Origin of the sequence: Rhodococcus ruber (genome assembly GCF_016804345.1) — a bacterium.
Taxonomy (GTDB): Bacteria; Actinomycetota; Actinomycetes; order Mycobacteriales; family Mycobacteriaceae; genus Rhodococcus; species Rhodococcus ruber.
This window is the reverse complement of the sequence record NZ_CP044211.1, coordinates 3,899,676-4,012,307: the sequence shown is the minus strand read 5'-3', so window position 1 is coordinate 4,012,307 and position 112,632 is coordinate 3,899,676. Positions and strand designations below refer to the sequence as shown.

Here is a 112,632-nt window from a genome sequence, read left to right as displayed (position 1 = left end):
CGCTTCCCTGGGGGGAGTTCGCGAAGCGGGTGTCGAGTTCGCCCTCGGTCCGGTAGGTCAGGTGCGCGATCCGCCGTGCGATGCCCAGCCCGGTCCGCGGCACACGTCCGGTTCCGTAGTAGTCCCCGCCCTGCCAGTCCGGGTCGGCGGTGATGGCGGCGATCTGCGTGGTCTGGGTGCCGATCTGGTCGGCGGTGGCGCGGGCCCCGACGGCAAGGACGAGGGCCGCCTGCACCCGTTCCGGATACCCGATGATCCATTCGAGCGTCCGCATGCCGCCCATCGACCCGCCGGTCACGGCCGCCAACCTGTCGATGCCGAGCGCATCGGCGAGCGCGACCTCGGCGGCGACCTGGTCGCGCACCGTGATGCCGGGGAACCGGGAGCCCCACGCCTTGCCGTCCGGGGCGGGCGAACCCGGTCCGGTGGTGCCGCGGCAGCCGCCCAGCACGTTCGTCGCCACGACGCACCACGTGTCGGTGTCGATCGGCGCGCCCGGACCGACCATCCCGGTCCACCAGCCGGGCGACGGATGTTCGGCTCCGGCCGGCCCGGTCACGTGCGAGTCCCCGGTGAGGGCGTGTTCGACGAGGACGACGTTGTCGCGTGACGGCGACAGCCGGCCCCAACGCTGCACCGCCACCGTCACGTCGGGCAGGGTGGCGCCGGACTCGAGCGTCAGCGGCCCGATGTCGACGGTCCCGAGACGGCCGTCCTCCGGCGGCAGTTCCACGTGGCGCCGGTCGACGCGCGCCGTCAAGACGCGACCGCCTCGAGGCCGGTGGTGAGGTCGGCGAGGATGTCGTCGATGTGTTCGATGCCGACGGCGAGGCGGACCTGGCCGGGGGTGACGCCGGCGGCGAGTTGTTCGGCGGCGGTGAGCTGGGAGTGGGTGGTCGAGGCGGGGTGGATGACCAGCGAGCGCACGTCGCCGATGTTGGCGACGTGGCTGTGCAGGGTCAGCGCGTTCACGAACTTCTTGCCGGCGTCGACGCCGCCGGCGAGTTCGAAGGTGACGATCGCGCCGGTCCCGCGCGGGGCCAGGGCCCGGCCGCGCTGGTGCCAGGGGGAGGAGTCGAGGCCGGCGTAGGCGACGGCGGTGACCTCGGGGCGGCGGGCGAGGAAGTCGGCGACCCTGCCGGCGTTGGCGACGTGGCGTTCCATGCGCAGGCTCAGGGTCTCGAGGCCCTGGGCGATGAGGAAGGCGTTGAACGGGGAGACCGCGGCGCCGAGGTCGCGCAGCAGTTGCACGCGGGCCTTGAGGGCGTAGGCGGGGGCGCCGAGGTCGGCGTAGACCACGCCGTGGTAGCTGGGGTCGGGGGTGGTGAACTGGGGGTGGCGGGCGGTGCCGTCGGGTCCGGGGGCGGTCCAGTCGAAGGTGCCGCCGTCGACGATGACCCCGGCGATGGCGGTGCCGTGGCCGCCGAGGTATTTGGTGGCCGAGTGCACGACGATGTCGGCGCCGTGCTCGAGGGGGCGGATCAGGTAGGGGGTGGCGACGGTGTTGTCGACGATCAGCGGCAGGGCGTGCTCGTGGGCGACGGCGGCGACGCCGGGGATGTCGAGGAGGTGGTTTTTGGGGTTGGCGATGGTTTCGCCGTAGAAGGCGCGGGTGGTGGGGCGGACGGCGGCGCGCCACTGGTCGAGGTCGTCGGGGTCGTCGACGAAGGTGACCTCGATGCCGAGGCGGGGCAGGGTGTAGTGCAGCAGGTTGTAGGTGCCGCCGTAGAGGTAGGGGCTGGCGACGAGGTGGTCGCCGGCGGCGGCGAGGTTGAGGAGGGCGTAGGTCTCGGCGGCCTGGCCGGAGGCGAGGAGCAGGGCGGCGACGCCGCCCTCGAGGGCGGCGATGCGTTGTTCGACCGCGTCCTGGGTGGGGTTCATGATGCGGGTGTAGATGTTGCCGGGTTCGGTGAGGCCGAACAGGGCGGCGGCGTGGTCGGTGTTGTCGAAGGTGTAGCTGGTGGTCTGGTAGATCGGCAGGGCGCGGGCGCGGGTGTCGCCGCCGGCGGGCTGTCCTGCGTGGATCTGCTTGGTCTCGAAGCTCCAGCCGTCTTCGCGCCGGGTGTTCTCGCTGTCGGTCATGATGTCCTTACTGGCCGTGGTCGGGAGGTCGGGGCGGCTAGTGACGACAGCTCATGATCACAACCCTCATGACGAATACCTCCATCGGACCGGCTTGTCGTGCGGCGTGTCGCCGGACGACCGGGTCATCACCCGGAGCACCCCACCCTGGCCGGAGGGTTGCCGACCAGCAAGCCGGGGCTTCACGCTGGTACTCATGACCTGGCGCGAGTCTAGCGGCTCGGACGGACGCTTCGGTAGGCGACCCGTGCCTGCCGGGAGAGGGCGCCTGAGCAGGTGAAAGTTACCCGCGGGTAGCCGGGGGTGCGCTTGGCGGACCGGGGCGATAGCAGTACGCTCGTCTTGTTTGGACCGTGTTCCGCACGTGTGAGCACGCCATAAATGGTTCATTGAGCCGACCACGATCGCACCCACAAAGTGGGATCGACTTGGGACCAGGGACACTTCCTAGGAGGACGCGAAGCGCACATGTCCAAGATCAAGGTTGAAGGAACGGTCGTCGAACTCGACGGCGACGAGATGACCCGCATCATCTGGCAGTTCATCAAAGACAAGCTGATCCATCCCTACCTGGATGTGAATCTCGAGTACTACGACCTCGGCATCGAGCACCGCGATGCGACCGACGACCAGGTCACCGTCGATGCGGCCAACGCCATCAAGAAGCACGGCGTCGGCGTCAAGTGCGCGACCATCACTCCCGACGAGGCCCGGGTCGAGGAGTTCGGCCTGAAGAAGATGTGGCGCTCGCCCAACGGCACGATCCGTAACATCCTGGGCGGCACCATCTTCCGTGCCCCGATCATCATCTCGAACGTGCCGCGCCTGGTGCCGGGCTGGACCAAGCCGGTCATCGTCGGCCGTCACGCCTTCGGCGACCAGTACCGCGCCACCGACTTCAAGGTCGACCGCCCGGGCACCGTCACCATCACCTTCACGCCGGAGGACGGCTCCGAGCCGATCCAGCACGAGGTGTGCCGGATTCCCGAGGACGGCGGCGTCGTCATGGGGATGTACAACTACAAGAAGTCCATCCAGGACTTTGCGCGGGCCTCGCTGTCCTACGGCCTGCAGCAGAACTACCCGGTCTACCTCTCGACCAAGAACACGATCCTCAAGGCCTACGACGGCATGTTCAAGGACGAGTTCCAGCGGATCTACGAGGAGGAGTTCAAGGCGGAGTTCGACGCCGCCGGACTCACCTACGAGCACCGTCTCATCGACGACATGGTCGCTTCCTCGCTCAAGTGGGAGGGCGGCTACGTCTGGGCCTGCAAGAACTACGACGGCGACGTCCAGTCGGACACCGTCGCGCAGGGCTACGGTTCGCTGGGCCTGATGACCTCCGTGCTCATGACCCCGGACGGCAGGACCGTCGAGGCCGAGGCCGCGCACGGAACCGTCACCCGGCACTTCCGGCAGCACCAGGCCGGCAAGCCGACGTCGACGAACCCGATCGCGTCGATCTTCGCCTGGACCCGTGGTCTCGAGCACCGCGGCAAGCTCGACAACACCCCCGAGGTGATCGAGTTCGCCCAGCAGCTCGAGGACGTCGTCATCAAGACCGTCGAGGCCGGCCAGATGACCAAGGACCTCGCCCTGCTCATCGGGCCCGAGCAGGCTTGGCTGACCACCGAGGAGTTCCTCGCCGCGCTCGACGAGAACCTCCAGAAGGCCCGCGCCTGACGCACGGACCGCACACGACGGGACGCCCCTGCCGGGGGCGTCCCGTCGTCGTTCCGGGTCGGGACCGTCCGCTACGGTGACCGGCGTGCCTCATGTCGTCTCCACCGTCAACGTCAACGGTGTCCGTGCCGCCGCCGGCAAGGGCCTGCTCGCCTGGCTGGCCACCGAGCCCGCCGACATCGTGTGCCTGCAGGAGGTGCGCGCCACCGAGCAGCAGTTCCACGCGGCGATCGCGCCGGCCCTCGATGCCGGGTGGTACGTCGTGTCGGCCGAATCGGAGGCCAAGGGCCGTGCCGGGGTGGCGATCCTGTCCCGGCGCCCCGCCGACTCCTCGCGCGTCGGGTTCGACGAGGACGAGTTCGCCGCCTCCGGACGGTACGTCGAGGCGGACTTCGGCGATCTGACCGTCGGCAGTCTGTACCTGCCCACCGGGGAGGCCGGCACCCCGAAGCAGGAGGAGAAGGAGCGGTTCATGGCGTCGTTCGCGGCGCACCTGAACCACCGCGCCGCCGAGGTCGAGGCCGCGGCCCGGCACATGGTGGTGTGCGGGGACTGGAACATCGCCCACACCGAGCGTGACATCAAGAACTGGAAGGGCAACGTGAAGAAGTCCGGGTTCCTGCCCGGCGAGCGCGCCTGGCTCGATGCCCTCCTCGCCGACGGCCGCTGGGTCGACGTGGTGCGCGCCCTGCACCCGGACGTCGACGGCCCGTATTCGTGGTGGTCCTACCGCGGCAAGGCGTTCGACACCGACGCCGGCTGGCGGATCGACTACCACCTCGCAACGGCCGGGCTGGCCGCCCGGGCGAAGGAGGCCCGCGTCGAGCGGGCCGCCACCTATGCCGAGCGCTGGTCGGACCACGCCCCGGTCACCGTGCAGTTCCGCTGACCCGGGCGGACCCCGCGATCGGAGCCGACCTCCCGGGAGCGGCTCTCCACGCACGTGAAAGTATCGACAACCATGGCGAGCACTGCAGAACAGAACACCACCACGCCGACCGCCCGGCCGCGGGTGCTGTCGGGTATCCAGCCGACCTCCGATTCGTTCCATCTCGGGAACTTCCTCGGCGCGCTGCAGCAGTGGGTTCCGTTGCAGGACGAATTCGACGCCTACTACTTCATCCCCGATCTGCACGCGATCACCGTGCCGCAGGATCCGAAGGGGCTGCGACGGCGCACTCTGCGCGCGGCCGCTCAGCTGCTCGCCGTCGGCATCGATCCGGACCGGTCGGTGCTGTTCGTCCAGAGCCAGGTACCCGAGCACGCCGAGCTGGCGTGGGTGCTGAGCTGCATCACCGGCTTCGGTGAGGCGAGCCGGATGACGCAGTTCAAGGACAAGTCCGCCAAGGAGGGCACCGAGCACGCCAGCGTCGGTCTGTTCACCTACCCCGTGCTGATGGCGTCCGACATCCTGCTGTACCGGCCGCAGCGCGTGCCGGTGGGGGAGGATCAGCGTCAGCACCTCGAGCTGACCCGTGACCTCGCGCAGCGGTTCAACACCCGGTTCGGCAAGACGTTCGTCGTTCCCGAGCCGCAGATCATCAAGGGCACCGCCAAGATCTACGACCTGCAGAACCCCACGGCGAAGATGAGCAAGTCCGCGGCCACCCCGGCCGGCCTGATCAACCTGCTCGACGATCCGAAGGTGTCGGCCAAGAAGATCAAGTCGGCGGTGACGGACAACGAGCGCGAGATCCGCTTCGACCCCGAGAACAAGCCCGGCGTGAGCAACCTGCTCACCATCCAGGCCGCGCTGTCCGGCCGGCCGGTCGACGAACTCGTCGCCGGCTACGCGGGCAGGGGGTACGGCGATCTCAAGGCCGACACCGCGGAGGTGCTCACCGAGTTCGTCGTGCCGCTGCAGGCGAAGGTCGACGAGTACCTCGCCGACGAGGCGGAGCTGCTGCGCATCCTGTCGACCGGTGCCGATCAGGCCCGCGAGGTGGCTTCCCGGACACTCGGGCAGGTCTATGACAGGGTGGGATTCCTGCCCCGCAAGTAGCCGGGGCGTGCCCCGCACACAGCCCGGGGCGGCGGAACGCGGAAGGAGCTGCCCACCGATGGCCGACGATTCCACCGAACCGTCGAAACCGGGGTTTCTCGAGCGGCAACGAGCGGCGCATCCGTCGCTCGACCACCTGGTACGGGCCGGCCTGCGGTACCAGGAGCAGAAGGGCGACTACTACGCCGCGGGAATCACGTACTTCAGTGTGCTGTCCCTGATTCCCATCCTGATGCTGTCGTTCTCGGTGGCCGGTTTCGTGCTCGCGGGCCGGCCCGAGACCCTCGAGCAGCTGCAGACCGCGATCGCCCAGAACATCCCCGGCGAGCTCGGCGCGACGGTGCAGGGCCTGGTGGACTCCGCGATCGCGTCCCGCAGCGCGGTGGGAACCGTGGGCTTGCTCACCGCCGCGTACGCGGGGATCGGCTGGATCACCAACCTGCGGGACGCGCTCACGGCGATGTGGGACCATCCGCATGTCAAGGACGGGTTCGTGCGCACCAAGGTCAACGACGCACTGACCCTCCTCGGCCTGGGACTCGCCATCGTGGCGTCGCTGGCCCTGTCGGCCGCGAGCCGCGGACCCGTCATGGACCTCTTCGTCGGGGTGCTGCGGCTCGAGAACGTGCCCGGCATCGGGGTGGCGCTGACGGTGACGACGATCGCCCTCGCCGTGTGCGCGACGTGGTTGCTGTTCACCTGGGTGATCGCCCGGCTGCCCCGGGAGCCCGTCACCTTCCGCAGCGCGATGCGGGCCGGCCTGCTCGCCGCCGTGGCGTTCGAGGTGTTCAAGCAGGTCGGCTCGATCTACCTCTCCCGGGTCACCAGCGGTCCCGCCGGGGTGGCGTTCGGCCCGATCCTCGGCGTGCTGGTGTTCGCGAACCTGACCGCCCGGATGCTGCTGTTCGCCACGGCGTGGGCGGCGTCGTCCAAGGAGAATCTGGTCCTGGCCCACGTGCCGCCCCCGGAGCTGGCTCGGATCACGCCGCGGGTGGAGGTGCACGAGGGTCCCGGCCTGCGCGGCGGTCTGGCGCTCGTCGGTGCCGGTGCGGTCGGCGGGGTCCTGCTCAGCGAGCGCTCGCGCGCCATTCGTCGAGCTGTGCGAGCGCGGTTTCGGCGGTAGCGACCGCCTCGTCGCGGTCGATGCGGGCGAGCAGCAGCGTGCTCAGCGACAGCGACGCCAGCACCCGTACCCGGTGGGCCAGCGTCTCGTCGTCGGCGGCGGGATCGAGGGCGCGCAGCGCGTGCCCGAACGCGGTCGCCAGCTCGGTGCGGTAGGCGGCGACGACCGCACGTTGCGCCTCGTCGTGCGCGGCGAGGCCCGCGGCGCTGTTGAGCAGCAGGCAGCCGCGGCGCGGCGAGTCGTCCGGCAGGGCCGCGACGGTGCGGGCCAGCGCCCGGAAGTAGCGTGCCGCCGCATCGGCGGCGACGGGTTCGTCGGTGAGGACGCGCAGCCGGGGACGCACGACGCGGTCGAGGTAGTCCCGCACGGCGGCGTCGAACAACCCGCGCTTGCTGCTGAAGGCGTTGTAGAGACTCGACCTGTTCAGGCCGGTCGCCCGCTCGAGCTCGGGGACGGACGTGGCTTCGAAACCCTTGTCCCAGAACAAATCCCGCGCTCTTTCCACGACATCGGTGGCGTCGAACCCCGGTGGCCGTCCCATGCGTCCTTCCGATCCCCGTTGTGCAATGACCGGTCCAGTATATATTGGAAAGGTCAGTTCAATACTCCGGAGTCGCCGGGACTGTCCCGGCGGCTCGATACGTGAGGAAGGTTCACACCCGGTGACCTCTAGCACCCAGATCCAGCTGGTCCGGCGCCCCGTCGGCTGGCCGTCGCACGACGACTTCCGCACCGTGACGGTCGACCTGCCCGACCTCGGCCCGAACCAGGTCCGCGTCGTCAACGAGTTCGTCTCGGTGGACCCCTACATGCGGGGACGGATGAACGACGTGAAGTCCTACATCCCGCCGTTCGCCCTGGGGGAGACCATGACCGGCGGCGCCGTCGGCCGCGTCGTGGAGTCGACGTCGCCGGCCCACCCCGTCGACTCGGTCGTACTGCACGATCTGGGCTGGCGCGACGTCGCGCAGGGCGACGCCGCCGCCTTCCGCGTGGTCGACGAGCTGCCGGGGGTCCCGAACTCCGCCTACCTCGGCATCCTCGGGCTGACGGGACTGACCGCCTACGTCGGTCTGATGCACATCGCCCGCATGCAGCCGGGGGACACCGTCTTCGTCTCCGGGGCCGCCGGAGCGGTGGGCACCGCCGCCGGACAGATCGCCCGGCTCGAGGGAGCGAGCCGGGTGCTCGGCTCCGCCGGCTCCGAGAGCAAGGTCGCGATGCTCACCGAGCGCTACGGCTACGACGACGCGTTCGACTACAAGTCGGCGCCCGTGCGGCGTCAGCTGCGCCGGGCCGCGCCCGACGGGATCGACGTGTACTTCGACAATGTCGGGGGCGACCATCTCGAGGCGGCCCTCGACGTCCTGCGCGACGGCGGCCGGGCCGCCCTGTGCGGCGCGATCGCCTTGTACAACAACACCGAACGCACGGCGGGCCCGGACAACATGGCCAACATCATCACCCGCGGCCTGACCCTGCAGGGCTTCACCCTCGGCCACTACACCCACGTCTTCCCCGAGTTCGCGGCGAAGATGGGGCCGTGGCTCGCGGCCGGCGACGTGGTGTTCGACGAGACGATCGTCGACGGCATCGGCAACTCGGTCGATGCCTTCCTCGACCTCATGCGCGGGCGCAACGTCGGCAAGATGCTCGTCCGAACCGCCTGACGTCCGGAGCCGGAACGGCCGGCGTCGTGCAGCGGAAGATTCGCTCCAGTGCCGGGCGGGCGCACCTTCCCGGCCGTAGAGTCGGGCGCATGAAAGCCCTCCAGTACACCGAGATCGGCTCCGAGCCGGTCGTCGTCGACGTCCCCACCCCGGCGCCCGGGCCGGGTGAGATCCTGCTGAAGGTCACCGCGGCCGGCTTGTGCCACTCGGACATCTTCGTGATGGACATGCCGGCAGAGCAGTACATCTACGGTCTTCCCCTCACCCTCGGCCACGAGGGCGTCGGCACCGTCGCCGAACTCGGCGCCGGCGTCACCGGATTCGAGACGGGGGACGCCGTCGCCGTGTACGGACCGTGGGGGTGCGGTGCGTGCCACGCGTGCGCGCGCGGCCGGGAGAACTACTGCACCCGCGCCGCCGAGCTGGGCATCACCCCGCCCGGTCTCGGCTCGCCCGGGTCGATGGCCGAGTACATGATCGTCGACTCGGCGCGCCACCTCGTCCCGATCGGGGACCTCGACCCCGTCGCGGCGGTTCCGCTCACCGACGCGGGCCTGACGCCGTACCACGCGATCTCGCGGGTCCTGCCCCTGCTGGGACCCGGCTCGACCGCGGTCGTCATCGGGGTCGGCGGACTCGGGCACGTCGGCATCCAGATCCTGCGCGCCGTCAGCGCGGCCCGCGTGATCGCCGTCGATCTCGACGACGACCGACTCGCGCTCGCCCGCGAGGTCGGCGCCGACGCAGCGGTGAAGTCGGGCGCCGGGGCGGCGGACGCGATCCGGGAGCTGACCGGCGGTGAGGGCGCGACGGCGGTGTTCGACTTCGTCGGCGCCCAGTCGACGATCGACACGGCGCAGCAGGTGGTCGCGATCGACGGGCACATCTCGGTGGTCGGCATCCATGCCGGCGCCCACGCCAAGGTCGGCTTCTTCATGATCCCGTTCGGCGCGTCCGTCGTGACGCCGTACTGGGGCACGCGGTCCGAGCTGATGGACGTCGTGGACCTGGCCCGTGCCGGCCGGCTCGACATCCACACCGAGACGTTCACCCTCGACGAGGGACCCACGGCCTACCGGCGGCTACGCGAGGGCAGCATCCGCGGCCGCGGGGTGGTCGTCCCGGGCTGACACGACGACGAAGGCTCCGCACTCGGATCGAGTGCGGAGCCTTCGTCGGGTACGGGGATCAGCGAGCGAACAGCAGCGCGCGCTTGACCTCCTGGATCGCCTTCGTCACCTGGATGCCGCGCGGGCACGCGTCGGTGCAGTTGAAGGTGGTGCGGCAGCGCCACACGCCCTCGACGTCGTTGAGGATGTCGAGACGCTCGGCGGCGCCCTCGTCACGGCTGTCGAAGATGAACCGGTGCGCGTTGACGATGGCGGCGGGACCGAAGTAGCTGCCGTCGTTCCAGTACACCGGGCACGAGGTGGTGCAGCACGCGCACAGGATGCACTTGGTGGTGTCGTCGAACCGGGCACGGTCGGCCTGCGACTGGATCCGCTCGCGGGTGGGCTCGTTGCCCGTGGCGATGAGGAACGGCTTCACGGCGCGGAACGCGTCGAAGAAGGGCTCCATGTCGACGACGAGGTCCTTCTCGACCGGCAGGCCGCGGATCGGCTCGACGGTGATGGTCACCGGCTTGCCGTCCTTGGGCAGCATGTCCTTCATCAGGATCTTGCAGGCCAGGCGGTTGACGCCGTTGATCCGCATGGCGTCCGAGCCGCACACCCCGTGCGCGCAGCTGCGGCGGAACGTGAGGGTGCCGTCGAGGTAGCCCTTCACGTAGAGCAGCAGGTTGAGCATGCGGTCCGACGGCAGCGCCGGAACCTGGAAGCTGTCCCAGTGCTGACCCTTGCCGTCCTCGGGGTTGAACCGCGCGATCTTGAGGGTGACCATCGTGGCGCCCTCGGGCACGGGTGGCAGGTTCGAGACGTCGGCTTCGTTCTTCTCGAGGGTTGTCATCAGTACTTCCGCTCCATCGGCTCGTAGCGGGTCTGCACCACCGGCTTGTAGTCCAGGCGGATGGGGGAGATCAGCTCCGTCCCCTCCTTGTAGGCCATGGTGTGCTTGAGGAACTTCTCGTCGTCGCGCTTCGGGAAGTCCTCGCGGGCGTGACCGCCGCGCGATTCCTTCCGGTTGAGCGCACCGGCGACGGTGACCTCGGCCATCTCGAGCAGGAAGCCCAGCTCGACGGCCTCGAGCAGGTCGCTGTTGTAGCGCTTGCCCTTGTCCTGGACGGTGATGTTCTTGTACCGCTCCTTCAGCGCGTGGATGTCCTCGAGCGCCTTGGTGAGCGTCTCCTCGGTGCGGAACACCGAGGCGTTGTTGTCCATGGACTGCTGCAGCTCGCTGCGGATGTCCGCCACGCGCTCCTTGCCGCCCGCGCCCAGGATCCGCTCGAGCCACTCCACGACGTTGCGGGCCGGGTCCTCCGGCAGGTCCACGTGGTCGTGGGTGTTGGCGTACTCGGCCGCGGCGATGCCGGCGCGACGGCCGAACACGTTGATGTCGAGCAGCGAGTTGGTGCCGAGACGGTTGGCGCCGTGGACGGAGACGCAGGCGCACTCGCCCGCGGCGTACAGGCCCGGGACCTCGTCCTCGTTGTTGCGCAGCACCTCACCGTTGATCTTGGTGGGGATGCCGCCCATCACGTAGTGGCAGGTCGGGTACACCGGCACGAGCTCGGTGACGGGGTCGACGCCGAGGTAGGTGCGGGCGAACTCGGTGATGTCCGGGAGCTTCTCCTCGAGGACGTCCTCACCGAGGTGCGTCACGTCGATGTAGACGTAGTCCTTGTTCGGGCCGGCGCCGCGGCCCTCGAGCACCTCGAGCACCATCGAGCGGGCGACGATGTCGCGGGGCGCGAGGTCCTTGATGGTGGGGGCGTAGCGCTCCATGAAGCGCTCGCCGTCGGCGTTGCGGAGGATGCCGCCCTCGCCGCGCACGGCCTCGGAGATCAGGATGCCCAGGCCCGCGAGTCCCGTCGGGTGGAACTGGTGGAACTCCATGTCCTCGAGCGGCAGGCCCTTGCGGAAGATGATGCCCATGCCGTCACCGGTGAGGGTGTGCGCGTTGGACGTCGTCTTGTACATCCGGCCCGAGCCGCCGGTGGCGAACACGATCGACTTCGCGTGGAAGATGTGGATCTCGCCGGTGGCGAGCTCGTAGGCGATGACGCCGGTGGCGACGGGACCCTCGGGGGTCTGCGTCAGCGAGATGTCGAGGGCGTAGAACTCGTTGAAGAACTCCACGTCGTGCTTGACGCAGTTCTGGTAGAGCGTCTGCAGGATCATGTGACCGGTGCGGTCGGCCGCGTAGCAGGCGCGCCGTACCGGGGCCTTGCCGTGGTCACGGGTGTGGCCACCGAACCGGCGCTGGTCGATCTTGCCCTCGGGGGTGCGGTTGAACGGCAGACCCATCTTCTCGAGGTCGAGCACCGCGTCGATGGCCTCCTTGGCCATGATCTCCGCAGCGTCCTGGTCGACGAGGTAGTCGCCACCCTTGACGGTGTCGAAGGTGTGCCACTCCCAGTTGTCCTCCTCGACGTTCGCGAGGGCGGCGCACATGCCGCCCTGCGCGGCGCCGGTGTGGCTGCGGGTCGGGTAGAGCTTGGTCAGAACTGCGGTGCGGGCGCGGGGACCGGCCTCGATGGCCGCACGCATGCCGGCGCCGCCGGCACCGACGATGACCACGTCATAACGATGTTCCTGCATGAAGTCGTAGCTCCCCTAGCTCGCAACGATGTTGGGGTCGAAGGTGAAGATCACATAGGTGCCCAGGCCCATGATCAGGATCATCGACACGACCAGGATCGTGTTGAGCCAGAATCGGGTCGAGTCCTTGCGGGAGTAGTCCGCGATGACGGTGCGCAGGCCGTTGCCGCCGTGGAGCTGCGCGAGCCAGAGCATCGACAGGTCCCAGAACTGCCAGAACGGGCTGGACCAGCGTCCGGCGACGAATGCGAAGTTGATGCGGTGCACGCCCTCGTCCAGCATCAGCATGATGAACAGGTGGCCGAGCACCAGGATGATCAGGGCGAGACCGGACAGGCGCATGAACAACCAGGCGTAGAGCTCGAAGTTGTTCTTCGCGGCGCGGCGCGGGGAGCGCGGATTGTCGAGGCTGGCCGGGCGGTCGTACGCCGTGCCGAGAGTCTTGGCTTCAGTCATCTCAGTGCCCCGCAAACATGTTGTAGAAGATGCGACCGGCGGCCGGGATCATCACCACGAACCAGATCGCCAGGACCGTCCAGAGCATCACCCGCTGGTACTGCGGGCCCTTGGACCAGAAGTCCACGAGCATCACGCGCAGGCCGTTGAGGGCGTGGTAGAGCACCATCGCCACCAACCCGAGCTCCATGAGACCGACGACGGGATTCTTGTAGGTCTCGATGACACTGTCGTAGGTCTCGGGATTCACCCGGACGAGTGCCGTGTCCAGGACGTGGACGAAAAGGAAGAAGAATGTCGCCACGCCTGTGATCCGGTGCAGAACCCAGGACCACATGCCCGGGTCTCCCCGGTAAAGCGACCGTGTGCGCCCCGGTGCGGGAGCGGCTTCAGTCGTGCTGCTCATCGAGTGCTGTGCCTCCAACGTCAATGGTGGACGCGTCGAGCCTCTCCAGCCTCTGGGGGATTCCGCAGCACGGGCTCGACGTGAACCTGAACCGACTTCGACCGACTTTAGTCCTATCCGAAAGTCGGGAACTAATTCGCGTGGCGGTTCGTACGGCCGCCAAATAACAAGTTAGGTATGCCTTTCCAACTGTGATCTGGCCCGGGCGGGGCGGTGGACCGTGGAATCGGCCACCGTGACAGGATGGGCAACCATGCCGGACGTAGACTGGAAAACCTTGCGCGCCAAAGCACATGAGGTGATGGGCCGCGCGTACGCACCCTACTCCCGTTTCCCGGTGGGGGCTGCGGCGCTCGTGGACGACGGACGGATCGTCGTCGGATGCAATGTGGAAAATGTCTCACACGGAGTGGGCCTGTGTGCCGAATGTGTACTGGTCGGTAACTTGATCTCCGGTGGTGGCGGGCGGTTGCGCGCCGTCGCCGTCTGCGACGCGCGTGGGGCCGTCCTGAGCCCGTGCGGGCGCTGCCGGCAGATCCTCGCCGAACACGGCGGTCCCGAACTCGAGGTCGACACGCGTCGCGGTCCGCGGCCCCTCTCCGAACTGCTGCCGGACGCGTTCGGGCCCGGTGACCTGGACGCGGTGCGCGAGGCGGGAGGGACCGATCGTGCCTGACGCCCTGTCGATCATCACCCGCAAACGGGACGGCAAGGAACTCGGCGGCGCCGAGATCGACTGGATCATCGAGGCGTTCACCCGTGGTGTCGTCGCCGACGAGCAGATGGCGGCCCTCGCGATGGCGGTCTACTTCCGGGGCATGACGCGCGCCGAGACCGCCCGCTGGACCACCGCCATGATCGACTCGGGCCGGCGTCTCGACTTCACCGGACTGGGCCTGCCCACCGTCGACAAGCACTCCACCGGCGGCGTAGGCGACAAGATCACCCTTCCGCTGGCTCCGCTCGTCGCTGCCTGCGGCGTCGCAGTACCCCAGCTCTCCGGCCGCGGACTCGGCCACACCGGCGGCACCCTCGACAAGCTCGAGGCGATTCCCGGCTGGCGGGCGGAACTGAGCACCGCCGAGATCGCCGAGATCCTCGCTGACCCGGCGGTGGGTGCAGTCGTCTGCGCGGCCGGCGCCGATCTCGCCCCGGCCGACCGCCGCCTCTACGCCCTGCGCGACGTCACAGGCACGGTCGAGTCCATCCCCCTGATCGCCAGCTCGATCATGAGCAAGAAGATCGCCGAAGGCACCGGCGCCCTCGTCCTCGACGTCAAGGTCGGCTCCGGGGCGTTCATGAAGAACCTGGGCGACGCCCGCGAGCTCGCCCGCACCATGGTCGAGCTGGGCGAGGACGAGGGGCTGCACACCACCGCGCTCCTCACCCGGATGGACGTCCCGCTCGGGCGCACCGCCGGCAATGCCCTCGAGGTGCGCGAGGCCGTCGAGGTGCTCGCCGGCGGCGGCCCGTCGGACGTGGTCGAGCTGACCCTCGCCCTCGCCCGCGAGATGCTCGCCGCCGTCGGTCGCGACGACGTCGACCCCGCAGACCGGCTGCGCGACGGCACCGCCATGGACCGGTGGCGCGCGATGATCGCCGCGCAGGGCGGTGACCCCGACGCGCCGCTGCCCGCGGCCCGGTACACCGAGGAACTGCGCGCACCCGGCGACGGCGTGCTGGCCGAACTCGACGCGATGGCGGTGGGCGTGGCCGCATGGCGACTCGGCGCCGGCCGGGAACGGCAGGGCGAACCCGTGCAGGCTGCGGCGGGGATCGAGCTGCACGCGAAGCCGGGGGACCGGGTCCGCGCCGGGGACACGATCGCCACCCTGCACACCGACACCCCGGTGAAGTTCCCCGCCGCGATGGCGACCCTCGGCGAGGGCGTGCACATCGCCGATTCCGCGCCGGCGACACGACCGCTCGTCGTCGAGCGGATCACCGCCTAGCCGACTACCGTCGGGGCATGACGGAGCCGGCGACGACACTGACCGAAGCCGCGCTGCGGACCGCGCCGAAAGTACTTCTGCACGACCACCTGGACGGCGGTCTGCGGCCGGGAACCGTGCTCGAACTGGCCGAGGCCTGCGGCTACCGGCTGCCGGCCGGCACGGAACCCGAACTGGCGCGCTGGTTCCGGGACTCGGCCGACAGCGGCTCGCTCGAGCGTTACCTCGAAACGTTCGCGCACACGGTGGCCGTCATGCAGACCCCGGACGGCCTCGAGCGGGTCGCCCGCGAATGCGTGCTCGACCTCGCCGCCGACGGCGTCGTCTACGCCGAGGTCCGCTTCGCCCCCGAACAGCATCTCGAGCGGGGACTCGACCTGGACTCCGTGGTCGAGCACGTGCTCGAGGGCTTCCGATCGGGGGAGTCCGCGGTGGAGGCCTCCGGTGCCCAGCCCATCCGGGTGCGGCTGCTGCTCACCGCGATGCGGCACGCCGCCCGGTCCCGTGAGATCGCCGAACTCGCGGTGCGGTTCCGCGACCGCGGCGTCGTCGGGTTCGACATCGCCGGTGCCGAGGCCGGCTACCCACCGAGCCGGCATCTCGATGCCTTCGAGTACATGCGCGCCGCCAGCGCGCACTTCACGATCCACGCGGGGGAAGCATTCGGACTGCCGTCCATCCACGAGGCCATCGCGTTCTGCGGCACCGACCGCCTCGGTCACGGTGTGCGCATCGTCGACGACATCACCGTCGCCGAGGACGGCACCGCCACTCTCGGTCTGCTGGCGAACTACGTGCGCGACAAGCGGATTCCGCTCGAACTGTGCCCGAGTTCGAACGTGCAGACCGGCGCCGTCGACACCCTGGAACAGCATCCGTTCGACCTGCTGGCACGCCTGCGGTTCCGCGTCACCGTCAACACCGACAACCGGCTGATGAGCGACACGACGATGAGCAAGGAGATGATGCGGCTGGTCGAGACGTTCGGGTACGGCTGGTCCGACCTCGAGCGGTTCACGATCAACGCGATGAAGTCCGCGTTCCTGTCGTTCGATCAGCGGCTCGAGATCATCGACGACGTGATCAAGCCCGGCTACGCCGTCCTGATCGGCTGACAGTACCCGCGGCGGACAGTACCGTCGGCGGACCTCACCTCGTAGGGTCGAGGTATGAGGGACCGCGTCCCGCCCTCGGCAACTCTCGGCGACGTGCTCGCCGCGCGCCGACGCCGCCGGTTCGTCGGGCGTGCGGCCGAACTCGAGCTGGTACGTGCCGCCCTCGACGCACCCCGGTCCCCGTTCTCGGTGCTGTACCTGTACGGACCCGGAGGGATCGGCAAGACCAGCCTGCTCGACGAGGTCGCCGATCTCGCCGCGGGGGCCGGGTCGGCTCTCGTGCGTCTCGACGGGCGGGACCTCGTCCCCCATCCGGCCGCCGTCCTCGCCGCGTTGGAGAAGCACCTCGACGTGGGCGCGGACCGAATCGCCACCGCGTCCGGGCAACGCCTCGTGACGGTGATCGACACGTACGAGGCACTCGCACCGATCGACGGCTGGATCCGCCGGAATCTGCTGCCGCGGTTCCCGGACGACGCGGTGACCGTGATCGCGGGGCGGGATCCACCGTCGCCGCAGTGGCGCTCGGATCTCGCCTGGGGCGAGCTGCTGCGGGTGGTGTCGCTGCGCAACCTCGCTCCCCGGGAGAGCGTCGAATACCTGCGCGCCGCCGGGGTCCGGGACGACCTGCACGAGCGTCTCTGCCGCGTGACCCACGGCCACCCCCTGGCGCTGTCGCTGCTCGCCGACGCGGTGCTCCGCGGCGGCAGCGCCGACGCCGATCCGCTGACCCCCGACCTGGTGGGAACTCTGCTGCGCCGGTTCGTCGACGAGGAACCCGGCACGGTCCACCGGCGGGCACTGGAGGTGTGCGCACTCGCCCGCGTGACCACGGAATCGCTCCTGCGGGACGCGCTCGGCGCGGACGACGACTGTGCGCACGACGCGTTCCGGTGGCTTCGGAGCCTGTCCTTCGTCGAGACCGGCGCCGACGGGCTCCATCCTCACGACCTGGCCCGCGACGTCATCGACGCCGACCTGTGGTGGCGGGACGCCGACAGCTATGCCGACGTCTTCCGCCTCGTGTGGCGGCACATCCATCGGGCGCTCGACTCGACGACCGGCCGGCGGCAACAGCAGGCGATCTTCGATCTCAAGTTCGTGTTCCGCAACCTCGCCGGCGTGCTGTCGCCCGTGCAGTGGGAGAGCTGGGGCCGGCACTATCCCGAGCCCGCCACCGCTGCCGACCGCGCGGCGGTCGTCGAGCTGATCGGGACCGCGGAGGGAGAGGAGTCGGCCCGGCACGCACAGTGGTGGCTCGCACGGCAACCCGACGGCTTCTTCGTGCTCCGGTACCTGGACGGGACCGTCCGCGGCGTGATCGGGCTGCTGGATCTCACCCGTGCCGCCGAGGCGGATCGGGTCCGCGACCCGGGTGCCGCGGCGGGATGGCGGGCCGCACAGCGATGTACGCCGGTGCGCGAGGGCGAGGTCGTCACCCAGACCCGGTTCGTCGTGGACCGGGAGGAGCACCAGGACCCCTCGCCGACGCTCAACGCAGTCCCGATTCTCACGATCCAGCGATGCCTCACCACCCGGGGCCTTGCCTACGACGTGCTCGCCCTGGCCGAGCCGGACCGGTGGGACGACTACTTCGCCGTGGCCGATCTGCCGCGCGTCGCCGGCGGCGATTTCGTCGTCGGTGGCCGCCGGTTCGGTCTGTTCGCCCACGATTTCCGGCGCGTCCCGGTCGACGCCTGGCTCGAGCGGGTGACGGACCGGGCGCTGGCCCGCGGTCCGTCCCCGTCCGCGCCCGGCGCACCCGTGCTGCTCGTCCTCTCCCAACCCGAGTTCGCGCAGTCGGTCAAGCAGGGCCTGCACGACCTGCGGCGGCACGATCTCCTCGCCCGCAATCCGCTGCTGCGAACTCGAGTGCTCCACGACCGGACCGGCTCCGGGGAACCCGACGTCGCGCTGCTCGAGGAGGTGCTCCGCGACGCGGTCGCCACCCTGGCCGACCACCCCCGCGACGACAAACTGCTGCGGGCCGTGGATCGGACGTACCTGCGACCGGCCGCAACCCAGGAATCGGCCGCAGCGGCGCTCGGACTGCCGTTCAGCACCTATCGCAGGCATCTGACCGCAGGTGTGGAGCGGATCGTGTCGTGGCTGTGGGACCAGGAGGTGTACGGCCGCCGGCAGTGAGCACGACCGAGCACCGAACGGACTGGTGACCGAGCACAATCCGGCCGCATGCTTCTCGCACTCGAACGAGGAGGTGCCGGAAATGGTGACACGAATCGGTGATCGTGCCGTGGTGCTCGGAGCGGGAACGGCCGGTTTGCTTGCCGCACGGGTGTTGTCGGATGCGTACTCGGATGTGGTGGTGATCGATCACGACCGGCTGCCGGACGGTGCCGCGGCGCGGCGCTGTGTACCGCAGGGACGGCACATCCATGTGCTGGTGGCCGGCGGGATGCGCGCCATCGAGAATCTGCTGCCCGGCCTCACCGCGGAGCTCGTCGCAGACGGGGCGCCGCTGGTGGACCAGTGCGGCGACGTGCGCTGGTATCTCGGCGGCCACCGCCTCCGGCAGACGGAGAGCGGCCTGACGGCGGTGAGCGCGAGCCGGCCGAATCTCGAACATCGGATCCGGTCCCGCGTCGCCGCACTGCCCGGAGTGCGGATCGTCGACCGGTGCGACGCGCTGGGGGCGATGGTGAGCGGTGACGGTCGACGGGTCACCGGCGTGCGCGTGCTCCGCCGGGCGGACGGCAGCGTCGAGGAAGTGCTCGACGCCGATCTCGTCGTCGACGCCACCGGGCGTGGTTCGCGAACCCCGGCGTGGCTCGAGCAGCTCGGATACCCCCCACCCGAGCGGGAGGAGGTCCGCGTCGATCTCACGTACGTCACCCGTACCTACCCTGCCGATCCGGCACGCATGGGCGGCGACCTGGGTATTCTGCTCGCGCCGTCCCCGCCGGACCCGCGCGGCGCCGCCCTCCAGACGATCGAGAACGGTCGCTGTCTCGTGACGGCGGTCGGCATGCTCGGTCACCGGCCCCCGGCCTCACCGGAGGGCTGGGTGGACTTCGTGCGGTCCTTGCCGTGGCCGGACGTGTACGACGCGATCCGGGACGCCGAGCCGCTCGACGCACCCCGGTCGTACCACTTTCCGGCGAGCCGGCGCTTGCGATACGAACGGTGCCGGCGGCTGCCGCAGGGGCTGCTGGTGATCGGCGACGCGGTGTGCAGCTTCGACCCGATCTACGCGCAGGGCATGAGCGTCGCGGCGTTCGAAGCCGTGCTCCTCGCCGAACACCTTGCCCGCGGCCGGGAACCGGACCCGCACCGGTGGTTCCGGGACGTGGCGAAGGTCGTCGCCGTGCCCTGGGACATGGCGACCGGCGGTGACCTAGCCTGGCCGGAGGTCCAGGGCCGGCGCGGCGCGAAAGTGCGCGTGGCCAACCGCTATCTGCCGCTCGTCCACGCCGCTGCCGTGCAGGATGCCGAGGTGGTCCGCGCATTCTTCCGGGTCGCGGCGATGGTGGACCCGCCGGGGAGGCTGGTCGCCCCGCCGATACTGCGCCGGGTGCTCCGGCGATCGATCAGTGCTTGTGCAGCCGGGCCTCGAACTCCCGCTCGAGAGCCCGCCACGCCTCTGCCTCCGCGGTGAACGGCGCGCTGGGCGCGAGCCGTGTCGGATCCGGTTCGAGCACGTAGTTGACGAACCAGCCCAGCTCGGTGGAGCCGGCCAGCGTGGCGTCGGTGCTGTCGTCCTCGGCGTAGTTCGCGGCGTCGGTGAACAGCTCGACCGCCAGATCCAGCTGATCGGCGTCCACCGCCTCGGTGCCGTGCTCGATGTCGTCCGCGATCCCGGGCAGCACGTACACGTTCTCGTCCGTCACGTCGATCTCGAGGGAACCGTCCGTCGCCGCGTGCCGGATGTCGTCGTAGGTGCTCAGCGCCGCCAGGTCGTGGTCGTGGTGGTCGGCGAGATAGCGCGCCAGCGCCCGCTCGGTGGGGAACACCAGGATCGTCCCGTCCCGGCCGAGGAACAACGCATCGTCGTCGACGTAGCAGCGCAGGGTGAACCACGTGCCGTCGGAGGCGATGATCTTGACCGGGTCGATCCCGACCGCGGTCCAGAAGCTCGTCTCCTCGTCCTCGTCCTCGTCCCCGTCGACGAACTCGTACTCCTCGTCCTCCGCCTCCTCGGCCGCGTCCTCGGCCTCGACGACGTTCTCCTCGGCCGCGACGAGTTCCGCCTCGGCTTCGGCGACGAGTTCGGGGTCCACCTCGGGCGACTTCACGACGCCGTCGATCGCGTCGAGCACCGCGTCCCAGTCCTCGGCGACGGCCGCGCCGACCCGATTCCACAGTTCCACGCCCTCGCGGCCCTCGAACGCCGCGACTCCGTGGCTCAGCAGCGCCTCGATCTCGGCGCGCTCGAAGAACTTCGTCACCGGCTCGAGTTCGCACACGTCGCCGAGGACGGACGCGATGTCGAACGTGTTCTGCAGTTCGGCGACGGACTCCGGATCCGCGTCGTCCGCCACGAGTTCCGGCACGCCGATCAGGTCGTACGAATGGCTCTCGTCCGGCTCGAACTCCTCCGCCGCGAGTTTCGACACGACCGGCCAGGCCGGATGCTCGACGAGGTCGTTGTCGGCGCCGGAGCGGACGAACGCAACGAGCTCGGCCACCGCGCCGAACGCATACAGATCGTCACCGTGGCCCAGGAACGCCTCCCATTCGTCGTCGCCCTCGCGCCACCGCGGCGCCCAGAGGGTCGCGACGTCGCCGTCGGTGAGACCGAGCTCGATCGGGACGATGTCTCCAGCCATGGTCGCCAAGCCTAGCCACCTCCGGGCCGAAGACATAGCGGAGCGGCGGTGAGACAGCCGTCACCCGAGCGCGCCACGGAGATCCCCGAGCAGACGGGCCCGTTCGGCGGCGGCGACCCGTGCGGCCTCGTGCGCCGTGGCCAGGATCGATGCCGCCACGTCCCGGGTGCGGTGCCCGCGCAACGTCTCGGCGAGCCACAGTCCGGTCAGGGCGCCGTTGCCGTCCACCTCGGCCCGCACGAGACCGTCCGGACTCGTCGCAGTGCCCGAGACCACGCCGAGCGCGGCCACGCAGTCCTGCAGGGCCCCGAGCCTCGTGCGCACACTCTCCACGATCTCCGTCACGCGCTGGTCGCTCGCCGACATCGCGCTCACCACCGGAGCGCCGCACGAGTTCCGGCCGCGTGCCCGTCGTCGCGGCGCGCCCGCTGCACGGCATCGTGGGTGGTCAGGCCCAGCCGGTTCAGCAGTCCTTCCGGCATGCCTCCGTCCGCCAGTTCCTCTCGGTGCCGCGCGGCGGCCTCGAGTGTCGTGAGTCGGCACAGCGACACGATCTGCTCGGCCAGTTGTGCTGTGCCGTAGCGTAGTTCGCTCTGATCGATGTGAAGGTCGACGGGCAGGCCCTGTTCGGTGGTGCGCACCGAGATGGTGCCGGCCCGGTTCCGGGCGGTCGCCGTCGTGATGGTCGTCTCCGGGGTGTCCATACCGGACTTGGACGCGCACCCGCACCGATCGGTTCCCGTGTCACCCGGTGGGCCGGAAGAATCCCTGGAATCCCATCCCGCTGTTCGTGGTCCGGATCGGCGACACTTGCACCGGGTCACCCGCCTCGACCATGAGGCCGTTTCCGACGATCATCGCGACGTGCCCGTCCCACACCGCGAGATCGCCGGGTTGCACCGCGCTCGCATCGACTGCGGTTCCCACGTCCTGATCCTGGGCCAGGCGCGGAATCTGTACTCCGGCCTGTCCGTACGCCCACTGGGTCAGTCCGCTGCAGTCGAGGCCCTGCCCCGGCACGGTCCCACCCCACACGTAGGGCGTGCCCTGCTGGGAGAGCGCGTGACGCACCGCATCGGCCGCCGCCCGATTCGGTGCGACGGCCACGCTGCCGTCCGGTAGCCGCACCTCGGTTCCGGGGCCGCCGAAGGCCCGCGGCTCGCCGGACTGCGACGCGGCCGGACCCTGGCCCGGCGACACGGCCGGATCCTGGCCCGGCGACACGGCCGGATCCTGGCCCGGCGGTGCGGCCGAGGCAGGATCCGACGGCATCAGCTCTGCCATCCGTGCCGTGTGCTCCGCCAGCGCCGAGGTGACCCGGGCCAGGACGTCGAGTCCCGCTGCGATGTGCTCGACGGCCGCCACCAGCAGCATCATCTGTGCCTGCGGGAGGGCGGCAAGGGGAGCGGAGCGCTCGGCCAGCGTCGTGAACGAGTCGATCAGCCGGGCGATCTCGGCGGCGCCGGTCACGACGGTCGTCGTCGCGTCCACCGCGACGTCGGCGATGGCCGTCCCGCGGTCGGCGGCGGCGACGAGGTCGGCCAGGGCCCGTTCGCCGCTGCGGACGGCGGTCTCGGCGGCAGCGCCCGCCCAGTCCCACGCGAGCTCGCCCAGCGCGGCCCGGCCCACCGTGTGTACGCCCTCGACCAGTTCCGTGCAGGAGCGCAGTGCCGCGGCCGGATCGGTGGCGACGGCGCCGGTGCCGAACGCCGACAGCAGCTCGGCCAGGGGAGCGGTGAGCAGATCCACCTCCGGCATGCCGGTCACCGCGGCGCTCCGGCGGCCTTCAGCAGTGCCGACTGGGCGGTGACGGCGTGCTCGTAGGCGGCCGCGGTGGCACCGGCGACCGCACCCATTGCCGCGAAGGTGCCGCCGAGCCGGGTCAGTTCCGTCTCGTGGGCGCGGTGGGTGGCCGCGAACGCGGCGAGGAACGCGGCGCCGACCGGACCGAATGCCGTCGTGAGTGGCGCCGGATCCACCGCGTGTGCCTCGCCGGCGGCTTCGTGGAGCCGCTCGGCCATGGCCGTAGCGGTGCGTCCGAACGCCGCGATCGTCTCGGGTCGGGCACGTACCACGTCGTGGTTGCCGGTGCCTGCGTCCATTCGGGCTGCTCCCCCTCGGTGAAACGGATCGTCCTTCGACCGGTTGGACGCAGCGGGTGGTGCCCCGGTTCCGCGTCGACGAGCCGGATTTGTTCCCCGCCACGGGTTGTGGGACCTTGGAAGCGAGCCCGGAACCCGGGTTCCCGGACGAGGGGCGCCGTACCCGGTGTGCGACAAGACGGCCCGAGGGAGCCTGTGATGTCGTGGTTGGTGCTGGTGGTGTCCGGGGTGCTGGAAGCGGTGTGGGCCACGGCATTGGACAGATCCCGAGGCTTCACCCGTCTGGTTCCGACGGTCGTGTTCGTCACGGCGCTGACCGCGAGCATGGCGGGACTGGCCTATGCGATGCGTCGATTGCCGGTGGGAACGTCCTACGCCGTGTGGGTGGGGATCGGCGGGGTGCTCACCGTGGTCTACGCGATGGCGACCGGGAACGAATCGGTCTCGGCATGGAAGATCCTGTTCCTGACCATGATCGTCGGCGGCGTGGTGGGACTGAAGTTCGTCCACTGACACGGTCGTGGGGGCCGCCGCTGTCCTACTCGACGAAGCCTTCCTGCACGAGCCAGTCGTAGGCGACCTCGGCCGGCTCCTGGCCGTCGACGTCGATCCGTCCGTTCAGTTCGATGAGAGTCTCGTCGGTCAGCTTCCGGGAGACGGGGGCGAACAGCTCCGCGATCTGCGGGTTCTCGGTGAGGGTCTCCTCGCGGACGACGACCGCCACGTTGTAGATGGGGAAGAACTTCCGGTCGTCCTCGAGCACGGTCAGATCGAGGGCCTCGATCCGGCCGTCCGTGGTGAACACCTCGCCGAAGTTGCAGTCGCCGCGTGCCGTCGCCTCGTAGATGGCGCCGGTGTCGAGCGTCCTGATGTTCTCGCGTGGGACACCGGATCCGAGCGGAATGCCGTAGGTGTCGAGCATCGGCTGCAGGCCGTCGTTGCGGTTGGCGAACTCGGATTCGACGCAGAAGGTGCGTTCGGCGACCGGGATGTTCGCGATGTCGGAGAGCGACGCCACGCCGAGGCGCTGGGCGTCGGCGCTGGTGGCCGCGAAACCGTAGGTGTTGTTCATGGGGGCGGGCGGCAGCCACACCAGACCGTTCTCGCGCAGGTCCTCGTCGCGCACGGCCTCGTACTGCTCGCGCTCGTCGGGAATCGCTTCCTCGTGTCCGAGGTAGGCGATCCAGGCCGTGCCGGTGTACTCCCACTGCAGATCGACCTGTCCCTCGAGCTGTGCCTGGCGGGAACTGGCACTGCCGGGGATGTTGGTCAGATCCGTGACGTCCGCGCCCGCCGAGCGCAGGAGGATCACCGCCATCTTCCCCAGGAGGATGCCCTCGGAGAAGTTCTTCGATCCCACCGAGATGCTCGCACCGTCGAGCGGCTCGACGGACTGCAGCGGGCCCGCGAGTTCGCCGGTGGGGACGAACCCGCCGGCGGTTCCCAACCCGCACGCGGCCAGCGTCGACGCCGCGAGGAGCGCTCCGGCGAGCCGGGACAGCAGGCGCGCGGTCACGCGCGGAGCCCCTTCGGCCGGACCGTGAACTCGAGCATGCGCCCCGCCCAGTCGACCAGAAGAGCGAGCAGCGCCACCAGCAGCGCACCGCTGACGAGGACGGGATAGCGGAAGAGGGTGATGCCGGTGACGATGAGGGACCCGAGGCCGCCGGCGTTGATGAAGGTGGCGAGGGTGGCGGTGCCGACCAGCAGAACGAGCGCGGTGCGGACGCCGGTCATGATCACCGGCAGGGCGAGGGGCAGCTCGACCCGGAGCAACACGCCGAGCCCGGACATGCCGAGGCCGCGCCCGGCCTCGACGAGGGTCGGATCGACGCCTTCGATGCCGGTGATCGTGTTCCGCAGGACGGGCAGCACGGCATACAGGGTCAGGGCGACGACGGCGGTGCCGAATCCGAATCCCAGCCAGATGGCCAGCAGCACGAGCAGTCCGATGGCCGGTGCCGCCTGCCCGGCGTTGGCGACACCCACCGCGACGGGCGCGAGGGCGCGCGACGCGGGCCGGGTGAGGACGATCCCGAGCGGGACGGCGATCACCACGACGAGGATCGCCGAGACCACCGTGAGTTCGACGTGTTCGCGGAGGAGGGTCGAGATGGTGGCCCATTCGAGCTGGCGGGCCTCGATCGAGTCGAGGTCCGCGTTCGCGCGCCACAGCGCCCAGGCGGCGAACACCACGGCGACGACGAGTGGCAGGACGAACAGCATCGCGATACCGCCGCGCCGGCGCGGGGGAGGACCTGGACGGGTTCCGGCCCGGGAGGACGCCGGTTCGGTGTCGATGCTCATGTGTGCTGTCCCGTCTCACCGGGGCCTGCGGCCGCGGACTGCGACTCACCGCCGCGGATCCGTCCGGTCACCGATTCGAAGTTGATCAATCCCTGGAATTCGCCGTGCCGTCCCGTCACGATCGCGGCCCCGTGAGCGGAGGCGAGCATCGTGTCCAGTGCGTCGTTGAGGGTGGCGTGCCGGTCGAGGGTGACCAGGTCGTCGGGGTCGCCGTCCGGGACGGTGCCCGAACCCTGCAGTTCGCGCACCCACAGCCAGGCCACGGGACGACGGCGCCGGTCGAGGACGACGACGGTGTCGTCCCCGCGTGCCCTGGCGCGTGCGACGGCCTCCTCGGCGGAGCTGCCGACTTCCGCGGTGGTGGGTTCGGCCAGTTCGACCTCCGCGACGCGGCTGAGCGAGAGCTGTTTGAGTGTGGAACCGGCACCGACGAATTTCTCCACGAACGGGCTCGCGGGTGCCGACAGTATCGTCTCGGGGGTGTCGTACTGTGCGACGTGCCCGCCCTCCTGCATGATCAGGATCCGGCTGCCCAGTTTGACGGCCTCGTCGATGTCGTGGGTGACGCACACGATCGTCTTCCGCAGATCGTCGTGGATGCGCAGCAGCTCGTCCTGCAACCGGAGCCGGGTGATCGGGTCCACCGCGCCGAACGGCTCGTCCATCAGCACGACGGGCGGGTCGGCGGCGAGGCCCCGGGCGACGCCGACCCGCTGCTGCTGCCCGCCGGACAGTTCCCGCGGGTAGCGGTCCCGGTACCGGTCCGGGTCGAGGTTGACCAGTTCGAGCAGTTCGGTGACGCGGTCCGCGGTTCGCCGCCGGTCCCAGCCCAGCAACCGGGGCACGATCGAAATGTTCTGCGCGACCGTCATGTGCGGAAAGAGGCTGCCGCCCTGGATCACGTACCCGATCCGCCGCCGCAGGTCGTCGACGTCCGCGGACCGGATGTCGTCGCCGCCGATCCGGATGGTTCCGGACGTGGGTTCGACGAGACGGTTGATCATCTTCAGCGACGTGGTCTTGCCGCAGCCCGACGGGCCCACGAACATCACGATCTCGCCCGCGGGGATGTGCAGGCTCAGACCGTCGACTGCCGGGCGCGCCTGCCCGGGGAACGTCTTGACCACGTCGATCAGGTCGATGTCGGTGCCGCTGATCTGCGCTGCGGACGGCGGCGGCGTGTTCATGTCAGGCACGGATTCCCTTCGAGACGGTGACCTTGCCGAGCGCGAGGAGCAGCGCGTCGAGCGCCAGCGCGAGGACGACCACTCCGATCGTGCCGACCAGGGCCGAGTTCAGTGCGTTCGCGCCGCCGATCTGCGACAGGCCCGTGAAGATGAACGAGCCGAGACCGGGGCCGAGCACGTAGGCGGCGATCGCGGCGATGCCCATGGACATCTGCGTCGAGACCCGCACCCCGGCGAGGATGACGGGCCAGGCCAGCGGGAGCCGGACGCGGGTGAGCGTGCCGATCTCGCCCATGCCGATTCCGCGTGCGGATTCGACGAGGGTGCCGTCGACGCCACGCAACCCGACCACCGCGTTGCGCAGCACCGGCAGGGTCGCGTAGAAGGCGACCGCGAGGAATGCCGGTGCCACCCCGATCCCGACGAGCGGGACGAGGATGCCGAGCAGCGCGAAGGACGGGACGGTCAGGCCGACGGCACTGAGGGTGTTGGCCACCGGTTCGAGCCGGGGGATCCGGGTGACGACCACCGCGAGCACGACGGCGACGACGGTGGCGAGAAGCACGGCCTGCACGACGAGGCTCACATGCTGGTACGCGCTGAAGGCGATCTGCGCCTTGCGCTCGTCGATGTAGTCCCACATGCCCACCCGTCCCGTCCGTCCGCAGGCCCGACTGTCACGATGGCACACGTGCCCCGCGGTCGGGGCGAGTCCGGAAAACGGGACTGCGGCGGACCGTGCGGGCGGGCTGCGCCGGTGGGCTGTGCCGGGAAGCAGTCGGCGACGGCGGGCGAGCGACGGCGTTCTATCCTTCCGGCATGGATTCGCTCGTCGTCGACCACCCGCTCGCCGCTGCCCTCCTGACCACGCTGCGCGACGAGCGCAGCGACAACGCAGCCTTCCGCTACGCGCTGCGCCGGCTGACCCAGATGCTGGTGTACGAGGCGATCCGGGACGCCCCGGTCGAGCAGTTCGAGGTGCGCACGCCGGTGGCGACGACGGTCGGTGTGCGCCTTCGGCAGCCACCGCTGCTGGTGCCGGTGCTGCGTGCGGGCCTCGGGATGGTGGAGCAGGCCCATGCGCTCATCCCGCAGGCGCGGGTGGGCTTCGTCGGACTGGCCCGCGACGAGAAGACGTTCGAGCCCGTGCCGTACCTCGAGTCGCTTCCCGACGACCTGTCCGGGCTGCCGGTGTACGTGCTCGATCCGATGCTCGCCACGGGAGGTTCGATGGTGCACACGATCGACCTGCTCGTCGCGCGCGGCGCGACCGATGTCACGGCGGTGTGCGTGGTCGCGGCTCCGGAGGGGGTGGCAGCCCTGTCCGAGTCCGGTCACCCGGTCCGGCTCGTGACCGCGTCGATCGACGACGGTCTCAACGAGAACAAGTACATCGTTCCGGGTCTCGGGGATGCCGGCGATCGGCAGTTCGGCCCACGCTGACCCCCTACGCGGACCCGCTCGGGCGGTATCGGCGATCCGCCCGAACGTCCGTATCGCGCATTTTATCCGAATGGTCTGTTTTGTTGCAGGATAACAATAGAGTTTCGGATGAGGTTGGACGGTGGTGCCCGGCCGCGCGGGCGACGGGCGGTGCATGGACATCGAAATGCCAGCCCGGAAGAGGTTTTCGGTGCAGAGCGTGGGGCGCCGAGGATCCCGATCCGAGCGGCAGCGACCGGGCGGGCACCGTCTCGATTCGGGGAAGTTGATCAACTCTCCTTTTCTCCGGGCCCGCTCTGGTTACGCTCCCCGTGATCGGTTGGAACGTCCACTGTCCTCGACCGCCCACGAAAATGAGGTCCGCTCGATGATCAACACCTTCTCCGGCAGCAGATTTCGACAGTGCGCCCGGGCCACCGCACTCGGTGCGGCCGCCGTGCTGGGCATGGTGGTGGGGTCCGGTAGTGCCGGAGCCGCTGTCGACAACGCCCGGACGCTGCCCCTCGGCAACAACAACGCCATCGAAGTCCTTCAGGCCGACACGTCGATCCAGTCCTATCCGCCGCTCGACAGCTCGCCCGTCAGTTTCGAGTTCTTCCACGACGAGGTGGTGTCGGTCAACTTCACCGGGCCCGATGCCGACTCGTTCCAGGACACCAAGCTGACCATCGGATACCAGATCGGCTACCCGGTCGCGCTCAACGGGGCCGTCGTGCACATCAACACCCCCAGTCTCGACTGGGAGGTCGGCAACGAATTCGGTATCGGCGTCGAGCTCGCCCCCGAGTTCGGCCTCGGGCTCGACGCGAGCACCGGCGCGACGATCGGCGGGTCGATCATCCCGTCGCAGGAGATCGAGGTCGATCTCTCGCCGGGCGGCATCACCGACGTGGCGTTCGTCGAGGACATGGAGTTCGACGGCCGGTCGGCGACCGTCCGGCTGGCCGGAGTCCACGGCTCGGTCTCGGGGGCACTCGGCCCGGTCACGATCCGGCCGTACGCCCGGGCTGTCACCTCGAACAACGACACCGTCATCACCTACGGTGTGCCACACCGTCTCTGAGGGTGGCCGTTCCTCCGCCGGGCCGGTGGCGACCGCGAGAAGCGGCCGTCACCGGCCCGGTGTCGCGCGTCAGCGCTCACCGAGGCCGGTCGCCCACGCGCGCAACGCCTTCAGCCGCGCGGTCGCGCCGTCGCGGTCACCGTCCGCGGCGACGGACTCGAGGTAGCACTTGAGCTTCGGCTCGGTGCCCGACGGCCGGACCACGACCCGCACCGACGCGCCCTCGAGTACCACGGCGTCCGTGCGCAGCGGGCCGCTCGCCGCCGCGAGGTCGGTGGCCGTGACCGGCTCTCCGGCGAGTTCGGCCGGCAGCGCGGACCGCAACCGGCTCATGATCGCCCCGATCCGGGCGAGATCGGCCACCCGGATCGAGACCTGATCGCCGAGGTGCAGCCCGAACTCTCGGTGGAGGGCGTCGAGCGCGTCGACGAGAGTGCTTCGGCGAGCCTTCAATTCGGCGGCATAGTCCGCGACGACGACCGCCGTCGCGATGCCGTCCTTGTCGCGCACCGCATCCGGGTCGACGCAGTGACCGAGGGCCTCCTCGTACGCGTACACGAGTCCGTCGCCCGCGCGAGCGAGCCACTTGAAGCCCGTGAGGGTCTGCGCGTAGCGGGCGCCCCGTGCGGCGGCGAGTCTGCCGAGCAGGGCCGAGGAGACGATCGTCGTCGCCACCAGCGCGCCGCGCGGGGCACCCGCGAGAATCCGGTCCCCGAGCAGCACCCCGGTCTCGTCGCCGCGCAGCATCCGCCAGCCCTCGGGCGTGGGGACGCCCACGGCGCATCGGTCCGCATCGGGATCGAGGGCGAGCGCGATGTCCGCGCCCACGTCGGCGGCGAGTGCGAGCACGGCATCGGCGGCCCCCGGTTCCTCCGGATTGGGGAACTCGACGGTGGGGAAGCGGGGATCGGGGGCGAACTGGGCGTCCACCACGTGCACGTCGTCGAAGCCCGCGGCGTGCAGCGCCGCGACGGCGGTCTCGCCGCCGACGCCGTGCAGCGGTGTGAGCGCGATGCGCAGGGTGCGCGCCGTGCCGCGCGGTAGCGAGGCGACGCGCGCCAGATAGCGCGCCACCAGGTCGTCCCCGGTGGGCGCGACGGCGGTGCGCGGCACGGACGTCGCCGCGCCGACGGCGTCGATCGCCCTCTCGATCTCGCGGTCGTCCGGCTCGACCAGTTGTGCACCGCCCCGGGTGTAGACCTTGTAACCGTTGTCCGGGGCCGGGTTGTGGGACGCGGTGATCTGCACGCCCGCGACCGCATCGAGGGCCCGCACGGCGTACGCCGTCACCGGGGTCGGCAGCGGGCGCGGCAGGGCCACGACGTCGAAACCGGCGGCCGCGAGGACCTCGGTGGCGGCGGCGAAGAACTCGGCGGATCCGGTGCGGGCGTCGCGGCCGACGACCACGGTGCCGCCGCCGCACCCGCGCGCGTCGAGCCATCGGGCCAGGCCCGCGGTGGTGCGGACGACCACGTCCTCGTTGATGCAGCCGGGTCCGTCGCCGACGGGACCGCGCAGCCCGGCGGTCCCGAAACGCAGGCTCACAGCCGGCCCGCCAGCTCGCGCAGCAGGTCGCCCATACGGGTCGCGGCGGCCCGTCCCGCCGCGAGGACCTCGTGGTGGTCCAGGTGCTCACCGGTGAGTCCCGCGGCGGCGTTGGTGACCAGGGAGATGCCGAGCACCCGCGCGCCCGCGGCACGCGCGGCGATGGTCTCGTGCACGGTGGACATGCCCACCAGGTCGGCGCCGAGCGTGCGCAGCATGCGGATCTCGGCGGGGGTTTCGTAGTGCGGGCCGGGCAGTCCTGCGTACACGCCCTCGTCGAGGGTGGGGTCGATCTCGCGGGCGAGGGCGCGCAGCTCCGGACAGTAGGCGTCGACGAGGTCGACGAACTGGGCGCCGCGCAGGGGCGAACGGCCGGTGAGGTTGAGGTGGTCCGAGATCAGCACCGGCTGACCGACCGTGTGGTCGGGCCGGATGCCGCCGGCGGCGTTGGTGAGCACGACGGTGTGCGCGCCGGCCGCGACGGCGGTGCGCACCGGGTGCACGACGCGGCTCAGGTCGTGCCCCTCGTAGGCGTGGGTGCGGCCGGCGAGGAGCAGCACCGGGGTCTCGCCGACCCGCACCGAATGCACGGTGCCCGAATGCCCTTCGGCGGTGGGCGGGGCGAACCCGGGAAGTTCGCCCATCGGGACGTCGGCGACCGCCGGGCCGAAGCGCTCCACCGCGGCGCGCCAGCCCGAGCCGAGGACCACCGCGACGGGGTGTTCGGGCACGCCGGTGCGTTCGGCGAGTGCCGCGGCGGCGCGGGCGGCCTCGGCAGGGGGGTCGGCGATGGCGTCGGGTGTTCCCATGTCGGTCGACCCTAGCGCCAAGCCTGTTGTTACTCGTCGGTAGGTTGTGGCGCTATCCTCTCCGCATGCCATACCTCGACCGCGACGGCGACGTCTTCGTCCTCCATCTCGGCGACCGCTCCGGCGGCGACACCGAGAACCGCTTCCATCCCGGCTGGCTCTCCGCCGTCCACGAGCTGCTCGACGAGGTCGTCGCCCACGACGGCCCGGCCGCGCTCGTGACCGCGGCCACCGGGAAGTTCTGGAGCAACGGCCTCGACACCGACTGGATCTTCGGCAACCTCCCCGACCTTCCGGGCTACCTCGATTCCGTGCACGAGTTGTACGTGCGGATCCTGACCTTCCCCGCGGCGACCGTCGCGGCGGTGCAGGGCCACGCGTTCGGTGCCGGTGCGATGCTCGCGCTGACCCACGACTTCCGCGTGATGCGGTCCGATCGCGGCTTCTGGTGCCTGCCCGAGGTGTCCCTGAACATGCCGTTCACCGTGGGCATGTCCGCGCTCCTGCGCGAGCGGCTGCCGATCCAGGCCGCGGTCGAGGCGACCACGACCGGCCGCCGGTTCGGCGGCGCCGACGCCCTCGCGGCGGGCATCGTCGATCGCGCCGTCGACGGTGATGCCGTGCTGGCCGCCGCCGTCGAACGGGCCGCCGCGCTGACGGGCACCCGCGGCGCCAACCTGGCGGGCATCAAGCGTGGTCTGCATGCACCGCTGATCGCGGCACTCGAGACGAAGACGGACGAGTCGAACTTCCGCCTCGGGTGAGGTGCGCGCTTTCCGCCCGTGCCAGACTGAGCGGGTGACGAGCGATGCGGACAGGGCGATCGAGGCTGCGTCGGACGGCCTGATCGCCCTGTCGCATTCGATCCATGCCGAGCCGGAACTGGCCTTCGACGAACACCGCAGCGCCGCGAAGATCGTGGACCTGCTGCGCAGCGGCGGATTCGAGGTCCGCACCGGGATCGCCGATCTGCCCACCGCATTCGACGCCCGGTTCGGCAGCGGAGACCTCGTGGTCGGCCTCTGCGCCGAATACGACGCGCTGCCCGGCATCGGGCACGCGTGCGGGCACAACATCATTGCTGCTGCCGCCGCCGGCGCGGGCCTGGGACTGGCCGCCGTCGCCGACGCGCTCGGCGTCACCGTCCGCGTCATCGGCACACCCGCCGAGGAGACCGGCGGCGGCAAGGTGCTCATGCTCGAACGCGGGGTGTTCGACGACGTCGGCATGGCCCTGATGGTGCACCCGGGTCCGTTCGACATCACCGGGGCGACGTCGCTGGCCCTCGCGGACATCGCGGTCAGCTACACCGGCCGCGAGGCGCACGCCTCCGCGGCTCCCGAGTACGGCCGCAACGCCGCCGATGCGGCGACCGTCGCGCAGGTCGCCGTCGGCCTGCTGCGGCAGCACCTGCTGCCCGGTCAGCAGATCCACGGGATCGTCAGCGACGGCGGCACCGCCCCGAACATCGTGCCCGCGCACACGGAACTGCTGTACTACCTGCGGGCGGCGACCGCGGAGTCCCTCGCCGACCTGTCCGAGCGCGCCGGCAGCTGCTTCGCCGCCGGGGCCCTCGCCGCCGGCTGCACGCACGAGATCCGCACCGTGTCGCCGACCTATACGGAACTGACTCCCGACCCGTGGCTGGTCCGGGCTTATCGTGAGGAGATCATCGGTCTCGGGCGCACGCCGCTGCCCGTCGAGGAGGAAGGATCGCGCCCGCTGGGCAGCACGGACATGGGAAACGTGACGAACGTGGTGCCGGGTATCCACCCGGTGATCGGTCTCGACTCCGGTGGCGCGGTGACTCACCAGGCGGCGTTCGCCGACGCGTGCGTCACCGCCTCGGCGGACCTCGCCGTCCTCGACGGCGCCCGCGCGCTGGCCGCGACGGCGGCCCGGGCGGCGGCCGATCCCACGCAACGTGCGCGGCTGCTCGAGAACGTGGCACGCCGATGAACCCGTACATCGAGAAGTGGCTGGGCGAGCACACCGACGACCTGTCGGGGTGGCGCCGGCACATCCACGCCAATCCCGAACTGGCCCGCCAGGAGTACGCGACCACCGAGTTCGTCGGGAGCACGCTCGCGGCCGCCGGGCTCGAACCGAAGGTGCTGCCGCGCGGCACGGGCCTGATCTGCGATCTCGGTCCCGACGGGCCGCGGATAGCCCTGCGCGCCGACATGGACGCGCTGCCCATGCAGGAGATGACGGGCCTGCCGTTCGCCTCCACCGTGCCGGGTGTGGCGCACGCCTGCGGGCACGACGCCCACACGACCGTGCTCCTCGGCGCGGCGCTGGCGTTGAACTCGGTGCCCGAGCTGCCGGTGGGGGTGCGGCTGATCTTCCAGCCCGCCGAGGAGGTGATGCCCGGCGGCGCGCTCGACGTGGTGGCCGCCGGCGCGCTCGAAGGCGTGGCCCGGATCTTCGCGCTGCACTGCGATCCCAGGCTCGAGGCCGGCAAGGTGGGGGTGCGGGTCGGGGCGATCACCTCGGCCGCCGACACGGTCGAGCTGGTTCTCGACTCGCCGGGAGGGCACACCTCCCGCCCGCACCTGACCGGCGATCTGGTGTACGGACTCGGCACCGTGATCACCGGGCTGCCCGGCATGCTCAGCCGGCGCATCGACCCCCGTACGAGCACGGTGATGGTGTGGGGCGCGGTCGCGGCGGGCAAGGCCGCGAATGCGATTCCCCGCACCGGCATGCTGACCGGCACCGTCCGCACCGGCGACCACGAGACGTGGGAACTGCTCGAACCGATGGTGCGGGAGATCGTGCACGGCCTGCTCGCGCCCACGGGACTGAGCTACGAGCTGGACTACCGGCGCGGGGTGCCGCCCGTCGTCAACGACGAGGTGTCGGCCCGGATGGTCGAGGACGCGGTGCGGGCGATCGACCCGGACGCGCTGGCGGACACCCCGCAGTCCGGCGGCGGGGAGGACTTCTCCTGGTACCTCGAGCAGGTTCCGGGTGCGATGGCCCGGCTGGGTGTGTGGCGGGGGAGCGGGCCGAAGCTCGACATCCACCAGCCCGATTTCGACCTCGACGAGCGCGCCCTGGCGGTCGGCGTACGGGTGATGACGAACCTGGTCCTGGGATCAGGTTAGGCTTGCACAACCTGTACATCGCCTGTGAGCCGTCGCTCACGCCAGGAGGTCCGGAATGCAGTTTCGACGCAGAGCCGTCGCAGTAGTGTCGGCCGGGGTACTCGCCGCCGCGTTGGCCGCGTGCGGCAGCGACTCGGGTGGGTCCGAGGGCGACTCCACCGGCGCGCTCACCCTGTACTCCGGGCGCAGCGAGAACCTGGTCGCCCCGCTGATCGACCAGCTCGAGGGCACGCTCGGCTTCGAGGTCGACGTCGTCTACGGCAGCACCCCGGAGATCACCGGGAAGCTGGTGGAGGAGGGTGACTCCTCGCCCGCCGACGTGGTGTTCACCCAGGACGCGGGTGCCCTCGGCCTGCTCGACCAGGCGGGGCTGCTCGAGACGCTGCCGGCCTCGGTGACCGACCTGGTTCCCGCCGACTACCGCGCTGCCGACGGCACCTGGGTGGCGACCTCCGCACGTGCCCGCGTACTCGTCTACAACGACGAGAAGGTGCAGCCGCAGGACCTGCCCACCGGCATCGACGGTCTGCTGGACCCGAAGTGGAAGGGCCAGATCGGCTTCGCCCCGACCAACGCGTCGTTCCAGGCGTTCGTCACCGGGCTGCGCGTCGCCCGCGGCGAGGACGGCGCCCGCGCCTGGCTCGAGGCCTTCAAGGCCAACGAGCCGGTGGCGTTCGAGGGCAACGGCCCGCTGATGGAGGGGGTCGACGCCGGCCAGGTCACCCTCGGTCTGACCAACCACTACTACTGGTACGGACTCGCGGACGAGCGCGGTGCCGAGAACCTGAACGTGCAGGTGTACTACTTCCAGGCCGGTGATCCGGGCGCACTGGTGAACATCGCCGGGGCGGGCGTCGTGCGGACCACCGACCAGAAGGAACAGGCGGAGCAGTTCGTTGCCGCGCTGCTCTCGCCCGAGGCACAGACCTACTTCGCCGACGAGACGTCCGAGTATCCGGTCGTCGAGGGTGTCGAGACGAAGGATCAGCTGCGTCCGCTGTCCGAGATCGGTAATGCCGACATCGAACTCGCCGAACTCGCCTCGCTCGAGCAGACCCAGGCGTTGCTGCAGGAGTTGGGATTCATCTGATCCAGCTCGCCTCGCTCCGTCCCACCCGGCGCAGCCGGCCCGTTCTCACGCTGGCCGCGCTGGGTGTCTCGGTCTTCGCACTCGCCCCCGTGGCGCACCTGGTCATGCGCGCGTTCGCCGACGGCCCCGACCGGGTGTGGTCGCTGGTGTTCCGGCAGCGCACCCTCGATCTGGTGTGGCGCAGCGGCATTCTCGCGCTCACCGTCACCGTGGCCTGCCTCGTCGTCGGCGTCACCGCCGCATGGCTCACGGCACGCACCGACCTGCCCGGCCGGCGGTGGTTCGCCCTCGCGCTGAGCGTTCCCCTCGCCATCCCGTCGTACGTGTCCGGGTTCGTGTACATCGCCCAGTTCCCCGGACTCGCGGGCTTCGCGGGTGCTGCGCTGGTCCTGACCGCGGCGAGCTTCCCGTACGTGTACCTGCCGGTGTCCGCCGCGCTGGCCTCGGTCGACCCGGGGCTCGAGGAGGTGGCGCGCACCCTCGGCCGGTCCCGGCTGCGCACCACGCTCACCGTCACCCTGCGACAGGTGTGGCCCACCGCGGCGGCCGGCGGCCTGCTGGTGGCGCTGTACACCCTCAGCGACTTCGGTGCCGTCGCGCTGATGCGGTACGAAGCGTTCACCCTCGCCATCTACGGCAGCTACCGGGGGTTGCTCGACCGCACCCCCGCGGCGGTGTTCGGCCTGGTGCTCGTCGTGCTCGCCGTCGCGCTGACCGTCTCCGAACGCCGGGTGCGCCGGGGGGCGACCGCGCGCATCGGCTCCGGCGCCCCACGGCCCGCCGCGCCCGTGCCGCTGGGCCGGCAGCGGTGGACGGCCCTGGCGTTCCTCGCCGTCGTGCTGACGGTCGGCGTCGGCGTGCCGCTCGCCGGACTCGCGCGCTGGCTGTGGTTCTCGCAGCAGGCCGCGATCGACTGGGCGGGGATCTGGACGGCGACGACGTACACCCTGTGGGTGGCGGCCCTCGGTGCGCTGCTGACCACGGCGCTGGCCCTGCCGGTCGGCATCCTGGCGGCGCGTTCGACCTCGCCGGTCTCGCGGTTCACCGAGAGCGCCGCCTACGTCGGATTCGCGCTGCCCGGCATCACCGTGGGCCTGGCCCTGGTCTTCTTCGGGATCCGACTGCTGCCGCAGTGGTACCAGCACACCCCGATGCTCGTGATGGGCTACGCGGTGTTGTTCCTGCCGCTCGCCGTCGGCTCGATCCGCGCGGCGGTCGCCTCGATTCCGCTCGGCCTCGAGGACGCGTCCGCGACCCTCGGCAGCGGACGGATGCGGACCGGCATCCGGGTGATGATCCCGCTGGCCGCGCCCGGAGTCGTCGCGGGGACGGCACTGGCGTTCCTCACCATCGCGAAGGAACTGCCGGCGACGTTGTTGCTCCTGCCGATCGGGGAGGACACCCTGGCGTCACGGATGTGGAAGTACACCGAGACCCTCGAGTACGGGTCGGCGGCCCCGTACGCGGCGATCCTGGTGCTCGTCGCCGCGCTGCCGTCCCTGGTGCTGGGCCGGTTGCTGCGCGGCCGGGTCGATGCGGAAAGTGGCGGTGAGGAATGAGCGGGCTCTGTCTCGAGGGCGTCTGCGCCCGGTACGGGCGGACGGAGGTCGTCAGCGACGTCTCGCTGACGGTGGAACGAGGCGCGCTGCTGGCCGTGCTCGGGCCCTCGGGCGGGGGCAAGACCACCCTGCTGCGGGTGGTCGCGGGTCTGCACCCGGCGAGCGCGGGACGCGTCGTCGCGGACGGGCGCGACCTCACGGCGCTGCCGCCGGAACGCCGGGGGGTGGGACTGGTCCCGCAGGAGGGCGCTCTCTTCCCGCACCTGAGCGTCGCACGCAACGTCGGCTACGGGCTCGTGCAGCCGACGTGGCGGTCGATGGTGCGGCAGCAGGCCGTGCGGCAGCGCCGCGTGGAGGAACTGCTGGAACTGGTCGGCCTGGCCGGCACCGGTCAGCGCAAGCCTTCCCAGCTGTCCGGCGGTCAGCAGCAGCGGATCGCGCTGGCCCGGGCGCTCGCGCCCAATCCGGCCGTCGTCCTGCTCGACGAGCCGTTCAGCGCTCTCGACGCCGGGCTGCGGTCCAGCCTGCGCACCGAGGTCCGCACCCTGCTGCGGGACCAGGAGGTCGCCTCCGTGCTCGTCACCCACGACCAGGCCGAGGCCCTGGCCATCGCGGACACGGTCGCGGTGATGCTCGGCGGGCGTGTCGCCCAGGTGGGCACGCCGGAGGAGGTCTACCGGTGGCCCGCGACGCTCGAGGTGGGCGCCTTCGTCGGGGATTCGGTCGTGCTCGACGCCGATGCGGCCGGCGACCGCGCGCACACGGTGATCGGTGCGGTTCCCCTCGCGACCCCGGCCCACGGCAAGGGCCACGTGCTCGTACGCCCGGAACAGGTGCAGGTCGCCGCGGCCGACGAACCGTCGAAGTTCACCGTGCTCGACGTCGCCTTCGGGGGCGCACTGACGGAGGTGCGGGTGACCGGGGCCGGGCAGACGATCCGGGCGCACCGGGCCGCGTCGCACGACGTGCAGGCCGGGGATCCGGTGACGCTGCGGGTCGGCGTCCCGGTGCCGTTCTACCCGGCTCGGCCGGCCGAGGCCGAGAAGACGGCCTAGAAGCTGTCGGGCCGGCCGGGCCCGACGTTGCGGCTGTTGCGGGTGCGCAGATCCCGCACATAGTCGGCGGGGGCTCCGGCGATCTCGGCGGCGTCGGCCATCACGCCCAGGTAGCGCGCCGACGGCAGGCCGCCCTCGTACGCGTCGAGGACGTACAGCCAGGCGAGCACGGGCCCGTCGTCGGTGTCCACCCGCAACCGGATCTTGCGGTGGATGCCGAGTTCGGAGCCCTCCCAGCGGTCGAGGCTGCGTTCGTCCTCGTCGGGCACGTCGTAGAGCACGACGAACACCTTCGAGTCGGGATCCTCGACGACGGTGGCGAGCGCGCCCTCCCAGCCGATGTCGCCGCCGCTGAAGGTCAGCCGCCAGCCGTGGAGCCAGCCGGTTCCGGCCATCGGCGAATGCGGGCAGCGCTGCAGCATCTGCTCGGGATGCATGTTGGAGCCGTAGGCGGCGTAGATCGGCACGGGGTACAGGCTAATGGCTGACCGTCCGGCGCAGGACACGGGGCGCCGGCCGCTTCGTGGCGGCGTCCGCGTGCGCGGGACGGTGCCCGTGACATAGCGTGTCTGCGGACGTTCGGCAACCCCGGCGCCCGCACACACCGGACCGAGGACCATCTCGGAATCGATACAGAGGAGAACAATGACCCGGATCGTGATCATCGGCGGCGGCCCCGCGGGCTACGAAGCGGCGCTGGTGGCGGCCCAGTACGGCGCGGCCGTGTCACTGATCGATTCGGACGGGATCGGCGGCGCCTGCGTGCTCTTCGACTGCGTACCGTCCAAGACGTTCATCGCGTCCACGGGCATCCGCACCGACATGCGCCGGGCTGCCGACCTCGGCGTGCGGCTCGAGAGCGCCGGGGTGGCGCTGCCCGAGGTCAACACCCGTGTCAAGAGCCTCGCCCGGGCGCAGTCCGCGGACATCCGCACCAAGCTCGAGGCGGCCGGCGTGCAGCTGCTCAGCGGCCGCGGCGAGCTCATCGACACCCAGGTCGGAATGGCGGCGCACCAGGTGCGCGCCGACCTCTTCACGGGCGAGGAGCGGATCCTCGATGCCGACGTCGTGCTCATCGCGACCGGCGCGAGCCCGCGGGTGCTGCCCGGCGCGGAGCCGGACGGTGACCGCATCCTCAACTGGCGTCAGCTCTACGACCTCGACGCGCTGCCCGAACACCTCGTGGTCGTCGGCTCCGGTGTCACCGGCGCCGAGTTCGTCTCCGCCTATACGGAGGTCGGCGTCCAGGTGACGCTCGTCTCGAGCCGCGACCGGGTGCTGCCGCACGAGGACGAGGACGCCGCCCTCGTGCTCGAGGACGCCTTCGCCGAGCGGGGCGTGAACCTGGTCAAGCACGCCCGTGCCGACGCCGTCGAGCGCACCGGGGACGGGATCCGGGTCAAGCTGGCCGACGGCCGCATCGTCGAGGGCAGCCATGCGCTGATGACGGTGGGCTCGGTGCCGAACACCGCCGGCCTCGGCCTGGAGAAGGTCGGCCTGCAACTCGACCGGGGCGGCTACATCCAGGTCGACCGGGTCTCGCGCACGTCCGTCTCGGGGATCTACGCCGCCGGCGACTGCACCGGGCTGCTGCCGCTGGCATCGGTGGCCGCGATGCAGGGCCGCATCGCGATGTACCACGCCCTCGGCGAGGGGGTCAGCCCGATCCGGCTCAAGACCGTCGCCTCCGCGGTGTTCACCCGGCCCGAGATCGCCACGGTCGGCGTGAGCCAGGCCGCGATCGACAAGGGTGAGGTCCCGGCCCGCACCGTGATGTTGCCGCTGCACACCAATCCCCGCGCGAAGATGGCGGGGCTGCGCCGTGGTTTCGTGAAGATCTTCTGCCGTCCCGCCACCGGCGTCGTGATCGGTGGCGTGGTGGTCGCCCCCACCGCCTCGGAGCTGATCCTGCCCATCGCGATCGCGGTGCAGAACAATCTCAGCGTCGACGACCTCGCCCACACCTTCTCGGTCTATCCGTCGCTGACCGGGTCGATCACCGAGGCGGCGCGTCAGCTGATGCGGCACGACGATCATCTGGACTGAGCGGGATGGTCGGCGTCGACGTTCTTGACTCTCTCGCTGGGGGAGGGTCGACGGTGGAGGCATGCGAACGAACAGCATCTTCCCCGTGGTCCCCGCTCACGACGTCGCCCGCAGCCGCGACTTCTATGCCGGGCTGCTCGGTCTGCGTGTGGTTTTCGACAGCGGCTGGTATGTCCAGTTGCAGGCGGCGACCGACGAGACCGTGCAGCTCGGTCTCGTGGCACGCGGCCACGAGACGATTCCCCGAGCCCATCTCTCCGCTCCCGCCGGCGTGCTGATCTCGGTGGAGGTCGACGACGTGGACGCCGTGTATGCGCGCGCCGGCGACCTCGCACTCCCGGTCGCGTCGGACCTGCGCGACGAGGACTTCGGGCAGCGGCACTTCATGACCGTCGATCCCGACGGCCTGCTCGTCGACGTGATCACGGTGATCCCGTACGCGCCGGAGGTTGCCGGAAGCGGGGCGGTGGTGACCGGGTGAGCCCGGCCGACGGCTGGCTGAGCATCGGCGAGTTCGCGCGGATGTCGCGGCTGAGCGTCAGGACGCTGCGCCACTACGACCGCGAACGGCTGCTCGCTCCAGGCCGGGTCGATCCGCGTACCGGATACCGGTACTACTCGCGGGAGCAACTCGCCTCGGCTCTGCGCATCGCGGTGTTGCGCCGAGCCGAGGTGTCCGTCCCCGCGATCCGTCTCCTCCTGCAGGACCCCGGACACACCGAGGCCGTCCTCGCCGCGGAGCGGGAACGGATCGAGCGCGAGGCCGACCGTAAGCGCCGCGCGCTCGCCCTCGTCGCGTCGCTCGCCGAGGCCGAAGCCGGCGGACTCTCCGTGCGCCGGCACCGGGTCGAGGATCGAACGGTCTTGTGGCGCAGTGGGGAATCGACCGCCGAATCTCTCGATTCGGATGTGACGAATCTCGTGACGGCGCTGCTGACCGAGGCGTCGAGCGCCGGGCTGCCCACCGACGCGCCGGTGGTGGGGCAGTACCCGGCCACCCTCGACGGCGTGGTGCAGTTCGGCGTCGGTCTCGAGTTGCGGTCCCCGCCCGGACGTGCGGAAACTGCCACGACGACGCTGCCGGGCGGGGCGTTCGCGGGCGTGGACTTCGTCGGTCCGGTCGCGCTGCTCCCGGTCGCCTACCACGCACTGTTCGGGTGGCTCGACGAGCGCGGTCTCGCGGCCGAGGGGCCGTTCCGGGAGTACTACCTCGCCGACCCGCGCGACGTCGCTCCCGATGCGATGCGTACGCGGGTGCTGCACCCCGTCCCCGGTGACCACGTTCCGGGATGAGGGGTCCCCGAGGCCGGCGCGCCGAGGCTCCCGCGCCGGCCTCGCCCCACCGGATCGACCGACTCAGGCCCAGCCGTAGGTCCGTTCGACCGCCCGGTTCCACTCGGCGTAGAGCCGTTCCCGCTCGGCGGCGTCCATCTTCGGTTCCCAGGTGCGGCCGGCCGCCCAGTTGTGGCGGATGTCGTCCTCACCCTCCCAGAAGCCGACCGCCAGGCCCGCCGCGTACGCCGCGCCGAGCGCGGTGGTCTCGGAGACCACGGGGCGGACCACGGGGGCGCCGAGGATGTCCGACTGGAACTGCATCAGGGTCTCGTTGACGACCATCCCGCCGTCCACCTTCAGCGTGTGCAGTTCGACACCGGAGTCGGCGTGCATCGCCTCGATGACCTCACGGGTCTGGTAGGCGGTCGCCTCGAGTGCGGCCCGCGCCAGGTGCCCCCGGTTGACGAAGCGGGTGAGACCGGCGATCACCCCGCGCGCATCGGGTCGCCATCGCGGTGCGAACAGTCCCGAGAACGCCGGTACGAAGTAGGCACCGCCGTTGTCGGGGACGGTCGCGGCGAGGTCCTCGATCTCCGCGGCCGTGCGGACGAGCCCCAGATTGTCGCGCATCCACTGCACGAGCGAGCCCGTGACGGCGATCGAACCCTCGAGGGCGTACACCGCCGGGGCGTCGCCGACGCGGTAGCAGACGGTGGTCAGCAGCCCGTGCTCGCTGCGCACCGGCGTCGTCCCGGTGTTGAGAAGCAGGAAGTTGCCGGTCCCGTAGGTGTTCTTGGCCTCACCCGGCGACAGGCATGCCTGGCCGAACGTCGCGGCCTGCTGGTCTCCGAGGATGCCGGCCACCGGGACGCCGGCCAGCGGTCCGCGGTCGCGGGCGTATCCGTAGATCTCGGACGAACTCCGGATCTCCGGCAGCATCGACATCGGAATGCCGAAATCCGCACAGATGTCCGGATCCCATTGCAGCGTCTCGAGATTCATGAGCATCGTGCGCGAGGCGTTGGTGACGTCGGTGAGGTGCACCCCCGGCTGCCGGTTGCCCGCGCCGGTGCCGCCGGTGAGATTCCACAGGATCCAGCTGTCCACCGTCCCGAACGCGAGTTCGCCGGCCTCCGCCTGCTCCCGGGCGCCCTCGACGTTGTCGAGGATCCACCGCACCTTCGGGCCCGCGAAGTACGTCGACAGCGGCAGGCCCGTGGCGTCGCGATACCGGTCCACGCCCGCGTCCCCGGCGAGCTGCTCGACGAGGCGATCGGTGCGGGTGTCCTGCCACACGATCGCGTTGTGGACGGGCCGGCCCGTGGAGCGTTCCCACACCACCGTGGTCTCACGCTGGTTGGTGATCCCGATCGCGGCGATGTCGGCGCGCGTGAGATCCGCCTTCGCCAGGGCCAGGGCGGCGACCTCGCGAGTGTTGATCCACAGTGTTTCCGGATCGTGTTCCACCCAGCCGGCGCGGGGAAGGATCTGTTCGTGCTCGGTCTGGGCCCAGGCCACGATGCGACCGTCGTGGTCGAAGATGATGCAGCGACTCGACGTGGTCCCCTGATCGATCGCGGCGATGTATCGGGTCACGGCAACCTCTCCGGGCGTGTGGTTCGGGACGGCAGTCTGCGGACGAACCTACTACCCTGAGTGCGGAAACGTCGGCGACTCACGGGAGCAATGCGGTGACCAACCAACCAGGCGTCCAGGTCCTCGGGCCGCAACAGCGCCGTGACGCATGGCGACGACTCGGCTCGGAGCACTTCGACGTGGTGGTCGTCGGCGGCGGTGTCGTCGGCGCCGGCGCCGCCCTGGACGCCGCCACCCGCGGGCTGCGGGTCGCACTGGTGGAGGCGCGGGACTTCGCCTCGGGCACGTCGAGCCGCTCGTCGAAGATGTTCCACGGCGGGCTGCGCTATCTCGAGCAGCTCGAGTTCGGCCTCGTCCGTGAGGCGCTGCGCGAGCGCGAACTGTCGCTGTCGACGCTGGCCCCGCATCTGGTCAAGCCGCTGAAGTTCCTCTTCCCCCTCACCCACCGCGGGTGGGAGCGCCCGTACGTCGCTGCGGGCATCTTCCTCTACGACCGGATGGGCGGCGCCAAATCCGTGCCCGCGCAGAAGCATCTGACCCGGTCCGGCGCGCTGCGCATGGCACCCGGGCTCAAACGCAACTCGCTCGTGGGCGGGATCCGGTACTACGACACCGTCGTCGACGACGCCCGCCACACCATGACGGTGGCTCGCACCGCCGCCCACTACGGCGCCGTCGTACGCACGTCGACCCAGGTGGTCGGGTTCCTGCGCGAGGCCGACCGGGTCTCCGGTGTACGGGTGCGCGACTCGGAGGACGGCTCGGTCACCGAGGTGAGGGCGCACGTGGTGATCAACGCCACGGGGGTGTGGACCGACGAGATCCAGGCCCTGTCCCGGCAGCGCGGCCGGTTCCGGGTGCGCGCCTCGAAAGGCGTGCACATCGTGGTGCCGCGCGACCGGATCGTCAGCGACTCGGCGATCATCCTGCGCACCGAGAAGTCCGTGCTGTTCGTGATCCCGTGGGGCAGCCACTGGATCATCGGCACCACCGACACCGACTGGAATCTCGACCTCGCCCACCCCGCCGCGACGAAGGCCGACATCGACTACATCCTCGACCACGTGAACCGGGTCCTGGTCGTCCCGCTCACCCACGGCGACATCGACGGCGTGTACGCGGGACTGCGGCCGTTGCTGGCGGGGGAGAGCGACGAGACGTCGAAGCTCTCGCGCGAGCACGCCGTCGCCCGGGTCGCGCCCGGTCTCGTCGCGATCGCCGGCGGCAAGTACACCACCTACCGGGTGATGGCCGAGGATGCCGTCGACCTGGCGGCCGAGGACATCCCCGCCCGCATCGCCCCGTCCATCACCGAACGGGTGCCGCTGGCGGGGGCCGACGGCTACTTCGCGCTCGTGAACCAGACGATGCAGCTCGCCGAGCGGTACGGCCTGCATCCGTACCGGATCAAGCATCTGCTCGACCGGTACGGGTCGCTGATCGACGAGGTGCTCGAGGCGGCGGCCGACCGTCCCGAGTTGCTCGAACCGCTCACCGACGCCCCCCAGTACCTGCAGGTGGAGGTCGTGTACGCGGCGGCCGCGGAGGGCGCGCTGCACCTCGAGGACATCCTCGCGCGCCGCACCCGCATCTCCATCGAGTACCCGCACCGCGGCGTGCACTGCGCCGAGCAGACCGCCCGCCTGGTGGCACCCGTCCTGGGCTGGGACGCCGCGACGGTGGAGCAGGAGATCGCGACCTACCGGGCGAGGGTCGACGCCGAGATCGAATCGCAGAGCCGGCCCGACGACGAGTCCGCCGACGCGCTGCGGGCGGCTGCCCCGGAGGCGCGCGCGGAGATCCTCGAACCGGTGCCCACCGGCGCCTGAGACGCCCTCGGCGCGACGGCGGCCCGGCCGTCGAGGACGCCGACGTCGGTGGGTCGACGTGTCAGTGGGTCAGGACGACCTTGACGAGCACCACGGTCGCGGCCACCGTGGTGAGCGCGACGGCACTGACCAGCGAGGTCCGGCCCGGCCGCTCCCCCTTGAGGCGACCGATGACGAAGACGATCCCCCCGATCCGTGCCAGCACGGCGACCTCGGCGAGCAACTGGGCGGTGCGCGGTTCGAGCCAACCCAGCCAGCCGATTCCCAGGATCACGCACGGCAGCACCGCCGAACTCAGGATCGGCACGGAGTTGCGCAGTTCGGCGAGCTTCTCCGCCCGGGTCAACGGGGTGCCCTGGCGCACGGTGTGCCCGACCGCCTCGGCGAACACGTGGGCGACGAACGTCGACAGTGCCGTGCCGAGCACGATCGCGATGCCGACGTACTTCGGCCCGGTGACGATCGGCACGAGGGCCGCGAGCACCAGCACGTTGCCGTAGATGTAGGCGCTGATGCGACTGGCGGCGTTGCCGCGGTCGAGCGGCATGCGCCGGGAGAACAACGGGCCGTGCAGGAGTGCGTTGGCATCGGAGTCCATGCCGACCAGGGTGACAGACCGGGGAGCGTACCGAGACGGCAACCGCGTGCATCCGTCGCGGCCGGCCCGGCGCGTAGGATCCGACGTCGCAGACGGTCGACGACGGGATCGCGGTGGTGGAGAGGGTGCGACGGCGCTGGGGCGGCACCGACATGGCGGAACGCCGGCGGGCACGCCGCGACGCGCTGCTGTCGGCGGGCATCGATCTGCTCGGCGCGCCCGACGGACCGGCGGTCAACGTACGCGCCGTGTGCCGGGCGGCCGGACTGACCGAACGGTACTTCTACGAGAGCTTCGACGACCGGGACGCGTTCGTGCGCGCCGTGTATGCGGCGGTCGGGGAACACGTGCGCGCAGTGCTGGAGGGCGCGGTCGGCACGGTCCCGCAGCCGCGGGACGTTCCCGGGGCGGCGGTCCGGGCCTTCGTCGAGCTGATCGTGGACCGCCCGGCCGTGGGCCGGGTGCTGCTGCTCGGCCCGCTGCGGGAACCGGCCCTCGGCGGGCAGGGCCTCGATCTCGCTCCCGCATTCGTGACGCTCGTCCGGCAGCAGCTCACCGCGATCGCCGACCGCGACGAGCGGCACCTGGTGGCCGTGGGGTTGGTCGGGGCACTGACGAGCCTGTTCATCGGCTACCTGGACGGCACCGTCACGGTGGCGCCGGAGCGGTTGGTGCGGCACTGTGTGAGCCTGCTGGTCCAGGCCGGAGGTGTACGGCCCCGGCCGGAGGGGTATCCGCACCACGACAGCACGCTCGACGAAAGGAGGGGCATCATGCCCAGGTCGTCGATCAAGGACGAGAAGCTCTATCAGGAACTACGTGACGACGGCGCCTCCAAGGAGAAGGCCGCCCGAATCTCGAACGCGGCCGCGAATCGTGGCCGTTCCTCCGTCGGGCACAAGGGCGGCAAGTCGGGGTCCTACGAGGATTGGACGGTCGACGAGTTGAAGAAGAGGGCGAAGGAACTCGGGATGTCGGGTTACTCGTCCAAGCGCAAGAGCGAGCTCATCGACGCTCTGCGCAACCACTGAGGCGCAACCACTGAGGCGCAACCACTGAGGCGCAACCACTGAGGCGCAACCACTGAGCCGACCGCGCGGTCGCCGCGCCGGCTCGGCCGGCGGAGCGGGGGCGACTCACCCGTCCTCGCTCCGCGGCTGACAGTGCGGGCACCAGTCGATCTTGCGGTCCGGGTCCCCGGCCGACCCCAGCATCCCGGTGCGGATCACCGTGCCGCACCGGCGGCACGGCTTGCCCGCGCGCCCGTACACCCATGTGCCCCGGCCGGGCCGGCGGTCGCCGGTGGTGATCCGGCTGACACGGTCCCGATTGAACATCAGCAGCCGGTGCGCCAGATCGACCCAGGCGGCCGGATCTCCCGCGTCCGCAACCGGAGTCGCCGGGTGTACGCCCCGCAGGAAGCACAGTTCGCACCGGTACACGTTGCCCACCCCGGCCATCACCCGTTGATCGAGCAGCGCCAGACCGACGGGGCGGCCCGGGTCGCGCGCCAGGTTCGCCGCCGCGACGGCCGGGTCCCAGTCCGGCCCGAGCAGATCCGGGCCCAGGTGTCCCACGGCCTCCGCCTCGCGGTCGCGGTCCAGGACCTCGACGGTGCCGAGATCGAAGCCGACGGCCTCGGCGTCCGCGACCGCCAGCACGATCCTCGCGTGGTATCCCTGACGGCGCCAGCGCGTCCCGGGTGGGTGGACGTCCCACACTCCCTCCATCTTCAGGTGGGTGTGGACGGTGTGTGCACCGGCGCGGATCAGCAGGTGCTTGCCGCGCGCGAGCACCTCCTCGACCACGGTGCCGGTGAGGTCGACCGTCGCGTACCGGGGCACGCGGATATCGCAGCGCGTCAACGGCTTTCCCGCCAGTGCGCCGCGCAGGAGAGTGGCCGCCCGGAAGACGGTGTCGCCCTCGGGCATCAGGCCCTCAACCGGAAGCCGCGCGGGGTGGCCGAGAAGCCGGCCTCGGCGAGGAACTCGGCGAACGAGTGGCCGTGGATGGAACTGCCGTCGACCTTCTCGACGACGAGAGTGTCCAGGCCCCCGCCCTTGACCGTCCCGGCCAGCGACGTGCACGCGCCGCGGAGAGTTCCCGGGTCGTCGCTGAACGTCAGCACCGTGCGGCCGCCGCGTTCGACGAACAGTCCCAGTTCGCCGTCGACGAGTACGACGAGTCCGCCGGCCTTGCGGCCGGGACGGTGCCGCGGCGAGTCCTCGGGGGCGGCCGACTTGGGCCACGGCAGGGCCGCACCGTACGGATTCGCCGGGTCGCAGGCGGCCAGGGTCACCGCCGGGGTGTCGGTGTGGCGGCCCTCGAGCGATTCGCCGTAGGACCGCAACCGGTCCACGACCTCCGGCGTCGAGAACTGGGCACCGCCGAGCGTGTCGACGAAGTAGCCGCGCCGGCACCGACCGGTCTCCTCGAACCGGCTCAGCACCTTGTACATCAACGCGAAGCCGCCCGGCACGCCCTCAGCGACGACCGCGCCGCGGGTGACCACGCCGTAGCGCTCGAGCAGCAGGTCCGCGGTGGCGTGGGTGCGCACCGTCGGGTCGGTTTCCCGTTCGGGCAGCAGCGACCACCGGCCGCCGACCGTCGGGGGCCCGCTTCGGCTCGGCAGTGCCGGACGTCCGCGGTACATCCGGGCGCGCGGGGCCCGCCGGGGCGTGCGATGCGCGGGGGTGGCGCGTGAGGTGTCGCCGACGAGGGCGCGCAACGCGGCCGGCGCGTCGCCCGAGACGAGTCCGGCCCACACGAGATCCCAGAGAGCCGAGGAGGTTTCCGCGTCCGTGGTGCCCAGGGCGTCGGTGAGCTGGCGGAAGAAGTACGCCCCGCCGCCCGCGAGCGTGTCCAGGATGCCGTGATGGACGTCGGTCCTGTCGATCTCGGCTGCCGGTGCGAGGGTCAGCGGAGCAGTGTCGGCCAGGTGCAGCGAGACCCAGCCGTCCTTGCCGGAGATCTGCCCCGAGCCGGCCCACACGACTTCGCCCGTCGTGGTGAGTTCGTCGAGCATCGTCGGGGAGTAGTCCCGCACCCGGGGGGCGAGGATCAGCGGCTCGAGTGCGCTCGCCGGCACCGGCACCCCGGCCAGCTGCTCGACGACCGTGGCCACTCCGTCCACTCCGCGCAGGCCGCCGCCCACGTGCTGCCACGCCGGCAGGAACCGGCCGAGGGTGGCGGTCCCGACGGGTTCGACCTCCTGTCGTGCCGCAGCGAGCGACCGTCGGCGCAGCCGCCGCAGTACCTCGGTGTCGCACCACTCCGCGCCCGTCGCGCCGGGGCGGAACTCTCCTGCGCTGACCCGTTTCTCGGCAGCCAGCCGATGCAGCACGTCCTGCACCACCGCGGTGCCGAGTCCGAATCCGGCCGCCGCCTCCGCCGCGGTGAACGGGCCGTGGGTGCGGGCGTACCGGCCGATCAGGTCGCCCAGCGGATCGGGCACCGGCTCGACGAACGCCGTCGGCACGCCGATCGGCAACGGGACCCCGAGGGCGTCCCGGAGACGTGAGGCGTCCTCGATGGCCGACCACCGCTCCCGGCCGGCGAAGGACACCTTCAGCACCCGGCGCTGTGCGTCGAGTTCGTCGAGCCAGGCGGCCGGATCGGCGGTGGTGCGCTCGGCGATTTCGGCGTCGGTGAGGGGGCCGAGCAACCGGAGCAGGTCCGCGACACCCTCGGCGTCGCGGGCTCTGCGGTCGGGGGCGAGGTGCTGCAGCTCGAGCTCGGCCCGGGCGATGACGTCGGCGTCGAGCAACTCGCGCAGCTCCACCCGGCCGAGCAGTTCGGCGAGCAGGGTCGAGTCCAGGGACAGGGCCGCGGCGCGCCGCTCGGCCAGGGGACTGTCGCCTTCGTACATGAACGCGCCGACGTAGTCGAACAGCAGCGAGGTCGCGAACGGCGACGCGGTGGCCGTCTCGACCTCCACGATCCGGACCTGCCGCCGGGCGACACGGCCGAGCAGGTTCCGCAGCGCAGGCAGGTCGTAGACGTCCTGGAGGCATTCCCGCACCGTCTCGAGCAGGATCGGGAAGGTGGGGTAGCGACGCGCCACGTCGAGCAGCTGGGCCGACCGCTGACGCTGCTGCCACAGCGGCGCCCGCTTGCCGGGATTGCGGCGGGGCAGCAGCAATGCGCGCGCCGCGCACTCCCGGAAGCGGGACGCGAACAGTGCCGAGCCGCCGACCTGCTCGGTGACGAGGTCCTCGATCTCGTCGGTGTCGAAGGCGAAGACCTCCGCCCCGGGCGGGGCGTCCTCGGTGTCCGGGAGCCGGACGATGATGCCGTCGTCCGACGCCGTGGGTGCGGCCTCGACGCCGTACCGGTCGAGCAGTCGCGCGCCCACGGCGAGTGCCCACGGTGCATGCACCCGCATCCCGTACGGGGAGTGCAGCACCAGGCGCCAGTCGCCGAGTTCGTCGCGGAATCGCTCGACCACCAGGGTGCGGTCGGTGGGCAGCTGCCCGGTGGCGGTGCGCTGCTCCTCGAGCAGCCGGGTCAGGTTCGCGGTCGCGTTGTCGTCCAGGCCGCCGCGACGGCACCGGGCGGCGGCGTCCTCCGGATCGGCGTGCCCGAGTTCGCGCACGAACGCCCCCAGGGCGGCGCCGAGTTCGGCCGGGCGGCCGACCCCGTCGCCGTGCCAGAACGGCAACCGGCCGGGCTGTCCGTAGGCGGGGGAGACCAGCACCCGGTCGAAGGTGATCTCCTCGATGCGCCAGCTCGTCGCGCCGAGCGCGAACACGTCGCCCACCCGGGACTCGTACACCATCTCCTCGTCGAGTTCCCCGACGCGCGTGGCCTTCTCGCCGACCATGTACACGGTGAACAGGCCGCGGTCGGGGATCGTGCCGCCCGAGGTGACGGCCAGCCGCTGCGCGCCGGGCCGGCCGGTGAGAGTGCCGGCGGTGCGATCCCACACCACCCGGGGCCGCAGCTCGGCGAACTCGTCCGACGGATAGCGCCCGGCCAGCAGGTCCAGCGTCGACTCGTACGCCGAGCGCGGCAGCGTCGCGAAGGACCCGCTGCGCCGAACCGTGTCGAACCACTCGTCCACGTCGACCGGCTCGAGCGCGACCGCGGCGACGGTCTGCTGTGCGAGCACGTCCAACGGGTTGGCCGGGACCTGCAGAGCCTCGATGTGCCCGCCCACCATCCGTTCGACCGTGACCGCGCAGTGCACCAGGTCGGTGCGGTGCTTGGGGAACAGCACCCCGCGGGAGACCTCGCCGACCTGATGGCCCGCCCGTCCGACGCGCTGCAGGCCGCTCGCCACCGACGGGGGCGCCGAGACCTGGATCACCAGGTCGACCGCGCCCATGTCGATGCCGAGTTCGAGGCTCGAGGTCGCGACGACGCAGCGCAGCCGCCCGGATTTGAGGTCGTCCTCGATCAGGGCCCGCTGGTCCTTGCTCACCGAGCCGTGGTGGGCCCGCGCCAGCAGCGGTTGTGCGCCGAACGCGACCTCGGTGGGCGCCCCGAGCTGCGCCGGGGGCCGCGGCCGGTGGTCCACCGCCTCGCCCTCGCGTTCGGCGTGGATCTCGTTGAGCCGGGCCGTCAACCGCTCGGCGAGGCGGCGGGAGTTGGCGAACACGATGGTGGAACGGTGCGCGACGATGAGGTCGACGATCTGCTCCTCGACGTGCGGCCAGATCGACCCGGCCTGCGGGACCGCGGGCATCCCGTCGTCCGACAGTTCCGGCTGTACGCCCAGTTCGGTCATGTCCTCGACGGGCACCCGCACCGTCAGATCCCACGTCTTGGCCGACGGCGGGGCGACGATGCGGATCGGCGCCGCCCCGGCGAGGAACCGGCCCACCTCCTCGTGCGGGCGCACCGTCGCCGAAAGGCCGATCCGCTGCGCGGGCCGCCCGAGCAGCACGTCGAGCCGTTCGAGCGAAAGCGCAAGGTGGGAGCCGCGTTTCGTGCCGGCGACGGCGTGCACCTCGTCGACGATGACGGTCTCCACCCCGGCGAGCGTCTCGCGCGCCGCGGAGGTGAGCATGAGGAACAGGGACTCGGGGGTGGTGATGAGGATGTCCGGCGGGGTGCGGATCAGGGCGCGCCGGTCGGTCGCCGACGTGTCGCCCGAACGCACGCCGACGGTGATCTCCGGCGGCTCGAGGCCGAGCCGGCGCGCGGTCTGGGTGATGCCGACCAGCGGCGAGCGCAGGTTCCGTTCCACGTCCACCGCGAGGGCCTTGAGCGGGGAGACGTAGAGCACCCGCGTGCCGGGGTGCCCGGCCGGGGTGGCCGCGAGGCGGTCGAGCGACCACAGGAACGCCGAGAGCGTCTTGCCCGACCCGGTCGGGGCCACCACCAGGGTGTGCGCGCCGGTCGAGATCGACTCCCAGGCCCCGAGCTGCGCGGCGGTCGGGGCCTCGAACGCGCCCGCGAACCACTGCCGGGTGGGCTCGGAGAATCGGCTCAGGACATCGGTCACCGTTCCATGGTGCACCGCCGGTACGACACCGCGGGCACCTCGCGGGCTCCGGACCCGGGTACCCGGCGTCAGTCGGCCAGCGCGAACCGCGCCAGCTGGGCGCAGTGGTGCGACGCCCAGCGGCACCTGCCGGTACGCATCACGCGGCCGACGAGTGCGGCAGCGGCCGGCTCCCACGGCACCGCGGAGAACTGCGCACGGCTGGCCGGCTCGCCGGACCAGCCGATCGACACGATGGGTCCGTCGAGCCGGAACCGCAGCTCCGAATGCGTTGCCGCGAGCACTTCCACGCTCGTGCCGGCCGTCGCCTCGAGGTCGTCGACGGCGACGCTGACCCGTCCGCCGAGCCGGCGTGCCTGCGCGGCCGGAGCCTCGACGTACAACCCCGCGGCCTCGATCGCGCCGACGTGCACGCTCACGAGCGGTTCGGTGGAGCCGTCGCGCGGCGGCAGGCACACCACCGACCAGTACTCGCGTTCACTCATCCGCGGGTTGGGTATCGCGGCGCGGACGTAGTCGCGCAGCCACGTCGTCGCCGCGGTGAACTCCGGGTACTGCTCGAACGTCCGGTAGCGGGTGTCGCGCAGCGGCAGACCCGCCGGGGACAAGGGCGTACGGGCGTTCACTGGATCTGGTCCTCGTGCACGCCGTCACCGTACTCGATCTTGTTTCAGAGGATGACGCCCGGATTGAGAATCGAGTCCGGGTCGAGTGCCGCCTTGATCCGCCGGGTCAGGTCCATCACGTCGGGACCCACCTGATCCGGCAACCACGCCTTCTTCAGCCGGCCCACCCCGTGCTCGCCGGTGATGGTGCCGCCCAGCGCGATCGCCAGGTCCATGATCTGCCCGAACGCCAGGTGCGCCCGCGCCGTCTGGTCGGCGTCGGTGGGGTCGTACACGATCAGCGGATGGGTGTTGCCGTCCCCGGCGTGCGCGATCACCGCCACCGTCACCGCATTGCGCTCGGCGATCTCGGCGACGCCCGCGACGAGTGCCGGCAGTGCCGGCAGGGGAACGCCGACATCCTCGAGCAGCAGGCTGCCGGTCCGTTCGACCGCCGGGATGGCCATCCGCCGCGCCGCCGCGAACGCCTCGCCCTCCTCGGGGTCGTCGGTCGAGAACACCTCGTCGGCGCCGGCGTCCTCGCACGCCTTCACCATCGTCGCGATCTCCTGCGCCGACGCCGTACCGGGCGCGTCGGACCGGGCGATGAGCATCGCCTCGGTGGTGCGGTCCAGCCCCATGTGCAGCGCGTCCTCGACCGCGTTGATCGAGGCACGGTCCATGAACTCGAGCATCGCCGGGCGCAACGTCGCCGTGACGGCCAGCACCGCGTCGGCCGCGGCCTGGACCGAGCCGAACGTGGCGACCATCGTCGACGCCGGCGGCTGCGGCGGGAGGAGCCGCAGCGTCACCTCGGTGATGACGCCGAGGGTGCCCTCGCTGCCGACGAACAGCTTGGTCAGCGACAGCCCCGCCACGTCCTTGACGCGCGGTCCGCCGAGCCGCACCGCGGTGCCGTCGGCGAGCACCACCTCGAGTCCGAGCACGTAGTCCGTGGTGACGCCGTACTTCACGCAGCACAGCCCACCGGCGTTGGTCGCCGCGTTGCCCCCGATGGTGCACATCTCGAACGACGACGGGTCGGGCGGATACCACAGCCCGTGCTCGGCCGCGGCCCGCTTGACCTCGGCGTTGAGCAGTCCCGGCTGGACGACCGCCGTGCGGGTGACCGGGTCCACGGCGACCGCCCGCATCCGCTCGGTGCTCAGCACGATCCCGCCCGGGACGCCGCCCGCCCCGCCGGACAGGCTGGTGCCCGCGCCACGCGGCACCACCGGCACCCGGTGCGTGCTCGCCCACCTCAGTGTGGCCTGCACGTCCGCCGTGCGGGTGGCCCGCACGACCGCGCGCGGCACCGCCGCGTCCGGGTCGCGGGCCCAGTCCTGCCGGTACCCGGCGAGCAGGTCCGGATCGGTGATCAGCGCGCCGTCCGGGAGCTGGTCGGCGAGTTCGGCGAGATCGGCGGGCACGGTCAGCCTGCCGGGGTGAGGTAGCGGGCACGCAGCTTGTGCTTGACGAGTTTGCCGGTGGGCGTGCGCGGCAGGTCGTCGGAGAAGTCGATGCTGCGCGGCGCCTTGAAGTGGGAGACGCGCTCGCGGACGAAGTCGAGGAGCTCGCGCTCGACCTCGGGCCCGGGCTCGACGCCGTCGGCGAGCTGGACGACGGCCTTGACCTCCTCGCCCATCTCCTCGTTGGGGACCCCGATCACGGCGACGTCGTACACCTTGGGATGCAGGGTGAGCACGTTCTCCGACTCCTGCGGATAGATGTTCACGCCGCCGGAGATGATGGTGAACGCCGCCCTGTCGGTGAGGTACAGGTAGCGCTCCTCGTCGAGGTATCCGATGTCGCCGCTCGTGGTCCACGTCGGATGGTCGGGATGGGTGGCCTGGCGGGTCTTCTCGGGATCGTTGTGGTACCGGAACGGATGCTCGTCCCGTTCCCACCACACGGTGCCGACCGCGCCGGTGGGTAGTTCGCGGCCCTCGTCGTCGCAGATGTGGACGATTCCCATGACCCCGTCGCGCCCGACCGACCCGGGATGCGCGAGCGCCTGCTGCGAGTCGATGAACGTGGCGCCGGCACCCTCGGTGGAGGCGTAGTACTCGTACACGACCGGACCCCACCACTCGATCATCGCGCGCTTGATCTCCGGCGGGCACGGTGCCGCCGCATGGATGGCGACCTTCAGGCTCGACACGTCGTACCTGCCGCGCACCTCCTCGGGAAGCTTGAGCATCCGCACGAACATCGTCGGGACCCACTGGCTGTGCGTGACCCGGTATCGGTCGATCAGGGCGAGTGCCTCCTCGGGCTCGAACCGGTCCATGAGGATCACGGTGCCCCCGACCGACTGGATGGTGCCGCAGAAGCGAAGGGGGGCAGCATGATAGAGGGGAGCGGGGCACAGGTAGACGGTGTCGGCGTCGAATCCGTACATCGGCGCGAACACCGCCGTGTAGGGATCCGGGACGTCCTGCACCTGGCCCTCGGGCAACTTCGGCTCGATGCCCTTGGGCCGTCCGGTCGTTCCGGACGAGTACAGCATGTCCTGGCCACGCGGCTGCGACTCGAGGGGTGAGGTGTCGAACGCCGCGAGTGCCTCGGAGTAGTCGTCGAAGCCGGGCAGCACACCGCCGTACACGAGCCGTCGGTGCACGTTCGGGTAGGCCTCGGTGCCGGTGTCGATCGCGGTGGCCGCACCGGCCGAGGCGACGAGCACCTTCGCACCGCAGTCGTTCACCACGTACGCGGCCTCGGACGGGGTCAGATGCCAGTTCACCACCGTGAGGTACAGGCCGGACCGCAGCGCCGCCCAGTAGACCTCCATGACCCGCAGGTCGTTGTCGGAGATCAGCGCGATGTGATCGCCCGGCTCGAGGCCCGCGGCGCGCAGGTACTTCGCGAGGCGGACGGAGTTCTCGTCGAGCTGCCGGTAGGTGAGCGACTCGCCGGTGGCGGGCCGCACGATAGCGGGCTTGTCGGGCGTCGTGGCGACGAAGTTCCCAGGAAACATGTTCCCTGGTCTACCACAGCTGTGGCCCGGGTCACGTGAGTCGCGCGCCCGCGGTGCCGTCGCTCGACCGGACCGCCCGGCCGGGCGTACCCTCACCCGCACGTGCACGGCACCGCAACACGCGGACGGGAGGACGACGTGGCGCTCGCTCTCGAGAAGGACCGCCTGGTGTTCGAGTTCCCGGAGGTGCATCCCGCCGCCCGCATGGCCGTCTCCTTCCACCGCACCCTGCGGGTGCCGGACGACGGCAACACCTATCCGTTGCCGCCCGGCCTGGGCCGGTTCCCGCTGCGGACCGTCGCCGAACTCGACGAGGCCGCGCTGCCGTCTTCGTGGCGATCCCACGGCGGCCTCGTGATGCCGATGTGGCAGGCGGAGGCGTGCTGGCTCGGGTTCGAGTCCCGGTACCCGTTCCTGGTCAAGGTCGGCGCCGGGGACGTCGACGCGCTCACCGGCGAACCCTGGTCGCCGGAGCCGGACTTCGGACGCGAGGACTATCTCGAGGTGCCGGCGCAACCGTGGCTCGACGGCTACGTCGTGGCGCACGGCCGGGTGCGCCAGTTCGTCGCGATGCCGCTCGGGTCCGGCTACAGCCTCGAGGAGCAACTGCGGTCCGGGCCGGCGCGGGGCGGGATCCGCGTCGCGGCCCGCCCCATGCGGGCGCAGCGATGGGAGGAGCGCGCCGGATTCGACGCCCGGCGCCCGCTGCCCGCCTTCGCGCCGGCCCCGGCGATGGGACTCGGTGCCGGCGGATCCGTCGACCAGGGCGTCGCCACCCCGGTCGAGTCGCACGACGCGTGGGATCTCGACCACCGCTCCGTGGTCGAGGTGCACCTGGTGAACAGCGAGCAGTGGCGCGCGATCACGGACCAGGATCCACCGACCCGGCCCCCGGCCGCGAGCGACTACACGGCGCGCGGCTTCCCGTGGTTCGAACTCTACGACGAGACCGTCGCGCGGCAGGGGGCGGCGCCACTCGCGGACGTCGACACCGTCGCCGACGTCGGGCGCCGGCGGGGAGAGCCGTTGCCCGACAACGAGACCGTCACCGTGCCCGAACCCGTCCGGATCCGGCCGGCCCCGCGCGAGCCTGGCCGTCGCGGATGATCCGACGGTATCGTCTGTCGACATGGGGCGGATCACCCAGCGTGTCGAACCGGAACCGCTTGCCGACTGGCTGATCGGGCACGGTCGCGCGGCGGTCGCCTTCGACGAGGCCGGGTCGGTCACCGCGCTGCCCGCGCGGGTCCGGCGGCGCGACGGCCGGTTGTGGGTCGGTGTGCCGCGGGAATCGGTGCCGCCGTCGGCCGGACTCGATCGGGTCACCGTCCTGCTCGACGACGGCGAATTCTGGTTCGAGCTGCGGGCGGTGAACTGGCGCGGACGCCTGACGCCGGCGGACGCCCCCGACGGTCGGGAGGACCTCGCCTGGTTCGTCTTCACGCCCCGACGCGCCACCGCGTGGGACTACGCGACCCTGCACGAGGAGCGGGACTCGTGAAGACCGACGACGCCGTCGTGCGCGACTTCCTCGACCGCGCCCGCGTCGCGCGCCTGGCGACCCGCTCACCGAAGGGCGCGGCGGCCCTGGCGCCCCTGTGGTTCGTGCAGGTCGACGGCCGGCTGTACTTCGGCACCGGGCGCGACACCGTGGCGGCGCGCAACGCCGCCGCGAATCCCGACGTCGTCGTGCTGCTCGACGACGGCGAGCGCGGACCGGTCCTGCGGTTGCGCGGCCGGGCCACCGTGCGGCCGGGGGCGCCGCCCGCGGCCGTCACGGCCCGTTTCGGGCGGAAGTACTACCTGGGCGGATGGCGCTCGGAGCTGTCGCACGCGCGGAGCTGGTTCCTGCGTACCCGGTACTACGGGCAGAGCGCGCCGGCCACGATCGTCGTCGAACCGGGAGAGGCCGAGCTGCTGCGGCGGCCCTGAGGGGTGTCCCTCACGACGGCGGTCCGGCGTTCACGGCGGCGACGTGCCGCAGCCAGTCGGCCAGCGCCTGGAACCGCTGCCGATCGGGGTGGTGGAACACCACGGTGTCGGGATCCGTCGGCGCCGGCGCACCGTCCCGCCCGCTGCCCGTCACGATCCGGAGCATGCCGTCGGTCTGCGGCAGCGCCGGACGGAACTGCACGTCGCTCACGTCCCGCAACCGGATCCTTCTGGGCGTCAACGGAACCGGTCCCAGAGCTCGTGCCACGGGACCCTCCCGCAGGATCCACAGCCGGTCGCCCTGCACGACGATCTGCCCGCCCCACCCGTGGTACCGGCGCATCGGCAGCACCGGGTCGGGCGGGTCGGCGACCGGTCCGGGCGCCAGCCGTGGCACCGTCACCGGCGGCCCGTCGAGGACGCGCTCGTCGATCTCGTCGGCCGGGGTCACCGACACCGTCACCTCGGCGGCCAGCCGGGATCCGCTCACCGCGGCCCGTGCGGCGGTGCGCAGCCCCCGCCCGGACAGGTGCGTCACGATCGGCAGCAGACGCGCGCTGGACCGCCGGCCGAGATACCCGCACGGTCGATCGTCCACCCGCACCTCCACCAGCGCGCCGTCCGCCTCGTGCAGGGTGACGAGCAGGGCGTACTTGCCGGGCGGGTCGGCGTAGGGGTGCAGCAGGTCGAAGTGCTGTTCCTCCCCGGTGACCTGCAGGGTGCGACCCGAGGGCAGCAGCGTGTAGGGCACGTCCGGCGGATCGTTGCGGGGCACCAGCCTGGCCGGGGCGCCGAGGCTGACCGTGACGCGCGCGATGATGCGCCCGCTGCGGCCGGGGTCGTCGTTGTAGGTGCCCGCGTCCGCGGCCCAGATGCGGCCCGGCACGGTCGGCAGGTACCCGCCGGCGACGACGCGGCGCAGCACCGGCCCGTAGCGCAGCGCGTCGCCGTCGCCGAGGATCCCGACCGTCAGCCCGTCCGCGCGCACGCTCACGCCGTGCGTCTCCGGCAGCAGGGACACGTCCCTGCGGATCTCGGCGCCGGCCGGGTCGAACGCCGCACCGAGGGTCCGCACGATGTGCTCGGTCCAGGCGAACTCGCCCTCGATCTCGGTGTCGAACCGGTCCGGTCGGCACCCCCACAGCCGATACGGAACCAACTTGTCGCTCAACCGAACTCCACGCCCTGCGCCAGGGGGAGATCGCCGGAGAAGTTGACGGTGTTCGTGGCGCGGCGCATGTACGCCTTCCACGAGTCCGAACCCGACTCGCGTCCGCCGCCGGTCTCCTTCTCGCCGCCGAACGCGCCCCCGATCTCGGCGCCGGAGGTGCCGATGTTGACGTTGGCGATGCCGCAGTCCGAGGCGGCGAGGAAACGCTCGGCCTCACGCTGGTCGGTGGTGAAGATCGACGACGACAGCCCTTGGGGCACCCCGTTGTGCAGGGCGATCGCCTCGTCGAAGTCGTCGTAGGTCAGCACGTAGAGGATCGGAGCGAACGTCTCCTCGCGCACCACGTCCGTCTGCGCCGGCATCCGCACGACCGCGGGCCGGACGTACACCCCGTCGCCGGGGACCTCGACCGGATCGCCGCCCGTGACGAGAATGCCGCCGTCGAGCTCGGCGCGCTCGAGCGCCGCCCGCATCGCGGCGTGGGCACGGCCGTCGATCAGCGGGCCCACGAGCACCCCCTCGCCGAACGGATCACCCACCCGCAGTCCCGAATACGCCTTGGCGATCCGCTCGGTCAGTTCGTCGACGACCGAACGATGGGCGATGAGCCGTCGCAGGGTGGTGCAACGCTGACCGGTGGTGCCGGCCGCGGCGAACACCACGGCCCGCACGGCGAGGTCGAGGTCGGCGGAAGGGCCGACGATCGCACCGTTGTTGCCGCCGAGTTCGAGCAGGCAGCGCCCGAACCGCGCCGCCACCCGGGGCGCGACGATGCGGCCCATCCGGATCGAGCCCGTTGCGCTGACCAGCGCGACGCGGGGGTCGTCGACCAGCGCCTCACCGACGGCGGCGTCGCCGACGAGGACGTGGTGCAGGCCGCCGGGGGCGCCCACGTCGCGTGCGGCCCGTTCGAGCAGGGCGTGGCAGGCCGACGCGGTGAGCGGCGTCTTCTCCGACGGCTTCCACACCACCGGATCGCCGCACACCAGCGCGATCGCGGTGTTCCAGGACCACACGGCGACGGGGAAGTTGAACGCCGAGATCACCGCGACCACCCCCAGCGGATGCCACGTTTCCATCAGGCGGTGGCCGGGTCGCTCCGACGGCATGGTGTGGCCGTAGAGTTGGCGCGCGAGGCCCACCGCGAATTCGCAGATGTCGATCATCTCCTGCACCTCGCCGAGCGCCTCGGAAGGGATCTTCCCGGCCTCGAGCGTGACGAGTTCGGCGAGATCGGACTTGTGCTCGCCGAGCAGTTCCCCGAGCCTGCGGACCAGCCGTCCTCGCACCGGCGCAGGAACCTGCCGCCAGCGTTCGAAGGCCGTGCTCGCCGCGGTGACCGCGGCATCGACATCCTCCGCGCGTGCCGGGTGCAGGCGCGCGAGCTCCGAACCGTCGATCGGGCTGGTGACCGGGTGCGGGCCGTCGAGCGCGGGCGCGCCCGCCCCGCAGCGGCGCAGCGCGGCCACGGCGCGATCGTGGAGATTGCCAGTCGGATTCATCGTCGATGTCCTTTCCGGGTCGGTTAGCCTGCGCTGATGGCGGAAAACTCGAAGGAGTCCCTGGACGAGATCGACCGGCTGCTCATGCGCGAACTGGTGGTGGACGGCCGGGCGACGCTGGCCACGCTCGCCGAGAAGGCCGGGTTGTCGATCTCCGCGGTGCAGTCCCGGGTCCGCCGCCTCGAAGCCCGGCACGTGATCCGCGGATACACGGCGAAGGTAGATCCCGAGGCGCTCGGGCTGATGCTGTCGGCGTTCGTCGCGATCACTCCTCTCGACCCGTCCCAGCCGGACGACGCGCCGGCGCGGTTGCGGCACATCGACGCCATCGAATCCTGCCACTCCGTGGCCGGGGACGAGAGCTACATCCTGCTCGTGCGCGTCGCCTCACCGCGGGCACTCGAACAACTCCTCCAGGAGATCCGCGCGACGGCGAATGTAGCCACCCGCAGCACGGTCATCCTCCAAACATTTTACGAACGATAGCGTGGCTGTGGATCGATCTTCCGGCATGTGACCGTCGAGGGGAGAAATTTGACGTACCCTCGTGGCATGAGCACTGCATTCCGACACCCGGACGGTGCCCGCGAGCTGCCCCCGAGCCGGGTACATGCCGTTCTGCGCGAACATCTGCTGGTGGACGGGTTCGATCTCGTCCTCGACCTCGACCGATCACGGGGGGTGCGGCTCGTCGACCAACGGGACGGCACGGCCTACCTCGACATGTTCGGGTTCTTCGCGTCCTCCGCGCTCGGGATGAACCACCCCGACATCGTCGACGACCCGGCGTTCACCACCGAACTCGCCGCGGCCGCCGCGAACAAGCCGAGCAACTCCGACATCTACACCGTGGCGATGGCCCGGTTCGTCGACACCTTCGCCCGGGTGCTCGGCGACCCGGCCCTGCCGCACCTGTTCTTCGTCGACGGTGGCGGACTCGCGGTGGAGAACGCACTCAAGGCGGCCTTCGACTGGAAGAGCCGGCTCAACGAGGCTCGCGGACTCGGCTCCGACCTCGGGGGCAGCGTTCTCCACCTCTCCGAGGCGTTCCACGGCCGCACCGGTTACACGATGTCCCTCACCAACACGGACCCGGTGAAGACGGCCCGGTACCCCAAGTTCCGCTGGCCGCGCATCGACGCGCCCTACCTGGCCGCCGACCGCGACGTCGAGGCCGCCGAGGCGCACGCACTGCAGCAGGCGCACCGGGCGTTCGCCGAGAACCCGCACGACATCGCGTGTTTCATCGCCGAACCCATCCAGGGCGAGGGCGGCGACCACCACTTCCGGCCCGAGTTCTTCCAGGCCATGGCCGAACTGTGCCGCCGGCACGATGCGCTGCTGATCTTCGACGAGGTGCAGACCGGCGTCGGGCTGACCGGAAGCACATGGGCGTACCAGCAGTTCGGCGTCACCCCCGACATCGTCGCCTTCGGGAAGAAGACCCAGGTCTGCGGCATCATGGCCGGCGGCCGGATCGACGAGATCCCCGACAACGTCTTCGCGGTCTCGTCGCGCCTGAACTCCACCTGGGGCGGCAACCTGACCGACATGGTCCGTGCCCGGCGCATTCTCGAGGTGATCGAGCGGGACCGGCTCGTCGACCGAGCGCGGATGACCGGGGCACATCTGCTGTCCGGGCTGAAGCAGCTCGCCGTCCGCCACCGGCTGGTCGGCGAGCCCCGAGGGCGCGGCCTGATGTGTGCGTTCACCCTGCCCACACCGGCGGTGCGCGACGCCGTGCTCACCCACCTGCGGGTCGACGAGCACGTGCTGATGATCGGCACCGGGCAGCGCGGCATCCGGTTCCGGCCGCCGCTGACGGTCACCACCGCCGAACTGGACGAGGCACTCGACGCCCTGGATCGGGTCCTGGGGACGATCGCGCGGACCTGACGGCCCCCTCGGAGTCGCCGCGGGGCGGCGGAGGTGACCCGCGCGGTGTGCGATCGCGAACCGTCCACCGGGTGTTCCGGTCAGGACCCGGCGTCGACGCGGAACGGCAGGGTGACGTCGACGGTCGTGCCGCCGCCCTCGGGGCTGTCGAGGACGAACTCGCCGCCGAGCGCGGCCGTCCGATCGCGCAGCCCGTCGAGCCCCCCGCCGGGCGTCGGCCGCGCGCCACCGCACCCGTTGTCCCCGATCGTCATACGCAGCATGTCGCCCGTCCGGTGCAGGCCGATCCGGACGACGGTGGCCCCGGAGTGCTTACCGGCGTTGGTGACGGCCTCCGCGCCGATGAGGTACGCGGCGAGTTCGACGGGGGCCGAGGGGCGTTCGCCGAGCGCGTCGTCGATGTCCACGGGCACGGGTGCCCGCTCGGCCAGTGAGCGCAGCGCCGCCGCGAGTCCGCGCTCGGTGAGCACCGCCGGATACACGCCTCTGGCGAGCTCTCGCAGTTCCCGCAGCGCGACGTCGAGTTCGGCGGCACCGTCCGCGAGCAGCCGCCGCAGGGTCGGCTCGTCCCCGGCACGCTGTGCACGGCGCAGCAGCAGCGACGCGGCGACGAGACGCTGCTGCGCACCGTCGTGCAGGTCGCGCTCGAGGCGCCGGCGCTGGACGTCACCGGCCGTGACGATCCGTTCGCGGGAGCGCCGCACCTCGTCGAGCCGGAGCTGCAGGTCCGCGTGCAGCCGCTCGTGCTCGAGGGCCAGGCCGGTGGCGCTGCGGACCGCGGCGAGCAGCTCGGGTTGCGTCTCGAGCGACGGGTCGTACACCAGCGCGCCGACCGGTGTGCCGGCGCGCTCGAGGACGGTCGCCGCCCGGGGATCCGAGCGGCGGGGCAGAGCACGCACCGCACCGTCCGGATCGACGTACGCCGCCCGCTCCGGGACGTACGTCCACAGCACCAGGCTCGGGTCGTGCACGGCGCGTCGGAGCGCGTCGACGAACCCGGCACCGAGCGGCGCGGTGCCGATCTCGACCATCGCGTCGCTGACCGCAGCTCGGGCGAGCCGGTACCGGAGTAGGCCGATCGCGACCGCGAGCGGGAACAACGCCGTGGCCGGGTAGCGCAGGTTGAGCACCCAGGTCGGGGGCGACCAGGGCAGGTTCACCGCGCTGGAGAGCACGGCGAGTGTGATCACCGCCGAGAGGCCGTATGCGACCCCGAGCGGTGCGAATCCCGACCGGTACGCGGGCGACCCCGAACGCCAGCGCACGATCACCACCACCACGAGCGTCACCACGATCAGGAACGCGCAGAACCCGACGACGAGCTGCACGGTCCGCGCGAGGGACGGATCATCGCGCAGGAGAAGTAGATTCGTCGATGTCGACGGGGATGCCGCGGGTGCGGTCCGCGGATCGAAGAACAGCCACTCGGCCACGATGCCGACGGTGGCGAGGATCCAGGCGGCTCCGACGAACAGGCGTTGCCACGGTCGTTCCAGCCGACCGGTCGGGAATCCCACGAGGGCCTGGAGCAGGACGGGTAGGTACAGGTTCGTCGCCACCGCGCCGACGGTGAAGGCCACGGGTTCGCCGGAGCGCCGCAGACCGCCGAGGAACCACAGCAGGCCGGCCATGAGGATGAGAGGACCGGTCAGGTCGTGCGGGCGGGTGTTCCATGCGATCGCCCCGGCCACGACGAACGCCACACCGGCGCCGAGGAACAGCCCCAGTTCGGTCGGCCCGAACACCGGGAGGAACGGGCCCTCGGCGGCGGCGAAGGACTCGCGCGGCCCGAGCAGGAGCGTGCGCGCCGGATCCCGCAGTCCCGTCGGCGACCGGTCCACCGTGGCGGCGATCGCCGCGACCAGCACCGCAGTGACCACGACGAGTAGCTGGATCACTCGTTGCCGCACCCCGGCCTCCTCCCGGACCGTCTCAGTCTCCTCCCGCGTCGGCGTGGGCACCACCGTGCTGGCACGGGACGCCTCCGGTGTCACCACGGTGCCGGAATCCGGTGTCACCACGGATCCGCCGACCGTCTCGGCTGCCGGCGCAGCCGGCATGAGTGCGGCTGCCGGCGCAGCCGGTACCCGTGTCGATCGATCGGTCGACGAGGGGGCACACACGGACACCGTCACCGGGCTGCCGGAGTTCCCCGGCCGCGCGACGCCGGTGGCACGGTCACGACAGCGTGAACCCACCCCGTTAGGGTGGGCCCATGTCGGACTCCGCCGCCGGTAGCCCTGCCCGAACGCCGGGGCCCGGGCTCGAACCGAAGTCGATCCCCAACCTGCGCGACCTCGGCGGGTGGACCACCGGGGACGGCGCGTCGGTGCGCTGGGGCGTGGTGTACCGCTCGACCGACCTGAGCCGGGTCACCGACGCGGATGCGCGCGCACTCGAAGGACTGGGGCTGACGACGGTCGTGGATCTGCGAACGGCCGCGGAACGGGAGGCGGCGCCCGACCGGGTGCCGGCCGGCGTCCGGCATGTGCCGCTCGACGTGCTCGCCGATCGTGAGCACGGTTCGATCGCCGCACACATGAAGGAGTTGCTGACCGACGCCGCGTTCGCCCGGGAGGTTCTCGGGGACGGCCGTGGCGCCGAGTACCTGCGGGGCAGCTATCGCGACTTCGTGCTGCTGCCGAGCGCCCGGGCGGCGTACCGGACGCTGCTGCGCTCGCTGCTCGTCGAGGACGGGACCCCGGTTCTCGTGCACTGCACCACCGGCAAGGACCGCACCGGCTGGGCCGCAGCCGTGCTGCTGCTGGCGCTCGGTGTGGATCGCGACTCGGTGTTCGAGGACTACCTGCGGACCAACGAGATGCTGCTGCCGGCGTTCGAACCGATTCTCGCCGCGCTCACCGCGAAGGGAGTCGAGCGTGCGGACCTCGAATCCGTTCTCGGCGTCCGCGCCGAGTACCTCGAGGTGGCGTTCGCGACGGCCGAGGACGAATTCGGGTCGTTCGACCGGTACCTCGACGACGGATTGGGGCTCACGACCGCCGATCGGGACCGACTCGGGCAGGCTCTGCTCGGGTGAGATCCGGACCGACGCTACCGCGCGACCCGGATCATCCGACGCGACCGTCCCACTCGCGCACCAGCCTCGCCGGCGCCGTGACCCGGAACGACATGTCGAGCAACTCGGCGATCTCGTCCCAGTCGACGTCGGCCCGCTCCAGATCGAACCCGATCCACCCCGACGGACCGAGGTACGCCGGGTCGTAGGTGTGGGGCTGCCCGAGCAGGGCCTCGCGCTCGGCGGCGTCCGGTTTGACGATCAGCGATCGCGGGAACTGCACGCCCGTGGCCTTGACGGACCCGCCGTACACGGCGAACGCAGTCCTCGTGTAGAAGAACGGCCTGCCGTGCGAGATCTTCTCGGCGGCACCCGGGAAGGTCAGCGCCAGCCCACGTATCCGTGTCAGCAGCGGATCGGCCTCGTCGAACATGACGGGATGCGGCATACGCGCAGCGTACCGTCCGGCGGCGACACCACGACCGGCGTCCGTTCTCGCTGTTCGCGACGTCCCGGGCGGCGGGGAAGTCGTCCCGGCGGTCGCGGGCGCCTACGTCCGTGCGCGGGAACGACGACGCACCGCGGCGTACAGCGCGATGCCGAGCAGCGCCCCGGCCAGGTCCGCGCACCAGTCCCACACCGACCCCGACCGGCGCACCGCGACGGCGGCCTGGAGGACCTCGGTGAGCGCCGCGTACACGGCGAGCCAGGCGACGGTCGCGGCGGGCGGGATCCGGGCGAAGCGGGAGGCGTACGCGAGCACCGCGAACATCAGCGCGTGCGTGATCTTGTCGGCGTGCGGGAAGCCGGACGGGGTCGTATCGCCCGGCAGCATGAGCAGCACGGTGACGACCACGAGCGTGAGCGTCACCGGCGCGAACCGGGCGGTCATGGACGTTCGGTGACCGTCATGCCCCAGGCGCCCTCGGCGAACCGTCGCACGGCCGCCGAACCCGCGGCCAGGGCGGCGGAGCCGCCGGGTTCGGCGGTGCCGGTCAGCGTCCCGTCGGGACGCAGTTGGACGGTGGCTTCGACGGCGGCGGTCGTCGCCTCCCGGACCGACCAGTGGTAGCCGGTGTCCGCGGCCCACGCCTCGGGGTCCTCGGCGAGCAGATACCAGTTGCCCGCGTTGATCTCGACGGGCTCCACTCAGCAGCCACCCTTCGTGCCCTTGGTCGCGGAGAACAGGATTCCCGCGACCGGGATCAGCAGGAACCACAGCCAGTTGTCGAAGGCGAAGAACAGCACCAGCGCGACGAACGGGACCAGCGCCATGGCGGTGGTGCGCCACTTCTCCCACTGCTCGGCCTTCGCGGTGTCCTGTACCGGCGCAGGCGTGTTCGGGGTCGCGGGGGGCAGGTCGGTGAACAAGGTGTCGAGCTCGGCGCGGGTGGTGGCCGCTGCCGCCTTCGCGCTGCGCTCGTCGAATTCGGCGAGGGTGAGCCGGCCGGCACCGAAGTGCTCACCGAGCAGGTTCAGTGCCTGTTCGCGTTCGACGGTGCCGATACGGACCTCGGGGGAGTCGGCCATGGGTCCACACTAATGTGTCGTCAGCGACCGGTCCCGCCGGTGCCGGTCCGGAATGCTCTGGAGATGATCAGGATCAGCGCGACCGCGGAGATCAGCAGCGCCACCGGATGCCGCAGTACCAGGGCCGGGGCGACGGCGAACATGCTCATCGCCAGCAGCCACACCACGTCGGGAATGTCGCGGGGGGCGGGCGGTTGCGGTTCCCGGGGGGCGGGGGCCGGAGCGACATCGCGCAGGAAGGCCGGCTCGGCCGGACGTGGCCGCCCGCCGCGGGCGCGGACGGCGAGGACGGCGACGGTGGCGGCGGCGCCCGCGCCCGTCATGATCCACACGCCCGGTTCCAGGAGTGCGTGGAGCGCCAACAGTCCGAGCACCACGACCGGGACCAGGAACCACCACCCGCGCCGACGTCCGTCGGTCCGGCCGGTCAGGGGAGGCAGGTCGGTGAACAGGAGTGCGAGGTCGCGGCGGGTGGTGGCGGCGGCGATGCGACCGCTGCGGTCCTCGAATTCGGCGAGGGTGAGCCGGCCGGCACCGAAGTGCTCGCCGAGCAGGACCTGAGCTTGCTCGCGCTCGACCGTGCCGACACGGATTTCCGGTGAATCGGCCATGTCACCACCCTAGACCCGGGACGGCCGACGGCGCGCCCCCGGAATCCGAGGATTCCGGGGGCGCGCCGTCGGACGCGGGACTACTTGAGCTCGGCGAGCACCGTGCCCTGGGTGATGGCGGCGCCCGGCTCGACCGCCAGGCCCGTGACGACACCGGCCTTGTGCGCGTTGACCGGGTTCTCCATCTTCATGGCCTCGAGCACCACGATCAGGTCGCCCTCGGCGACCTCCTGGCCCTCGGAGACCGCGACCTTGACGACGGTGCCCTGCATCGGCGCGGTGACCGCGTCACCGGAGGCCTTACCGCCGTGGGCGCCGCCGCGCTTGCGCGGCTTCGGCTTCTTGCGCAGCGCCCCGCCGGCCGCAGCGCCACCGGCGCCGAGGGTGAACTGACCGGGCAGCGACACCTCGACGCGACGGCCGCCGACCTCGACGACGACGTTCTGCCGCGGCAGGGCCTCGTCCTCGTCCTCGGTCGCGGCCGCACCGCCGGTGTACGGCTCGACGGTGTTCTCCCACTCGGTTTCGATCCACTTGGTGTAGACGTCGAACTTCTCGCCGTCCCCGACGAACGCGGGGTGCTCGACGATGTGCCGGTGGAACGGGATCACGGTGGCCAGGCCGTCGACCTCGAACTCGGCCAGGGCGCGGCGGGCGCGCTCGAGCGCCTGCTGCCGGGTCTCGCCCGTGACGATCAGCTTGGCGAGCATCGAGTCGAACTGCCCGCCGATGACGTCGCCCTGCACCACGCCGGAGTCGACGCGCACACCCGGGCCCGAGGGCTCGCGGTACACGCTGATCGGGCCGGGGGCCGGCAGGAAGCCGCGGCCGGCGTCCTCGCCGTTGATGCGGAACTCGAACGCGTGCCCGCGCGGGGTCGGATCCTCGGTGATCTCGAGCTTCTCGCCGTTGGCGATGCGGAACTGCTGGCGCACCAGGTCGATGCCCGCGGTCTCCTCGGTGACCGGGTGCTCGACCTGCAGGCGGGTGTTGACCTCGAGGAAGGAGACGGTGTCGCCCTGGACCAGGTACTCGACCGTGCCGGCGCCGTAGTAGCCGGCCTCGCGGCAGATGGCCTTGGCGGACTCGTGGATGCGGCGGCGCTGCTCGTCGGTCAGGAACGGCGCGGGGGCCTCCTCGACGAGCTTCTGGAAGCGGCGCTGCAGCGAGCAGTCGCGGGTGCCGGCGACGATGACGTTGCCGTGCTGGTCGGCGATGACCTGCGCCTCGACGTGGCGGGCCTTGTCGAGGTACTGCTCGACGAAGCACTCGCCGCGGCCGAAGGCGGCGACGGCCTCGCGGGTCGCGGACTCGAACAGCTCGGGGATCTCCTCGATGGAGTGCGCGACCTTCATGCCGCGGCCGCCACCGCCGAAGGCCGCCTTGATCGCGACCGGCACGCCGTACTCCTTCGCGAACTCCACGACCTCGTCGGCATTGGCGACGGGGTCCTTGGTGCCCGCGGCCATCGGGGCCTGGGCGCGCTCGGCGATGTGCCGTGCGGTGACCTTGTCGCCGAGGTCGCGGATGGCCTGCGGGGAGGGGCCGATCCAGATCAGGCCGGCGTCGATCACGGCCTGGGCGAAGTCGGCGTTCTCGGACAGGAAGCCGTAGCCGGGGTGGATCGCGTCGGCGCCGGACTTGCGGGCGGCGTCGAGGATCTTGTCGAACACCAGGTAGGACTCGGCGGAGGTCTGGCCACCGAGCGCGAATGCCTCGTCGGCGAGCTTCACGAACTGGGCGTCGGCGTCGGGTTCTGCGTAGACGGCCACGCTCCCGTAACCGGCGTCCTTGGCGGCTCGGATGACCCGCACAGCGATCTCGCCGCGGTTGGCGACGAGCACCTTCGTGATGTGCGCGCTGGCATGACTGGGCACGGAGCCTCCTGTTGATCGATCGTTAGGTTATTGCCGTCTCTGGGAGTGTAGGCGCCAATCCGATAGACGATGTAACCGGATAGCCACTACACCCTACGGGTCGCCCGGAACCCGGCAACGTTACCGGTCGGTAGTCGGATCGCCCCGGTTCGCGGGTTCCGGCGTGTCCCACGCGCGACCCTCGCTCACCTCGTGCATCAATTCCCGGACCCGCTCGACGAACGGCGGCACGTTGGCCGCGGCGGTCGGCGTGTCGGGAAACCGGCCCGCCAGGTTCACGCCCTTCGGGCTGCGGTTGAACCACAGGAACACGTCGTGCGTGTAGCTGCGGCTGCGCAGTGTCCGGGCGTTCCACTGCGGCCACTGCGCGGCCATGGGGACGAAGCGAACGTCCATGTACGACACCAGGAATCGCGGTCGCATGGGTATCCCCAGCAGTTCGCCGACGAGGTCGAACGGGACCCGGGCGCTCGCCCGGGTGCGGCGCAGTTCGGCACCGGCGCGCGCCACGAGCGTCGCGAAGTCCGCGGTCCCGGTCGTGTCGATCTCGACCGGACGCAGCCCCACGAACCAGCCGAGGGCTCCGGCCCACATCGGGCCGCTGCGGGTGTGGGCGGGCGCGATCGTCCGGAACAGTTCGATCCCCGCGAGTTCGACCGCGGCCCGGGCGAGACACGCCAGCGTGCCGGCGAAGAATCCGTGCCCGGCCTCCCGGCAGCGGGCGGCGAACCGGTTGGCCCGTTCGTCGTCGAGCATCCGCACGGACAGCCGACGCTGCGGCGACCCGTCGACGGGCCGGGGGCCGAGGGGCAACGGGAACTCGGGCATGCCGCCGCCGGCGGTCAGGGCGTCTCGCCAGATCCGCACGGCCTCGTGGTCGCCGGCCAGGTCGGCGGCGTCCGCCCGTTCCGCGGCACCGAAGTCGATGTAGCTGCCCACGGGGAACAATCCGGCCGGCCGGCCGGATCGCTCCTGCTCGTACAGGGCGGTGATCTCGTGGGCGACCAGGACGACCGAGTAGGCGTCGGCCACGGCAGGGTCAGCGGCGAAGAACACCGTGAACGACGAGCCGGACGCGTCCGCGTCCTCGGGTTCGAGGGTGGCGAAGACGTACGCCTGCCACGTGTGCGGTTCGGTGCAGTCGGCGAGCAGTTGCTCGAGGTGCTCGCGGATGTCGTCCGGAGCGGAGGGCAGGTGTCGGACGTACCGGACCGACACCGCACCGGCGGGCGCGGTGCGCCGGTGCGCGCCGGCGGCCGCGTCGCCGCCCAGGGCGACGTGGCTGCGCAGCGGTTCGTGGCGGTCGATCCAGCGTTCGAGGGCCCGCCGGAACGGTTCCTGTTCGAGATGCCCGCGGACCTCGAAGGCGGTACCCAGCCACGCATCCGGAACGTCGCCGTATCGGCTGCCCGCGGTGCGGCGCAGATGCGCCTCGTGGACGTACGACACCGGCCGCGGATCGGTCGTCCAGGCATCCTCCGCGGCGCACGGCAGCCATTCGGTCAGCACACCCGCCGGGATCGGGTAGTCCGCCAGCTCGGTGAACTCCATGACATCTCAGGTGCGCAGATGCCGCTTGATGCGCGCCAGCATTGCGCTCATCCCTCGCAGGCGCAGCGGGCTGACAGCTTCGGCCAGGCCGAGGGCCGAGTAGAAGTCGTCGGGGACCTCGAGGATCTGTTCGGCACTGAGGCCGTCGAGCCCCTGATGCAGGATGGACGCGAAGCCGCGGGTGGTCGGGGCCTCGGGGGGCGCGCTGAAGTGCAGCCGCACATGCTCACGGTCGGCCGTGTCGACCGACAGGAACAGCGGTGACTGGCACTCGGGCACCGGCTCCATCGCCGCCTCCTCGAGTTCGGCGGGAATCGGCGGAAGTTCCCGGCTGAACTCGAGCAGCAGCTGCAGCTTGTCCTGGCCGTCGACCGCGGCGAAGTCGTCGACGATCTCGGCGAGAGGTGCGGGCAGGGTCACCGGGCCGGCACCTCCCCGGGCTCCTCGCCCTTGACGATCGGCACCCGTACCGCATTGCCCCACTCGGTCCACGACCCGTCGTAGTTGCGGACGTGCTCGTAGCCGAGGAGATGGGTCAGCACGAACCACGTGTGGCTCGACCGTTCGCCGATGCGGCAGTACGCGACGACGTCGGCGTCCCGCGGGATGTCGGCGTAGATCTCCTCGAGCTCGGTGCGCGACCGGAACCGGCTGTCCGGTGCCGCTGCCCGCGCCCACGGAATGGACACCGCGGTGGGGATGTGCCCGCCGCGCAGCGCACCTTCCTCGGGGTAGTCCGGCATGTGGGTGCGCTCGCCCGTGTACTCCTGCGGGGAGCGCACGTCCACGAGCGGTCCCTTGCCGAGGTGGTCAAGGACGTCGTCCTTGAACGCCCGGATCGCGGCGTCGTTCCGCTCGACCACCGGGTAGCCGCTGGTGGTGCTCACCGGGATGTCGAGGGTGGTGTCGCGGTTCTCGGCGATCCAGGCGTCGCGGCCGCCGTCGAGCAGGCGCACGTCCTCGTGACCGAACAGCGTGAACACCCACAGCGCGTAGGCGGCCCACCAGTTCGACTTGTCGCCGTAGATGACGACCGTGTCGGTGCGGCGGATGCCCTTGCGGTCCATCAGGGCGGCGAACTGGGCGCCGTCGATGTAGTCGCGGGTGACCGGGTCGTTGAGGTCGAGATGCCAGTCGATCTTCACGGCGCCGGGGATGTGGCCGACGTCGTACAGCAGCACATCCTCATCCGATTCGACGACCTTCACCTCGGGTGCGCCCAGGTGGGCGGACAGCCACTCCGTCGACACTAGGCGGGTCGGATCGGCGTAGGCGGCGAAGGACGGGTTGGCGTCGGGCGCGACGGGCACAGGTGGCTCCTGAGGCAGTGGTGACAGTTCGGTGATCGACAATCCGGTGACGACGTGCGCCGTCGATTCTAGGCGGTACCGTCGGGCAACGTGCTGTGCTCCCCGTCCGCCCCGACGGACCTCGCGACCCGCGCCGACATCGATCGGCTGCTGCGCCGGTTCTACGAGCGCGCGCTGGTCGATCCCGTGCTCGAGGCGCCGTTCTCGACCCTCGCCGTGATCGGCCTCGACGACCATCTCCCGACGATCGGGGACTTCTGGGAGCAGGTGCTGCTGCGCACCGGCCGCTACCGCGGCGCCCTGGTGCCGGTGCATGCCGCGCTGCACCGCCAGTACGGGCTCGACGCGGCCCGATTCGACCGCTGGGTGCGGCTGTGGAACGAGGCCGTCGACGAGTTGTTCGCCGGGACGAACGCCGACCGCGCCAAGGCGAAGGCGGCGTCGATCGCGGCGGCGCTCAGCGCGCGGCTGGATCGAGCATCGTCAGCATGAGCCGCGACGGCTCGACTGCTCGTACCGCGTGCGGCAGGCGGGTGGTCATGTGCACCACCCCGCCCGGCTCGAGGTCGACGGTGCGCCCGTCGGCGGTCACCTGCAGGTGGCCGGTGAGGGCCTGCAGCAGGACCGGAAACGCGGCCGTGTGCTCGCGCAGTTCCTGCCCGGCGTCGAAGGCGAAGACCACGACGCGGGCACCCTCGGCGACGAGGACGCGCTGCGGGCGCGGTCGGTCCGGGTAGGGCTCGACGGCGTCGCGGACGTCGGCGAGGTGCGACAGGGCGGGGGCGGCGGGTTCGGGCTGCGGCGCGGCGGGGCTCACGACCGCAGGCTACCGCGGCTTCGTCGCGACGATCGCCCTACCGCGGCTTCGTCGCGACGATCGCCCTACCGCGGCTTCGCCGCGACGATCGCCACGGCCGCGATCGACTTGCGGTACGTCGTGAACGTCGCGCGCATGCCCAGCACCCGCTTGCGGGCGTCGCCGTCGCGCAGCACGTTGCGTACGAAGCGCAGGGTGCCGAGGACGCCCTCGTCGGCGACGAACCGCGCGGGCCGCAGCAACGCCATCGGGGCGAGCCGCACGACGTCGACGCGCAGGCCGGCGTCGGTGAGCAGGGACCGCCACTCGGCGACGGTGAGCGGACGGGCGTTGACCTTGATGGAGCGGGCCAGGCCCTGCCGGATCTCGGTCTTCACCGCGTCGTCGAGCTCGTCGGGCACGAGGGCGAGCTCGTGGATCGCGTACCGGCCACCGGGGCGCAGCGTGCGCACGGCCTCGGCGACGATGCGGGCCTTGGCGGCGTCGGTCTGCATGGTGAGCATCGCTTCGCCGACGACGACGTCGGCGTCCGCATCGGGAAGGCCGGTGGCCGCGGCGTCCGCGACGACGCAGCGACCGCGGTCGCCGATCGCGTCGCGGGTCAGCGCCGCGGCGGTCTCGTCGTGCTCGACGCCGGTGTACGAGAGCGGCGCCGAAGCCAGGATCTCCCGCGCGGTCCGACCGAGGCCGGGGGCGAGTTCGACGACGTCGCTGCCCTCGATGCCCGCGTCGGCGAGCAGGCGCGTGGTCATCCCCGCGCCGCCGGGACGCAGCACGCGCTTGCCGAGGCGAGCGAGCAGCCAGTGGCCGGGCAGGTGGGCGGAGTCGCGCTCGGACATGGGCAGGGCATGGGGATCGCTCATGCCTCGATGTTAAGGGAAGGCAATCCTAAATAGAAGGGGCCTCGGCGGTGTTCGACGCCCAGAGCCGCGCCACCGACACGCCCACCTCGGCGAGCAGTCGTCGCACCAGCGGCAGGCCGATCCCGATCACCGAGGACGGGTCGCCCTCGACGCGCTCGACGAACCACCCGCCGAGGCTGTCGAGCGTGAACGCCCCCGCCACCTGCAGCGGCTCGCCGCTGGCCAGGTAGGCCTCGAGGTCGGCGTCGGTGGGGCGGCCGAAGTGGACGGTGGTGCTGCTGTGGCCGGCGGCGCGGGCGACGACCTCGCCGCCGCCCAGGCGCAGGACGCTGTGGCCGGTGAGCAGGTCGGCGCTGCGGCCCGCCATCGCCCGCCAGCGCTCGCGGGCGACCTCCACCGTGCCCGGCTTGCCCTGGAGCTGCCCGTCGACCAGCAGCATCGAGTCGCAGCCCACGACGAGGGTGTCGTCACCGAGACCGTCGCGCACGAGGGCCGGCACGACGTCCGCCGCCTTCGCCCTCGCGAGCTCGGTGACCACCAGTTCGGGTGCCGCGCCGGGACCGAGCTCGGCGATCAGTGCATCCTCGTCCACCGCCGAGACCCGCACGATCGGGTCGACCCCGGCCGCGCGCAGCACGGACAGCCGGGCCGGGGACGCCGACGCGAGCACCAGCCTGGCCACGATCAGCCCAGGTTCGGGTACGAGTACGGCGAGAACGGCGCCGTCCGGCGGTGCATCCGCGTGGGGTCGCCCCACGTCTCGCGCGGGCGGTCGTCCTCTGCCGGGGCGGCGGATCCGGAGGCCGCGGCGAGCACCGCGACCAGCGCGGCGATCTCGACATCCGAGGGGTTGCCCTTGACGATCCGGATCGCCGCGGACGTCTCGGGGCCGGCGGTCTCGGCCGCCGGCGCCGTCGACTCGGCCGACTCTGCCGACTCGGCCGCTGCGACCTCGGTCACCTCGGTGTCGATGATGGTCTTCTCCTCAGCTACCGCAGTCACAACACACCTCCCGGGAGGTTACCGGAGGCGGCGGGCAGGGCGCGGGAGCGGGCGCGCTGCGCGTTCGAAGTCATGTCGTCCCTCTCGTGGGTCGGGGCCCGGCCGGCTCGGCGGAACCGAACCGGCCGGGATGGTCTCGGCCGAGTGGCCGTCAGAGGGGGATGTTCCCGTGCTTCTTCGGCGGCAGCGTGACCATCTTGCGCTCGAGCAGCCGCAGGGCCGCCACGATCTGCCCGCGCGTGTGCGACGGCGGGATGACCGCGTCGACGTAGCCGCGCTCGGCGGCGACGTACGGATTCACCAGGGTGTCCTCGTACTCGTTCTGCAGCTCGAGGCGCAGCGCGTCGACGTCCTCGCCGTTCTTGGCCGCTTCGAGCAGGCGCTTGCGGTAGACGAAGCCGACGGCACCGGAGGCGCCCATCACGGCGATCTGCGCGGTCGGCCACGCCAGGTTGACGTCCGCACCCATGTGCTTCGAGCCCATCACGTCGTACGCGCCGCCGTAGGCCTTGCGCGTGATGACGGTGATCTTGCCGACGGTGGCCTCGCCGTACGCGTACAGCAGCTTCGCGCCGCGGCGGATGATGCCGTTGTACTCCTGCTCGGTGCCCGGCAGGAAGCCCGGCACGTCGACGAGGGTGACGATCGGGACGTTGAACGCGTCGCAGGTGCGCACGAAGCGCGCGGCCTTCTCCGAAGCGTCGATGTCCAGGCAGCCCGCGAACTGGGTGGGCTGGTTGGCGACGATGCCGACGCTGCGGCCGTCGACGCGGCCGAAGCCGACGATGATGTTCTGGGCGCGCTCGGCCTGCACCTCGAGGAACTCGTCGTCGTCGAGCAGGCGACGGATCACCTCGTGCATGTCGTAGGGCTGGTTCGCCGAATCCGGGATCAGGGTGTCGAGCTCGAGATCCTCCTCGGTGAGCGAGTCCTCGATCGAGCCGACGATCGGGTCGGTCGGCGCCGTGCGGGGCGCGGCGGCCTGATTGTTGCTCGGCAGGTACGACAGCAGGTCCTTGACGTAGTCCAGGGCGTCCTGCTCGCCGTCGGCGACGTAGTGCGCGACCCCGGACTTGACCATGTGCGTGTGGGCGCCGCCGAGATCCTCCATGGTGACGTCCTCGCCGGTGACGGTCTTGATGACGTCGGGTCCGGTGACGAACATCTGGCTGGTCTGGTCGACCATCACCACGAAGTCGGTCAGGGCGGGGGAGTAGACGTGTCCGCCGGCGGCCGGGCCCATGATCAGCGAGATCTGCGGGATCACGCCGGAGGCCTGCACGTTGCGGTGGAAGATCTCGCCGTAGAGGCCGAGGGAGACGACGCCTTCCTGGATGCGCGCGCCGGCGCCCTCGTTGATGCCGATCAGAGGACGGCCGGTCCGCAGCGCGAGGTCCATGACCTTGACGATCTTCTCGCCGTAGACCTCGCCGAGACTGCCGCCGAACACGGTCGCGTCCTGCGAGAACACGCACACGTCGCGGCCGTCGACGGTGCCGTAGCCGGTGACGACGCCGTCGCCGACCGGCCGGTTCTCGGCCAGGCCGAAGTTGGTGCTGCGGTGGCGGGCGAGCTGGTCGAGCTCGACGAACGAGTCTTCGTCGAGCAGCGCTTCGATGCGCTCACGGGCCGTGAGCTTGCCCTTCGCGTGCACCTTCTCGACGGCGGCCGCACCGCTCGGGGCCTGCGCCTGAGCCTGGCGATTGCGCAGGTCCGCCAGCTTGCCGGCGGTCGTGTGGATATCGGGCGTGCTCGCCGCCTCGGGCGCGGACGGCTCCTGGACAGTGGTCATGGGCCATGAGCTTAGCGAGCGTCAGTCAGCGAGCGCGCACCGAGCCCCCGCTTGTGTTGAATCATTGAACTGAAGCTACCGGCGAGTACGGTTCGCCGCCCATCCTAGGCTGTGCGGATGCCCACCGAACCCGAACCGCAGCGTCCGCCCGTCGACCCCGCGCCCGCGCGAGGCGAACTCGACGTCGAGCGGTTGCGCGCCGCCCTCGTGCGCGGCGCCGATCCCGACGCGTTCTACCGGCGCCTCGACGTGGTCACCGAGACCGCCTCCACCAACGCCGACCTGCTCGCTGTCGCCCGCGACCCCGGCACCGACCGCCGCGTGCTGCTCGCCGAGTTCCAGCACGGCGGCCGGGGGCGGCACTCGCGGGGATGGGCCGGCGTTCCCCGCGCTCAGGTGATCGTCTCGGTGCTGCTGCGCATGCCCGGCATCGACCTCGCCGACCTGGGCTGGCTGCCGCTGCTGGCCGGCACCGCGACCGTCGACGCGATCCGGTCGGTGACCGGGGTCGATGCCGAGCTGAAATGGCCCAACGACGTCCTCGTCGAGGGCCGGAAGGTAGCCGGAATTCTCGCCGAGGTCGCCGGAACCCATCCCGAGCCCGCCGTGGTGGTCGGGATCGGACTCAACGTCTCGCTCACCGAGGACGAGTTGCCGGTACCCACCGCGACGTCGCTCGCGCTCGCCGGGGCGACCGATCTCGATCGCACCGCACTCGCCGAGGGGCTGCTGCGCGAACTCGGCCGCCGCTGGCAGCAGTGGTACGTCGCGGGCTGGGACGTCACCGGACCGGCCGCGGCGTACCGCGAACGGTGCGGCACGCTCGGGCGCCGGGTGCGAGCGGTGCTGCCCGGCGACACAGAACTGCACGGCGTCGCGGTCGACGTCGACGAGCAGGGCCGCATCGTCATCACCCCGGACGACGGCGGCGAGCCGATCGCGGTGTCGGCCGGGGACATCACCCACCTGCGCCCGGTGCCCTGACCCGCCCTCGAGCACCCCGCATCGCGGCTGTGTCATCGTGTCCGGCATGGGATACCCGGAGGACGCCCTCGCCGCCGAGGAACGGCTGCTGCTGCACCGGCACCCGCACTGGAAGATGCTCATCGTCCCGGCGGCGATCTTCCTCCTCGCCACCGCGCTCGCCGGATTTCTGCTCGGCCTGAGCCAGGCCCGGCTCGACGGCTCCACCGCGAGCACCCTGACGATCGTGCTCGCGGTGGCGTGGGCGGCGATCGTCGCCTGGCAGTGTCTGGCGCCGCTCGTCGGCTGGCTGTCGACCCACTTCATCGTCACCGATCGGCGGGTCCTCGTCCGGCAGGGCGTTCTCACCCACTCCGGCATCGACATCCCGATGGGACGCATCAGCAACGTGCAGTTCCGGCACGGCCTGCTGGACCGGATCCTGCGCACCGGCACCCTCGTCATCGTCTCCGCGGCCGACGACCCGCTCGAATTCGACGACATCCCCGACGTGCAGCGCGTGCATGCCCTGCTGTATCAGCAGGCCTTCCACGCCGACCCGGTGCGGGGCGGGGAACCGCGGACCGACGGGCCGAGCCGCAAAGCCTGGTAACGCGCCGTGCGCCCGGTGCCGATCCGTACGCTGGATCCGTGACCGCAGTCCTGCTCGCCGAAGACGACGAAGCCATCGCCGCGCCCCTGTCCCGCGCGCTGGGCCGGGAGGGGTACGACGTCACCGTCGAACAGACCGGTCCCGACGCGCTCGAACGGGCGCTGTCCGGTGAGTACGAACTGCTCATCCTCGATCTCGGACTGCCCGGCATCGACGGCCTCGAGGTGTGCCGGCAGATCCGCGCCCACCGCTCCGACCTCGCCGTCCTGATGCTCACCGCCCGCACCGACGAGGTCGACTTCGTCGTCGGTCTCGACGCCGGCGCCGACGACTACGTCGGCAAGCCCTTCCGGCTCGCCGAGCTCATGGCCCGGGTCCGGGCGCTGCTGCGCCGCCGCGGGGGTGGCGAGCCCGAGGACGTCGTCGAGGTCTCCGGGATCCGGCTCGAACGGGCGGCCCGGCGCGTGCTCGTCGACGGCTCCGAAGTCACCCTCGCCAACAAGGAATACGAACTGCTGCGGGTGCTGCTCGAACACGCCGGCCAGGTGGTCTCCCGTGACGCCATCCTGCAGGAGGTCTGGGGCGACGCCGACCTGCGGGGTTCCAAGACCCTCGACATGCACATGTCCTGGCTGCGCCGCAAGATCGGCGACGAGGGCCCGGCCGGGGAACGACGCATCGCTACCGTCCGCGGTGTCGGATTCCGGCTGAACACCGACTGACGGGGCCGGGGTGCGCAGCCGAATCCTGTTCGCGGTCCTCGCGGGCTCCCTGCTCGTGGCCCTGCTGCTCGGAGTCCCGCTCGCCTACACCGCCTGGTTGTTCGTCGAGGACACCGCACGCCGCGACCTGCAGGGCCGGCTCGAGCGCATGTCCGCGGAGGTCATCGCCCAGGAAGGCGCCGACGGCCTGGTGGTCGGGGGACTCGACACCAGTTCCCTGCGGCTCGTCGTCCCCGACGGCGGACGCCTCCTCGTCGTCTACCCGACCCCCGAGGACGCCGCGGCCCGGCTCGACATCGGTGCCGCCACGGTGCCCGACCCACTGGTCGAGTCCCTGTCGATGGGAACGTCGGGATCCCTGCGGCTCGAGGCGCCGTCCGAGGACATGCGTCTGCTGCAGCGGCAGGTTCTCGTCGGGGTGACGCTGCTCGTGCTGCTGTCCGTGGCTGTCGGTGCCGTCGTCGCCGTCGTCACCGCGCGCCGGCTGGCGGACCCCTTGCGCGACGTCGCAGCGCGGGCCCGCCGGCTGGGCGAAGGCGACTTCCGGCCCGATCCGCGCCGGCACGGCATCCCCGAACTCGACCGCGTCTCGGACGTCCTCGACGCCGCCACCGTCGAGATCGCCGGTCGCCTGCAGCGCGAGCACGCCCTCGTCGGCGACGTCTCGCACCAGCTGCGGTCCCGGCTGACCGCGGTGCGGCTGCGCCTCGACGAGCTGTCCACCCACACCGACCCGGCTGTCGTCGAGGAAGCCGAGGAAGCGATGCGCCAGGTGGACCGGCTCACCACCGCCATCGACGAACTGGTCCGCGCGTCCCGCAACAGCGGTTCCGAACTGCGCACCGAGGTGTCCGTCGTCGGGGAGCTGACGGGGGTGATCGCGGACTGGCGAGGCCCCTACAAGGAAGCGGGGCGGGAATTGCACCTGAGCGGGGATCCGTCGCTGCGCAGCCGGGTGACCGGGTCCCGGCTGCGCGAGGCCGTCGCGGTGCTGGTCGACAACGCGCTCATGCACGGCGACGGCACGTGCACCGTGTCCGTGCGGCGGGTCTCGACCCTCGGCGGCGGATCGACGGTGTGCGTGGAGGTCACCGACGAGGGGGACGGTGTCAGCGACGAGCTGGCGCCGCACATCTTCGACCGCGGCTTCTCCGGTACCGGCTCGACCGGTGTGGGCCTGGCCCTCGCCCGGGCTCTGACCGAGGCCGACGGTGGGCGCCTGGAACTGCAGCGCCGCCGCCCCGCCCTGTTCGCACTGTTCCTCGGCTCCACCCGTGACGAGTCCACCCACACGGGGATCCGGGAACCGCGCTGAACCGTGAGTGGGGGCGGGACCGGAGTCAGCCCGGGTTCAGGAGTGTCCCAGGCCTTCCTCGGCGAGTTCCTCGTGCCCGGGAACCTCGTCCCCGTCCGGATTCATCTCCTCCGGGAACACGAAGCGGCGGAAGCACCAGAACCGGAAGACCATCTGCAGCAGATTGCCGATGATGTACGCGCTGACGAAGTCGGCGATGTTCTCGACGGTGAGGCTGACGTCCGGTACCCGCAGGTCGAACACGTAGCTCGAGATCCACAGCGGGATGAAGCTCAGGACCACGCCGATGCCGCTGACGGCGAAGAACAGCAGCGCCTCGTGGTGCCGTTCCCGGCCGCCCCGGTTCTTGAACGACCACTCCCGGTTGAGGACGTACGAGCAGATCACGGCGATCACCCCGGCGATGACCTTGGCGGTCACCGGCTTCTCCTCGAGCACCGTGAGCTTGAGGGTGTAGAAGATGACCGAGTCGACGACGAAGGTGGTGCCGCCGACGATCGCGAACTTGATCAGCTCGTGGTGCCGCAGCAACACCCCCCGGAGAGGCTCGGGGACTCGGTTCACGGCCGCATCGACGAAAGACACCCGGACGAGTCTACGAAACCGTGGCTCGAAGACACGAACCCGCCGGTGGATTATCAGCTTTACCACAGGAACGCGGGGGTGTCGCGCGGGAGCGCGGCGCCACCCCCGTCGCCCGCTGTGACACCATGGTGAGCCGTGACCGCTACACCCCCGGACTCGGCCGCCGCGACCCCCGCCCCCGCGGCCGGCGACACCCCCTCGCACACTCCCCGCACGCTGCCCGCCGGTATGCCGGTCGTCGCGATGGTCGGCGGCGGTCAGCTCGCCCGCATGACCCACCAGGCCGCGATCGCGCTCGGCCAGACCCTGCGGGTGCTGGCCGCGAGCCCGGACGATCCGGCCGCCCGGGTCAGCCCCGACGTGGTACTCGGCAGCCACACCGACCTCGACGCGCTGCGCAGTGCCGCGACCGGCGTCCACGCCCTCACGTTCGACCACGAACATGTGCCCACCGAGCACCTCGAGGCGCTGCAGCGCGAAGGCGTCAGCGTGCAGCCGCCGCCGCAGGCCCTGATCTATGCGCAGGACAAGCTCGCGATGCGTCGGCGCCTCGCCGAGCTCGGCGCACCGGTGCCGCCGTTCGCCGAGCTCACCTCGGTCGAGGACCTCACCGCTTTCGGCGACGAGCACGGCTGGCCCGTCGTGATCAAGGCCGCCCGCGGCGGCTACGACGGCCGCGGTGTGTGGATCACCGGCGACGCGGACGAGGCGCAGCGGATCGTCGCGGAGCAACTCGCCGCCGGGGTGCCGCTCATCGCCGAAGAGAAGGTCTCGTGGCGGCGGGAGCTGTCCGCGATGGTCGCGCGCTCGCCGTTCGGGCAGGGCGCGAGCTGGCCCGTGGTCGAGACGGTGCAGCTGAACGGGCAATGCGCCGTCGTCATCGCGCCCGCCCCGAACCTGCGGGCCGACGTCGAAGCCGCCGCCGAACAGCTGGCACTGCGCATCGCCGCCGAACTCGGTGTCGTCGGGGTCATGGCCGTCGAGCTGTTCGAGACCGAGACCGGCGAGTTGATCGTCAACGAACTCGCGATGCGGCCGCACAACTCCGGGCACTGGGGCATGGACGGTGCCCGCACCGGCCAGTTCGAGCAGCACCTGCGTGCGGTGCTCGACTACCCGCTCGGCGACACGTCGCCGATCGCGCCGGTGACGGTGATGGCGAACGTGCTCGGCGCCCCCGAGGCGCCCGAGATGAGCATGGACGAGCGGCTGCACCACCTGTTCGCCCGGATGCCCGACGTGCGTGTGCACCTCTACGGCAAGGGTGAGCGCAAGGACCGCAAGATCGGGCACGTCAACGTGCTCGGGGACGCGACCGGGTCGATCGACGACCCGCAGTACGTGGCGGCGGTGCGCGAACGCGCGGAGCGCGCGGCGCACTGGCTCTCGCACGGAGTGTGGACCGACGGATGGGATTCTCACGGTGACTGACGGAGCACAGGTCGGCCTGATCATGGGCAGCGACTCGGACTGGCCGACGATGCAGGCTGCGGCCGAGGCGCTCGTCGAGTTCGGCATCCGCTTCGAGGTGGGGGTCGTCTCGGCCCACCGCACCCCGCAGCGCATGCTCGACTACGCCCGCGACGCCGCCGGACGTGGCATCAAGGTGATCATTGCCGGCGCCGGCGGCGCCGCGCACCTGCCGGGCATGGTCGCCTCCGCGACGCCCCTTCCGGTGATCGGCGTGCCGGTGCCGCTGAAGTACCTCGACGGCATGGACTCGCTGCTGTCGATCGTGCAGATGCCCGCCGGGGTGCCCGTTGCGACCGTCTCCATCGGCGGAGCCCGCAACGCCGGGCTGCTCGCCGCCCGCATCCTCGGCGCGGCCGACCCCTCGCTGCGGGAACGGATGGAGCAGTTCCAGGCCGGCCTCGAGCAGATGGTGCTCGAGAAGGACGATGCGTTGCGGCAGAAGCTGCTCGGCTGACTTCGTGCACGTACGCGCGCTTTTCGGTCGTCCGCGCTCGAAATCGAGCGCGCGGACGACTGCGCGCCGCGCGGATCGTTCTGTGCGCGCGTCGCGCGGTGACCCGCAGGCCCGCGCGGTGACGGCCCTGGCGCTGTTGTGGGCGCGCGTGTGGGGCGGCCGCATCGACTTCGACGACGAGTTCGGTCTCTACCTCTGCACCGGAATGCGCGGCGGCTACGCCCGCTCGGGGACGACGATCGGCGGGGCGTTCCTCACCGGCCGGTCACCGTCGCGCCGGATCCTGCGGCACGAGGCGGTCCACGCCGATCAGTGGGCGCGGCACGGCATCGGCTTCGCGATCCGATATCTCCGGGAAGAGCTGCGCCGTCCCGGTGCCCGCAACCGGTTCGAGATCGAGGCCGGCCTCGCCGACGGCGGCTACACCGGCGGGGTCAGCCGTCCAGACGGACGGTGATCTTCTCGCTCGCGGCCCGTCGCTCCGTGGCCGCCGGATCCGGGTTGCTCACCTGCACCAGCGACGCGCCGGCGGCGAGGACGGCGAGCAGGCCCTCGATCAGTGCCTGCGGGGTGCTCCAGTCGCGGCTCGACAGCACCCGGTCCGCACCCGTGATGCCTGCGGCCGCGGCGGCGCCCCGGGCCGCGGCCACCACGTCGTCGGCCGTCCGTCCGTCGAGCACCGGCCCGCCGTCCCCGGCGGAGCGGAACTGGTCACCGTGCACCCGCACGTGCGTCGCATAGTCGGTGACCCCGACCGGCAGGTCCGGCACGGGCCGGCCGAACGCGTCGAGCGAGAGGACCGCGACCTCGGCGGCGTCCGCGACCTCGTCGAGACGGTCTGCGGTGACCAGCGCGAGATCCGCGTCGTCGGGTTCGAGCACCACCTCGGCGCCGGCCCACCACGCGCCGAGCAGGACCGCGGCGCTCTGCCAGTGGGCCGGGAGCAGGACGGCCACCCGCCCGCCGGGCAGCAGGCCGAACTCGTCGCGCACCATGTTCGCCGTCTTGGCGGCCCAGTTCGCGAGGGTGACCGCGGACAGCTCGATCCGGGCGCCGGATTCGTCGTCGTACCACGTGATGCGGGGGCCCGCCGGGTCGGCGGCCAGGATCGGATCGAGCAGGGTGTCGGTCAGCGTGGTCACAGTGTCCTCGTTCGTCAGTTCACACAGCGGGGGCCGGTGGAGCCGGCATCGATCGGCGGGCCGGGCGGAACGGACGTCGGGGTGGCCCCGGCGCTCACGAGTTCCGAGCCGGAGGCCACGGAGGTGACGCTCGCGTCCGCGCCCGGACCCGTGTAGTCCTCGGTGAGCACCACCCGCACCGTGTCGGCGTCGAGCGCCGGGTCGGCGGCGGTCGCCAGGCCGCCGAGTGCCGCCGCGACGGCACGCGCCTGGTCGGACCGGGGGTCGGCGGCGAAGACCGTCGACTCGTCCACTGCGCGGCCGGTGTGGTTGCCCACACCACCCTCGACGAAGCCGTCACCGACGAGCGCGGCCGCCACGCGGGAGGCCAGACCGGCGACGCCGCCGGCGTTGGCGACGTCCACCGTGACCGTGCCGGCCTCGACGTCCGGTGCCGGATCCGTCGTGGCCTGCGACCCGCCGTCACCCGGATCGACGAGGTCGGCGACGAAGCTGCGCACCTCCTCCGGATCCACCTGCACCACGGATTCGCCGTAGTCGGTCATCGCGTTGAGGTCCTGGACGGGGATCGTCGAGAACTGCACGGCGCCGCCGGCCAGGTCCTGCATCCGGGTGGCCAGATCGAGGATGTCCCAGTCGGAATCGAGGACCACCGACCGCTGCACGGCCGCGCTGAGCTGGTTCAGCTTGGACGGGTTGCTCAGCGTCTTCGCGCTGAGCACCTTCTGCACGAGCGACGCCATGAACACCTGCTGCCGCACGATCCGGTCCAGGTCCCCGCGCGGCAGGTCGTGGCGCTGCCGGACGAAACTCAGAGCGTCCGCGCCGTCGAGGGTCTGTTCGCCGGCGGGGAAGTTCGCCCCGGACAGCGGCTCGTCGACCGCGTTGTTCAGGCAGACGTCGACGCCGCCGACGGCATCGGTGAGCAGCACGAACCCGAGCAGACCGACCTCGGCATAGTGGTCGACGGTGACGCCGGTCAGGTCGGCGACCGACTCGACCAGCGCCTCCCGGCCTGCCTGCGTGGCCGCCTTCTCGGCGGCCGCGTCGGACTCGCCCGCCTCGACGAGTCGCAGCCGCTCGGTCTCCTTGGTGGCGCCGAACGCGGCATTGATCTTCGACATGCCGATGTCGGGCACCTCGACGTAGGTGTCGCGGGGGATCGAGATGGCGGTCGCCGAGGTGCCGTCGAGCGGCACCCGGATCAGGATGATCGTGTCGGTGTTGTTCGCCACCTCCTCGCCGGCCCGCAGCGCGTCGAGTTCGCGCTGGGACAGCGGATTGCCGTGGGCGTCGGTGCGGCTGTCGGTGCCCACCAGGAGGATGTCGAGGGCGCCGTCCCGGCCGTCGCCCAGGGTGAGCCCACCCACGGTGGCGAGGGAGGAACGCAGCGAATCGATACCGCGCCACGCGACGCCGGTGGCGACCAGGGTGAGCGCCGCGGCGACGGCGACGGCGATCCGCAGCGGCCGCCCGCGCAGGACCCCCGATCCTCCCCCCGCGTCGCGCGCCGGAGCTCGGCGTGTGGGCGGTTCTGGCGGCACCTGGCGGTCCTCTCGTCGGGCGTCGGGGTCGCACCCAGGCTACTGCCGTGACGGCGGCCCTTGTGGCACCCGCCGCGGCGTGCCCGGCTCGTACCGGGTGACAGCCGCCGGGGCATGCCACACTCGTGCCCGTGCAGACCGTTCTCGTCACCGGAGCCCGCGGACAACTGGGCCGTCACCTGCTCGCCCGCGGCGCCGCGGCCGGCCTCCGGATCCGGGGCGCCGGGTCGGAGGAGGCGGACATCACCGATCCCGGCGCGGTCGCCGCGCTCGTCGAGCCCGGCGCCGTCGTGCTCAACTGCGCCGCCTACACCGCGGTCGACGCGGCCGAGACGCATCCCGAGGACGCCGCCGCGGTCAACGAGCACGGCCCGGCCAACCTGGCCGCCGCGTGCGCCGCAGCCGGCGCCCACCTGATCCACGTGTCCACCGACTACGTGTTCGCCGGCGACGGGAACCGCCCGTACCGGGTCGGCGATCCGACCGGGCCGCGCACCGTCTACGGGCGGACCAAGCTCGCCGGGGAGCGGGCGGTGCTCGACCGGCTGCCGAGCGCCCACGTGGTGCGCACCGCGTGGCTCTACACCGGTGACGGCAACGACTTCGTCGCCACCATGCTCCGGCTCGAACGCGAACGCGACACGGTGCGCGTCGTCGACGACCAGGTGGGCTGCCCCACCTACGCCGCCGATCTCGCCGACGGGATCCTCGAACTCGCCGCCCGCGCGGGTGCGGTGCCCGGCGGGGTCCTGCACGCGACGAACTCCGGGGAGGCCAGCTGGTTCGACCTCGCTCGTGCGGTGTTCGCCGAGGCGGGTGCCGACCCGGGCCGGGTGCAGCCGTGCGGCAGCGACGAGTTCGTGCGCCCCGCGCCTCGTCCGGCGTACTCCGTCCTCGACGGCAGCGCATGGGCCGCGGCCGGGCTGACGCCGCTCCGGCCGTGGCGGCCGGCACTGCGGGCCGCGATCGGCGCACTGCGGACCCGGGCGTGATTCGGCGCGGCCGAGGCCGGCGGCTAAGGTGACGGCGTGAGTTCGACGCTGACCGTGGTGACGGTGACCTACTCGCCCGGTGAGCATCTGGAGCACTTCCTGACCTCGCTGACCGGCGCGACGAACCTGCCCACCCGGGTGATCCTGGCGGACAACGGGTCCACCGACGGCTCTCCGGAAGAGGCCGCGGCGCGGCACCCGAACGTGCGGCTGCTGCACACCGGCGGCAACATCGGCTACGGCGGTGCCGTGAACCGGGCCGTCGCGGAGGTCGACCCGGCGGAGGAGTTCGTCGTCGTCGCCAATCCCGACGTGCGCTGGGGACCCGGGTCGCTGGACCGGCTGCTCGAGGGGGCGCGTCGCTGGCCGCGGGCCGCGTCCCTGGGCCCGCTGATCCACGAGCCCGACGGCACCGTCTATCCGTCGGCGCGATCGGTGCCCGGGCTGGTCTCCGGCGCGGGGCACGCGTTGCTCGGCACGGTGTGGCCGAAGAACCCGTGGACGCGGCGGTACCGGCAGGAGAACGAGACCGTGTCGGAACGGGCGGTGGGGTGGTTGTCCGGCTCGTGCCTGCTGGTGCGGCGGGCGGCGTTCGATGCGGTCGACGGCTTCGACTCGCGCTATTTCATGTACATGGAGGATGTCGATCTCGGCGACCGGTTCGGCCGGGCGGGCTGGCTCAACGTGTACGTGCCCTCGGCGGAGGTCACGCACGCGAAAGGGCACGCTGCCGGCCGGCATCCGGAGCTCATGCTGCCGGCCCACCACGAGAGCGCCTACCGGTTCCAGGCGGACCGGCACCCGCATCGGTGGCAGGCGCCGCTGCGATGGACGCTGCGGGCCGGGCTCGCCGCCCGGTCGAGGATGTCGGTGGCCGCGGCGGCGCGCGAACGGGCGCGGACGGCCGAGGCGGGTAACACCACGGAACAGGGGACACGATGACGAACGATGCTGCGCCGCACACCGATGCGGTGATCCTGGTGGGCGGGCAGGGAACCCGGCTGCGGCCGCTGACGCTGTCCGCGCCGAAGCCGATGCTGCCCACCGCCGGCGTGCCGTTCCTGACGCATCTGCTCACCCGTATCCGCGCGGCCGGCATCAAGCACGTGGTGCTCGGTACCTCGTTCAAGGCGGAGGTCTTCGAGGACTACTTCGGTGACGGCTCGGAACTGGGACTCGAGATCGAGTACGTCACCGAGGCCGAGCCGCTGGGCACCGGCGGCGGCATCCGCAACGTCCTGCCCCGGTTGCGGGCCGACAACGTCATGGTCTTCAACGGTGACGTTCTCGGGGGAACGGACCTCGGCGCGGTGCTCGACACACACCTGCGCACCGACGCCGACGTGACCCTGCACCTGGTGCGTGTCGGCGACCCGCGCGCGTTCGGGTGCGTGCCCACCGACGAGGAAGGCCGGGTGACCGCGTTCCTGGAGAAGACGCAGGATCCGCCGACGGACCAGATCAACGCCGGCTGTTACGTCTTCAAGCGCGAGATCATCGAGTCGATCCCCGAGGGTCGTCCGGTGTCCGTCGAACGTGAGGTCTTCCCGTCCCTGCTGGCGGAGGGCAGGCGGGTGTACGGGCACGTCGATGCGGCCTACTGGCGGGACATGGGCACGCCGGAGGACTTCGTCCGCGGCTCGGCCGACCTGGTGCGCGGCATCGCGCCGTCGCCCGCCCTGGGTGGCCAGCGCGGCGAATCGCTCGTCCATCCCGGTGCCTCCGTCGCGCCCGGCGCCCTGCTGATCGGGGGCACGGTCGTCGGCCGCGGCGCCGAGATCGGCGCCGGCGCACGTCTGGACGGTGCGGTGATCTTCGACGGCGCGCGGGTCGAGGCCGGTGCGGTGATCGAGCGGTCCATCATCGGATTCGGCGTCCGCGTCGGCCCCCGCGCCCTGATCCGCGACGGCGTCATCGGCGACGGCGCCGACATCGGGGCGCGCTGCGAGCTGCTGCGCGGCGCCCGGGTCTGGCCCGGGGTGCAGATTCCCGACGGCGGGATCCGTTTCAGCACCGACGTATAGCGCGGGGGATCTGCGATGAAGTTCGAACGATATGTGGCACTGGGGGATTCGTTCACCGAAGGCGTCGGGGACCCGGATCCGGCCCGGCCCAACGGGTTGCGGGGCTGGGCGGATCTCGTCGCCGAGGAACTCGCCCGCGACAATCCGGAATTCGGATACGCCAATCTCGCCGTGCGCGGACGACTGCTGCGCCCGATCCTCGACCAGCAGCTCGACGTGGCAGTGGCGATGCGGCCCGACCTGGTGACGATCTATGCCGGCGGCAACAACCTCATGCGCCCCAAGCTCGATCTCGACGCGCTGGCCGCCGAGTACGACGAGGCGATCGGCAAGCTCGCCGCGACGGGTGCCCGGGTGCTCGTGTGGACGGCCTACGACGGCAGCTGGGCGCCGGTGTTCCGGATCCTGCGCGGACGCTGGGCCGTCTACAACGAGCTCGTCCGGGAGATCGCCGACCGGCACGGCGCGACGATCGTCGACTTCTGGCGTTTCGCGGAGTACCGCGACCTGCGGATGTGGGATTTCGACCGGCTCCACATGTCGTCGGCCGGCCACCGGAACATGGCGATCCGCGTGCTCGATCTCCTCGGTGCGGCACACACGCTCACTCCGACCGAGTTCGAGGCCGCGCCGGTGGTGTCCGCGGCGAAGCGGGCCGAGGACCGCCGGTGGGCGCGGGAGTTCCTGATTCCCTGGGTCGGGCGGCGTCTGCGCGGCACGTCCTCCGGGGACGGTATCGCGCCGAAACGCCCCACGTTGCAGCCGGTCTAGCCGGCCGCCCGGACGCGTGCGCCGGCGAGGCCGAGCAGGTGCCCGAGGGTGTCGTGCTCGGCCTCGGGCGGTAGCGCATCGACGGGCCACCACCGCAGGTCCGTCGATTCCGTGCTCCGGACGGGTACGGCCCCCGGTGGCGCGACGACGAGGAACCGCAGGTCGAGATGCCGGGTCGGGCGACCGAGCGAGCAGGTGATCGGGTGGGTGTGCGCCGAGAGCAGTTCCGGATCGATGGTCAGATCCTCGATTCCGGACTCCTCGGTCGCCTCCCTCAGCGCCGCGTCGACGACCGTCTCGTCGGATTCCTCGCAGTGCCCGCCGAGCTGGATCCACCGTCCCACCCGGGGATGGAGGGTGAGCAGCACGTGCCGACGGTCGGCATCGAGCACGAGCGACGACGCGGTGACGTGGCCGGGAACGTGCCGGCGCAGACATCCCTCGGGTGCGGCGTCGAGAAACGCCAACATGGTGTGCCGCAGCGACTCCGCGTCCGCCGAATCGGTCCGCCAGGCCCGCAGCCGGTCGACGGCCGAGGCGTGCAGTGTGGACGCGCTCACCTCACAGCTCCAGCAGCAGGTCGCCGGCCGCGGGGGCGACGCGCGGCGTCGCCGGCTCGAGGGGATGTCCGACCGCGATCGCGCCGAGCGGCGACCAGTCCGCGGGCAGGCCGAGTTCACGCCGCACGACGTCCGGGGCGAAGATCGTCGACCCGATCCAGCAGCTGCCGAGCCCGCGGACGGCGAGCGAGACCAGCAGCCCCTGTACGGCGGCGCCGGCGGCGACGGTGAACATCGTGGCCTCGGCGGCGGTACGCCGGGCGTCGGGGTAGCGGTGGGCGCCGTCGGGAACCCAGAACGGGATCACCACCTCGGGCGCGTCGTAGAGGATGGCACCGCGGCCCACCCGTCGGTCGATCGCCGCCGGGGCGAGCCCGTCGCCGGCGAGATCGGCGGCCCAACGCTCGCGCATGCGGTCGAGCAGCCGGCGGCGCACCTGCTCGGTGCGGACCCAGACGAACCGCACCGGGTGGGTGTGGTGCGGCGCCGGAGCGGTGAGGGCCTCGGCGACGGCCTCGCGCAGGTCTTCGGGATCGACCGGTTCCGAGGAGAATTCCCGCACCGACCGGCGCAGCAACAGCGCCTCGCGGCGGCCGGACTCGAGTGCCTCGGCGGTGCCGAGCCAGAACAGGTCGTCCTCGCCGCGGCGGATGAGTTGCTGGGCGGTGGAACCGTTGTCGGGCAGGTCGAGGCCACGGATCACCGCGACCGGAACCCCGCCCAGCTTGCCCTTGACGAGGTCGCCCGCGGCCGCGATCTCGTCGGCGACGGCCACGGAGGTGACGAACAGTTCGTTGCCCTGTCCGTCACGAGATCCCGCGTACTCGTGCAGGACCGGGATACCGGCCGCCCCGATCGCCGCGTCGGTCTGGCCGACGCGCCAGGCCCGGCCCATCGTGTCGGTGACGACCACCGCGACGCTCACGCCGAGCAGTGTCCGCAGACGCTCGCGCAGTGCCGCGGCGCTCGCATCCGGATCCTCGGGCAGCAGGGCGAGTTCGGAGGCGGCGACGTTCGAGCCGTCGATCCCGGAGGCGGCCTGCACGATCCCGAGCCGGTTCTCGGTGATCAGGGTGCGTCCCTTGCGCGCGAGCACGCGCACCGCCTCCTGGTCGACGAGGCGGCGCCGGAGCGCGTCGCGGGCGTCGGGGTCGGTGGGGGAGTCCACGATGCGGCCCTCGACCTTGGAGAAGATCTTGCTGGTGACGACGAGGACGTCCCCGTCGGCGAGCCAGGGGGCGGCGTCGGCCAGTGCGGCGGCGAGGTCGTCGCCGGGCCGGAACTCGGGCAGGCCCGGCACCGGGCGGATCTCGATCGGCCGCCCGGGGGAGTGGTCGCGCACTCCGGCGGCGGTGCCGACGGCCGTGTCGGAGGGCGTAGTCACAGCGTCACTCCTGCCAGTTCGAGTGCGGCGCGAGCCATTTCGGCTGTCGCGTCGGGATCGGTCATGAGCAGCGGCACGCTGCGCACCTCGACGCCGGGCACGTCGGCGGTGTCGGTGGAGTGGATCAGCCAGCCGTCGAGCAGGCCGGCGCCGCTGCGGGCCCCGTAGTGCCGTCCCACCCCCTGAGCGGTGGTCTCGACTCCGATCACGCCGAGGCAGGCGTCGGCCATGCCGCGCAACGGTTTTCCGTCGATCACCGGCGACAGGCCGACGATCCGCGCGGACGTGGTGCGCAGCGCGCCGCGCAGTCCCGGGATCGCGAGGATCGCGCCGATGCTGACCACCGGGTTGGAGGGAGCGAGGATCACCGCATCCGCCGATTCGATCGCCGCGAGCACGCCCGGGGCGGGGGCGGCCTTCTCGGCGCCGATGTGCGCGAAGCTGTGCGTGGGAACCTGGGCGCGGTGCCGGACCCACCATTCTTCGAAGTGCACGGCGCGCTGCTCGCCGTCGACCGGATCGGTGATGACGACGTGGGTCTCGCTGCGGTCGTCGGAGACCGGGAGGAGGGTGACGCCGGGCTTCCAGCGGTCGCACAGCGCCTCGGTCACGGCCGAGAGCGGGTACCCGGCGCTCAGCAACTGGGTGCGCAGCAGGTGCGTCGCGATGTCGCGATCGCCGAGGCCGAACCAGTCCGGGGTGGCGCCGTACGCCGCCAGCTCCTCCTTCGCGTGCCAGGTCTCGTCGGCCCGGCCCCATCCGCGTTCGGCGTCGATCCCGCCGCCGAGGGTGTACATGCACGTGTCCAGGTCGGGGCAGATCCGCAGCCCGTGCATCCAGACGTCGTCGCCGATGTTGACGATCGCGGTCACCCGGTGCGCGGCGTCGGGGTCGAGGTCGCGGCCGGGTTCGATGCCGAGGAGCCGGCGCACGCCGGTGAGAAAACGCGCACCTCCGACGCCGCCGACCAATACAGTCACGTTCACAGGGCAAGCGTAGGCGGTGTGCCGCGAGAGCTGCCGGGGTGCCTGCGCGCCCGGGCGGCAGGTGCGCAGCGGCGCGGAGGAGAACCCCGGATGGTAAGGCAGCGGCACCGCTCGGCTTGACCGCGACACGCCCCACGTGTCTAATCACATAAGTGTCATTTCCAGTGAACCGGAGCCGAGATCGGTTGGGGTGAACTGTATTCGAACGCATGTTCGATCGGAATGGCGCGGAGTGGGCCGGTTTCGACGAGAGTTGCAGCGCTGCAGGTGAGGAGGCGAACGATGGCCGACGAGCGCGAATGGTTCGAGAGCTCTCGGATCGACACTGCAGGCATCGGCACGGCAGGCGAGGACGTCCGGGACATCGACGGCATCGGGGGGGACGCGTCCGCGCGGCCCGTGCTCAGTCTGATCGATGGTTTCGGCGACCCGTCCGACGGTGTCGACGAACAGTGGCAGGAACGCGCGTTGTGCGCGCAGACGGATCCCGAGGCGTTCTTCCCCGAGAAGGGGGGATCGACCCGGGAGGCGAAGCGGATCTGCTTGGGGTGCGAGGTCCGGGACGAATGTCTCGAATACGCGCTGGCCAACGACGAACGCTTCGGCATCTGGGGCGGTCTGTCGGAGCGCGAGCGGCGACGCCTCAAGCGCGGCATCGTCTGAGGCGTCAGTCCTCGTCGAAGCCACCGAGTTCGGGGTCGACGACCTCGGGCTCGACGCCGAGGTACGTCGCGACCTGGTGTACGAGGACGTCGTGCACCAGGTCGGTGAGATCCTCGGGATCCTTCGCCCGCAGTTCGAGCGGGCGGCGGAAGAGCACGATCCGGGCCCGCGTCGCCGCGCCACGCCGGTCGATCCCCGCCGGGACGAGCCGCGACAACGGCACCGGGCCGTCCGCGACCACCTCCGACGGCCAGGTCACCGAGTCCGGGTCGAGGGCGCGGATCTTGGGCACCTCGTCGACGGCGATGTCGAGTTTGGTCAGCCGGTCGTGCCACTGCGCGTCGATCGGGGCGAAGGCCCCCAGCACGAGTAGATCGAACTTCTCCGCGCGCGAGCGCCACGCCGGCACCTCGTGCGGGAACAGCGGGCCGCGCACACCACGGCCGCGACGCGCGACCGAGCGGGACGTCACGGGTCTGGGACGGCGCGATCGGGGCATGCCTGGACAGTACGACACGCAAATCCGTACCCGGTTCTCCGGTGTGTCCGGATAGTCCCGGAGCGCACGGCGCGCTACTCTCCGACTGTGAGATCACTGCGTCGATGCTGCCGGCCTGGGTGCAAGAACCCTGCTGTTGCGACGCTGACCTACGTGTACTCGGACTCCACCGCAGTCGTCGGGCCCCTGGCGACGGTCGCCGAGCCCCACTCGTGGGATCTGTGCGAATCGCACGGCTCGCGGATCACCGCACCGAAGGGGTGGGAACTGGTCCGGTACGAAGGTGCCTTCACCGCCGGTACCCCGGACGAGGACGACCTGACCGCCCTGGCCGAGGCGGTACGCGAAGCCGGGCTCGGCGAGCGGGGCCGCACCGACTCCGACGACACCGATTCCGGTGTCCCCCCGGCGCTGGCCGCACCCCCTACCGCCCGCACCGGCCGGCGTGGTCATCTGCGCGTGTTGCCCGATCCCACGTCCTGATCGTCGCGCACTAGGCTGACCGTGCCCCGCCGCGGAGGCGGCGGCGCCAGTCGACGATCAGGAGCAGCAACAGTGGCGAGAACTGCCGAGTCCGTGTCCGCCGTGGTCAAGGCGTACGACGTGCGTGGCCTGGTGGGAGAACAGCTCGACGCCGGATTCGTCCGGGACGTCGGAGCCTCCTTCGCCCGCCTGATGCGTGACGGCGGCGCCACCCGCATCGTGATCGGGCACGACATGCGCGCCTCGTCCCCGGAGCTGTCCCAGGCCTTCGCCGCCGGCGTCACCGCCCAGGGGCTCGACGTCGTCCACATCGGCCTGGCCTCCACCGACCAGCTGTACTTCGCGTCCGGGATCCTCGAGGCTCCGGGCGCCATGTTCACCGCGAGCCACAACCCGGCGCGCTACAACGGCATCAAGCTGTGCCGGGCCGGGGCCAAGCCGGTCGGACAGGAGACCGGGCTCGCCACCATCGCGGCCGAACTCGTCGCCGGCGTCCCGGACTTCGACGGAGCCCCCGGCGCCGTCACCGAGCGGGACGTGCTGGCCGACTACGCCGCGTTCGTCCGCTCCCTGGTGGACCTGTCCGCGATGCGCCCGCTGAAGGTCGCCGTCGACGCCGGCAACGGCATGGGCGGGCACACGGTGCCCGCGGTGTTCGGCGCGCTCCCGATCGACCTCGTGCCGCTGTACTTCGAACTCGACGGAACCTTCCCCAACCACGAGGCCAATCCGCTCGATCCCGCCAACCTGGTGGACCTGCAGAAGCTGGTGCGCGACTCGGGGGCCGACCTCGGCCTCGCGTTCGACGGTGACGCCGACCGCTGCTTCGTCGTCGACGAGCGTGGTGAGCCGGTCACGCCGTCGGCGGTCACCGCGCTGGTGGCCTCGCGCGAACTCGCGAAGGAACCCGGATCGACGATCATCCACAATCTCATCACGTCCCGCGCGGTGCCGGAGCTGGTCACCGAGCTCGGGGGCAAGCCCGTCCGCACCCGCGTCGGGCACTCGTTCATCAAGCAGCAGATGGCCGAGACGGGGGCCGTGTTCGGCGGCGAGCACTCGGCGCACTACTACTTCCGCGACTTCTGGGGCGCGGACTCGGGCATGCTCGCGGCCCTGCACGTGCTCGCCGCGCTCGGCGGCCAGGACCGGCCCCTGTCCGAGCTGATGCGCGAATACGACCGGTACGCCGCGTCCGGGGAGATCAACTCCACCGTCGACGACGCCACGGAGCGCACCGCCGCCGTGCTCGAGGCCTTCGGCGACCGTGCCGAAGCCGTCGACCGGCTCGACGGCGTGACCGTCGATCTCACCGACGGTGCCTGGTTCAACCTGCGGGCCTCCAACACCGAGCCCCTGCTGCGGCTCAACGTCGAGGCCCGCACGGCCGAGCAGGTCGACGCGCTGGTGAGGGAAATCCTGGCCATCGTGCGCGCGTGACGGAATTATCCGTGGCGGGGATAATCGAGATCCCGGGGCGCGGTCCCGGGTCGGTGCGAGTCGGAAGGACGGTGGCGCAGCCATGACGGCTCCCTCTTCGATCCTCGACTTGGACGACACCGGTGCCCTGATCGACGCCGACGTCGACGGGATCCTGCGATTCGCCGCGCTCGGCGGGGCACAGATCCGCGCCACCGCCGCGGCCGTCGACGAGCAGATCCTCGATCGCCTGCACGGCCTGCACCCGCGCAGCGTGGTGCTCGTGTGCGGCGACGCGCGCGCGGCCCGCGCGGGCGAGCTGGTCGTCGCGATGCTCGCGGCGCGCTCGGCCGTGCCGCTGGTCACGGCCCCCGTCACCCCGCCCTGGGTCGGCCCGCTCGACGTCGTCGTCGTGGCCGGTGACGACGCCGGCGACCCCCAGCTCGTCGAATCGGTCGCCGCGGCCCTGCGGCGCGGCGCCGAGGTGGTCGTCGACGCCCCGGACGAGGGACCGATCCGGGCGGCGGCGGCGGGCCGGGCGATGCTGCTGCCGCCGCGGATCCGGGTGCCGGTGGCGTACTCGCTCCTACGGCACCTGGCGGTGTTCCTCGCGGTGGTGGCGGCGATGGAGGCCACCCGCACGGCAGGCGCGGTTCCCCCGCTGGCCGATCTCGCCGACTCGGCCGACGGCGAAGCCGGCCGCGACCAGCCTGGCAGTGAGGTGTTCCGGAACCCGGCGAAGGCGCTCGCCGCCCGCATCCAGTCCCGGCGGGTCGCCCTGGCGGGTGACTCGGCGGTGACGGCCGCGCTGGCCCGGCACGCGGGGGAGTCCCTGCTGCAGGTGGCCGGCGTGATCGCCGCGGCGGCGGCGTTGCCGGACGTTCTCGCCGCACGGGACCGGCTCGTCGCGATACCCCCGGCGGGTGGGGAGTCGTACGATCCGTTCTTCCACGACGAACAGCTCGACGGGCCGGTGCCCGCACCCCCGGCGCGGGTGTTCGTGGTGAGTGTGGAGGAAGATCGGCGGCAGGCGGAGCGGCGCGCGGCAGCGCTGCCGGACATGGAGTTGGTATCGGTGGTGGGGGAGTTCGAGGCGAAAGCGGTGCCGTCGGTGCCGGAGCAGGTGGCGGTGCTGGCCGTGCGATTCGAGATGGCCGCTGCCTATCTGCGGTTGGTCGGTGGTCGGTAGTGCTCCGACTCGAAGGTGCGCTGCGTTCGTATGCCTGGGGTTCGCGCACCGCGATCGCGGCACTGTGCGGCCGGACGGTGCCGTCCGCTCATCCGGAGGCGGAACTGTGGCTGGGTGCGCACCCCGCAGACCCGGCGCGGGTGGTGAGCACCAACGGTGACGGCCCGGGTGGGGGCACCTCCCTGCTCGATGTCCTCGAGGCCGACCCGGGTGGGCATCTCGGGCCGGCGACACTGAGCCGGTTCGGGCCGCGGCTGCCGTTCCTGCTCAAGTTGCTCGCCGCCGAGGAACCACTGTCGCTGCAGGCGCATCCGAGTGCCGAACAGGCTGCCGAGGGCTTCGCCCGGGAAGAGGCCGCGGGCCTGCCCCTGGAGTCGCCGGTGCGGAACTACCGCGATGCGAGCCACAAGCCCGAGCTCGTCGTCGCCCTCACCCGGTTCGAGGCGCTCGCCGGCTTCCGGGATCCGCACCGCACCGTCGAGCTGCTCGCCGCCCTCGAGGTACCCGAACTCGATCCGTACGTCGGGCTGCTCGCCGGGCAACCCGACTCCGACGGCCTGCGGGCGCTGTTCACCATCTGGATCACCCTCCCGCAGTCGGTGCTGTCGGCCCTGCTGCCGCGGGTACTCGACGGCTGCGTGACCTACCTGGCGACGCACAACGGCGACGGCGTAGCCCCGTTCGCCGAGGAAGTGCGGACAGTGCTGCAGCTCGCCGAGTTCTATCCCGGCGACGCGGGCGTACTCGCCGCGGTCCTGCTCAACCGGATCACCCTCGAGCCGGGACAGGGCCTGTTCCTCGCAGCGGGGAACCTGCACGCGTACCTGCACGGCATGGCCGTCGAGATCATGGCCAACTCGGACAACGTGCTGCGCGGCGGACTCACGCCGAAACACGTCGACGTGCCGGAGCTGCTGCGAGTGCTCGATTTCCGGCCCGTGGACGTGCCGATCCTCGAGCCCGAGCCGGCCGGCCCGGGGGAGGTGCGCTACCGGACTCCTGCCCCGGAGTTCGCCCTGTCGCGGATCGATCTCGCCCCCGGCTCGGGTGCGGCGCCGGACGGCGTCGCGCTGCCGCCGTGCGGTCCACAGATCCTGCTGTGCACCTCCGGGTCCGCCGGCGTGGAATGCGAGGGGCGGACCCTGCAGCTGGCGGCCGGGCAGGCGGTCTGGCTCTCCGCGTCCGACCCGGCCGTCACGGTGCGCGCCGCCGGCGGGCCGGCGCAGCTGTTCCGCGCCCGGTTGGCGGAGACGGGCATCCCCGTCGACTGACGTGGACCGGCCCGGCGGCGGCGGACGCTCGTGTTGACGGGATCGGCCCCGCGTGAAACCGTCGCGGCATGTCGATCGTGCACGAATCCGCCACCGCCGGGGAGCCTCCGCGAGCCGGGGAACCCGAAGACCGGCAGCGCGTACCGTTCCACGAGGCCAGCCGGATGCTGCTGCGCAATTCGGTGCTCGATGCCATGCGGGACCTGCTCACCGCCCGTGACTGGTCCGCGATCACCATGACGGACGTCGCGCGGGGTGCGGGCGTGAGCCGGCAGACCCTGTACAACGAGTTCTCGTCGCGGCAGGGCCTCGCTCAGGCGTACGCACTGCGCCTGGTCGATCAGTTCGTCGACGCCGTCGACGACGCGATCTACACCCACGTGGGACAGGCGCGCCCCGCCCTCGTCGAGGGGTTCACCTCGTTCTTCGTCGAGAGCAGTGCCGACCCGCTGATCCAGTCCCTGCTGCGCGGCGAGGCCAAGCCGGATCTGCTGCGGCTGATCACCACGGACGCGGCGCCGCTCATCGAGCGGGCCTCCGCTCGGCTCTCGGAGACCTTCCAGCGCAGCTGGGTACAGGCGTCCGCGGCGGATGCGGGCATCCTGGGGCGGGGGATCGTGCGCGTCGCGATGAGCTACATCTCCATGCCACCCGAGTCCGACCGGGACGTCGCCGCGGACCTGGCCGAGCTGCTCGGCCCGTTCATCGATCGCTCCGCCCGGCGCGACTGAACAGCGAGTTGTATAGCCTGTTGGCAGAACCGACTGCCAACAGGAGAGGCATCCTCACGTGTCCGACAACAAGCTCGTGGCCGACCAGCGGAACGGGATCGACTTCAAGGTCGCCGATCTGTCCCTCGCCGAATTCGGCCGCAAGGAGATCCGGCTGGCCGAGCACGAGATGCCCGGTCTGATGGCGTTGCGCCGCGAGTACGCGGAGGTGCTGCCGCTGAAGGGTGCCCGGATCTCCGGCTCGCTGCACATGACGGTGCAGACGGCCGTGCTGATCGAGACGCTCGTCGCCCTCGGCGCCGAGGTGCGCTGGGCCTCGTGCAACATCTTCTCGACCCAGGACCACGCCGCCGCCGCGGTCGTCGTCGGCCCGCACGGAACCCCGGAGGAGCCGAAGGGCGTACCGGTGTTCGCATGGAAGGGTGAGACGCTCGAGGAGTACTGGTGGGCGGCCGAGCAGATGCTCACCTGGCCCGCCGCCGCCGACGGCACCCCGCGCCCGGCCAACATGATCCTCGACGACGGTGGCGACGCCACCATGCTGGTGCTCAAGGGCGCGCAGTTCGAGAAGGCGGGCGTGGTGCCGCCGGTGGACGAGGACCACGACTCCGCCGAGTACCGGGTCTTCCTGGCGCTGCTGCGCGAATCCCTCGCACAGGACGCCAAGAAGTGGACCGCGATCGCCGAGTCGATTCGCGGCGTCACCGAGGAGACCACCACCGGCGTGCTGCGGTTGTACCAGCTCTCGGCCGGCGGCGATCTGGCGTTCCCCGCGATCAACGTCAACGACTCGGTCACCAAGAGCAAGTTCGACAACAAGTACGGCACCCGGCACTCGCTGCTCGACGGGATCAACCGCGGCACCGACGTCCTCATCGGCGGCAAGGCCGCCCTGGTGTGCGGTTACGGCGACGTCGGCAAGGGTTGCGCGGAGGCGCTGCGCGGGCAGGGTGCGCGGGTGTCGGTCACCGAGATCGACCCCATCAACGCACTGCAGGCGCTGATGGACGGCTTCGACGTCGTCACCGTCGAGGGCTTCATCGAGCAGGCCGACATCGTGATCACCGCGACCGGCAACAAGGACATCATCACCTTCGATCACATGCGTCGCATGAAGCACCAGGCCATCCTGGGCAACATCGGCCACTTCGACAACGAGATCGACATGGCCGGCCTCGAGCGGGCGACGGACGTCACCCGCATCAACATCAAGGCGCAGGTCGACGAGTTCCGCTTTGCAGACGGGCATTCCATCATCGTGCTGTCCGAGGGCCGGTTGCTGAACCTCGGCAACGCCACGGGTCACCCGTCGTTCGTGATGAGCAACTCGTTCGCCAACCAGGTGATCGCCCAGATCGAGCTGTGGACCAAGCCGGACGAGTACGACAACGAGGTCTACCGTCTGCCCAAGCACCTGGACGAGAAGGTCGCCCGCATCCACGTCGAGGCCCTCGGTGGTGAGCTGACCAAGCTGTCCAAGGACCAGGCCGAGTACATCGGGGTCGACGTCGAAGGCCCGTACAAGCCCGAGCACTACCGGTACTGAGCGCGGGAATCGCAGGACACCGCCGATGGGCGCGTTGATCGTCGTGGAGGGGCTCGACGGGGCCGGCAAGAGGACACTGTCCGCCGGCCTCGTCGAGTCCTGGCGCGCAGCCGGATTCGTCGTCGCGACGCGTGCGTTCCCGCGTTACGGGACCTCGGTGCACGCCGACCTCGGGGCCGAGGCGTTGCGGGGCCGGCACGGCGACACCGCCTCGAGCATCGAGGCGATGGCGCTGCTGTGGGCCCTCGACCGCCGTGACGCCGCCGACGAGTTGCGGAAACTCCTGGCGGACAACGACATCGTCCTGCTCGATCGGTACGTCGCGTCCAATGCCGCCTACACCGCCGCCCGGCACCACGAGGACGGCTCGGGACCGGCGGTGGAGTGGGTCCGCGAGCTCGAGTTCGAGCGGTTCGCGCTGCCCGTGCCGGATCTGCAGCTGCTGCTGCGGGTGCCGGTCGAGCTGGCGGCTCGCCGGGCCCGTAGCCGCGCCGCGGCCGACACGGCCCGCGACCGGGACGCCTACGAACGGGACTCGGGTCTGCAGGCCCGCACCGGGCAGGTGTACGACGACCTCGCACGCCGACAGTGGATGTCGCCGTGGCGGGTTGCCGGACCCGATGCCGATCCGCGACAACTCGCCGCCGACATCTCAAATCAGCTTCACCACGGTCGAGGAGTGACACGATAGAAGCCATGAAGCCGAGGATTCTGGTTGTCGACGACGACACCGCGCTCGCCGAGATGCTCACGATCGTCCTGCGGGGCGAGGGATTCGAGCCGTTCGTGGTGGGAGACGGTTCGCAGGCGCTGAACGCGGTCCGGGAGATCCGGCCCGACCTCGTCCTGCTCGACCTCATGCTCCCGGGCATGAACGGTATCGACGTCTGCCGGGTGCTGCGCGCCGACTCGGGCGTGCCGATCGTGATGCTCACCGCCAAGTCGGACACCGTCGACGTGGTGCTCGGACTCGAATCCGGCGCCGACGACTACATCGTCAAGCCGTTCAAGCCGAAGGAGCTCGTGGCCCGGGTGCGCGCGCGGCTCCGTCGCACCGAGCAGGAACCGGCCGAGGTGCTCTCCATCGGCGACATCGCCATCGACGTTCCCGCCCACAAGGTCACCCGCGGGGACGAGCTGATCTCCCTCACCCCGCTCGAGTTCGATCTGCTGGTGGCGCTCGCGCGCAAGCCGCGGCAGGTGTTCACTCGTGAGGTGCTGCTCGAGCAGGTGTGGGGTTACCGGCACGCGGCCGACACCCGCCTGGTGAACGTCCACGTGCAGCGCCTGCGGGCGAAGGTCGAGAAGGATCCCGAGAACCCCGAGGTGGTGCTGACGGTGCGGGGCGTCGGCTACAAGGCCGGACCGCCGTGATCGGTGGGTACCGACTGCGGCGGCGGATCACCAGGAGGACTCTGCCGCTGCTGAGGTGGTCACGTGCGGTGAGCAACCGGCTCGCCCACACGTGGCGGCGATCGCTGCAACTGCGGGTCGTGGTCTCGACCCTGTCGCTGTCGCTGATCGTGATGCTCGTCCTCGGTGTCGTCCTCACCAGCCAGATCACCGAACGGCTGCTCGAGGTGAAGATCAACGCCGCCACCGAGGAGGTCGAGCGGTCCCGCGCCCTCGTCGAGGGCCAGCTCGCCGGCGCCGACGACTCCGGCTCGCTGCAGGTCCGGCTCGACGGAGCCGTTGCGGCGCTGACCAATCGCGGCAGCGACGCGGGCGAGGACACCGGCGTCGCGGGCACCTTCGACCCGGCGCTGATCGTGCCGGGCGACGGTCCGCGCGCACCGACGTCGAGCGGGCCCGCCGACCAGATCCCCGAGAACCTGCGTGCCTTCGTGCAGAAGGGCCAGATCGCCTACCAGTTCGCGACGGTGTCGGATCCCGACGGTTATTCGGGCCCGGCGCTGATCGTGGGCACGCCGACGGCGTCGGACATCTCCACCCTCGAGCTGTACCTGGTGTTCCCGCTGGCGGGCGAGGAGAACACGTTGTCCCTGGTGCGCGGCACGCTGCTCGTCGGTGCCGGGGTGCTGCTCGTGCTGCTCGCCGCGATCTCGATGATCGTCGCCCGCCAGGTCGTGCTGCCGATCCGTTCGGCGTCGCGCATCGCGGTCCGGTTCGCCGACGGCCGGCTCAAGGAACGCATGCCGGTGCGTGGCGAGGACGACATGGCGCGCCTGGCCATGTCCTTCAACGAGATGGCCGAGAGCCTGTCGCGGCAGATCACCCAGCTCGAGGAGTTCGGCAACCTGCAGAAGCGGTTCACCTCGGACGTCAGCCACGAGCTGCGTACCCCGCTGACGACGGTGCGGATGGCCGCCGATCTCATCCACGACGGCAGCGACGAACTCGACCCGTCCCTCAAACGCGCCTCGGAGCTGCTCGTCACCGAGCTCGACCGGTTCGAGAGCCTGCTGGGCGACCTGCTCGAGATCAGCCGCCACGACGCCGGCGTCGCCGAACTCGCCGCCGAGCAACTCGACCTGCGCATGTGTGCCCGCGCCGCGGTCTCCACCGTCCGGCACCTCGCCCGCGAGAGCGGCACCGAGCTGATCGTCGACCTGCCGGGTGAACCCGTCGACGCCGAGGTCGATCCGCGCCGCGTCGAGCGCATCCTGCGCAACCTGCTCGCCAACGCCATCGACCACGGAGAGGGCAAGCCCATCCTGCTGCGCCTGCGCGCCGACGACAGCGCCGCCGCGTTCATCGTCCGGGACCAGGGCGTCGGTCTGCGGCCCGGCGAGGAGAAGCTCGTCTTCAACCGCTTCTGGCGGTCGGACCCGTCCCGGGTGCGGCGGTCCGGCGGAACCGGGCTCGGCCTGGCGATCAGTGTCGAGGACGCCAACCTCCACAACGGCAAGCTCGAGGCCTGGGGTGAACCCGGCCTGGGATCCTGCTTCCGGCTCACCCTGCCGCGACAACGGGGACGCAAGGTCGGCCGCAGTCCGCTGCCGCTGGTCCCCAGCACGGTCCGCGCGGTACAGGGCCGTCCGCTGCCGGGTGCGGCGGACGAGGACGCGTCCGTGGACGCCGACGCCGGCGAGGACTCCGCGACGGCTGCGCACCCGGCAGTGGTACCGGTCCCGCCCGAAGGGGCCACCCCATGAGGGGCGCGAGGACGCTGCTCGCGGTGCTGACGGGCCTGGTCCTCGCCGTGTCCGGCTGTGCCAGCCTGCCGGACTCGTCGTCGCCCCAGGCGGTGGGCACCATCGCGCGCGAGCCCACCACCACGTCGGTCCCGGCTCCGGCGCCGGGACGGGAACCGGATCTGCTCCTGCGGGACTTCCTGCGCGCCAGCACGGACCCGGCCAACCGTCACCTCGCCGCCCGGCAGTTCCTCACCGCCGACATGTCGGCCGAGTGGGACGACGCCGCCAGCGCCACGATCGTGGACAAGGTCGATGTGCTGCCGGAGTCGCGCAGCGCCGATCGCGCGACGTACGTCATCCGCGCCAACCGGGTCGGCCACCTGGAGGAAGGCGGGGTCTACCGTCCCGACGAAGGACCGTTCGAGACCAAGATCACCCTCGTGCTCAGCGGCGGCGAATGGCGCATCGACGAGATGGGTCCGGGTGTGGTCATGGACCGCCCGCAGTTCCTCAACGGCTACCAGCGGCGTTCGCTGTACTTCGTCGACCCGTCCGGGCGCACGGTCGTCCCCGACCCGCGCTGGATCGCCGCCACCCAGGACCAGACTGCGGCCCAGCTGATCGACCTGCTCACCGAGGGGCCGAAAGCGGCCCTGGCACCCGCCGTGCGCACGGAACTCGGCTCGGGAGTGTCCGTGCGGGGGCCGATCACCAAGGCCGACGGCCGCACCACCCAGGTCGGTGTCGGTCTCGGTGGTATCCGGATCGACTTCCTGGGGCTGCGACCCCTGAGCAAGGAGAGCCGCGAGTTGCTCGCCGCCCAGGTGATCTGGACCCTCGCCAACGCCGAGATCACCGGCCCGTACGTCCTGCTCGCGGACGGTCAGCCCCTCGACGAGCGATTCCCGAACGGCTGGACCACCGCGGACGTCGCGTCGATGAACCCGCTGGCCACCTCGAGCGCCACCATCGGTCTCCACGCCCTGCGCGGTGGCGGGCTCGTCAGCGTCGCCGAGACCGGGGTCACCCCGGTACCCGGGACCTTCGGCACCGCCACGAACCTGCGCTCCGTGGCGTTGTCGCACGACGGTGAACTGGCGGCGGCCGTCGCCGACACCGGACGTCCGGAAGCCGCCGCCGAGTTGGTGATCGGTCCGTACCGCGACGGCCCGGCGGCGCGCGCCCTCGACGCCGACTCGATCACGCGGCCTACGTGGGCGCTCGACGACAATTCCGTGTGGTCCGTGGTCAACGGCACGAACGTGGTGCGTGCGGTGCGTGAGCCGGGCACCGGCCGGATCACGGTCCTGCCCGTCGACGCCGGAGCCGTGCGGGCGGTGGGCAACACGATCAGCGATCTGCGGCTCTCCCGCGACGGCGTGCGCGCGGCGATGATCGTCGACGGACGCGTGTACGTCGCGGTGGTCGTGCAGAGATCGAACGGGGAATTCTCCCTCACGACACCCCGGGAGATCGCCATCGGTCTCGGCAGCCCCGCCCTGTCCCTGGACTGGAGCACGCCGGACACCGTGGTCGTGGCACGGGCCGCGTCCGACGTCCCGGTCGTGCAGGTCGCGGTCGACGGCTCGCGAATGGACGCCCTGCCGAGCCGCAACCTCACCCCGCCGGTCGTCGCCGTCGAGGCGTCGACGACCTCGGAGTTCGTGGCCGACTCGCGGGCGGTGTTCCAGCTGAACAACGCCGATCCGGCCGGCGACCGGTACTGGCGGGAGGTGCCCGGCCTGACCGGGCTGCAGGCGGTTCCCGTCCTGCCGGGCTGACGGCTCGGGGAGATGTCGGGGTCGGCGGTCACACTGTCGCGGTGCTGACGTCGCTGCTGGATCTGGTGCTGCCCGTCGAGTGCGGCGGTTGCGGCCGCCCCGGCGTCGGCTGGTGCCGGCGCTGCGCCCGGGACCTGGCGGACGCGCCGGCCCGGGTCCGGCCCCGCGTCGATCCCGGCGTTCCGGTGTGGGCGCTGGGGACGTACGGCGGTGCGCGTCGCCGCGCCGTGATCGCGGCCAAGGAACACGGCCGGCGCGACCTGGCCGGTCCGCTCGGCCTCGCGCTGGCCACCGCCGTGTCACGGCTGCGGCGCTGGGGGGAGCTGCCCGCCGGGCCTCTCGTCGTGGTGCCCGCCCCGACGCGAACCCGGGCGGCACGCTCTCGCGGGGGCGACCCGGTGACGCGTGCGGTGCGGGCGGCCGCCGGACACGACCGGCGCCTCGAGGTCTGCGGCCTTCTCGTCACCGGACGTGGTGTCCGCGATTCGGTGGGGTTGTCGGCTGCGCAGCGGCAGCGCAATCTGGCCGGGCGGGTGCGGGTGCGGACGGCGGGCCCGCCTCCCGGAGCGGAGGTGCTGCTCGTCGACGACGTCGTCACGACCGGCGCCACCGCCACGGAATCGGTGCGGGTTCTGCGGGCGGCGGGCCATCGCCCGTGCGGGGTGCTGGTGATCGCCGCCGCATGAGAGCCGGAGGGTCTGAGAGCCGGAGCGCCTGAGAGCCGGAGGGCCTCGGGGCCGCAGGCCGGGGAGCCGGGAAAGGTGGGGACATCGGTCCCGCCACCAGGTGACGACGGCGTGAAATTGAGCGGAACGGTGGCACTCCCCGCCGTTCCGTACTACCGTCGCCCTCAGACCCGAAAACACAGGTAGCGGGCGCAAAACGCCCTTCAGCCGTCGTGTCGGGCGGAGCGCATCTCGCGCTCGTCGATCATGCCGGCGCGCGAGCTGCGCCGGCCGTACTCGGGAGGTACGAGTGACGATCCCTTCGAAGTCCAAGGTTCCCGCTCCAGAGACCGAAGCCGGTACTGCGGAGTCCAACGGTCCCCGCGCCGACGTCGTCGTCAAGGGGCGCAACGTCGAGGTCCCGGATCACTTCCGGGTCTACGTGTCCGAGAAGCTCGCTCGGCTCGAACGTTTCGACCCGACGATCTTCCTGTTCGACGTCGAGTTGCAGCACGAGCGCAACCGCCGGCAACTGAAGAGTTGCCAGCGAGTCGAGATCACCGCTCGGGCCAAGGGGCCGGTGGTGCGTGCGGAGGCATCCGCGGACAGCTTCTACGCTGCCTTCGAGTCCGTGACGGACAAGCTCGAGGCGCGACTGCGCCGCACGAAGGACCGCCGCAAGGTACACCACGGGGAGAAGACCCCTGTCTCGGTGGCCGAGGCCACGGCTGAACTCGCCAGGGACGACTCGCTCGGGATATCGCCGGAGATCTCGCTGGACCAGTACGAGCCCGAGCCGTCCGGGCCGGGCCGGATCGTGCGAACGAAGGAACACACCGCCGAGCCGATGACCGTCGACGACGCGCTGTACGAGATGGAGCTGGTCGGTCACGACTTCTACCTGTTCCACGACAAGGAGACCGACAGCCCGTCCGTCGTCTACCGCCGGCACGCGTTCGACTACGGGTTGATCCGGCTCGTGTGACGACTGCGCCGCCCGGCGGCGGCACCGTGCGTGCCACCCCGCCGATCGGTCGCCCGTGGTCACCTCGTCGAAAGACCGCCTACCATGGAATCCGGCCGGGGTCGATACAGGCCTCGGCCGGATTTTCGTTGTCCGTGCTGTACCCGAGATTGAGGACGAACACGCCCGTGCTGTCGCTGTCGAAGCTGCTCAGAGTCGGTGAAGGTCGCATGGTCAAGCGGCTCAAGCACATCGCCGACCACGTCGATTCCCTCTCACCCGAGTTCGAGTCCCTGACCGACGAGCAGTTGCGGGCCAAGACGGACGAGTTCCGTCGTCGCTACCAGGCGGGTGAGACCCTCGACGAGTTGCTGCCCGAGGCGTTCGCCACAGCGCGCGAGGCGTCGTGGCGAGTGCTGGGCCAGAAGCACTACCCCGTTCAGATCATGGGCGGCGCGGCGCTACACTTCGGCAACATCGCCGAGATGAAGACCGGTGAGGGCAAGACCCTGACCTGTGTGCTGCCGGCCTACCTCAACGCCATCGCCGACGAGGGCGTGCACGTGGTGACGGTCAACGACTACCTCGCCAAGCGCGACTCCGAGTGGATGGGCCGGGTGCACCGGTCCCTCGGTCTCGAGACGGCGGTGATCCTGTCCGGTCTGACGCCCGCCGAGCGGCGCACCGCGTACGCCGCCGACATCACCTACGGCACCAACAACGAGTTCGGCTTCGACTACCTGCGCGACAACATGACGCACTCGCTCGACGATCTCGTGCAGCGCGGCCACAACTTCGCGATCGTCGACGAGGTCGACTCGATCCTCATCGACGAGGCCCGGACGCCGCTGATCATCTCCGGCCCGGCCGACGCGTCGAGCAAGTGGTACGCCGAGTTCGCGCGGATCGCGCCGCTGCTGAAGAAGGACGTCCACTACGAGGTGGACATCAAGAAGCGCACCATCGGCGTGCACGAAGCGGGGGTCGAGCTGGTCGAGGACCAGCTCGGCATCGACAACCTGTACGAGGCGGCCAATTCGCCGCTGGTGAGCTACCTCAACAACGCGATCAAGGCCAAGGAGCTGTACCAGCGCGACAAGGACTACATCGTCCGGGACGGCGAGGTGATCATCGTCGACGAGTTCACCGGCCGCATCCTCGTCGGACGTCGCTACAACGAGGGCATGCACCAGGCCATCGAGGCCAAGGAACGGGTCGAGATCAAGGCGGAGAACCAGACGCTCGCCACGATCACGCTGCAGAACTACTTCCGCCTCTACGACAAGCTCTCCGGCATGACGGGCACCGCCGAGACCGAGGCCGCGGAGCTGCACCAGATCTACGAGCTCGGGGTGATCCCGATCCCGACCAACAAGCCGATGGTCCGCGCGGACCAGGGCGACCTGATCTACAAGACGGAGACGGCGAAGTTCGCGGCCGTCGTCGACGACGTCGCCGAGCGGCATGCCAAGGGGCAGCCGGTCCTGATCGGCACCACCAGCGTCGAACGCTCCGAATACCTGTCCGCGCAGTTCACCAAGCGCGGCATTCCGCACAACGTGCTCAACGCCAAGTTCCACGAGCAGGAGGCGACGATCATCGCCGAGGCCGGGCGGTCCGGCGCGGTGACCGTCGCGACCAACATGGCCGGCCGCGGTACCGACATCGTGCTCGGCGGCAACCCCGACATCCTCGCCGACGTGGAGCTGCGCAAGCGGGGTCTCGACCCGGTCCACACGCCCGAGGAGTACGAGGCGGCCTGGGACGAGGCGATCGAGCGGATCAACGCCGAGGTCAAGGCCGACGCCGACAAGGTCAGGGACGCGGGCGGCCTGTACGTCCTCGGCACCGAGCGGCACGAGTCCCGCCGGATCGACAACCAGCTGCGCGGCCGCTCCGGCCGGCAGGGCGACCCGGGTGAGTCGCGCTTCTACCTCTCGCTCGGTGACGAGTTGATGCGCCGTTTCAACGGCGCGGCACTCGAATCGATCATGACGCGCTTGAACCTGCCGGACGACGTGCCGATCGAGGCGAAGATGGTCTCGAAGGCCATCAAGAGCGCCCAGACCCAGGTCGAGCAGCAGAACTTCGAGATCCGCAAGAACGTCCTGAAGTACGACGAGGTGATGAACCAGCAGCGCACCGTCATCTACGACGAGCGTCGCCGCATCCTGCGCGGGGAGGACCTCGAAGGCCAGGTCGAGCACATGATCACGGATGTGGTCACCGCCTACGTGGACGGCGCCACCGCAGAGGGCTACGTCGAGGACTGGGACCTCGAGCAGCTGTGGACGGCCCTGCGAACCCTCTACCCGGTGGGCCTCGATCACAAGGAGCTCGCCACCTCCGCGGACGGCGAACCCGCGGATCTCAGCCGGGAGGAACTGCGCGAGGCGTTGCTGAAGGACGCGCACGCCGCGTACGCCCGCCGTGAGGCGGAGATCGACGCCATCGCCGGTGAGGGCGGCATGCGCGAGCTCGAGCGTCGGGTCCTGCTCTCGGTGCTCGACCGCAAGTGGCGCGAACACCTCTACGAGATGGACTACCTCAAGGAGGGCATCGGCCTGCGGGCGATGGCCCAGCGCGACCCGCTCGTGGAGTACCAGCGCGAGGGCTACGACATGTTCGTCGGGATGCTCGAGGGCCTGAAGGAGGAGTCCGTCGGATTCCTGTTCAACCTGCAGGTCGAAGCCGCGCAGGCGCAGCCGGGCCCGGGCGGCGGCGTCACCGCCGCGTCCGCGGCGGCCACCGCGCAGGCCGCCCCCACCCTGACGAAGCCGGCTCCCGCCCCGGCGGCCCCCGCGCCGGCTCCGGCACCCGCGCCCGCCCCGGCGACGCTGCGTGCGAAGGGCCTCGACGAGGACGACGACCGCAGTCTCACCTACACCGGGCCGGCCGAGGACGGCAGTGCCCAGGTTCGGCGCAGTCCCGCGACGTCGTCGCCGGCCGCGTCCGCACCCGGAACGACGGGCACCCGTCGGCAACGCCGGGAGGCGGCACGCAAGCAGTCCAAGGCGCAGCGCCGCCGCTGACGATGCGTCCGGGCCGGAGGTTGCCGGCCCGGACGCACGGTCAGCCCAGCCACACCGTGGTGAGCAGCCATCCGTGCGGCGTCCGGCGTGAGACGGGGTGGCGCGAGATGCGGCCGGCCAGCGCGAACACGCGATGGCCGCGGCCGTAGGAACCGAACAACTCGGCGGTGTCGGCGTCCACCGCACGCAGCCGGGTCCGCAGGAGCACCGCCGTCCCCGGATCGCTCGTCTTCGCGCCGACGGCAACGGTCGCATGCAGCGACGGATGGAGCACGGCAGCGAGCTGGGGCTCGGGACGGCGCCGGTCGGCCACTTCGAGGATCAACCGAGCCGCGAGGTCGGCGAATCGGCGTGCCGCCGGATCGACCTCCGGCAGTGGCCGCCCGATCGGCGGCACGGCCTTCACATGCATCGAACGGCCGTCGTGCGGGGTGAGGCGCCGCCTCGTGTGCCGGCGGTGTGGTCCGGCCGGACAGCACCGCTGCACCGGCGGCTCGAACGGAGCGATGCGTCGGACGTAGTGGGCGTCGTGCTGAGGGGTCATCGATTCTCCCGGTTCCGAGGGACGCCGTCGGCGCGGAACGGCCGACGGCGGGTGCGTAGACCCCGGGAGAGGACGGAGCCGCCGGTCATGGTGCCACATCCGTCTCGCCGTGTCGCCGTGTCGCCGTGTCGCCGTGTCGCCGTGTCGTTCGGGTCGTTGCATCGCCTGACCGGTGCGCGCGAACTAGGGTGGGGCGATGCGTGGACTGGTGCTCGATTTCGGTGGGGTGCTCGCGGGCCCCGGCACGGACGCGGCCGCGCTCGGCGGGATCCTCGCCGAGGTGCGCCGGCGCGGCGTGCGCACCGCGATCCTCAGCAACGATCCGGGTGGCCCCGCGGCCGCACCCCTGCGCGATCTGGGGCGGGGCCGGCTGGTGGACGAAGTGGTGCTGTCCGCGGACGTGGGCACCGCGAAACCCGATCCGCGCAGCTACCTGGCGGTGGCCCGGCGTCTCGGGCTCGAACCGTCGGCGTGTGTGTTCGTCGACGACCTGCGGGTGAACGTGGACGGTGCGGTAGCCACGGGAATGGTCGGCGTGCATCACGCCGATGCCGCCGAGGTGGTGGCGGAACTGACGGTGCTGTTCGGTCTCGACGAGCCGTCGCAGGCCGGAGCGGCTCGACGGGACGAGGACGAGAGGGATGCGGGGCGATGACCCACCGGATGTCGGCTCAGGACGCGTCGTTCTACTTTCTGGAGACGAGCAATACGCCCATGCACATCGGGTCGCTCGCCATCCTGGAGCAGCCGAGCGGCGGGCTCGACTACGAGGACGTGCTGCGGCTCGTGGAGCGCCGGCTGGCCGCGGTGCCGCGGTATCGGCAGAAGGCGCGCGAGGTCGCCCTCGGCCTGGCGCGTCCGGTGTGGGTCGACGACCGCGACTTCGACATCACCTATCACGTGCGGCGGTCGGCGCTGCCGCGGCCCGGCTCCGAAACGCAGCTGCACGAGCTGTTGGCCCGGTTGATCTCCCGTCCGCTCGACCGCTCCCGGCCGCTGTGGGAGATGTATCTCGTCGAGGGCCTCGCCGGCGACCGGTGCGCCCTGTTCACCAAGACCCACTCGGCGCTGGTGGACGGCGATCAGGCGCTCGAGATCGGGCAGGTGCTGTTCGAGCCCACCGAGACTCCCCGGGTGGATCCGGAGGAATTGTGGATGCCGGAGCCCGAGCCGAGTGACTCGGCGCTGCTGCTCGGCGCGCTCGCCGAGCTGGTGGCCAGGCCCGGTGAGGCGGTGTCGGGAGTGCGGGCGGCCGTCGGCGATCTGGCCGCGACGGCCGGGGAGGCGCTGGACGTGGTGGGCCGGCTGGCGCGCACCGCCGCCCAGTCCGCGCCCGACAGCCCGTTGAACGCCCCGATCTCCCGTAACCGCCGGTTCGCGGTGGTCAAGGCGGACCTCGAGTTGTACCGGAAGATCCGGGCGCGCTACGGCTGCACCGTCAACGACGTCGTGCTGGCGGTGATCGCGGGGGCGCTGCGGTACTGGCTGCTCTCCCGCGGGGAGCCGCTGACGGAGGCGACGGTGGTCCGGGCGATGGTGCCCATGTCGGTCTACGCGGAGGACCCGGACGTGCCGGAGGCGGGCCGGGAGGAATCCGAGACGGGTCCGCGCGGCGAGGTCTCGACCTTTCTGGTCGACCTCCCGGTGGGGGAACCGAACGCGGTCGTCCGTCTGTCCCACATCTCGCACGCCGGGGAGGCCTACTCTCGGCAGGGCCGCCGGGTCCCGGCGCGGTCGATGATGCGACTGTCCGGGTTCGCGCCCGCGACCATGCATGCCGTCGGGGCTCGTGTCGCGAGCGGATTCTCTCAGCGCATGTTCAACCTGATGATCACCAACGCGCCGGGCCCGCAGCATCCCCTCTACCTCGCCGGGGCCCGGGTCCTCGAGATGTATCCGATCTCGCCCCTGCTGAAGAATCAGGCGCTGAGCGTCGCGTTGACGTCGTACGACGGCAACGTCTACTACGGTCTCAATGCGGACCGCGACGCCATGCCCGATGTGGAGGTGCTGACGTCGCTGCTGCACGAGTCGCTCGAGGAGTTGTTGGATGCCAGTAGGTGAGTTGTGACACGGGTGTACGTACCGGCGACCATCGAGACGTTGAAGCGGTTGGTCGCCGACAGTGAGTTCGAGGCGGTGAGCGGCACCGCGTTCGCGGTCACCCCGGCGCTGCGCGAGGCGTACACCTCCGGTGACGACGAGGAACTCGCCGAGGTCGCGATGGCCGAGGCCGCCCGCGCCTCGTTGCGGCTGCTCGCCGGCCGGGCCGACGACGACCCGCCGCCCGAGTTCGGCCTGCGCCGGGTGGTGGTGGCCGCGGACGTCGACGGCGTCACCCTGCGTCCCGACCTCGACGACGCGGTGGTCCGGCTGCCCGGTCCGGTGCCGCTGTCCGCGGTGGCGTCGGTGCATGTGGACCTCGCCACTGCGGAACCGGACATCGCCCGGGCCCTGCCGGTCGTCGATGCGGCCGACCTCGGCGACGAGGAGGCGGAGTTCGTGCTGGGCGACGCCGAGGACCACGAACTCGCCTGGTACGCCACGCAGGAGCTGCAGTTCCTGCTCGAGCTGCTCTGACCCCGCGAGTGTGATCACCGTCTCGGCCCAACCTACGCCTCCGTAGGGAGCTGGTAACCTACGGAGGCGTAGCCCCTGGACGAGGAGAAGTGATCGGATGGGTCTGAAGGACTGGATCGAGCGGCCG

Annotated in this window: 112 protein-coding genes, 1 pseudogene and 2 riboswitches (2 of these 115 running past the window's edge); of the genes and pseudogenes, 62 read left to right on the top strand and 51 right to left on the bottom strand. The window is 71.3% G+C overall.

Annotated features, from left to right (window positions below):
• Positions 1-760, bottom strand: partial view of a homoserine O-acetyltransferase MetX gene (gene metX / locus F1734_RS18585; RefSeq protein ID WP_043822148.1) — the 5' portion only. 368 nt of this gene lie to the left of the window's left edge; the window shows 760 of its 1,128 coding nt (coding positions 1-760); it begins with the start codon at positions 758-760; its stop codon lies beyond the left edge, outside the window.
• Entirely contained in the window at positions 757-2,082 is a 1,326-nt protein-coding gene (locus F1734_RS18580) for a bifunctional o-acetylhomoserine/o-acetylserine sulfhydrylase (protein WP_203010880.1), read from the bottom strand. The genes metX and F1734_RS18580 overlap by 4 nt, the downstream gene beginning before the upstream one ends.
• A gap of 86 nt (positions 2,083-2,168) precedes the next feature.
• A riboswitch (SAM riboswitch) is annotated at positions 2,169-2,284 on the bottom strand.
• Between the two features lie 266 nt (positions 2,285-2,550).
• Here F1734_RS18580 and F1734_RS18575 point away from each other — a divergent pair.
• From F1734_RS18575 to yhjD, 4 genes are all read left to right on the top strand, one after another.
• Positions 2,551-3,768: an NADP-dependent isocitrate dehydrogenase gene (locus F1734_RS18575; RefSeq protein ID WP_010594845.1), complete on the top strand. Its 1,218-nt coding sequence runs from the start codon at positions 2,551-2,553 to the stop codon at positions 3,766-3,768.
• Between the two features lie 85 nt (positions 3,769-3,853).
• Positions 3,854-4,657, top strand: a complete 804-nt coding sequence (locus F1734_RS18570; protein WP_238423977.1) for an exodeoxyribonuclease III — start codon at positions 3,854-3,856, stop codon at positions 4,655-4,657.
• A gap of 72 nt (positions 4,658-4,729) precedes the next feature.
• On the top strand, positions 4,730-5,770 hold the full coding sequence (trpS, locus tag F1734_RS18565; protein WP_040272418.1) for a tryptophan--tRNA ligase: 1,041 nt from the start codon (positions 4,730-4,732) through the stop codon (positions 5,768-5,770).
• 58 nt (positions 5,771-5,828) lie between these two features.
• Complete coding sequence (gene yhjD, locus F1734_RS18560) at positions 5,829-6,893, top strand: inner membrane protein YhjD (RefSeq protein WP_203010878.1); 1,065 nt, start codon at positions 5,829-5,831, stop codon at positions 6,891-6,893.
• Here yhjD and F1734_RS18555 read toward each other — a convergent pair.
• Positions 6,838-7,434, bottom strand: a complete 597-nt coding sequence (locus tag F1734_RS18555; RefSeq protein ID WP_048770699.1) for a TetR/AcrR family transcriptional regulator — start codon at positions 7,432-7,434, stop codon at positions 6,838-6,840. The two genes, yhjD and F1734_RS18555, sit on opposite strands and share 56 nt — an antisense overlap.
• Before the next feature lie 121 nt (positions 7,435-7,555).
• On the opposite strand from F1734_RS18555, the gene F1734_RS18550 reads away from it, so the two are divergent.
• Together F1734_RS18550 and F1734_RS18545 are read left to right on the top strand one after the other, a co-directional pair.
• Positions 7,556-8,563 (top strand): NADP-dependent oxidoreductase, encoded by a 1,008-nt coding sequence (locus F1734_RS18550; protein WP_203010875.1) that lies wholly within the window; start codon positions 7,556-7,558, stop codon positions 8,561-8,563.
• Between the two features lie 89 nt (positions 8,564-8,652).
• The gene (locus F1734_RS18545) at positions 8,653-9,693 is read left to right on the top strand and encodes an NAD(P)-dependent alcohol dehydrogenase (RefSeq protein WP_010594839.1); all 1,041 of its coding nucleotides are present in this window, start codon (positions 8,653-8,655) and stop codon (positions 9,691-9,693) included.
• A 58-nt stretch (positions 9,694-9,751) separates the two neighbouring features.
• Here the strand turns inward: F1734_RS18545 and F1734_RS18540 are convergent, their stop codons facing one another.
• Genes F1734_RS18540 through sdhC form a run of 4 tightly spaced genes read right to left on the bottom strand, consistent with a single transcriptional unit; the run spans position 9,752 to position 13,141 of the window.
• Positions 9,752-10,528, bottom strand: a complete 777-nt coding sequence (locus tag F1734_RS18540) for a succinate dehydrogenase iron-sulfur subunit (protein WP_003935736.1) — start codon at positions 10,526-10,528, stop codon at positions 9,752-9,754.
• Positions 10,528-12,279, bottom strand: coding sequence for a succinate dehydrogenase flavoprotein subunit (gene sdhA / locus F1734_RS18535; protein ID WP_003935735.1), 1,752 nt, complete (start codon positions 12,277-12,279; stop codon positions 10,528-10,530). The genes F1734_RS18540 and sdhA overlap by 1 nt, the downstream gene beginning before the upstream one ends.
• A gap of 15 nt (positions 12,280-12,294) precedes the next feature.
• Positions 12,295-12,735, bottom strand: coding sequence for a succinate dehydrogenase hydrophobic membrane anchor subunit (locus F1734_RS18530; RefSeq protein ID WP_010594838.1), 441 nt, complete (start codon positions 12,733-12,735; stop codon positions 12,295-12,297).
• A 1-nt stretch (position 12,736) separates the two neighbouring features.
• On the bottom strand, positions 12,737-13,141 hold the full coding sequence (gene sdhC, locus F1734_RS18525) for a succinate dehydrogenase, cytochrome b556 subunit (RefSeq protein ID WP_072786530.1): 405 nt from the start codon (positions 13,139-13,141) through the stop codon (positions 12,737-12,739).
• 253 nt (positions 13,142-13,394) lie between these two features.
• Between sdhC and F1734_RS18520 the strand changes: the two genes are divergently transcribed.
• The 5 genes from F1734_RS18520 (at position 13,395) to F1734_RS18500 (ending at position 19,824) form a co-directional block, all read left to right on the top strand.
• A complete protein-coding gene (locus tag F1734_RS18520; RefSeq protein WP_026137505.1) occupies positions 13,395-13,817 on the top strand; it encodes a cytidine deaminase in 423 nt (140 codons plus the stop codon).
• Positions 13,810-15,093 carry a thymidine phosphorylase gene (locus F1734_RS18515; protein WP_017679621.1) on the top strand — a complete coding sequence of 428 codons (1,284 nt, stop codon included), beginning with the start codon at positions 13,810-13,812 and terminating at the stop codon, positions 15,091-15,093. Before F1734_RS18520 ends, F1734_RS18515 begins: the two co-directional genes overlap by 8 nt.
• Positions 15,094-15,110: 17 nt before the next feature.
• On the top strand, positions 15,111-16,208 hold the full coding sequence (locus F1734_RS18510; protein WP_203010871.1) for an adenosine deaminase: 1,098 nt from the start codon (positions 15,111-15,113) through the stop codon (positions 16,206-16,208).
• A gap of 54 nt (positions 16,209-16,262) precedes the next feature.
• Positions 16,263-18,353, top strand: a complete 2,091-nt coding sequence (locus F1734_RS18505) for an ATP-binding protein (protein ID WP_203010869.1) — start codon at positions 16,263-16,265, stop codon at positions 18,351-18,353.
• Positions 18,354-18,435: 82 nt separating this feature from the next.
• Positions 18,436-19,824: an NAD(P)/FAD-dependent oxidoreductase gene (locus tag F1734_RS18500; RefSeq protein WP_040272515.1), complete on the top strand. Its 1,389-nt coding sequence runs from the start codon at positions 18,436-18,438 to the stop codon at positions 19,822-19,824.
• On the opposite strand, the gene F1734_RS18495 is transcribed toward F1734_RS18500, so the two are convergent.
• Genes F1734_RS18495 through F1734_RS18475 form a run of 5 tightly spaced genes read right to left on the bottom strand, consistent with a single transcriptional unit; the run spans position 19,757 to position 23,097 of the window.
• A complete protein-coding gene (locus F1734_RS18495) occupies positions 19,757-20,995 on the bottom strand; it encodes a primosomal protein (RefSeq protein WP_203010867.1) in 1,239 nt (412 codons plus the stop codon). The genes F1734_RS18500 and F1734_RS18495 overlap by 68 nt on opposite strands.
• Before the next feature lie 60 nt (positions 20,996-21,055).
• Complete coding sequence (locus tag F1734_RS18490) at positions 21,056-21,361, bottom strand: YbaB/EbfC family nucleoid-associated protein (RefSeq protein WP_010594829.1); 306 nt, start codon at positions 21,359-21,361, stop codon at positions 21,056-21,058.
• A 5-nt stretch (positions 21,362-21,366) separates the two neighbouring features.
• The gene (locus F1734_RS18485) at positions 21,367-21,699 is read right to left on the bottom strand and encodes a hypothetical protein (RefSeq protein ID WP_010594828.1); all 333 of its coding nucleotides are present in this window, start codon (positions 21,697-21,699) and stop codon (positions 21,367-21,369) included.
• Between the two features lie 40 nt (positions 21,700-21,739).
• Positions 21,740-22,753, bottom strand: a complete 1,014-nt coding sequence (locus F1734_RS18480; RefSeq protein WP_040272521.1) for a C40 family peptidase — start codon at positions 22,751-22,753, stop codon at positions 21,740-21,742.
• Between the two features lie 5 nt (positions 22,754-22,758).
• Positions 22,759-23,097 (bottom strand): hypothetical protein, encoded by a 339-nt coding sequence (locus tag F1734_RS18475; protein WP_010594825.1) that lies wholly within the window; start codon positions 23,095-23,097, stop codon positions 22,759-22,761.
• Between the two features lie 121 nt (positions 23,098-23,218).
• A riboswitch (guanidine-III (ykkC-III) riboswitch) is annotated at positions 23,219-23,285 on the top strand.
• A gap of 10 nt (positions 23,286-23,295) precedes the next feature.
• On the opposite strand from F1734_RS18475, the gene F1734_RS18470 reads away from it, so the two are divergent.
• The gene (locus F1734_RS18470) at positions 23,296-23,610 is read left to right on the top strand and encodes a DMT family transporter (RefSeq protein ID WP_010594824.1); all 315 of its coding nucleotides are present in this window, start codon (positions 23,296-23,298) and stop codon (positions 23,608-23,610) included.
• 25 nt (positions 23,611-23,635) lie between these two features.
• Here the strand turns inward: F1734_RS18470 and F1734_RS18465 are convergent, their stop codons facing one another.
• The 4 genes from F1734_RS18465 to F1734_RS18450 are packed head-to-tail and all read right to left on the bottom strand — an operon-like array spanning position 23,636 to position 27,234.
• Positions 23,636-24,613: a glycine betaine ABC transporter substrate-binding protein gene (locus F1734_RS18465; RefSeq protein WP_203010865.1), complete on the bottom strand. Its 978-nt coding sequence runs from the start codon at positions 24,611-24,613 to the stop codon at positions 23,636-23,638.
• Complete coding sequence (locus F1734_RS18460) at positions 24,610-25,404, bottom strand: ABC transporter permease (RefSeq protein ID WP_203010864.1); 795 nt, start codon at positions 25,402-25,404, stop codon at positions 24,610-24,612. Before F1734_RS18460 ends, F1734_RS18465 begins: the two co-directional genes overlap by 4 nt.
• Positions 25,401-26,591 carry an ABC transporter ATP-binding protein gene (locus tag F1734_RS18455; protein ID WP_010594821.1) on the bottom strand — a complete coding sequence of 397 codons (1,191 nt, stop codon included), beginning with the start codon at positions 26,589-26,591 and terminating at the stop codon, positions 25,401-25,403. The genes F1734_RS18460 and F1734_RS18455 overlap by 4 nt, the downstream gene beginning before the upstream one ends.
• A 1-nt stretch (position 26,592) precedes the next feature.
• Positions 26,593-27,234: an ABC transporter permease gene (locus F1734_RS18450; protein ID WP_010594820.1), complete on the bottom strand. Its 642-nt coding sequence runs from the start codon at positions 27,232-27,234 to the stop codon at positions 26,593-26,595.
• A 176-nt stretch (positions 27,235-27,410) separates the two neighbouring features.
• On the opposite strand from F1734_RS18450, the gene upp reads away from it, so the two are divergent.
• A complete protein-coding gene (gene upp / locus F1734_RS18445) occupies positions 27,411-28,034 on the top strand; it encodes a uracil phosphoribosyltransferase (protein ID WP_010594819.1) in 624 nt (207 codons plus the stop codon).
• Between the two features lie 367 nt (positions 28,035-28,401).
• A complete protein-coding gene (locus F1734_RS18440) occupies positions 28,402-29,097 on the top strand; it encodes an MspA family porin (RefSeq protein ID WP_010594818.1) in 696 nt (231 codons plus the stop codon).
• Between the two features lie 69 nt (positions 29,098-29,166).
• Here the strand turns inward: F1734_RS18440 and F1734_RS18435 are convergent, their stop codons facing one another.
• Complete coding sequence (locus F1734_RS18435) at positions 29,167-30,642, bottom strand: phospho-sugar mutase (protein ID WP_203010863.1); 1,476 nt, start codon at positions 30,640-30,642, stop codon at positions 29,167-29,169.
• A complete protein-coding gene (locus tag F1734_RS18430; RefSeq protein WP_010594816.1) occupies positions 30,639-31,451 on the bottom strand; it encodes a purine-nucleoside phosphorylase in 813 nt (270 codons plus the stop codon). Before F1734_RS18430 ends, F1734_RS18435 begins: the two co-directional genes overlap by 4 nt.
• 65 nt (positions 31,452-31,516) lie before the next feature.
• On the opposite strand from F1734_RS18430, the gene F1734_RS18425 reads away from it, so the two are divergent.
• The 6 genes from F1734_RS18425 (at position 31,517) to F1734_RS18400 (ending at position 38,265) form a co-directional block, all read left to right on the top strand.
• Positions 31,517-32,215: an enoyl-CoA hydratase/isomerase family protein gene (locus F1734_RS18425; protein ID WP_010594815.1), complete on the top strand. Its 699-nt coding sequence runs from the start codon at positions 31,517-31,519 to the stop codon at positions 32,213-32,215.
• A gap of 34 nt (positions 32,216-32,249) precedes the next feature.
• Positions 32,250-33,410, top strand: coding sequence for a M20 family metallopeptidase (locus F1734_RS18420; RefSeq protein ID WP_010594814.1), 1,161 nt, complete (start codon positions 32,250-32,252; stop codon positions 33,408-33,410).
• Positions 33,407-34,561 carry a M20 family metallopeptidase gene (locus tag F1734_RS18415; RefSeq protein WP_010594813.1) on the top strand — a complete coding sequence of 385 codons (1,155 nt, stop codon included), beginning with the start codon at positions 33,407-33,409 and terminating at the stop codon, positions 34,559-34,561. Before F1734_RS18420 ends, F1734_RS18415 begins: the two co-directional genes overlap by 4 nt.
• A 55-nt stretch (positions 34,562-34,616) precedes the next feature.
• Complete coding sequence (locus F1734_RS18410; RefSeq protein ID WP_026137503.1) at positions 34,617-35,651, top strand: iron ABC transporter substrate-binding protein; 1,035 nt, start codon at positions 34,617-34,619, stop codon at positions 35,649-35,651.
• 104 nt (positions 35,652-35,755) lie between these two features.
• Entirely contained in the window at positions 35,756-37,210 is a 1,455-nt protein-coding gene (locus tag F1734_RS18405; protein ID WP_052455296.1) for an ABC transporter permease, read from the top strand.
• Entirely contained in the window at positions 37,207-38,265 is a 1,059-nt protein-coding gene (locus F1734_RS18400) for an ABC transporter ATP-binding protein (RefSeq protein ID WP_040272432.1), read from the top strand. The genes F1734_RS18405 and F1734_RS18400 overlap by 4 nt, the downstream gene beginning before the upstream one ends.
• Here F1734_RS18400 and F1734_RS18395 read toward each other — a convergent pair.
• The gene (locus tag F1734_RS18395; RefSeq protein ID WP_006939627.1) at positions 38,262-38,732 is read right to left on the bottom strand and encodes a gamma-glutamylcyclotransferase family protein; all 471 of its coding nucleotides are present in this window, start codon (positions 38,730-38,732) and stop codon (positions 38,262-38,264) included. The two genes, F1734_RS18400 and F1734_RS18395, sit on opposite strands and share 4 nt — an antisense overlap.
• Positions 38,733-38,910: 178 nt before the next feature.
• Between F1734_RS18395 and F1734_RS18390 the strand changes: the two genes are divergently transcribed.
• The 3 genes from F1734_RS18390 to F1734_RS18380 all read left to right on the top strand — a co-directional run bounded on the left by F1734_RS18390 (position 38,911) and on the right by F1734_RS18380 (position 41,604).
• Complete coding sequence (locus F1734_RS18390) at positions 38,911-40,311, top strand: NAD(P)H-quinone dehydrogenase (RefSeq protein WP_010594809.1); 1,401 nt, start codon at positions 38,911-38,913, stop codon at positions 40,309-40,311.
• 61 nt (positions 40,312-40,372) lie between these two features.
• Positions 40,373-40,792 carry a VOC family protein gene (locus F1734_RS18385; RefSeq protein ID WP_010594808.1) on the top strand — a complete coding sequence of 140 codons (420 nt, stop codon included), beginning with the start codon at positions 40,373-40,375 and terminating at the stop codon, positions 40,790-40,792.
• Positions 40,789-41,604 carry a MerR family transcriptional regulator gene (locus tag F1734_RS18380; protein ID WP_010594807.1) on the top strand — a complete coding sequence of 272 codons (816 nt, stop codon included), beginning with the start codon at positions 40,789-40,791 and terminating at the stop codon, positions 41,602-41,604. The genes F1734_RS18385 and F1734_RS18380 overlap by 4 nt, the downstream gene beginning before the upstream one ends.
• Before the next feature lie 63 nt (positions 41,605-41,667).
• On the opposite strand, the gene glpK is transcribed toward F1734_RS18380, so the two are convergent.
• Positions 41,668-43,182 carry a glycerol kinase GlpK gene (gene glpK, locus F1734_RS18375; RefSeq protein WP_010594806.1) on the bottom strand — a complete coding sequence of 505 codons (1,515 nt, stop codon included), beginning with the start codon at positions 43,180-43,182 and terminating at the stop codon, positions 41,668-41,670.
• Between the two features lie 95 nt (positions 43,183-43,277).
• On the opposite strand from glpK, the gene glpD reads away from it, so the two are divergent.
• Positions 43,278-45,011 (top strand): glycerol-3-phosphate dehydrogenase, encoded by a 1,734-nt coding sequence (glpD, locus tag F1734_RS18370; protein WP_010594805.1) that lies wholly within the window; start codon positions 43,278-43,280, stop codon positions 45,009-45,011.
• Between the two features lie 61 nt (positions 45,012-45,072).
• On the opposite strand, the gene F1734_RS18365 is transcribed toward glpD, so the two are convergent.
• Positions 45,073-45,609 carry a hypothetical protein gene (locus F1734_RS18365; protein WP_010594804.1) on the bottom strand — a complete coding sequence of 179 codons (537 nt, stop codon included), beginning with the start codon at positions 45,607-45,609 and terminating at the stop codon, positions 45,073-45,075.
• A 152-nt stretch (positions 45,610-45,761) separates the two neighbouring features.
• Between F1734_RS18365 and F1734_RS18360 the strand changes: the two are divergent.
• Positions 45,762-46,313 (top strand): annotated as a pseudogene (locus F1734_RS18360) (TetR/AcrR family transcriptional regulator); the annotation flags it as partial.
• Between the two features lie 69 nt (positions 46,314-46,382).
• Positions 46,383-46,640, top strand: a complete 258-nt coding sequence (locus F1734_RS18355) for a DUF7218 family protein (RefSeq protein WP_003935700.1) — start codon at positions 46,383-46,385, stop codon at positions 46,638-46,640.
• A 105-nt stretch (positions 46,641-46,745) separates the two neighbouring features.
• Here F1734_RS18355 and F1734_RS18350 read toward each other — a convergent pair whose 3' ends face one another.
• The 5 genes from F1734_RS18350 to F1734_RS18330 all read right to left on the bottom strand — a co-directional run bounded on the left by F1734_RS18350 (position 46,746) and on the right by F1734_RS18330 (position 55,639).
• Complete coding sequence (locus tag F1734_RS18350) at positions 46,746-47,540, bottom strand: DNA-formamidopyrimidine glycosylase family protein (RefSeq protein ID WP_010594803.1); 795 nt, start codon at positions 47,538-47,540, stop codon at positions 46,746-46,748.
• Positions 47,540-52,057, bottom strand: a complete 4,518-nt coding sequence (locus tag F1734_RS18345) for an ATP-dependent helicase (protein WP_010594802.1) — start codon at positions 52,055-52,057, stop codon at positions 47,540-47,542. The genes F1734_RS18350 and F1734_RS18345 overlap by 1 nt, the downstream gene beginning before the upstream one ends.
• 68 nt (positions 52,058-52,125) lie before the next feature.
• A complete protein-coding gene (locus F1734_RS18340; RefSeq protein ID WP_102031301.1) occupies positions 52,126-52,683 on the bottom strand; it encodes a hypothetical protein in 558 nt (185 codons plus the stop codon).
• A 44-nt stretch (positions 52,684-52,727) separates the two neighbouring features.
• A complete protein-coding gene (locus F1734_RS18335; RefSeq protein WP_203011893.1) occupies positions 52,728-54,098 on the bottom strand; it encodes an FAD-binding oxidoreductase in 1,371 nt (456 codons plus the stop codon).
• On the bottom strand, positions 54,095-55,639 hold the full coding sequence (locus F1734_RS18330; protein WP_064066484.1) for an AMP-binding protein: 1,545 nt from the start codon (positions 55,637-55,639) through the stop codon (positions 54,095-54,097). The genes F1734_RS18335 and F1734_RS18330 overlap by 4 nt, the downstream gene beginning before the upstream one ends.
• A 138-nt stretch (positions 55,640-55,777) precedes the next feature.
• Between F1734_RS18330 and F1734_RS18325 the strand changes: the two genes are divergently transcribed.
• Genes F1734_RS18325 through F1734_RS18315 form a run of 3 tightly spaced genes read left to right on the top strand, consistent with a single transcriptional unit; the run spans position 55,778 to position 57,571 of the window.
• Positions 55,778-56,746 (top strand): hypothetical protein, encoded by a 969-nt coding sequence (locus tag F1734_RS18325; protein WP_010594798.1) that lies wholly within the window; start codon positions 55,778-55,780, stop codon positions 56,744-56,746.
• A gap of 22 nt (positions 56,747-56,768) precedes the next feature.
• Entirely contained in the window at positions 56,769-57,140 is a 372-nt protein-coding gene (locus tag F1734_RS18320) for a hypothetical protein (RefSeq protein WP_010594797.1), read from the top strand.
• Positions 57,137-57,571 carry a pyridoxamine 5'-phosphate oxidase family protein gene (locus F1734_RS18315; RefSeq protein ID WP_203010862.1) on the top strand — a complete coding sequence of 145 codons (435 nt, stop codon included), beginning with the start codon at positions 57,137-57,139 and terminating at the stop codon, positions 57,569-57,571. The genes F1734_RS18320 and F1734_RS18315 overlap by 4 nt, the downstream gene beginning before the upstream one ends.
• Before the next feature lie 10 nt (positions 57,572-57,581).
• Here F1734_RS18315 and F1734_RS18310 read toward each other — a convergent pair whose 3' ends face one another.
• Both F1734_RS18310 and amaB read right to left on the bottom strand, forming a co-directional pair.
• Positions 57,582-58,742, bottom strand: coding sequence for a DUF4429 domain-containing protein (locus tag F1734_RS18310; protein WP_010594795.1), 1,161 nt, complete (start codon positions 58,740-58,742; stop codon positions 57,582-57,584).
• The gene (amaB, locus tag F1734_RS18305) at positions 58,739-60,244 is read right to left on the bottom strand and encodes an L-piperidine-6-carboxylate dehydrogenase (RefSeq protein WP_010594794.1); all 1,506 of its coding nucleotides are present in this window, start codon (positions 60,242-60,244) and stop codon (positions 58,739-58,741) included. The genes F1734_RS18310 and amaB overlap by 4 nt, the downstream gene beginning before the upstream one ends.
• Positions 60,245-60,280: 36 nt before the next feature.
• On the opposite strand from amaB, the gene F1734_RS18300 reads away from it, so the two are divergent.
• Both F1734_RS18300 and lat read left to right on the top strand, forming a co-directional pair.
• The gene (locus F1734_RS18300) at positions 60,281-60,730 is read left to right on the top strand and encodes an Lrp/AsnC family transcriptional regulator (protein WP_010594793.1); all 450 of its coding nucleotides are present in this window, start codon (positions 60,281-60,283) and stop codon (positions 60,728-60,730) included.
• A 66-nt stretch (positions 60,731-60,796) separates the two neighbouring features.
• Positions 60,797-62,140 carry an L-lysine 6-transaminase gene (gene lat / locus F1734_RS18295; protein ID WP_017679599.1) on the top strand — a complete coding sequence of 448 codons (1,344 nt, stop codon included), beginning with the start codon at positions 60,797-60,799 and terminating at the stop codon, positions 62,138-62,140.
• Between the two features lie 80 nt (positions 62,141-62,220).
• Here the strand turns inward: lat and F1734_RS18290 are convergent, their stop codons facing one another.
• Positions 62,221-64,158: a sensor histidine kinase gene (locus tag F1734_RS18290; protein ID WP_230831608.1), complete on the bottom strand. Its 1,938-nt coding sequence runs from the start codon at positions 64,156-64,158 to the stop codon at positions 62,221-62,223.
• 197 nt (positions 64,159-64,355) lie between these two features.
• Between F1734_RS18290 and F1734_RS18285 the strand changes: the two genes are divergently transcribed.
• On the top strand, positions 64,356-65,180 hold the full coding sequence (locus tag F1734_RS18285) for a tyrosine-protein phosphatase (RefSeq protein ID WP_010594789.1): 825 nt from the start codon (positions 64,356-64,358) through the stop codon (positions 65,178-65,180).
• A 31-nt stretch (positions 65,181-65,211) separates the two neighbouring features.
• Here F1734_RS18285 and F1734_RS18280 read toward each other — a convergent pair whose 3' ends face one another.
• The 9 genes from F1734_RS18280 to F1734_RS18240 form a co-directional block, all read right to left on the bottom strand.
• Positions 65,212-65,607: an MmcQ/YjbR family DNA-binding protein gene (locus tag F1734_RS18280; RefSeq protein WP_010594788.1), complete on the bottom strand. Its 396-nt coding sequence runs from the start codon at positions 65,605-65,607 to the stop codon at positions 65,212-65,214.
• Positions 65,608-65,709: 102 nt separating this feature from the next.
• The gene (locus tag F1734_RS18275; protein WP_017679596.1) at positions 65,710-66,051 is read right to left on the bottom strand and encodes a VanZ family protein; all 342 of its coding nucleotides are present in this window, start codon (positions 66,049-66,051) and stop codon (positions 65,710-65,712) included.
• Complete coding sequence (locus F1734_RS18270) at positions 66,048-66,308, bottom strand: hypothetical protein (protein WP_048770727.1); 261 nt, start codon at positions 66,306-66,308, stop codon at positions 66,048-66,050. The genes F1734_RS18275 and F1734_RS18270 overlap by 4 nt, the downstream gene beginning before the upstream one ends.
• Positions 66,309-66,689 (bottom strand): DUF1707 SHOCT-like domain-containing protein, encoded by a 381-nt coding sequence (locus F1734_RS18265; protein WP_010594785.1) that lies wholly within the window; start codon positions 66,687-66,689, stop codon positions 66,309-66,311. It lies immediately after the preceding gene.
• A gap of 20 nt (positions 66,690-66,709) precedes the next feature.
• Entirely contained in the window at positions 66,710-67,300 is a 591-nt protein-coding gene (locus F1734_RS26575) for a DUF1707 SHOCT-like domain-containing protein (protein WP_010594784.1), read from the bottom strand.
• 80 nt (positions 67,301-67,380) lie between these two features.
• Complete coding sequence (locus tag F1734_RS18255; protein WP_010594783.1) at positions 67,381-69,177, bottom strand: acetyl/propionyl/methylcrotonyl-CoA carboxylase subunit alpha; 1,797 nt, start codon at positions 69,175-69,177, stop codon at positions 67,381-67,383.
• Between the two features lie 120 nt (positions 69,178-69,297).
• On the bottom strand, positions 69,298-70,728 hold the full coding sequence (locus F1734_RS18250) for a condensation domain-containing protein (protein WP_203010861.1): 1,431 nt from the start codon (positions 70,726-70,728) through the stop codon (positions 69,298-69,300).
• A gap of 6 nt (positions 70,729-70,734) precedes the next feature.
• Positions 70,735-71,148 (bottom strand): SufE family protein, encoded by a 414-nt coding sequence (locus F1734_RS18245; protein ID WP_010594781.1) that lies wholly within the window; start codon positions 71,146-71,148, stop codon positions 70,735-70,737.
• Positions 71,145-72,038, bottom strand: a complete 894-nt coding sequence (locus F1734_RS18240) for a sulfurtransferase (protein WP_010594780.1) — start codon at positions 72,036-72,038, stop codon at positions 71,145-71,147. Before F1734_RS18240 ends, F1734_RS18245 begins: the two co-directional genes overlap by 4 nt.
• A gap of 90 nt (positions 72,039-72,128) precedes the next feature.
• Between F1734_RS18240 and F1734_RS18235 the strand changes: the two genes are divergently transcribed.
• Entirely contained in the window at positions 72,129-72,530 is a 402-nt protein-coding gene (locus F1734_RS18235; protein ID WP_010594779.1) for a group III truncated hemoglobin, read from the top strand.
• On the opposite strand, the gene F1734_RS18230 is transcribed toward F1734_RS18235, so the two are convergent.
• From F1734_RS18230 to F1734_RS18210, 5 genes are all read right to left on the bottom strand, one after another.
• Complete coding sequence (locus F1734_RS18230) at positions 72,496-72,855, bottom strand: cupin domain-containing protein (RefSeq protein WP_010594778.1); 360 nt, start codon at positions 72,853-72,855, stop codon at positions 72,496-72,498. The genes F1734_RS18235 and F1734_RS18230 overlap by 35 nt on opposite strands.
• A gap of 65 nt (positions 72,856-72,920) precedes the next feature.
• A complete protein-coding gene (locus F1734_RS18225; RefSeq protein ID WP_010594777.1) occupies positions 72,921-73,718 on the bottom strand; it encodes a class I SAM-dependent methyltransferase in 798 nt (265 codons plus the stop codon).
• 25 nt (positions 73,719-73,743) lie between these two features.
• A complete protein-coding gene (locus F1734_RS18220) occupies positions 73,744-74,400 on the bottom strand; it encodes a Maf family protein (protein ID WP_029540059.1) in 657 nt (218 codons plus the stop codon).
• A gap of 2 nt (positions 74,401-74,402) precedes the next feature.
• Entirely contained in the window at positions 74,403-74,720 is a 318-nt protein-coding gene (locus F1734_RS18215; protein ID WP_010594775.1) for an acyl-CoA carboxylase subunit epsilon, read from the bottom strand.
• 151 nt (positions 74,721-74,871) lie between these two features.
• Complete coding sequence (locus F1734_RS18210) at positions 74,872-76,512, bottom strand: acyl-CoA carboxylase subunit beta (RefSeq protein WP_203010860.1); 1,641 nt, start codon at positions 76,510-76,512, stop codon at positions 74,872-74,874.
• 117 nt (positions 76,513-76,629) lie between these two features.
• Here F1734_RS18210 and F1734_RS18205 point away from each other — a divergent pair, with 117 nt between their 5' ends.
• Genes F1734_RS18205 through F1734_RS18190 form a run of 4 tightly spaced genes read left to right on the top strand, consistent with a single transcriptional unit; the run spans position 76,630 to position 80,125 of the window.
• On the top strand, positions 76,630-77,496 hold the full coding sequence (locus F1734_RS18205; RefSeq protein WP_010594773.1) for a biotin--[acetyl-CoA-carboxylase] ligase: 867 nt from the start codon (positions 76,630-76,632) through the stop codon (positions 77,494-77,496).
• Between the two features lie 46 nt (positions 77,497-77,542).
• Positions 77,543-78,088: a PH domain-containing protein gene (locus F1734_RS18200; protein ID WP_010594772.1), complete on the top strand. Its 546-nt coding sequence runs from the start codon at positions 77,543-77,545 to the stop codon at positions 78,086-78,088.
• Positions 78,089-78,126: 38 nt separating this feature from the next.
• Positions 78,127-78,810, top strand: a complete 684-nt coding sequence (locus F1734_RS18195) for a response regulator transcription factor (protein WP_010594771.1) — start codon at positions 78,127-78,129, stop codon at positions 78,808-78,810.
• Between the two features lie 10 nt (positions 78,811-78,820).
• Positions 78,821-80,125 (top strand): sensor histidine kinase, encoded by a 1,305-nt coding sequence (locus F1734_RS18190; RefSeq protein ID WP_010594770.1) that lies wholly within the window; start codon positions 78,821-78,823, stop codon positions 80,123-80,125.
• 36 nt (positions 80,126-80,161) lie between these two features.
• Here F1734_RS18190 and F1734_RS18185 read toward each other — a convergent pair whose 3' ends face one another.
• A complete protein-coding gene (locus tag F1734_RS18185) occupies positions 80,162-80,710 on the bottom strand; it encodes a GtrA family protein (protein WP_203010859.1) in 549 nt (182 codons plus the stop codon).
• A gap of 135 nt (positions 80,711-80,845) precedes the next feature.
• Here F1734_RS18185 and F1734_RS18180 point away from each other — a divergent pair, with 135 nt between their 5' ends.
• The 3 genes from F1734_RS18180 (at position 80,846) to F1734_RS18170 (ending at position 83,094) form a co-directional block, all read left to right on the top strand.
• The gene (locus tag F1734_RS18180; protein ID WP_020480515.1) at positions 80,846-82,141 is read left to right on the top strand and encodes a 5-(carboxyamino)imidazole ribonucleotide synthase; all 1,296 of its coding nucleotides are present in this window, start codon (positions 80,846-80,848) and stop codon (positions 82,139-82,141) included.
• On the top strand, positions 82,134-82,637 hold the full coding sequence (purE, locus tag F1734_RS18175; protein WP_010594767.1) for a 5-(carboxyamino)imidazole ribonucleotide mutase: 504 nt from the start codon (positions 82,134-82,136) through the stop codon (positions 82,635-82,637). The genes F1734_RS18180 and purE overlap by 8 nt, the downstream gene beginning before the upstream one ends.
• Positions 82,638-82,719: 82 nt before the next feature.
• Positions 82,720-83,094, top strand: a complete 375-nt coding sequence (locus F1734_RS18170) for a hypothetical protein (RefSeq protein WP_010594766.1) — start codon at positions 82,720-82,722, stop codon at positions 83,092-83,094.
• Here F1734_RS18170 and F1734_RS18165 read toward each other — a convergent pair.
• Together F1734_RS18165 and F1734_RS18160 are read right to left on the bottom strand one after the other, a co-directional pair.
• Positions 83,072-83,779 (bottom strand): TIGR03089 family protein, encoded by a 708-nt coding sequence (locus F1734_RS18165; RefSeq protein WP_102031296.1) that lies wholly within the window; start codon positions 83,777-83,779, stop codon positions 83,072-83,074. The genes F1734_RS18170 and F1734_RS18165 overlap by 23 nt on opposite strands.
• A gap of 14 nt (positions 83,780-83,793) precedes the next feature.
• A complete protein-coding gene (locus tag F1734_RS18160) occupies positions 83,794-85,323 on the bottom strand; it encodes an LCP family protein (protein WP_064066355.1) in 1,530 nt (509 codons plus the stop codon).
• 131 nt (positions 85,324-85,454) lie between these two features.
• Between F1734_RS18160 and rfbD the strand changes: the two genes are divergently transcribed.
• Genes rfbD through F1734_RS18140 form a run of 4 tightly spaced genes read left to right on the top strand, consistent with a single transcriptional unit; the run spans position 85,455 to position 89,110 of the window.
• A complete protein-coding gene (gene rfbD, locus F1734_RS18155) occupies positions 85,455-86,315 on the top strand; it encodes a dTDP-4-dehydrorhamnose reductase (protein WP_010594763.1) in 861 nt (286 codons plus the stop codon).
• 36 nt (positions 86,316-86,351) lie between these two features.
• Complete coding sequence (locus tag F1734_RS18150) at positions 86,352-87,257, top strand: glycosyltransferase family 2 protein (RefSeq protein WP_017679582.1); 906 nt, start codon at positions 86,352-86,354, stop codon at positions 87,255-87,257.
• Positions 87,254-88,339 (top strand): mannose-1-phosphate guanylyltransferase, encoded by a 1,086-nt coding sequence (manB, locus tag F1734_RS18145; RefSeq protein WP_010594761.1) that lies wholly within the window; start codon positions 87,254-87,256, stop codon positions 88,337-88,339. The genes F1734_RS18150 and manB overlap by 4 nt, the downstream gene beginning before the upstream one ends.
• Positions 88,340-88,354: 15 nt before the next feature.
• Positions 88,355-89,110, top strand: coding sequence for an SGNH/GDSL hydrolase family protein (locus F1734_RS18140; protein ID WP_010594760.1), 756 nt, complete (start codon positions 88,355-88,357; stop codon positions 89,108-89,110).
• Here the strand turns inward: F1734_RS18140 and F1734_RS18135 are convergent.
• From F1734_RS18135 to cofD, 3 genes are read right to left on the bottom strand one after another with little or no spacing between them, the layout of a single operon-like run.
• Entirely contained in the window at positions 89,107-89,670 is a 564-nt protein-coding gene (locus F1734_RS18135; protein ID WP_010594759.1) for an NUDIX hydrolase, read from the bottom strand. The two genes, F1734_RS18140 and F1734_RS18135, sit on opposite strands and share 4 nt — an antisense overlap.
• A gap of 1 nt (position 89,671) precedes the next feature.
• Entirely contained in the window at positions 89,672-91,054 is a 1,383-nt protein-coding gene (locus F1734_RS18130; protein WP_010594758.1) for a coenzyme F420-0:L-glutamate ligase, read from the bottom strand.
• Positions 91,051-92,040: a 2-phospho-L-lactate transferase gene (cofD, locus tag F1734_RS18125; RefSeq protein ID WP_010594757.1), complete on the bottom strand. Its 990-nt coding sequence runs from the start codon at positions 92,038-92,040 to the stop codon at positions 91,051-91,053. The genes F1734_RS18130 and cofD overlap by 4 nt, the downstream gene beginning before the upstream one ends.
• 399 nt (positions 92,041-92,439) lie before the next feature.
• Here cofD and F1734_RS18120 point away from each other — a divergent pair, with 399 nt between their 5' ends.
• Positions 92,440-92,703 carry a WhiB family transcriptional regulator gene (locus F1734_RS18120; protein ID WP_051059567.1) on the top strand — a complete coding sequence of 88 codons (264 nt, stop codon included), beginning with the start codon at positions 92,440-92,442 and terminating at the stop codon, positions 92,701-92,703.
• 4 nt (positions 92,704-92,707) lie between these two features.
• On the opposite strand, the gene F1734_RS18115 is transcribed toward F1734_RS18120, so the two are convergent.
• A complete protein-coding gene (locus tag F1734_RS18115) occupies positions 92,708-93,202 on the bottom strand; it encodes a metallopeptidase family protein (RefSeq protein WP_040272457.1) in 495 nt (164 codons plus the stop codon).
• An 87-nt stretch (positions 93,203-93,289) separates the two neighbouring features.
• On the opposite strand from F1734_RS18115, the gene F1734_RS18110 reads away from it, so the two are divergent.
• From F1734_RS18110 to secA, 13 genes are all read left to right on the top strand, one after another.
• Positions 93,290-93,685, top strand: coding sequence for a DUF3499 domain-containing protein (locus tag F1734_RS18110; RefSeq protein ID WP_172603582.1), 396 nt, complete (start codon positions 93,290-93,292; stop codon positions 93,683-93,685).
• Positions 93,686-93,757: 72 nt separating this feature from the next.
• Positions 93,758-95,125 carry a phosphomannomutase/phosphoglucomutase gene (locus F1734_RS18105; protein WP_010594753.1) on the top strand — a complete coding sequence of 456 codons (1,368 nt, stop codon included), beginning with the start codon at positions 93,758-93,760 and terminating at the stop codon, positions 95,123-95,125.
• An 82-nt stretch (positions 95,126-95,207) separates the two neighbouring features.
• Positions 95,208-96,293, top strand: a complete 1,086-nt coding sequence (locus tag F1734_RS18100) for a hypothetical protein (RefSeq protein ID WP_010594752.1) — start codon at positions 95,208-95,210, stop codon at positions 96,291-96,293.
• Complete coding sequence (manA, locus tag F1734_RS18095) at positions 96,293-97,564, top strand: mannose-6-phosphate isomerase, class I (RefSeq protein ID WP_010594751.1); 1,272 nt, start codon at positions 96,293-96,295, stop codon at positions 97,562-97,564. Before F1734_RS18100 ends, manA begins: the two co-directional genes overlap by 1 nt.
• 68 nt (positions 97,565-97,632) lie before the next feature.
• Positions 97,633-98,295 carry a TetR/AcrR family transcriptional regulator gene (locus tag F1734_RS18090; protein WP_203010858.1) on the top strand — a complete coding sequence of 221 codons (663 nt, stop codon included), beginning with the start codon at positions 97,633-97,635 and terminating at the stop codon, positions 98,293-98,295.
• A gap of 58 nt (positions 98,296-98,353) precedes the next feature.
• Positions 98,354-99,841, top strand: a complete 1,488-nt coding sequence (gene ahcY, locus F1734_RS18085) for an adenosylhomocysteinase (protein WP_010594749.1) — start codon at positions 98,354-98,356, stop codon at positions 99,839-99,841.
• 25 nt (positions 99,842-99,866) lie between these two features.
• Positions 99,867-100,532 (top strand): dTMP kinase, encoded by a 666-nt coding sequence (locus F1734_RS18080; RefSeq protein ID WP_010594748.1) that lies wholly within the window; start codon positions 99,867-99,869, stop codon positions 100,530-100,532.
• 5 nt (positions 100,533-100,537) lie between these two features.
• Positions 100,538-101,215: an MtrAB system response regulator MtrA gene (mtrA, locus tag F1734_RS18075; RefSeq protein ID WP_010594747.1), complete on the top strand. Its 678-nt coding sequence runs from the start codon at positions 100,538-100,540 to the stop codon at positions 101,213-101,215.
• Positions 101,212-102,957 (top strand): MtrAB system histidine kinase MtrB, encoded by a 1,746-nt coding sequence (mtrB, locus tag F1734_RS18070; protein ID WP_190242312.1) that lies wholly within the window; start codon positions 101,212-101,214, stop codon positions 102,955-102,957. The genes mtrA and mtrB overlap by 4 nt, the downstream gene beginning before the upstream one ends.
• Positions 102,954-104,720: an MtrAB system accessory lipoprotein LpqB gene (lpqB, locus tag F1734_RS18065; RefSeq protein WP_026137494.1), complete on the top strand. Its 1,767-nt coding sequence runs from the start codon at positions 102,954-102,956 to the stop codon at positions 104,718-104,720. Before mtrB ends, lpqB begins: the two co-directional genes overlap by 4 nt.
• A gap of 41 nt (positions 104,721-104,761) precedes the next feature.
• Positions 104,762-105,406 (top strand): ComF family protein, encoded by a 645-nt coding sequence (locus F1734_RS18060; RefSeq protein WP_010594744.1) that lies wholly within the window; start codon positions 104,762-104,764, stop codon positions 105,404-105,406.
• 289 nt (positions 105,407-105,695) lie between these two features.
• Positions 105,696-106,370, top strand: coding sequence for a ribosome hibernation-promoting factor, HPF/YfiA family (hpf, locus tag F1734_RS18055; RefSeq protein WP_010594743.1), 675 nt, complete (start codon positions 105,696-105,698; stop codon positions 106,368-106,370).
• A gap of 209 nt (positions 106,371-106,579) precedes the next feature.
• Positions 106,580-109,381 carry a preprotein translocase subunit SecA gene (gene secA, locus F1734_RS18050; RefSeq protein ID WP_051009385.1) on the top strand — a complete coding sequence of 934 codons (2,802 nt, stop codon included), beginning with the start codon at positions 106,580-106,582 and terminating at the stop codon, positions 109,379-109,381.
• Between the two features lie 40 nt (positions 109,382-109,421).
• Here secA and F1734_RS18045 read toward each other — a convergent pair whose 3' ends face one another.
• Positions 109,422-109,925 (bottom strand): Rv3235 family protein, encoded by a 504-nt coding sequence (locus F1734_RS18045; protein ID WP_010594741.1) that lies wholly within the window; start codon positions 109,923-109,925, stop codon positions 109,422-109,424.
• A gap of 196 nt (positions 109,926-110,121) precedes the next feature.
• On the opposite strand from F1734_RS18045, the gene F1734_RS18040 reads away from it, so the two are divergent.
• The 4 genes from F1734_RS18040 to F1734_RS18025 all read left to right on the top strand — a co-directional run.
• Complete coding sequence (locus tag F1734_RS18040) at positions 110,122-110,580, top strand: HAD-IA family hydrolase (protein ID WP_010594740.1); 459 nt, start codon at positions 110,122-110,124, stop codon at positions 110,578-110,580.
• On the top strand, positions 110,577-111,989 hold the full coding sequence (locus tag F1734_RS18035) for a WS/DGAT/MGAT family O-acyltransferase (RefSeq protein ID WP_010594739.1): 1,413 nt from the start codon (positions 110,577-110,579) through the stop codon (positions 111,987-111,989). Before F1734_RS18040 ends, F1734_RS18035 begins: the two co-directional genes overlap by 4 nt.
• 3 nt (positions 111,990-111,992) lie before the next feature.
• Positions 111,993-112,505: a DUF6912 family protein gene (locus F1734_RS18030; RefSeq protein WP_010594738.1), complete on the top strand. Its 513-nt coding sequence runs from the start codon at positions 111,993-111,995 to the stop codon at positions 112,503-112,505.
• Between the two features lie 97 nt (positions 112,506-112,602).
• Positions 112,603-112,632, top strand: the 5' end (the start) of a protein-coding gene (locus tag F1734_RS18025) for a ferredoxin reductase (protein ID WP_203010857.1). 1,101 nt of this gene lie beyond the right edge of the window; the window shows 30 of its 1,131 coding nt (coding positions 1-30); the start codon lies at positions 112,603-112,605; the stop codon falls past the right edge of the window.

What these genes read in the sequence shown, in the direction of transcription:
- F1734_RS18490 (WP_010594829.1), bottom strand. Translation starts at nt 21,361, where the DNA reads ATGTCGGCGAGCGACCAGCGCGTGACGGAGATCGTGGAGAGTGTGCGC.
- F1734_RS18405 (WP_052455296.1), top strand. Translation starts at nt 35,756, where the DNA reads ATGCGCGCGTTCGCCGACGGCCCCGACCGGGTGTGGTCGCTGGTGTTC.
- F1734_RS18505 (WP_203010869.1), top strand. Translation starts at nt 16,263, where the DNA reads ATGAGGGACCGCGTCCCGCCCTCGGCAACTCTCGGCGACGTGCTCGCC.
- F1734_RS18280 (WP_010594788.1), bottom strand. Translation starts at nt 65,607, where the DNA reads ATGCCGCATCCCGTCATGTTCGACGAGGCCGATCCGCTGCTGACACGG.
- F1734_RS18275 (WP_017679596.1), bottom strand. Translation starts at nt 66,051, where the DNA reads ATGACCGCCCGGTTCGCGCCGGTGACGCTCACGCTCGTGGTCGTCACC.
- F1734_RS18450 (WP_010594820.1), bottom strand. Translation starts at nt 27,234, where the DNA reads ATGTGGGACTACATCGACGAGCGCAAGGCGCAGATCGCCTTCAGCGCG.
- F1734_RS18365 (WP_010594804.1), bottom strand. Translation starts at nt 45,609, where the DNA reads ATGGACTCCGATGCCAACGCACTCCTGCACGGCCCGTTGTTCTCCCGG.
- F1734_RS18425 (WP_010594815.1), top strand. Translation starts at nt 31,517, where the DNA reads ATGCCATACCTCGACCGCGACGGCGACGTCTTCGTCCTCCATCTCGGC.
- F1734_RS18520 (WP_026137505.1), top strand. Translation starts at nt 13,395, where the DNA reads ATGCCGGACGTAGACTGGAAAACCTTGCGCGCCAAAGCACATGAGGTG.
- F1734_RS18225 (WP_010594777.1), bottom strand. Translation starts at nt 73,718, where the DNA reads ATGAGCGATCCCCATGCCCTGCCCATGTCCGAGCGCGACTCCGCCCAC.
- F1734_RS18475 (WP_010594825.1), bottom strand. Translation starts at nt 23,097, where the DNA reads ATGGACGCAGGCACCGGCAACCACGACGTGGTACGTGCCCGACCCGAG.
- F1734_RS18410 (WP_026137503.1), top strand. Translation starts at nt 34,617, where the DNA reads ATGCAGTTTCGACGCAGAGCCGTCGCAGTAGTGTCGGCCGGGGTACTC.
- lat (WP_017679599.1), top strand. Translation starts at nt 60,797, where the DNA reads ATGAGCACTGCATTCCGACACCCGGACGGTGCCCGCGAGCTGCCCCCG.
- F1734_RS18510 (WP_203010871.1), top strand. Translation starts at nt 15,111, where the DNA reads ATGACGGAGCCGGCGACGACACTGACCGAAGCCGCGCTGCGGACCGCG.
- F1734_RS18460 (WP_203010864.1), bottom strand. Translation starts at nt 25,404, where the DNA reads ATGAGCATCGACACCGAACCGGCGTCCTCCCGGGCCGGAACCCGTCCA.
- F1734_RS18575 (WP_010594845.1), top strand. Translation starts at nt 2,551, where the DNA reads ATGTCCAAGATCAAGGTTGAAGGAACGGTCGTCGAACTCGACGGCGAC.
- yhjD (WP_203010878.1), top strand. Translation starts at nt 5,829, where the DNA reads ATGGCCGACGATTCCACCGAACCGTCGAAACCGGGGTTTCTCGAGCGG.
- F1734_RS18115 (WP_040272457.1), bottom strand. Translation starts at nt 93,202, where the DNA reads ATGCCCCGATCGCGCCGTCCCAGACCCGTGACGTCCCGCTCGGTCGCG.
- F1734_RS18320 (WP_010594797.1), top strand. Translation starts at nt 56,769, where the DNA reads ATGGGGCGGATCACCCAGCGTGTCGAACCGGAACCGCTTGCCGACTGG.
- F1734_RS18205 (WP_010594773.1), top strand. Translation starts at nt 76,630, where the DNA reads ATGCCCACCGAACCCGAACCGCAGCGTCCGCCCGTCGACCCCGCGCCC.
- F1734_RS18350 (WP_010594803.1), bottom strand. Translation starts at nt 47,540, where the DNA reads ATGCCCGAGGGCGACACCGTCTTCCGGGCGGCCACTCTCCTGCGCGGC.
- F1734_RS18040 (WP_010594740.1), top strand. Translation starts at nt 110,122, where the DNA reads ATGCGTGGACTGGTGCTCGATTTCGGTGGGGTGCTCGCGGGCCCCGGC.
- F1734_RS18300 (WP_010594793.1), top strand. Translation starts at nt 60,281, where the DNA reads ATGGCGGAAAACTCGAAGGAGTCCCTGGACGAGATCGACCGGCTGCTC.
- F1734_RS18580 (WP_203010880.1), bottom strand. Translation starts at nt 2,082, where the DNA reads ATGACCGACAGCGAGAACACCCGGCGCGAAGACGGCTGGAGCTTCGAG.
- F1734_RS18090 (WP_203010858.1), top strand. Translation starts at nt 97,633, where the DNA reads ATGTCGATCGTGCACGAATCCGCCACCGCCGGGGAGCCTCCGCGAGCC.
- F1734_RS18035 (WP_010594739.1), top strand. Translation starts at nt 110,577, where the DNA reads ATGACCCACCGGATGTCGGCTCAGGACGCGTCGTTCTACTTTCTGGAG.
- F1734_RS18200 (WP_010594772.1), top strand. Translation starts at nt 77,543, where the DNA reads ATGGGATACCCGGAGGACGCCCTCGCCGCCGAGGAACGGCTGCTGCTG.
- mtrA (WP_010594747.1), top strand. Translation starts at nt 100,538, where the DNA reads ATGAAGCCGAGGATTCTGGTTGTCGACGACGACACCGCGCTCGCCGAG.
- F1734_RS18210 (WP_203010860.1), bottom strand. Translation starts at nt 76,512, where the DNA reads ATGACCACTGTCCAGGAGCCGTCCGCGCCCGAGGCGGCGAGCACGCCC.
- sdhA (WP_003935735.1), bottom strand. Translation starts at nt 12,279, where the DNA reads ATGCAGGAACATCGTTATGACGTGGTCATCGTCGGTGCCGGCGGCGCC.
- F1734_RS18430 (WP_010594816.1), bottom strand. Translation starts at nt 31,451, where the DNA reads ATGGGAACACCCGACGCCATCGCCGACCCCCCTGCCGAGGCCGCCCGC.
- manB (WP_010594761.1), top strand. Translation starts at nt 87,254, where the DNA reads ATGACGAACGATGCTGCGCCGCACACCGATGCGGTGATCCTGGTGGGC.
- F1734_RS18330 (WP_064066484.1), bottom strand. Translation starts at nt 55,639, where the DNA reads ATGTTTCCTGGGAACTTCGTCGCCACGACGCCCGACAAGCCCGCTATC.
- F1734_RS26575 (WP_010594784.1), bottom strand. Translation starts at nt 67,300, where the DNA reads ATGGCCGATTCACCGGAAATCCGTGTCGGCACGGTCGAGCGCGAGCAA.
- F1734_RS18480 (WP_040272521.1), bottom strand. Translation starts at nt 22,753, where the DNA reads ATGCCGGAGGTGGATCTGCTCACCGCTCCCCTGGCCGAGCTGCTGTCG.
- F1734_RS18045 (WP_010594741.1), bottom strand. Translation starts at nt 109,925, where the DNA reads ATGACCCCTCAGCACGACGCCCACTACGTCCGACGCATCGCTCCGTTC.
- trpS (WP_040272418.1), top strand. Translation starts at nt 4,730, where the DNA reads ATGGCGAGCACTGCAGAACAGAACACCACCACGCCGACCGCCCGGCCG.
- F1734_RS18080 (WP_010594748.1), top strand. Translation starts at nt 99,867, where the DNA reads ATGGGCGCGTTGATCGTCGTGGAGGGGCTCGACGGGGCCGGCAAGAGG.
- upp (WP_010594819.1), top strand. Translation starts at nt 27,411, where the DNA reads ATGGATTCGCTCGTCGTCGACCACCCGCTCGCCGCTGCCCTCCTGACC.
- F1734_RS18400 (WP_040272432.1), top strand. Translation starts at nt 37,207, where the DNA reads ATGAGCGGGCTCTGTCTCGAGGGCGTCTGCGCCCGGTACGGGCGGACG.
- F1734_RS18555 (WP_048770699.1), bottom strand. Translation starts at nt 7,434, where the DNA reads ATGGGACGGCCACCGGGGTTCGACGCCACCGATGTCGTGGAAAGAGCG.
- secA (WP_051009385.1), top strand. Translation starts at nt 106,580, where the DNA reads ATGGTCAAGCGGCTCAAGCACATCGCCGACCACGTCGATTCCCTCTCA.
- F1734_RS18415 (WP_010594813.1), top strand. Translation starts at nt 33,407, where the DNA reads ATGAACCCGTACATCGAGAAGTGGCTGGGCGAGCACACCGACGACCTG.
- F1734_RS18455 (WP_010594821.1), bottom strand. Translation starts at nt 26,591, where the DNA reads ATGAACACGCCGCCGCCGTCCGCAGCGCAGATCAGCGGCACCGACATC.
- F1734_RS18540 (WP_003935736.1), bottom strand. Translation starts at nt 10,528, where the DNA reads ATGACAACCCTCGAGAAGAACGAAGCCGACGTCTCGAACCTGCCACCC.
- F1734_RS18250 (WP_203010861.1), bottom strand. Translation starts at nt 70,728, where the DNA reads ATGGAGTTCACCGAGCTGGCGGACTACCCGATCCCGGCGGGTGTGCTG.
- F1734_RS18390 (WP_010594809.1), top strand. Translation starts at nt 38,911, where the DNA reads ATGACCCGGATCGTGATCATCGGCGGCGGCCCCGCGGGCTACGAAGCG.
- F1734_RS18440 (WP_010594818.1), top strand. Translation starts at nt 28,402, where the DNA reads ATGATCAACACCTTCTCCGGCAGCAGATTTCGACAGTGCGCCCGGGCC.
- F1734_RS18545 (WP_010594839.1), top strand. Translation starts at nt 8,653, where the DNA reads ATGAAAGCCCTCCAGTACACCGAGATCGGCTCCGAGCCGGTCGTCGTC.
- F1734_RS18530 (WP_010594838.1), bottom strand. Translation starts at nt 12,735, where the DNA reads ATGACTGAAGCCAAGACTCTCGGCACGGCGTACGACCGCCCGGCCAGC.
- F1734_RS18385 (WP_010594808.1), top strand. Translation starts at nt 40,373, where the DNA reads ATGCGAACGAACAGCATCTTCCCCGTGGTCCCCGCTCACGACGTCGCC.
- sdhC (WP_072786530.1), bottom strand. Translation starts at nt 13,141, where the DNA reads ATGAGCAGCACGACTGAAGCCGCTCCCGCACCGGGGCGCACACGGTCG.
- F1734_RS18470 (WP_010594824.1), top strand. Translation starts at nt 23,296, where the DNA reads ATGTCGTGGTTGGTGCTGGTGGTGTCCGGGGTGCTGGAAGCGGTGTGG.
- F1734_RS18265 (WP_010594785.1), bottom strand. Translation starts at nt 66,689, where the DNA reads ATGGCCGACTCCCCCGAGGTCCGTATCGGCACCGTCGAACGCGAACAG.
- F1734_RS18495 (WP_203010867.1), bottom strand. Translation starts at nt 20,995, where the DNA reads ATGGCTGGAGACATCGTCCCGATCGAGCTCGGTCTCACCGACGGCGAC.
- F1734_RS18100 (WP_010594752.1), top strand. Translation starts at nt 95,208, where the DNA reads ATGACGGCTCCCTCTTCGATCCTCGACTTGGACGACACCGGTGCCCTG.
- lpqB (WP_026137494.1), top strand. Translation starts at nt 102,954, where the DNA reads ATGAGGGGCGCGAGGACGCTGCTCGCGGTGCTGACGGGCCTGGTCCTC.
- F1734_RS18500 (WP_040272515.1), top strand. Translation starts at nt 18,436, where the DNA reads ATGGTGACACGAATCGGTGATCGTGCCGTGGTGCTCGGAGCGGGAACG.
- F1734_RS18140 (WP_010594760.1), top strand. Translation starts at nt 88,355, where the DNA reads ATGAAGTTCGAACGATATGTGGCACTGGGGGATTCGTTCACCGAAGGC.
- amaB (WP_010594794.1), bottom strand. Translation starts at nt 60,244, where the DNA reads ATGAATCCGACTGGCAATCTCCACGATCGCGCCGTGGCCGCGCTGCGC.
- F1734_RS18485 (WP_010594828.1), bottom strand. Translation starts at nt 21,699, where the DNA reads ATGGACACCCCGGAGACGACCATCACGACGGCGACCGCCCGGAACCGG.
- F1734_RS18285 (WP_010594789.1), top strand. Translation starts at nt 64,356, where the DNA reads ATGTCGGACTCCGCCGCCGGTAGCCCTGCCCGAACGCCGGGGCCCGGG.
- F1734_RS18355 (WP_003935700.1), top strand. Translation starts at nt 46,383, where the DNA reads ATGCCCAGGTCGTCGATCAAGGACGAGAAGCTCTATCAGGAACTACGT.